The organism is Posidoniimonas corsicana (genome assembly GCF_007859765.1).
In the GTDB taxonomy this organism is placed as follows: domain Bacteria; phylum Planctomycetota; class Planctomycetia; order Pirellulales; family Lacipirellulaceae; genus Posidoniimonas; species Posidoniimonas corsicana.
In genome coordinates this window covers 288358-403700 of sequence record NZ_SIHJ01000002.1, presented here as the reverse complement: position 1 = coordinate 403700, position 115343 = coordinate 288358, and the positions used below count along the sequence as shown (strand labels likewise).

Annotated in this window: 93 protein-coding genes, 1 tRNA gene and 1 pseudogene (1 of these 95 running past the window's edge); 47 read left to right on the top strand and 48 right to left on the bottom strand. The window is 67.7% G+C overall.

Annotated features, from left to right (window positions below; genetic code table 11):
* A protein-coding gene (locus KOR34_RS17710) for a YfjI family protein (RefSeq protein ID WP_197531530.1) crosses the window boundary here: on the top strand, positions 1–1877 show its 3' portion. 229 nt of this gene lie to the left of the window's left edge; the window shows 1877 of its 2106 coding nt (coding positions 230–2106); its start codon lies off the left edge, out of view; the stop codon is at positions 1875–1877.
* Positions 1878–1936: 59 nt separating this feature from the next.
* Positions 1937–3328 (top strand): annotated as a pseudogene (locus tag KOR34_RS27515) (tyrosine-type recombinase/integrase); the annotation flags it as partial.
* A 261-nt stretch (positions 3329–3589) separates the two neighbouring features.
* On the opposite strand, the gene KOR34_RS17700 reads toward KOR34_RS27515, so the two are convergent.
* Both KOR34_RS17700 and KOR34_RS26795 read right to left on the bottom strand, forming a co-directional pair.
* Positions 3590–3661: transfer RNA gene (locus tag KOR34_RS17700), tRNA-Cys, on the bottom strand.
* Positions 3662–3917: 256 nt separating this feature from the next.
* A complete protein-coding gene (locus KOR34_RS26795) occupies positions 3918–4082 on the bottom strand; it encodes a hypothetical protein (RefSeq protein ID WP_197531529.1) in 165 nt (54 codons plus the stop codon).
* A 384-nt stretch (positions 4083–4466) separates the two neighbouring features.
* Here KOR34_RS26795 and KOR34_RS17695 point away from each other — a divergent pair, with 384 nt between their 5' ends.
* Complete coding sequence (locus KOR34_RS17695) at positions 4467–4823, top strand: hypothetical protein (protein WP_146566645.1); 357 nt, start codon at positions 4467–4469, stop codon at positions 4821–4823.
* Between the two features lie 24 nt (positions 4824–4847).
* On the opposite strand, the gene gdhA is transcribed toward KOR34_RS17695, so the two are convergent.
* The 4 genes from gdhA to xseA all read right to left on the bottom strand — a co-directional run bounded on the left by gdhA (position 4848) and on the right by xseA (position 10741).
* On the bottom strand, positions 4848–6203 hold the full coding sequence (gene gdhA, locus KOR34_RS17690; RefSeq protein ID WP_146566643.1) for an NADP-specific glutamate dehydrogenase: 1356 nt from the start codon (positions 6201–6203) through the stop codon (positions 4848–4850).
* A gap of 40 nt (positions 6204–6243) precedes the next feature.
* On the bottom strand, positions 6244–7677 hold the full coding sequence (locus tag KOR34_RS17685; protein WP_146566641.1) for an aldehyde dehydrogenase family protein: 1434 nt from the start codon (positions 7675–7677) through the stop codon (positions 6244–6246).
* A 49-nt stretch (positions 7678–7726) separates the two neighbouring features.
* A complete protein-coding gene (locus tag KOR34_RS17680; protein WP_146566639.1) occupies positions 7727–9379 on the bottom strand; it encodes an acetolactate synthase large subunit in 1653 nt (550 codons plus the stop codon).
* 162 nt (positions 9380–9541) lie between these two features.
* Positions 9542–10741 (bottom strand): exodeoxyribonuclease VII large subunit, encoded by a 1200-nt coding sequence (gene xseA / locus KOR34_RS17675; protein WP_228714684.1) that lies wholly within the window; start codon positions 10739–10741, stop codon positions 9542–9544.
* Between the two features lie 125 nt (positions 10742–10866).
* Between xseA and hydA the strand changes: the two genes are divergently transcribed.
* Complete coding sequence (gene hydA / locus KOR34_RS17670; protein WP_146566635.1) at positions 10867–12246, top strand: dihydropyrimidinase; 1380 nt, start codon at positions 10867–10869, stop codon at positions 12244–12246.
* Between the two features lie 9 nt (positions 12247–12255).
* Here the strand turns inward: hydA and KOR34_RS17665 are convergent, their stop codons facing one another.
* Positions 12256–14256 carry a chloride channel protein gene (locus KOR34_RS17665; RefSeq protein ID WP_146566633.1) on the bottom strand — a complete coding sequence of 667 codons (2001 nt, stop codon included), beginning with the start codon at positions 14254–14256 and terminating at the stop codon, positions 12256–12258.
* Positions 14257–14528: 272 nt separating this feature from the next.
* Here KOR34_RS17665 and serC point away from each other — a divergent pair, with 272 nt between their 5' ends.
* The 4 genes from serC (at position 14529) to KOR34_RS17645 (ending at position 20664) form a co-directional block, all read left to right on the top strand.
* Positions 14529–15617, top strand: coding sequence for a 3-phosphoserine/phosphohydroxythreonine transaminase (serC, locus tag KOR34_RS17660; RefSeq protein WP_146566631.1), 1089 nt, complete (start codon positions 14529–14531; stop codon positions 15615–15617).
* An 88-nt stretch (positions 15618–15705) separates the two neighbouring features.
* Positions 15706–17331, top strand: a complete 1626-nt coding sequence (gene serA, locus KOR34_RS17655; RefSeq protein WP_146566629.1) for a phosphoglycerate dehydrogenase — start codon at positions 15706–15708, stop codon at positions 17329–17331.
* 226 nt (positions 17332–17557) lie between these two features.
* Positions 17558–18907, top strand: a complete 1350-nt coding sequence (locus tag KOR34_RS17650; RefSeq protein ID WP_197531528.1) for a tetratricopeptide repeat protein — start codon at positions 17558–17560, stop codon at positions 18905–18907.
* A 293-nt stretch (positions 18908–19200) separates the two neighbouring features.
* Positions 19201–20664, top strand: coding sequence for a sulfatase-like hydrolase/transferase (locus KOR34_RS17645; protein ID WP_146566625.1), 1464 nt, complete (start codon positions 19201–19203; stop codon positions 20662–20664).
* 3 nt (positions 20665–20667) lie between these two features.
* On the opposite strand, the gene KOR34_RS17640 is transcribed toward KOR34_RS17645, so the two are convergent.
* The 3 genes from KOR34_RS17640 to KOR34_RS17630 form a co-directional block, all read right to left on the bottom strand.
* Complete coding sequence (locus KOR34_RS17640; protein WP_146566623.1) at positions 20668–20910, bottom strand: hypothetical protein; 243 nt, start codon at positions 20908–20910, stop codon at positions 20668–20670.
* Positions 20911–21108: 198 nt separating this feature from the next.
* Positions 21109–21474: a PilZ domain-containing protein gene (locus KOR34_RS17635; RefSeq protein WP_228714683.1), complete on the bottom strand. Its 366-nt coding sequence runs from the start codon at positions 21472–21474 to the stop codon at positions 21109–21111.
* 229 nt (positions 21475–21703) lie between these two features.
* Positions 21704–21988, bottom strand: coding sequence for a LuxR C-terminal-related transcriptional regulator (locus KOR34_RS17630; protein WP_146566619.1), 285 nt, complete (start codon positions 21986–21988; stop codon positions 21704–21706).
* Positions 21989–22219: 231 nt separating this feature from the next.
* Between KOR34_RS17630 and KOR34_RS17625 the strand changes: the two genes are divergently transcribed.
* Complete coding sequence (locus KOR34_RS17625) at positions 22220–22525, top strand: hypothetical protein (protein WP_146566617.1); 306 nt, start codon at positions 22220–22222, stop codon at positions 22523–22525.
* A 14-nt stretch (positions 22526–22539) separates the two neighbouring features.
* Here KOR34_RS17625 and KOR34_RS17620 read toward each other — a convergent pair whose 3' ends face one another.
* Positions 22540–22746: a hypothetical protein gene (locus KOR34_RS17620; protein WP_146566615.1), complete on the bottom strand. Its 207-nt coding sequence runs from the start codon at positions 22744–22746 to the stop codon at positions 22540–22542.
* A gap of 13 nt (positions 22747–22759) precedes the next feature.
* Complete coding sequence (locus tag KOR34_RS17615; RefSeq protein ID WP_146566614.1) at positions 22760–23380, bottom strand: hypothetical protein; 621 nt, start codon at positions 23378–23380, stop codon at positions 22760–22762.
* Positions 23381–23726: 346 nt separating this feature from the next.
* Between KOR34_RS17615 and KOR34_RS17610 the strand changes: the two genes are divergently transcribed.
* Complete coding sequence (locus tag KOR34_RS17610) at positions 23727–26609, top strand: hypothetical protein (RefSeq protein WP_146566612.1); 2883 nt, start codon at positions 23727–23729, stop codon at positions 26607–26609.
* A gap of 80 nt (positions 26610–26689) precedes the next feature.
* On the opposite strand, the gene KOR34_RS17605 is transcribed toward KOR34_RS17610, so the two are convergent.
* The 3 genes from KOR34_RS17605 to KOR34_RS17595 all read right to left on the bottom strand — a co-directional run bounded on the left by KOR34_RS17605 (position 26690) and on the right by KOR34_RS17595 (position 29634).
* Positions 26690–27112, bottom strand: coding sequence for a hypothetical protein (locus tag KOR34_RS17605; protein WP_146566610.1), 423 nt, complete (start codon positions 27110–27112; stop codon positions 26690–26692).
* A 244-nt stretch (positions 27113–27356) separates the two neighbouring features.
* Positions 27357–29027: a DEAD/DEAH box helicase gene (locus tag KOR34_RS17600; RefSeq protein WP_146566608.1), complete on the bottom strand. Its 1671-nt coding sequence runs from the start codon at positions 29025–29027 to the stop codon at positions 27357–27359.
* A gap of 49 nt (positions 29028–29076) precedes the next feature.
* A complete protein-coding gene (locus KOR34_RS17595) occupies positions 29077–29634 on the bottom strand; it encodes a hypothetical protein (protein ID WP_146566606.1) in 558 nt (185 codons plus the stop codon).
* A gap of 403 nt (positions 29635–30037) precedes the next feature.
* On the opposite strand from KOR34_RS17595, the gene KOR34_RS17590 reads away from it, so the two are divergent.
* The 10 genes from KOR34_RS17590 to KOR34_RS17545 all read left to right on the top strand — a co-directional run bounded on the left by KOR34_RS17590 (position 30038) and on the right by KOR34_RS17545 (position 38824).
* Positions 30038–30502, top strand: coding sequence for a hypothetical protein (locus tag KOR34_RS17590; protein WP_146566604.1), 465 nt, complete (start codon positions 30038–30040; stop codon positions 30500–30502).
* A 252-nt stretch (positions 30503–30754) separates the two neighbouring features.
* Positions 30755–31870: a hypothetical protein gene (locus KOR34_RS17585; RefSeq protein WP_197531527.1), complete on the top strand. Its 1116-nt coding sequence runs from the start codon at positions 30755–30757 to the stop codon at positions 31868–31870.
* A gap of 328 nt (positions 31871–32198) precedes the next feature.
* A complete protein-coding gene (locus tag KOR34_RS17580) occupies positions 32199–32444 on the top strand; it encodes a BON domain-containing protein (RefSeq protein ID WP_146566600.1) in 246 nt (81 codons plus the stop codon).
* A gap of 21 nt (positions 32445–32465) precedes the next feature.
* Positions 32466–33047: a hypothetical protein gene (locus KOR34_RS17575; RefSeq protein ID WP_146566598.1), complete on the top strand. Its 582-nt coding sequence runs from the start codon at positions 32466–32468 to the stop codon at positions 33045–33047.
* Positions 33040–33405 (top strand): four helix bundle protein, encoded by a 366-nt coding sequence (locus KOR34_RS17570; protein ID WP_146566596.1) that lies wholly within the window; start codon positions 33040–33042, stop codon positions 33403–33405. The genes KOR34_RS17575 and KOR34_RS17570 overlap by 8 nt, the downstream gene beginning before the upstream one ends.
* A 54-nt stretch (positions 33406–33459) precedes the next feature.
* Entirely contained in the window at positions 33460–33825 is a 366-nt protein-coding gene (locus KOR34_RS17565) for a four helix bundle protein (protein WP_146566594.1), read from the top strand.
* A 209-nt stretch (positions 33826–34034) separates the two neighbouring features.
* Positions 34035–34826 (top strand): OmpA/MotB family protein, encoded by a 792-nt coding sequence (locus KOR34_RS17560; protein ID WP_197531525.1) that lies wholly within the window; start codon positions 34035–34037, stop codon positions 34824–34826.
* A gap of 119 nt (positions 34827–34945) precedes the next feature.
* Complete coding sequence (hisH, locus tag KOR34_RS17555; RefSeq protein ID WP_146566590.1) at positions 34946–35551, top strand: imidazole glycerol phosphate synthase subunit HisH; 606 nt, start codon at positions 34946–34948, stop codon at positions 35549–35551.
* Between the two features lie 122 nt (positions 35552–35673).
* On the top strand, positions 35674–36390 hold the full coding sequence (gene hisA / locus KOR34_RS17550) for a 1-(5-phosphoribosyl)-5-[(5-phosphoribosylamino)methylideneamino]imidazole-4-carboxamide isomerase (RefSeq protein ID WP_146566589.1): 717 nt from the start codon (positions 35674–35676) through the stop codon (positions 36388–36390).
* 346 nt (positions 36391–36736) lie between these two features.
* The gene (locus KOR34_RS17545) at positions 36737–38824 is read left to right on the top strand and encodes an elongation factor G (RefSeq protein WP_146566587.1); all 2088 of its coding nucleotides are present in this window, start codon (positions 36737–36739) and stop codon (positions 38822–38824) included.
* Positions 38825–38881: 57 nt separating this feature from the next.
* Here the strand turns inward: KOR34_RS17545 and KOR34_RS27330 are convergent, their stop codons facing one another.
* On the bottom strand, positions 38882–40816 hold the full coding sequence (locus KOR34_RS27330) for a C2 family cysteine protease (protein WP_146566585.1): 1935 nt from the start codon (positions 40814–40816) through the stop codon (positions 38882–38884).
* Positions 40817–41352: 536 nt separating this feature from the next.
* Here KOR34_RS27330 and KOR34_RS17535 point away from each other — a divergent pair.
* Positions 41353–41979 (top strand): hypothetical protein, encoded by a 627-nt coding sequence (locus KOR34_RS17535; RefSeq protein ID WP_146566583.1) that lies wholly within the window; start codon positions 41353–41355, stop codon positions 41977–41979.
* Between the two features lie 4 nt (positions 41980–41983).
* On the opposite strand, the gene KOR34_RS17530 is transcribed toward KOR34_RS17535, so the two are convergent.
* On the bottom strand, positions 41984–43000 hold the full coding sequence (locus KOR34_RS17530; RefSeq protein ID WP_146566581.1) for a DUF1559 family PulG-like putative transporter: 1017 nt from the start codon (positions 42998–43000) through the stop codon (positions 41984–41986).
* A gap of 392 nt (positions 43001–43392) precedes the next feature.
* Here KOR34_RS17530 and KOR34_RS17525 point away from each other — a divergent pair, with 392 nt between their 5' ends.
* The 3 genes from KOR34_RS17525 (at position 43393) to KOR34_RS17515 (ending at position 46126) form a co-directional block, all read left to right on the top strand.
* The gene (locus KOR34_RS17525) at positions 43393–44466 is read left to right on the top strand and encodes a hypothetical protein (RefSeq protein ID WP_146566579.1); all 1074 of its coding nucleotides are present in this window, start codon (positions 43393–43395) and stop codon (positions 44464–44466) included.
* Positions 44467–44535: 69 nt separating this feature from the next.
* Positions 44536–45306, top strand: a complete 771-nt coding sequence (locus KOR34_RS17520; RefSeq protein ID WP_146566577.1) for a PEP-CTERM sorting domain-containing protein — start codon at positions 44536–44538, stop codon at positions 45304–45306.
* Between the two features lie 166 nt (positions 45307–45472).
* On the top strand, positions 45473–46126 hold the full coding sequence (locus KOR34_RS17515) for a superoxide dismutase family protein (RefSeq protein ID WP_228714682.1): 654 nt from the start codon (positions 45473–45475) through the stop codon (positions 46124–46126).
* An 80-nt stretch (positions 46127–46206) separates the two neighbouring features.
* Here KOR34_RS17515 and KOR34_RS17510 read toward each other — a convergent pair whose 3' ends face one another.
* The 6 genes from KOR34_RS17510 to mnmG form a co-directional block, all read right to left on the bottom strand.
* On the bottom strand, positions 46207–47148 hold the full coding sequence (locus tag KOR34_RS17510) for a sugar phosphate isomerase/epimerase family protein (protein ID WP_146566575.1): 942 nt from the start codon (positions 47146–47148) through the stop codon (positions 46207–46209).
* 94 nt (positions 47149–47242) lie between these two features.
* Positions 47243–49153 carry a metallophosphoesterase gene (locus KOR34_RS17505; protein ID WP_146566573.1) on the bottom strand — a complete coding sequence of 637 codons (1911 nt, stop codon included), beginning with the start codon at positions 49151–49153 and terminating at the stop codon, positions 47243–47245.
* Between the two features lie 147 nt (positions 49154–49300).
* Positions 49301–50005 carry a hypothetical protein gene (locus KOR34_RS26785; RefSeq protein WP_197531524.1) on the bottom strand — a complete coding sequence of 235 codons (705 nt, stop codon included), beginning with the start codon at positions 50003–50005 and terminating at the stop codon, positions 49301–49303.
* 33 nt (positions 50006–50038) lie between these two features.
* Positions 50039–50887: a sensor histidine kinase gene (locus tag KOR34_RS17495; RefSeq protein ID WP_197531523.1), complete on the bottom strand. Its 849-nt coding sequence runs from the start codon at positions 50885–50887 to the stop codon at positions 50039–50041.
* Positions 50888–50919: 32 nt separating this feature from the next.
* Positions 50920–51501 (bottom strand): response regulator, encoded by a 582-nt coding sequence (locus tag KOR34_RS17490; RefSeq protein WP_146566567.1) that lies wholly within the window; start codon positions 51499–51501, stop codon positions 50920–50922.
* Positions 51502–51990: 489 nt separating this feature from the next.
* On the bottom strand, positions 51991–53868 hold the full coding sequence (gene mnmG / locus KOR34_RS17485; protein ID WP_146566565.1) for a tRNA uridine-5-carboxymethylaminomethyl(34) synthesis enzyme MnmG: 1878 nt from the start codon (positions 53866–53868) through the stop codon (positions 51991–51993).
* Between the two features lie 128 nt (positions 53869–53996).
* Here mnmG and KOR34_RS17480 point away from each other — a divergent pair, with 128 nt between their 5' ends.
* A complete protein-coding gene (locus KOR34_RS17480; RefSeq protein WP_146566564.1) occupies positions 53997–54569 on the top strand; it encodes a DNA-3-methyladenine glycosylase I in 573 nt (190 codons plus the stop codon).
* Positions 54570–54578: 9 nt separating this feature from the next.
* On the opposite strand, the gene KOR34_RS17475 is transcribed toward KOR34_RS17480, so the two are convergent.
* From KOR34_RS17475 to hisD, 7 genes are all read right to left on the bottom strand, one after another.
* Positions 54579–55079, bottom strand: coding sequence for a hypothetical protein (locus KOR34_RS17475; protein ID WP_146566562.1), 501 nt, complete (start codon positions 55077–55079; stop codon positions 54579–54581).
* Positions 55080–55090: 11 nt separating this feature from the next.
* The gene (locus tag KOR34_RS26780; RefSeq protein WP_197531522.1) at positions 55091–55450 is read right to left on the bottom strand and encodes a hypothetical protein; all 360 of its coding nucleotides are present in this window, start codon (positions 55448–55450) and stop codon (positions 55091–55093) included.
* A gap of 88 nt (positions 55451–55538) precedes the next feature.
* Positions 55539–57005 (bottom strand): carboxypeptidase-like regulatory domain-containing protein, encoded by a 1467-nt coding sequence (locus KOR34_RS17465; RefSeq protein WP_146566557.1) that lies wholly within the window; start codon positions 57003–57005, stop codon positions 55539–55541.
* A 92-nt stretch (positions 57006–57097) separates the two neighbouring features.
* On the bottom strand, positions 57098–58342 hold the full coding sequence (locus KOR34_RS17460) for a hypothetical protein (RefSeq protein ID WP_146566556.1): 1245 nt from the start codon (positions 58340–58342) through the stop codon (positions 57098–57100).
* 139 nt (positions 58343–58481) lie between these two features.
* Positions 58482–59537 (bottom strand): histidinol-phosphate transaminase, encoded by a 1056-nt coding sequence (gene hisC / locus KOR34_RS17455; RefSeq protein WP_146566554.1) that lies wholly within the window; start codon positions 59535–59537, stop codon positions 58482–58484.
* A 357-nt stretch (positions 59538–59894) separates the two neighbouring features.
* Positions 59895–60635 (bottom strand): hypothetical protein, encoded by a 741-nt coding sequence (locus KOR34_RS17450; RefSeq protein ID WP_146566552.1) that lies wholly within the window; start codon positions 60633–60635, stop codon positions 59895–59897.
* Positions 60636–60661: 26 nt separating this feature from the next.
* Positions 60662–62029 (bottom strand): histidinol dehydrogenase, encoded by a 1368-nt coding sequence (hisD, locus tag KOR34_RS17445; RefSeq protein WP_146566549.1) that lies wholly within the window; start codon positions 62027–62029, stop codon positions 60662–60664.
* A gap of 140 nt (positions 62030–62169) precedes the next feature.
* Here hisD and KOR34_RS17440 point away from each other — a divergent pair, with 140 nt between their 5' ends.
* On the top strand, positions 62170–63198 hold the full coding sequence (locus KOR34_RS17440; RefSeq protein WP_146566547.1) for a threonine aldolase family protein: 1029 nt from the start codon (positions 62170–62172) through the stop codon (positions 63196–63198).
* On the opposite strand, the gene KOR34_RS17435 is transcribed toward KOR34_RS17440, so the two are convergent.
* The 3 genes from KOR34_RS17435 to KOR34_RS17425 form a co-directional block, all read right to left on the bottom strand.
* Entirely contained in the window at positions 63176–64486 is a 1311-nt protein-coding gene (locus KOR34_RS17435; protein WP_146566546.1) for an MFS transporter, read from the bottom strand. The genes KOR34_RS17440 and KOR34_RS17435 overlap by 23 nt on opposite strands.
* A 1458-nt stretch (positions 64487–65944) precedes the next feature.
* Complete coding sequence (locus tag KOR34_RS17430) at positions 65945–66490, bottom strand: gamma carbonic anhydrase family protein (RefSeq protein ID WP_146566544.1); 546 nt, start codon at positions 66488–66490, stop codon at positions 65945–65947.
* Between the two features lies 1 nt (position 66491).
* Positions 66492–67727, bottom strand: coding sequence for a Glu/Leu/Phe/Val family dehydrogenase (locus tag KOR34_RS17425; RefSeq protein WP_146566542.1), 1236 nt, complete (start codon positions 67725–67727; stop codon positions 66492–66494).
* Positions 67728–67860: 133 nt separating this feature from the next.
* Between KOR34_RS17425 and KOR34_RS17420 the strand changes: the two genes are divergently transcribed.
* Together KOR34_RS17420 and KOR34_RS17415 are read left to right on the top strand one after the other, a co-directional pair.
* Positions 67861–69558, top strand: a complete 1698-nt coding sequence (locus KOR34_RS17420) for a hypothetical protein (protein ID WP_146566540.1) — start codon at positions 67861–67863, stop codon at positions 69556–69558.
* Between the two features lie 88 nt (positions 69559–69646).
* On the top strand, positions 69647–71743 hold the full coding sequence (locus tag KOR34_RS17415) for a hypothetical protein (RefSeq protein WP_146566538.1): 2097 nt from the start codon (positions 69647–69649) through the stop codon (positions 71741–71743).
* 93 nt (positions 71744–71836) lie between these two features.
* Here the strand turns inward: KOR34_RS17415 and aroF are convergent, their stop codons facing one another.
* The 7 genes from aroF to KOR34_RS17380 form a co-directional block, all read right to left on the bottom strand.
* Entirely contained in the window at positions 71837–72850 is a 1014-nt protein-coding gene (gene aroF / locus KOR34_RS17410) for a 3-deoxy-7-phosphoheptulonate synthase (RefSeq protein ID WP_146566536.1), read from the bottom strand.
* Positions 72851–73200: 350 nt separating this feature from the next.
* Entirely contained in the window at positions 73201–74199 is a 999-nt protein-coding gene (locus KOR34_RS17405; RefSeq protein WP_197531521.1) for a glycosyltransferase family 2 protein, read from the bottom strand.
* Between the two features lie 118 nt (positions 74200–74317).
* Positions 74318–78280: a lamin tail domain-containing protein gene (locus KOR34_RS17400; RefSeq protein ID WP_197531520.1), complete on the bottom strand. Its 3963-nt coding sequence runs from the start codon at positions 78278–78280 to the stop codon at positions 74318–74320.
* Between the two features lie 577 nt (positions 78281–78857).
* On the bottom strand, positions 78858–79700 hold the full coding sequence (locus KOR34_RS17395) for an ATP-grasp domain-containing protein (RefSeq protein ID WP_146566530.1): 843 nt from the start codon (positions 79698–79700) through the stop codon (positions 78858–78860).
* Positions 79701–79825: 125 nt separating this feature from the next.
* The gene (locus tag KOR34_RS17390) at positions 79826–82117 is read right to left on the bottom strand and encodes a S9 family peptidase (protein WP_228714681.1); all 2292 of its coding nucleotides are present in this window, start codon (positions 82115–82117) and stop codon (positions 79826–79828) included.
* Positions 82118–82290: 173 nt separating this feature from the next.
* Positions 82291–82917, bottom strand: a complete 627-nt coding sequence (locus KOR34_RS17385) for a hypothetical protein (RefSeq protein ID WP_146566528.1) — start codon at positions 82915–82917, stop codon at positions 82291–82293.
* A gap of 205 nt (positions 82918–83122) precedes the next feature.
* A complete protein-coding gene (locus KOR34_RS17380) occupies positions 83123–84118 on the bottom strand; it encodes a hypothetical protein (protein WP_146566526.1) in 996 nt (331 codons plus the stop codon).
* Positions 84119–84257: 139 nt separating this feature from the next.
* On the opposite strand from KOR34_RS17380, the gene KOR34_RS17375 reads away from it, so the two are divergent.
* From KOR34_RS17375 to KOR34_RS17305, 15 genes are all read left to right on the top strand, one after another.
* A complete protein-coding gene (locus KOR34_RS17375) occupies positions 84258–86789 on the top strand; it encodes a ComEC/Rec2 family competence protein (RefSeq protein ID WP_146566524.1) in 2532 nt (843 codons plus the stop codon).
* Positions 86790–86958: 169 nt separating this feature from the next.
* A complete protein-coding gene (locus tag KOR34_RS17370; RefSeq protein ID WP_146566522.1) occupies positions 86959–87597 on the top strand; it encodes a hypothetical protein in 639 nt (212 codons plus the stop codon).
* 320 nt (positions 87598–87917) lie between these two features.
* Positions 87918–88901: an acyl-CoA desaturase gene (locus tag KOR34_RS17365; protein WP_146566520.1), complete on the top strand. Its 984-nt coding sequence runs from the start codon at positions 87918–87920 to the stop codon at positions 88899–88901.
* 479 nt (positions 88902–89380) lie between these two features.
* Positions 89381–89650: a 30S ribosomal protein S15 gene (rpsO, locus tag KOR34_RS17360; protein WP_146566518.1), complete on the top strand. Its 270-nt coding sequence runs from the start codon at positions 89381–89383 to the stop codon at positions 89648–89650.
* Between the two features lie 290 nt (positions 89651–89940).
* Complete coding sequence (gene pnp, locus KOR34_RS17355) at positions 89941–92055, top strand: polyribonucleotide nucleotidyltransferase (RefSeq protein ID WP_146566516.1); 2115 nt, start codon at positions 89941–89943, stop codon at positions 92053–92055.
* Positions 92056–92168: 113 nt separating this feature from the next.
* The gene (locus KOR34_RS17350) at positions 92169–92384 is read left to right on the top strand and encodes a hypothetical protein (protein WP_146566514.1); all 216 of its coding nucleotides are present in this window, start codon (positions 92169–92171) and stop codon (positions 92382–92384) included.
* 93 nt (positions 92385–92477) lie between these two features.
* Positions 92478–93281 carry a two-component system sensor histidine kinase NtrB gene (locus KOR34_RS17345; protein WP_146566512.1) on the top strand — a complete coding sequence of 268 codons (804 nt, stop codon included), beginning with the start codon at positions 92478–92480 and terminating at the stop codon, positions 93279–93281.
* 125 nt (positions 93282–93406) lie between these two features.
* Positions 93407–94822: a sigma-54-dependent transcriptional regulator gene (locus tag KOR34_RS17340; RefSeq protein WP_228714680.1), complete on the top strand. Its 1416-nt coding sequence runs from the start codon at positions 93407–93409 to the stop codon at positions 94820–94822.
* A 166-nt stretch (positions 94823–94988) separates the two neighbouring features.
* On the top strand, positions 94989–96878 hold the full coding sequence (gene mutL / locus KOR34_RS17335; protein WP_315852861.1) for a DNA mismatch repair endonuclease MutL: 1890 nt from the start codon (positions 94989–94991) through the stop codon (positions 96876–96878).
* 126 nt (positions 96879–97004) lie between these two features.
* Positions 97005–98492, top strand: a complete 1488-nt coding sequence (gene aroE, locus KOR34_RS17330; protein ID WP_146566507.1) for a shikimate dehydrogenase — start codon at positions 97005–97007, stop codon at positions 98490–98492.
* A gap of 87 nt (positions 98493–98579) precedes the next feature.
* A complete protein-coding gene (locus tag KOR34_RS17325) occupies positions 98580–99113 on the top strand; it encodes a shikimate kinase (RefSeq protein ID WP_146566505.1) in 534 nt (177 codons plus the stop codon).
* Between the two features lie 55 nt (positions 99114–99168).
* Positions 99169–100509: a prepilin peptidase gene (locus tag KOR34_RS17320; protein ID WP_197531519.1), complete on the top strand. Its 1341-nt coding sequence runs from the start codon at positions 99169–99171 to the stop codon at positions 100507–100509.
* Positions 100510–100837: 328 nt separating this feature from the next.
* Complete coding sequence (locus KOR34_RS17315; RefSeq protein ID WP_146566501.1) at positions 100838–101749, top strand: SMP-30/gluconolactonase/LRE family protein; 912 nt, start codon at positions 100838–100840, stop codon at positions 101747–101749.
* 32 nt (positions 101750–101781) lie between these two features.
* The gene (locus KOR34_RS17310) at positions 101782–102951 is read left to right on the top strand and encodes a glucuronyl esterase domain-containing protein (protein WP_146566499.1); all 1170 of its coding nucleotides are present in this window, start codon (positions 101782–101784) and stop codon (positions 102949–102951) included.
* Positions 102952–103134: 183 nt separating this feature from the next.
* Positions 103135–103539 carry a hypothetical protein gene (locus KOR34_RS17305; protein WP_146566497.1) on the top strand — a complete coding sequence of 135 codons (405 nt, stop codon included), beginning with the start codon at positions 103135–103137 and terminating at the stop codon, positions 103537–103539.
* 224 nt (positions 103540–103763) lie between these two features.
* Here KOR34_RS17305 and KOR34_RS17300 read toward each other — a convergent pair whose 3' ends face one another.
* The 4 genes from KOR34_RS17300 to xseB all read right to left on the bottom strand — a co-directional run bounded on the left by KOR34_RS17300 (position 103764) and on the right by xseB (position 107400).
* Complete coding sequence (locus tag KOR34_RS17300; RefSeq protein ID WP_146566495.1) at positions 103764–104066, bottom strand: hypothetical protein; 303 nt, start codon at positions 104064–104066, stop codon at positions 103764–103766.
* Between the two features lie 50 nt (positions 104067–104116).
* Positions 104117–106030, bottom strand: a complete 1914-nt coding sequence (dxs, locus tag KOR34_RS17295) for a 1-deoxy-D-xylulose-5-phosphate synthase (RefSeq protein ID WP_146566493.1) — start codon at positions 106028–106030, stop codon at positions 104117–104119.
* Positions 106027–106923, bottom strand: coding sequence for a polyprenyl synthetase family protein (locus tag KOR34_RS17290; protein ID WP_146566491.1), 897 nt, complete (start codon positions 106921–106923; stop codon positions 106027–106029). Before KOR34_RS17290 ends, dxs begins: the two co-directional genes overlap by 4 nt.
* 132 nt (positions 106924–107055) lie before the next feature.
* Positions 107056–107400: an exodeoxyribonuclease VII small subunit gene (gene xseB, locus KOR34_RS17285; protein ID WP_146566489.1), complete on the bottom strand. Its 345-nt coding sequence runs from the start codon at positions 107398–107400 to the stop codon at positions 107056–107058.
* 180 nt (positions 107401–107580) lie between these two features.
* On the opposite strand from xseB, the gene KOR34_RS17280 reads away from it, so the two are divergent.
* Entirely contained in the window at positions 107581–108237 is a 657-nt protein-coding gene (locus KOR34_RS17280; RefSeq protein WP_228714679.1) for a metallophosphoesterase family protein, read from the top strand.
* Positions 108238–108245: 8 nt separating this feature from the next.
* Here the strand turns inward: KOR34_RS17280 and msrA are convergent, their stop codons facing one another.
* Positions 108246–109382, bottom strand: a complete 1137-nt coding sequence (gene msrA, locus KOR34_RS27160; protein ID WP_228714678.1) for a peptide-methionine (S)-S-oxide reductase MsrA — start codon at positions 109380–109382, stop codon at positions 108246–108248.
* A 276-nt stretch (positions 109383–109658) separates the two neighbouring features.
* On the opposite strand from msrA, the gene KOR34_RS17270 reads away from it, so the two are divergent.
* Positions 109659–110237 (top strand): TetR/AcrR family transcriptional regulator, encoded by a 579-nt coding sequence (locus KOR34_RS17270; protein ID WP_146566485.1) that lies wholly within the window; start codon positions 109659–109661, stop codon positions 110235–110237.
* Between the two features lie 17 nt (positions 110238–110254).
* On the opposite strand, the gene KOR34_RS17265 is transcribed toward KOR34_RS17270, so the two are convergent.
* Together KOR34_RS17265 and KOR34_RS17260 are read right to left on the bottom strand one after the other, a co-directional pair.
* Positions 110255–111781 carry a hypothetical protein gene (locus KOR34_RS17265; RefSeq protein ID WP_146566483.1) on the bottom strand — a complete coding sequence of 509 codons (1527 nt, stop codon included), beginning with the start codon at positions 111779–111781 and terminating at the stop codon, positions 110255–110257.
* Positions 111775–112764, bottom strand: coding sequence for a DUF6384 family protein (locus KOR34_RS17260; protein ID WP_146566480.1), 990 nt, complete (start codon positions 112762–112764; stop codon positions 111775–111777). The genes KOR34_RS17265 and KOR34_RS17260 overlap by 7 nt, the downstream gene beginning before the upstream one ends.
* Positions 112765–112877: 113 nt before the next feature.
* On the opposite strand from KOR34_RS17260, the gene KOR34_RS17255 reads away from it, so the two are divergent.
* Positions 112878–114098 carry a cell surface protein gene (locus KOR34_RS17255; RefSeq protein WP_146566478.1) on the top strand — a complete coding sequence of 407 codons (1221 nt, stop codon included), beginning with the start codon at positions 112878–112880 and terminating at the stop codon, positions 114096–114098.
* A 96-nt stretch (positions 114099–114194) separates the two neighbouring features.
* On the opposite strand, the gene KOR34_RS17250 is transcribed toward KOR34_RS17255, so the two are convergent.
* Positions 114195–114428 (bottom strand): hypothetical protein, encoded by a 234-nt coding sequence (locus KOR34_RS17250; protein WP_146566476.1) that lies wholly within the window; start codon positions 114426–114428, stop codon positions 114195–114197.
* Positions 114429–114702: 274 nt separating this feature from the next.
* Between KOR34_RS17250 and KOR34_RS17245 the strand changes: the two genes are divergently transcribed.
* Positions 114703–115236 carry a CHRD domain-containing protein gene (locus KOR34_RS17245; protein ID WP_197531518.1) on the top strand — a complete coding sequence of 178 codons (534 nt, stop codon included), beginning with the start codon at positions 114703–114705 and terminating at the stop codon, positions 115234–115236.
* The last annotated feature ends 107 nt before the right edge of the window (positions 115237–115343 follow it).

The window sequence follows — 115343 nt, the reverse complement described above, 5'->3', positions numbered from 1 at the left end:
GCGCGGGCGGGGCTTCACACGACATCACTGGAGACTCGACGGCATCAAATGAGGAGACGGATGTTTGCGGCAATCCAGAACGCTCCGCGCTGTACGTAGTAGGGACGGAACAGGCGCGAGAGCAGCTCGCTTCACTCGGGCTTCACGTCGTGGTCGCGCCACCCGACGGACACAGTGAGGCCGATCCGTTCACCGGCTACTCGGGTCGCTCTGCGGTCGTTCTCCTTGAGCCAGCTGATGACCGCGGGTTTACTGATCTTGCAATCGAACGACTGTTGAGATGCGAGCCCCGACTGAGCGTACGGGTGGTTGAAGTGCGTGGCATCCTCGGAGCAGAGAGCCTAGCTGACTGGGTCGACGGCTTCGGAGACGCAGCCGAGCCCGAACAGATCGGAAGGAACTTAGCTGAGCAGATTGCACAGCTACCCGAACAAAGACGGTCGCGCCAGCCGACCCTCAGAGAACAGTTTAGGCCCTTTCCATCAGAGCTTCTTCCCTACCCATTAGATGACTTCGTTCAGGCACACGCGAAGGTCATGGGGTGCGACGCCTCCTATGTCGCAGTTCCGCTGGTGACCGCAGTTGGTGCGGTGATTGGGAACACGGCGAGACTCAGAGTGCGAAGCAACTGGAAGGTGCCCCCAATCCTCTGGGCGGCCGTGATAGGTGAAAGTGGGACTCAGAAGAGTCCTGCGATGAGGGTAGTCCGAAGTGCACTGGATGAACTCGAAGCTCAAGAACAGCTACGCACCGCTCCAGCCTGGGAAGATTACAATCGGTTGCTTGCGTTCTACGAGAAGGACCGCCGGAAATGGGATAAGGCCGCGTCCGACGGAGTCGCCCCACCTGAGCCGCCGACGAAGCCGGATGAACGCCGGATTGTTGTGGCTGACACAACGATCGAGGCCCTCGCGGTTCTACTTCAGGAGAACCCCAAAGGCCTTCTAATGGTCCAGGACGAGTTGGGCGCCTGGCTCAACTCGTTCGAGAAGTACAGCAAGGGATCGCAGATGCCGCAGTACTTGTCTTTCTATTCCGCCGAACGACTCGTGGTTGACCGAAAGACGGGAGTCCCGCCCACAATTACCGTTTGGGCGCCCTCGGTTTCAATCATAGGCGGTATTCAGCCGGGCATGTTTAGGCGCCTCATCGGACAAGACGCTGAAGACTCAGGACTTCTCGCCCGCTTTCTGCTGACCGCCCCGCCTCGCCTACCCAAGGTGTGGCGTGACGAGGAGGTCGATGCCTCTGTCGACTGGCGGGTGCAGCAAGTCCTCGACGGGCTGTGGGATATAGACCTCGAATCGGATTGCCTGGGACGTCCGCATCCAAGAGAGGTCGCCCTCGGCGAAGACGCCGCTCAAAGGTACAAGCAGTGGTATGATCGCCACAACGCATCGGGAAGCGCATTCGTGGGCAGCAGGGCCGCTGCTTGGGCGAAGCTTGAAGAGATTCCACTACGCCTCGCGCTGGTCTTGCATTGCGTCAAGGTGGCCGTTGGCGACGTGTCCGAAGACGGCAGCGAGGACGACTTCGTTTCGGACGGCACATTGGAGACCGCAATCGAGCTCACAGAGTGGTTCAAGGCAGAGACGATGCGGGTTTACTCAATGCTGTCGCAAACGCTAGCAGACCGGCAATCAGAAGACCTCGTGGGCTGGATTCTAGAGCAGGGGGGGAGTGTAACCGCAAGCGACGTCGTACGAGGTCGGCTTGCGAAGCGGAAAGGCAGCGCGATTAGATCGGCGAATGAAGCAGAAATGGCGCTGAACAACCTACGGAAGGAAGGATTGGGGGCCTGGTTCACCACAACCCCCGGCCCTGGCGGAGGTCGCCCGAAGACCTACTTCCAACTCTTCGACGCGGATCTCGAGTAGCCCATTCGCAAGATAACGCGCTACGACTACTACCGTTAAGCAGAGCAAGCGAGAACAAAATGGGATCAGTCTTCCGCAAGACAGTAACTCGAAACCTGCCGGCATCGGCGGAGTGCTACGTCAAGAACGGGGTGCGGCTAGCAACGTGGCGGGGCCGCAATGGGAGGCGCCAAACGGCGCCGGTCATACAGGGGGAAGACGGCAGACTGCGGATCCGTACCGAGGCCAGCACCTACACCGCCAAGTACCGCGACGGCTCTGGCGTTGTCAGAGAGGTCGCCACGGGATGCCGGTCAAAGGACGCTGCCCAGGCGGTGTTGAACGACCACCTAGCGCGTGCGGAACGGGTCCGGTCTGGGATCGTCACGCAGACCGAGGACGAGGTCCGCGATTGGCTCGCGACGCCAATCGCTGAGAGCTTGAATGACTACATGACACACCTGCGCAACAGAGGTCGCTGTGCGAGGCATATCGCCGACTGCGATCGGTTGGCGCGGCGGGTATTTCAAGAGTGTGCGATGTGTTCGATGCGGGACATCGTTGCCACGCCGATTGAGCAATGGCTCTCTGCACAAGTCGCTGAGGGGCTCTCCCCTCGGACCCGCAACAGTTACCTGCAAGCAGTGGGGGCATTCTGCCGTTGGGCAGTTGCGGCATCAAGGCTCTCGGCGGATCCCACAAAGCGGATCGGTAACCTCGACCAGAAGGTTGACATCCGACGCCAGCGAAGGGCAATGACCGCTGATGAGTTGCGGAGGCTACTCAACGCAGCCTGCTGGCGTCCACTGGCCGAGCGGGGCCGACTAACCGTGCCTAAGGATGAGTCCGAACGGCGTAGCAAGCGTGATACCTGGCAGTTCGAGCCGCTGAGGCTGGAGAATCTGCAGGCATGCATTGCGCGGGCGAAAGACCGCCTCACAGCCGAACCAGAGACGATCACCCGGCTCGAATCCTTGGGGCGTCAAAGGGCTCTCTTCTACAAGACGCTCGTATTGACTGGCCTGCGGCGCGGCGAACTAGCTTCGCTTACAGTCGGCTCGCTGGTGCTTGATACGGCTACTCCCTACGCGATTCTAGAAGCCAAGCATGCGAAGAACCGACAGCGCACCGAGGCTCCTCTCCGGAGCGATCTGGCAGACGATCTTCGGCAATGGATTGGTCAGCTAAGTGCGCAGGGCGAGAAACCCGGCGAGCCTTGCCAAACCATGGAAGATGGTGGGCTTCCATCAGCCGACAGGAAGCTGTTCACCATGCCGCCGGTCCCGATTGCAGTGTTTGACCGCGACCTAGAGGTGGCGGGCATCCCAAAAGCAGACGACCGCGGCAGGACGCTCGACATCCACGCTCTGCGGCACAGTTTCGGGTCTCTGCTCTCGGCCGGGGGAGTCACTCCGAGGACCGCCCAGGCGGCGATGCGGCATAGCTCGATCGACCTGACGATGAACGTCTACACCGACCCGCGGATGCTCGACGTTGCCGGCGCCCTCGAGAAGCTTCCAAGTCTGCCCTTGGAGGCATCATGCCCCCGAAGTCAACCCAGAGACAGCGACCGGGGGCAGCCCTCGTCTCCTTCGGTTGCACCAGTGGTTGCACCAAATCGTGGCAACGGGGGCGATTTAGTGATAACTGCTGACAACTCACCTAGGCCAACGGAGTCCGATCCGACACGAAAAAACCCCACGAAACAAGGTGTTTCATGGGGTTCTTCTGAGAGGCGCCGCCCGGATTCGAACCGGGGATGTCGGATTTGCAATCCGATGCCTTAGCCACTTGGCCACGGCGCCATGAAATGTTGGCCGGGTCGGTCGGCGACCCGACGCCTCGTGCTCGCTGCCGGGCGTACTTAACGGATCGACCCGAACAACCGTTAAACTTAACCAAAAACTACGCAATGTCGGCGGTCTGGTCAAGGCGGCTTTGTGCGGCTGCCGCCCGCCTGGAAGGACAACTATCGGACGGCGGAGGGTTCGGGCCACAAGAAAAGCGGCCGGCGTCGCGAGGGACGCCGGCCGCTTGTGTTTCAACGGTCGCGAGCTGAGTTTACTCGGCCGGGGCTTCTTCCTCGGTTTCGACCACTTCGGTCTCTTCGACTCCCACAGGCGGGGCTTCAACCTCGGGAGCGGCCTCGTCAGTGGCGGCGCCGCCGCAGCCAACAGTAAGGCCCAGGAGGGCCAGCAGCATGGTCGAAAGGGCAAATCGCTTCATAAGGGTCTCCTTGTCGTTTCAGAAGGATGCGGGTTGGGCGTCACGAGTTGGTCGCTGACCCAACACGCTGGTGGTTGGCGTTGTGTGCGCGGGGCGGGAGTAGGGGGGGCCCTCACCTATTTCGCGGCGGGCGTCCGGTTATTGCTCCGCCTGAGCCGAATCCCGCACGCCGTTTACCGCATGGTAGCACCGTGGAGTCGGCCTCGCCAACCGGGGCCGTTCACCGAATGTTCACATTTGTGCCGGCGCCGCTTGCCTAACCGGCAGAGAAGTCACCAGGGGCGCCACGGGAAAGGCTTGTCCGGGTCATGCCGCCATAGTTTGCCGCCGGCCCGGGCCGATCTGAGGGGTGTTGTCGGAACGCTATCCACCGGAGTCATGTCTATGCGCGCTATCTTTTGCAGCCTGGCCCTGTTGCTCGCTTGTGGGGCGCCGGTCGCCGCGCAGAGCCCCTCCGACGCGGACCGCGGGGCAGACGCCAAACGGGACGCCTGGTACTACGAGTCGGGCGAGATGAAGGTCGACCCGCTGCAGATCCACATGCAGAAGGCGGCTCAGCGGGGCGCGCAGCGTGCCGCCCGGATCGCGGCGATGAACTGGTACGGGATGAGCAACTCCCGCCCGACCGCCTCGCCGACCCCGTTCACCGGCATGTACAGCCCGGCCTGGCAGAACCCGGGCGGCCGCCCGTTCGCGTGGCGTCCGCAGACCTACTCGTCGACGATCTATCTAGTCCGGTAGGGCGTTCGCGCGGCGCGGGGCGGCCTAGACGGCGCCGTAGGCGAGCATCGCGTCGGCGACCTTGACGAAGCCGGCGATATTGGCGCCCCGGACGTAGTTGACGGTGCCGTCGCCGTTCTTGGCGTACTCGACGCACTTCTCGTGGATGTCGCACATGATGCCGCGCAGGCGGCGGTCGACCTCCTCGTGGTCCCAGGAGATGCGTAGCGCGTTCTGGCTTTGCTCCAGCCCAGAGACTGCAACCCCGCCCGCGTTGGCTGCCTTGCTCGGCGCGTAGAGAATGCCGGACTCGGTGAACGCGTGGGCGCCCTCGAGGACGGTTGGCATGTTGGCGCCCTCGGCCACGGCACGGACGCCGTTCTTGAGCAGCGACTGTGCGTCCTCCAGCTCGATCTCATTCTGGGTCGCGCAGGGGAAAGCAATGTCAGCCTCCACGCCCCAGGGCTTGGCGCCGGCGTGGTACTTGGCGGTCGAGAACTCCTCGGCGTACTCGCTGATGCGGCCGCGGCGGACCTCCTTCAGTTCCTTCACCCAGGCCAGCTTCTCGGCGTCGATCCCGTCGGGATCGTGCACAAACCCGTCGGAGTCGCTGAGCGTCACGGCCCTGGCGCCGAGGTGGTTGAGCTTTTCGACTGTGTAGATCGCCACGTTCCCCGACCCGGAGACGATACACGACTTGCCCTCGAGCGAGTCGTGCTGGTGCTTCAGCATGTTCTCGCAGAAGTACGCGCAGCCGTAACCGGTGGCCTCGGTGCGGACCTTGCTGCCGCCGAACGACAGCCCCTTGCCGGTCAGGATGCCGGCGTAGCGGTTGGCGAGCCGCTTGTACTGGCCAAACAGGTAGCTGATCTCCCGGCCACCAACGCCGATATCACCGGCGGGGACGTCGGTGTCCTCGCCGATGTGGCGGTGCAGCTCGGTCATCATTGAGTGGCAGAACCGCATCACCTCGTTGTCGGTCTTGCCCTTGGGATTGAAATTGGCTCCGCCCTTGGCGCCCCCCATCGGCAGGCCGGTCAGGCTGTTCTTGAAGGTCTGCTCGAACCCCAGGAACTTCAGCACGCTGAGCGTCACCTCCGGGTGGAACCGCAGTCCGCCCTTGTAAGGGCCGATCGAGTTGTTGAACTGGACCCGCCAGGCGCGGTTGGCGCGGATCTGCCCGGAGTCATCCTGCCAGGTGACGCGGAAGATGATGATCCGGTCCGGCTCGGTCATCCGTTCCAGGATCTGGGCCTGCTTGTACTTCTGGTGGTCGAGCACGAACGGCATCACGGACTCCACCACCTCGTGCACGGCCTGGTGGAACTCGGTCTCGCCCGGGTTCCGGCGCTCGAGGCCGTGCATGAACTGTTCGATCTCTTCTTCGGCCGCGTCCGCCATGGTTCGATCCTTAAGTGTTGGTGCCCGCTCTACGCCTGGACTAATCCTGCTTTGTGCGGATGACCAGCAGACGCTCCTCGGACATGTCGGCCATCGCGTAGCGGATGCCCTCGCGGCCCAGGCCGCTGTCCTTCACCCCACCGTAGGGCATGTTGTCGACCCGCCAAGAGGGCACGTCGCCGATGACCACGCCGCCGACCTCCAGCTCGTCCCAGGCCCGCTGGATCTTGTACCAGTCGCGGGTGAAGATTCCCGCCTGCAGGCCGAAGCGGCTGTCGTTGACTCGGCGTAGCGCTTCATCGAAGTCGTGGAAGCGGCTCAGGACCGCGACCGGGCCAAAGGCTTCCTCGGCGCAGATGTCGAGGTCTTCGGGCACGTCCTCTAGCAGGGTCGCCTCGAGCATGGCGCCGACGCGGCCGCCGCCGCACAGCAGCTTCCCGCCGGCGGAGGTCGCCTCGTCGATCCAGCCCTTGAGGCGTTCGGCTTCTCCTTCGGAGATCATCGGGCCGATGAAGGTGTCCTCGTTCTTGGGGTCGCCGGCGACAAGTTTCCTGGTTGCGGCGACGAGCTTCTCTTTCAGTTCCTCGTAGACCGCATCGTGGATCATGATCCGCTGCACTCCGATGCAGCTCTGTCCCGACTGGTAGAACGCGCCGACGATCAGCCGCGCGACCGCGTCGTCGATGTCGGCGTCGTGGTCGATCACGCAGGCGGCGTTGCCGCCGAGCTCAAGCACCACGGGCTTCTTGCCGGCGCGGCTCTTGAGGTCCCAGCCGACCGAGGGCGACCCGGTGAACGACAGGAACTTGAGCCGCTCGTCGGTGGTAAACAGGTCGGCGCCGTCACGGTGGCAGGGGAGGATGCTGAACGCGCCGGGGGGGAGGTCGGTCTCGGCCAGGACCTCGCCGATCAGGAGGGCGCCGATCGGTGTGCGGCTGGCGGGCTTCAGCACGAAGGGGCAGCCGACCGCCAACGCCGGAGCGACCTTGTGCGCGGCCAGGTTCAGCGGGAAGTTGAACGGTGAGATGAAGGAGCATGGGCCGATCGGAACCCGCTGCACGAAGCCCCGGTAGCCTTTGGCCCGGGCGCCGATCTCAAGGTTGGGAATGTGGCCGTCAATGCGGACGCACTCCTCGGCGGCGATGCGGAAGGTGTCGATCAGCCGCGTCACCTCGCCCCGGGCGTCCTTGATCGGCTTGCCGGCCTCGATGCAGAGCGATACGGCGAGTTCTTCGAACCGCTCGCGGAACCGCTCGACACAGTGCTGCAGCACCACCTGCCGCTCGTAGGGCGGCATCCGCCGCATCGGGCCGGAAGCCTGTTCGGCGGCGGCGATCGCGCGGTCGATATCTTCGGCCGACGCCATCGCTACCCGGGTCGCGACGCTACCGGTGTACTTGTCGGTAACCTCGAGGTCCGCGTTGGGGCTCTCGGGCTTGTTGGCTAAGTAGAATGGGTAGGCGTCGGCGAGCATGGCGGTACCGTGTCGATCAGGGTCGGCGGTTGCAATGGTGGTAATTCGATTAGCCAGCGGGAGTCAGCTCGGCTGACAGCTCTTTAATCTCGTTGTTCAGGACCTTGTCGCTTACGGAGTAGTCGACCGGCACGTCGATGAGGTCGACTCCCGGTTCTTCGCCAGCGGCCCGCAGCACGGGGCCCAGCTGATCAATCGAATCTACCCGCCGGCCGCGGGCGCCGTGGCACTCCGCGAACTTCACCCAGTCAGGATTGGTGAAGTCGAGCCCAAAATCTTCGAAGCCCATGTCGCCCTGCTTCCACTTGATCATGCCATAGGCGCTGTCGTTAAGGATGACAACGCTGAGGTTCATCTTCAGGCGGACGGCGGTTTCCAATTCCTGAGCGTTCATCATGAAGCCGCCGTCGCCGCAGATCGCCATCACCTTGCGGTTCGGGTGGACCAGGTGCGCCGCCATCGCCGACGGCAGACCCGCGCCCATGCTGGCAAGCGCGTTGTCCAGCAGCACGGTGTTAGGCTGGCGGGCCCTGTAGTTGCGCGCGAACCAAATCTTGTACATGCCGTTGTCCAGTGCCAGGATGCCGTCGTCGGGCATCACACGCTGAATCTCGTGCACCAGCCGGATCGGCGAGACCGGGAAGCCATCGTCGACCAGGTAGGGGGCTATGTGCTCTTGCTCCGCGTCTCGCGCGGCGAAGAACGGGCCAAAATCCCAGCTGTCGCGGGGGCGGACCTCGTTGCCCAGCCTCCAGACGCTGTGGGCGATGTCCCCCACGACCTCGACCTGGGGGAAGTAGACCGGGTCGACCTCGGCGGAAGTAAAGTTTATGTGCACTACCCTCACGCCGCCGGGCGTCATGAAGAATGGCGGCTTCTCGACCACGTTGTGACCGATGTTGACGATCAGATCCGCCGCGTCGATCGCGCGGTGCAGGAAGTCGCCGGACGAGAGCGCCGCGTTCCCCAGGCAGAGCGGGTCGGTCTCGTCGCCAACGCCCTTGCCCATCTGGGTGGCGAAGAAGGGGATCCCCGTCAGGTTGACGAGACGGCGGATCGCGCGGCAGGTCAGCTTGCGGTTGGCGGCCGCGCCGATCAGGATCAGCGGCCGCTCGGCCGACTCGATCAGCTCCACCGCCTGACGGATCGACTTGTCCTCGGCCACGGGCCGTCGCGACCGGCTGGCGGGCATGACCGGCTCGTCGGTGGACTCGCGGGCGATGTCCTCGGGCAGCTCCAGGTGGACCGCGCCGGGGCGTTCCTCCTCGGCCAGCCGGAACGCCTCGCGGATCCGCGAGGGGATGTTGTCGCCGCTGACGATCTGCTTGGTGTACTTAGTGATCGGCCGCATCATGTCGACCGTGTCGATGATCTGGAAGTGCCCCTGCTTGCTGCTCTTGATCGGCTTCTGCCCGGTGATCATCAGCATTGGCATGGCGCCGAGCTGGGCGTAGGCGGCGGCGGTGACGAAGTTCGTGGCGCCCGGACCCAGTGTTGACAGGCAGACACCCGCCTTGCCGGTCAGGCGTCCGTAGGTGGCCGCCATGAAGCCGGCGGCCTGCTCGTGGCGGGTGATGACCAACCGGATCGTGGACCGGGACAGCGAGTCGAGCAGGTCGAGGTTCTCTTCGCCAGGGATGCCGAAGATGTACTCGACGCCCTCGGCCTCTAGCGCTCGGACGAATAGGTCGGAAGCCTTCATACGCTCCTCAAGTATTGAGCCCGGGAATCGGCCTGAAACTGTAGGTCCCCTCTGCCCGTCGCCGACTTACGGGCGTCCGGCTAGGGCGGGATTCTGCAAACACGCCCTCCTTGCCGCTCTCTGCGATGGGTTGTTTCGGTTTTGCAAGTCGGCCGTCGAACGCTAATCGACTGTGGCGGAGGCTTCACCCTCCGCGAATCGCAGGCTAACCCGTTCGCCGGGGCGGAGCTGAGCCGCGTCACGCACAATCCGGCCCTTGGAGTCCTGGGTGATGCTGTATCCGCGGGACAGCACGGCAAGCGGGCTGAGCGAATGAAGCCTGCCTGCCGCCGCGTCGAGCAGACGCCGGTGTTGGTCCGTGAGTCGACGCACCGCACGCTCGGCGGTGAGCTGCAGCTCGTCGAGCCGCCCCGAGTGGTCCTGGATCAGCGAGTACGGCCTGGCTAGCGGGCGGCGGCTGGCGAGCGCTTCGAGCCGCTGCCGTCGCAGCTGCGTCGCGCGGCGGGCGGTGCCGTGCAGCCGGTTGTGCAGCGTCTGCACCCGGCCAGCGAACTCGTCGCCGGAGGGGATGACGCGCTCGGCGGCCTCGCTAGGGGTAAACGCTCGGACATCGGCGGCCAAGTCGCACAGCGTGACGTCGATCTCGTGCCCCACCGCCGAGACGGTTGGGATTTCCGAAGCTGCTACGGCGCGGACCACTGGCGCTTCGTTGAAGCACCACAGGTCCTCGATGCTGCCGCCGCCACGTCCGACTACCAGCACGTCTAGCGCCGGCCGGACCCGGTTGGCGAGCTGCACCGCGGCGGCGATCTCCTCGGCGGCGCCATCGCCCTGGACTCGCGTGGGGATGACCAGCACCTGGGTGCCGCTCCACCGGCGGCGGGCGACCTCCAGGAAGTCGCGGATAGCGGCGCCGGTCGGGCTGGTGACAAACCCGACCCGTCTAGGAAACGACGGCAGCGGCCGCTTGCGGTCCGCGTCGAACAGCCCCTCCGCCGTGAGCTTCTCTTTGAGCTGCCGCAGAGCGAGCTCCAGCGACCCGACCCCTTGGGGCTGGGCCTGGTCGATGACGAGCTGGTAGCTGCCCCGCGGGGCGTACAGGTCAAGCCGGCCGTGGCAGACAATCTCCAGGCCGTCGGTGAGGTCGAACTTGAGTCGCGCCGCGGACCCCTTCCAAACCACCGCTCGGATCTGCGCGTGCTGGTCCTTCAGTGTGAAGTAGCAGTGTCCCGACGCGGGGCGGGCAAAGTTAGAGACCTCGCCTGTCACCCAGACCGAGGGGAAGGACTCCTCGACGAGTCCCTTGATCTGGGCGGTTAGCTCCGCCACGCTCATCGCGGGATGGTCGGGTCCTGGGGGCATGCTGCTCATTGTCCAGTTCTCGTCGAAACGGGAAAGGGGAAGGGCCTGCCAATTGCAAATCCGCGGGGGTTGTGCCAGAGTCCATCACACAAGACGCAAGCACCCAATTCCGGAGGGCACCTCGCATGTCGCTGCTGATCACTGGCGGACGGATCGTCACGGACAAGGACGACTATGTCGCGGACATCCTGTGCGACGGCGAGACCATAGCTGCGATCGGGTCGCAACTCTCAGCTCCGCAGGACGCCACGGTGATCGACGCGGCCGGCAAGCTAGTGATGCCGGGGTTCATCGATCCGCACGTCCACGTCTACCTGCCGTTCATGGGCACGTACGCCAAGGACGATTGGGACTCCGTGAGCCGGGCGGCGATTGTGGGCGGGACGACGTCGCTCATTGAGATGATCTGCCCCGGCCGCGACGAAGACCCGTGGGACGCCTACCAGCTCTGGCGGGGCAAGGCCGAGGGCACTGCCGCCTGCGACTTCAGCTTCCATATGGGGGTCACGAACTGGACCCAGCAAACGCCCGACCTGCTCCGCCGGATCGTGGACGACGGGGTCGCGAGCTTCAAGGTGTTCCTCGCCTACAAGGGCGCGCTGGGCGTGGACGACCAGGAGCTCTTCAACACGCTAGAGCTTGCCGAGCAACTAGGCGTGATCGTCACGGCCCACTGCGAGAATGAGACCCTCGTCGCGGAGCTGCAGCAGCGGCTGCTGGCCGCCGGCAGGACGGGCCCCGAGTGGCACGAGCCATCGCGTCCGACGATCGTCGAGGCCTCCGGCGTTGAGCACATCACGACCTTCGCTCAACTGACCGGCGCGCATGTCTACGTCGTGCATACCAGCAACCAGGCCGCGGTTGAGGCCGCCGCCGCCGCGCGCAGCCGCGGGGTGAACGTGTGGGTCGAGACGGTCATCTCTTACCTCACACTCGACGAGACCTACGCGCAGAAGCCCGACTTCGAGGGCGCCAAGTACGTGATGTCGCCGCCGATACGCGGCAAGGCGGAGCAGGAGTACCTGTGGCGGGCGTTGGCCGCCGGCGAGGTCAGCACGGTCGCCACCGACCACGCGCCGTTCGACTTCCACGGCCAGAAGGAGATGGGCCGCGACAACTTTACTCTGATTCCCAACGGCATCCCCAGCGTGCAGGACCGCGTCAACCTGCTGTACACGCACGGCGTCGCGACGGGGAAGATCGACCTGCAGCGATTCGTCGACTCCGCCAGCACCCAGGCCGCCAAGCTGTTTGGCCTGTATCCCCAGAAGGGCGCCATCCAGGTTGGGGCCGACGCGGATCTGGTGGTCTACGACCCCGGCTACCGCGGCAAGATCTCAGCCGACACGCACCTGATGAACACCGACTACAGCGCGTTCGAGGGATGGGAGATTAAAGGTCGGCCGGAGGTGGTGACCGTCCGCGGAAAGGTGATGGCCGAGGGCGGGCAGTTTGTCGGTGAATTAGGCCACGGCAGGTTCCTCGCGCGTAAGCCAACCCACTAGCAGGCCCGGCTAGTGCCGCCGCAGCATTTCCTGCCGGTACCGCTTGATGACATCCGCCCGCAGAAGCAGCCCTACCAGGCGGCGGTTGTCGTCCTTGCCTACTTCGACGGGCAGGGTCTCGACGTCACGCGCGCCAAAGTCCCGCATCGCCTCGATCAGGTTCTGAGCGGGGTGCAGCGCTAGCGGCGTCTTCAACGCGATGTCTTCGGCGTTTACGAGCACCGGCGAGATATCGCTGTCGAGCACACGGTGCAGGTCCTCGGCGCGGATGATCCCGGTGAGTTTGCCGTCGTCGCTCATGACCGGCAGGCTTTCGATTTCCGGGTTCTGCCTCGCGATCCGGATGATCTCCAACGCGTTGTCCTCAGGGCTAAGGGTCGGGAAGTGCCGGATCATCACGTCCCGCACCATGATGTGGTCGAGGTTGTGCAGGTCGTGCCCGCGGGCGATTTTCTCGCCGCGACGGCTCAGCTTCTTGTAGTAGATGCTCTCAGGGTCGATCACGGTGGCGATCAGGCTCGACAGGCCGGCGGCCGCCATGATTGGCAGAATGACCTCGTAGCGGTTAGTCATCTCGTACACGATGAGGATGGCCGACAGCACGCCATGCGTAGTGCCCGCGACGACCGCGCCCATGCCAACGATAGCGTACATGCCGGGCGAGTGGCTCGACTCTGGGAACGCCGCATTCATCAGCAGTCCAAAGCACGCGCCGAGCGTCGCCCCCAAGTAGAGCGATGGCGCAAACACCCCGCCCGACCCTCCGCCGGCCAGGGTCATGCTTGTCAGCAGCGGCTTGAGCAGCACCAGCGGCAGCAGCCACCAGAGTTCGGCAAGCAGGTCATCGGGCGCGAGCCAGACGGATTTGTCGGCGCCCTCGCCACGCCTCATCCGCTGCAGGCGCTGCCCGACCTCCACGCCCAGGTCGATAAGGTCCTGCGGCTCGCCGACATCCTGCTTGGCAATTGGCTTGAGGTGCAGAGCGTGGTCAACCACGTTGTAGCCCACGCCCATCACCGCGGGCAGCGTGCGGCGACCCTCATCTTTGAGCTCGACAAACTCTTTGGACAGCACCGGCGGCCAAGCGGGGTAGAGCAGACCAACCACGCCGATGAGCAGGCCGATGACCACCGCCCGCCGTGGCCAGTCCGGCAGCCACGCGTGGACGACGTCCTCGGTCTTGTAGACCAGCTTGGTGAACCCCACCGCCGCGAGGCCCGCGACCAGACCCAGCACAAGGTAGGCCGGCAGCAGCGCCCACGCGCCGGCGAAGTCGTAGCCGTCGAGCTGGCCAAAGGCGGCCTCAAAGCGGTGCTCGCCGTGGTGCTGCTGCACGATGTCGGCCACGACGCTGGCCAGCACGATCGGCGTCAGCGACTCGACCGCAAAGCTACCGAGGATGATCTCGCTGGCGAAGATTACGCCGGCCAGTGGCGCGTTGAACGTCGCGCTGATGCCGGCCGCCGCGCCCGCCGCGACCAGCACCTTTACGTTCCTTGCCGAGAGCTGGAACAGCTGCCCAGCCGAGCTGCCCAGCGCGCTGCCAATCTGCACGATCGGCCCCTCGCGGCCTACCGACCCGCCGGTGCCGATGGTGACCCCGCTGGCCAGGATCTTCACCAGCGCCACCATCGGGCGGATCCGCCCGTCATTGCGGGCGACCGCGGTGATCACCTCCGGCACACCGTGCCCTTGGGCCTCCGGTGCGAAGCGGCGGGTGAACCACGACACAAACAGCAGACCTGCCGCCGGGCTGACGACGACCGCCAGGCTCCACCACCAGGCGTTGCCCAGGTGGTCGTTCGCCCCGCCGTAGGTCAGGTGGGTGATGGTCTCGATGATCCAGGTGAAGGCCACCGCGCCGAAGCCCGCCAGCAAACCAGTGATGCCCGCCAGGATGATAGTGAGGGTGCCCCCCGGGATGGCGCCCCGCTGCGCGACCGAGTCGACCGCCTCGCGTAGCGTCTGACGCAGGTCGGAGGGGTCGGCGGCGTCAGGGGAGGGGGGCATGCGGGCGGGGGCTGGGGGCCGGGCGGCCCGCAGAAAGGCGTGGCGGCAGTGGGCGGCGCGAAGCCTTTCAGAGTAGGGCCACCGGCGTGAAGGTTCTAGTGCCGGCTCGCCGTCTGGGGGGTGCGCGTCTGCAAGGAATTACCGCGTGTTTTGAGCCGGCGGCCCCTTAGCGAGCGGGGCCGCCCGGCGGTAGAATATCGTCCTTTTCAACCGCACCGCGGCCGCCCTCTGGGCGCCGCCAGCCACCTCCGACCAGCATCGCCCCGACCGCCATGGATGAGAGAGTCTACAACTTTTCGGCCGGCCCCGCCGTCCTGCCCGTTCCCGTCCTCGAGCAGATCCGCGACGAGATGCTCTGTCTGCCGGGCGCGGGGGCGTCGATCCTCGAGATCAGCCACCGCGGGGGACCGTTCACGGAGATCATCCAGTCCGCCGAGGCGAACCTCCGCAAGCTGCTCGATATCTCCGACGACTACGCGGTGCTGTTCCTGCAGGGCGGCAGCCGGCTGCAGTTCTCGATGATCCCCATCAACCTGCTGGGCGAGGGGCAGTCCGCCGATTACATCCTGACGGGGTCGTGGGGCAAGAAGGCCCTGCAGGAGGCCCAGAAGGAAGGCAAGACCCGCGTTGCGTTTACGGCGAAGGACTCTGGCTTTGACCACGTGCCCGCCGAAGGCGACCTCGACCTCGACCCGAACGCCGCGTACTGCCACTACACCTGCAACGAAACCATCGAGGGAGTGCAGTTTGCCGGCGAACCCGACACTGGCGATGTGCCGCTGATTTGCGACGCCTCGAGCGACTTCCTGCACCGCAAGCTGGACGTCAGCCGGTACGGGATGATCTACGCCTGCGCCCAGAAGAACGCCGGCCCGTCGGGCGTGACCGTGGTCATCATGCGGAAGGACCTGGCCGAACGCTCGGGCGACAACCTCCCGTCGTACCTCAGCTACAAGAACCACGTGCAGGAGGAGTCGCTTGGCAACACGCCCCCAACGTTCGGGATCTACGTCGTTGACCTGGTGGCCAAGTGGCTGCTCAACGAGATCGGCGGCCTGGACAAGATGTTCGATCGCAACAAGGCGAAGGCTCTGAAGCTGTACGATGTGATCGACGCCCACACCGACGTCTACAAAGGGCACGCCCAGCCGCACAGCCGCAGCGTGATGAACGTCACGTTCAACCTGCCGTCGGACGAGCTCACCAGCAGGTTCCTGAGCGAGGCCAAGAAGCACAAGCTCGACGCGCTCAAGGGCCACCGCTCGGTCGGCGGCATCCGCGCCTCGATCTACAACGCCATGCCGATCGAAGGCGTCGACGCCCTGGCCAGCTTCATGACCGACTTCGCGAAGAGCTGCTAGCCGGCCGCGATAAACTTACCGACGGGCGGCCAACCGACGGGTCACGGGCCGCCACCCACCACCAAACTACCCACCCCGCACCACTACCATGCCAAGCGTTATTGTCCTGGATGACTTGTCGCAAGAAGGCCTCGACCTGCTCGAGGCCGCCGAAGGGATCACCTACGAGGTCCGCACCGGACTCAAGGGGGACGACCTCCGCCAGGCGCTCTCCGAGTTTGACGGCGCGATCTGCCGCAGCGGCGTGAAGCTGACCCCCGACGTGCTCGACGGGCAGACCAGGCTGAAGGCGGTGGTGCGGGCGGGCGTCGGCACCGACAATATCGACAAGCCGGCCGCCACCCGCGCGGGCATCGTGGTGATGAACACGCCGGCGGGCAACACTGTCAGCACCGCCGAGCACGCGTTCGCGTTGATGCTGGCGATGAGCCGCAACGTGGCCCCGGCCTACCAGAGCCTGCTGGAGGGCCGCTGGGACCGCAAGAAGTTCATGGGGACCCAGCTGGCCGGCAAGACGCTCGGCGTGGTGGGGCTAGGCCGCATCGGCTTGGCCTTGGTCGAACGGGCCCAGGCGTTCGAGATGAACGTTATCGGCTACGACCCTTTCATGTCGGCCGAACGCGCCGCCGAGCTCGGCATCGAGCTGGTGGCCGAGGTCCGCGAGATGCTGCCGAAGATCGACTACCTGTCGGTCCACACGCCGCTGACCGAAGAGACCAAGAACCTGATCAGCACCGCCGAGATCGAGATCATCAAGCCCGGCGCGCGGCTGGTGAATGCCGCCCGCGGCGGTATCTACGACGAGGCCGCGCTGGTCGAGGGCTTGAAGAGCGGCAAGCTGGGTGGCGTCGCGCTGGACGTCTACCCGGAGGAGCCCTGCACCGAGAGCCCGCTGTTCGGCCTGCCCGGCGTGGTCTGCACGCCGCACCTGGGCGCCAGCACCGAGGAGGCCCAGACCAACGTCGCGGTTGAGGCGGTCGAGCTGCTCACCGCGTACCTCACCACCGGCGCCATCCGTTGCGCCGTGAACGTTCCGTCGGTCGACCCCAAGACGCTGGAGTCGGTCCGCGGCTACCTGGACGTAGCGCACCGCCTGGGCCGCATGGCCGCCGGGCTGGCGCCCAGCGGCGTCAAGAGCTGCAAGCTCCACTACCGCGGTGAGGTCTGCGACCGCGACACAAAGCTGCTGACCTCCGCCTTTGCGGCCGGTCTGCTCGAGGGCGCCCTCGACGAGACCGTCAACCTCATCAACGCCGAGACCCTGCTCCGCGACCGTGGCATCGAGGTGGTCGAGGAGTGCAACAGCGACATGGGCGCCTTCCGCTCGTCGATCTCAGTCGAGGTGGCCGCGGGCGGCGCGACCCGCCAGATCGCGGGCACGCTATTCGGCCAGTCGATGCCGCGCCTTGTCGGGATCGACGACTACCGCCTCGAGGCGTTCCTCGACGGCTGCCTGCTGGTGTTCAGCCACAAGGACGTGCCCGGCATCATCGGCGGAATCGGCGCCGCGCTCGGCGGGCACGGGGTCAACATCGCGCAGATGGCGGTGGGCCGCGCGGGCAATCAGCCGGGGGGCGACGCCATCGGCGTGCTCAACATCGACGGCGAGCCGCCACAGGAGGCCATCGACGCACTCCTCAAGATCGACGGCATCACCAGCGCCAAGGTCGTGCACCTGCCGGCGGCCGGAACGCTGCCGGCCTGGCTCGGCTAGGCCCGCCGACGTGGGCTGTTTATCGCGGCAACCGGCGTGACCGGCAGAACCCGACCGCCTGCCGTCGCGTACGATAGGTAGTTTGCGCGCCGGCGTGCCGCGCTTAGCCGAATCGTCTACAATCGAGATGACCGGCGCCCGCGGCGCCACGCCGCCCACACCGCGGCCGCCGCAGCCGCTCCTCCGAAACAACTTCTTCGTTCTCCATCGACCACAGGTGTTCCTGATGACCCCCGTACCCACTCTCCGCCATGGACTGGCGGCCCTCGGCGCGGCCGTGTTGCTGCTGACCGCCGGCCAGGCATCGGCGCAGATTACCAACCAGGCGCTGATCGGCGACGCCGTTTCGGACGCCGACGCCTCGCGCTACTCGGACGTGAAGAACGCCATCGAACGCTACGGCAACCGCGACATCGTCGCCGCCCGCACGTTCCTCGAGACCGCCAAACGCAAGAACCCGAAGCTGCCGCCGGTTGCCGTGATGCTGGCCAAGCTCCACGCTTTGGCCGGAAACGCCAACGCGGTGCGCCCTGCGCTGGAGGACTGCATCACCGAGGCGCCCGACGACCCCGAGCCGTACCTGATCCTGGCCGAGGATTCGATCCGCGGCAACCGCACCATCGAGGCCGACGCGCTGTTCGACAAGGCGGTCAAGCTGATGCAGGAGTACGACGCCAACGCTAAGCGGAAGCGTGACTTCATGATCCGCGCCTACAGCGGCCGAACCCGCATCGCCCAGGCCCGCAAGAAGTGGGACCAGGCCGAGTCCGACCTGCAGGAGCTGCTGAAGGTCGACCCCGAGAACGCCGCCGCGTTGTTCGCGACCGGCCAGATCCTGTTTGTGGTCGACCCGCCACGAGCAAAGGAGGGCCTGGCCGCTTTCGACAAGGCCCGCAAGATCAACGAGAACCTCGACCACCCATACGTCGCGGCCGGCAAGACCTTCGAGAGTCAGGGCAAGTCGAGCGAGGCGATGCAGTACTTCCAGGGCGCCTACAAGGCGGCCCCCAACGACGAGTCGGTGATCGTCGCCTACGGGCAGGCGCTGCTGAAGGACGAGAAGGTCGACGAGGCCAAGAAGGTGCTCACCGCGGGCGCTAAGCAGCACCCCGGCTCCGCGAACGTTTGGCTGCTGCTGGGCGTCGCCGACCGCATGGGCGGTGACCTCGACCAGGCGGAGAAAAACTTCCTGCGGACCGTCGCGTACGCCCCGGCCAACGCGGTCGCCTACGGTCAGCTGGCGCTGACGCTGATCGAGAGCTCCGACGATGAGGACAAGCGGCGGGCGCTCAACTTCGCCGCCACCAGTCAGAAGCTGAGTCCCGACAACCCGGACGCCAACATCACGCTGGCCTGGGCGCTCTACGAAAACGGCCAGAGCCGCCAAGGATCGGCCCTGCTGCAGAACCTCAAGCTGGGCAACATCGACCCGGACTCGACCCTGCTGCTGGCCAAGGTGCTGATGATGAACAATCAGAAGGAGGGCGCCAAGCGGCTGCTGACGCAGGCGCTGGAAGACAAACGCCACATCTTCGTCAAACGCGGTGAGGCCGAGAAGATGCTCGCCGGCCTGTAGCACGCCGGCCCGGCCCCGCGGGGCCCGCCCAATCGGGATTGCGAACTAAAAAAGGTCGTGGCAGGTCGATCCGTCGTCCTGCCACGACCTTTATCCTGAAGCAAGACACACGCGAGCGTGCCTCGCCCTCCCGTTTCCTAGTCCTTAGTATCGGCCGAACGGGTCGTTCAGGTGAGAGGAATCCTCCGCTTCGCACGGATGCGGCTTGTTCTGCATGCCCCGCTGGCAATCTATGCCGGCTGGGGGAACCGCCCGGCGTCGGCCTGCTGGCGCCCCAACTTGTCGGCCTGCCTATGCTCAGCTCCCCCGCGATCCGATGCAGTCTGTTGATACTGGCCGCGTCGACGCTGTGCCCGTCCGCACTGGCCGAGGCGGCGCCGGGGCGGCCCAACCTGCTTTTGGTCTTCATCGACGATATGGGCTGGGGCGACCTCTCGTGCTTCCGAGAGGACTCCGCGCCGGGCCCCACGACCGAGCACATCGACCGCTTGGCCGCCGAGGGGCTCCGCTTCACGCAGTTCTACGTGAACTCCCCAATATGTTCACCCAGCCGGTGCGCCATCACTACGGGGCAGTACCCGCAGCGGTGGCGAATCACGTCGTACCTCGACAACCGCCGGGCGAATAAACGCCGTGGCGTCGCGGACTGGCTCGACCCCGAGGCGCCCACCCTGGCCCGAGAGCTCCAACGCAGCGGCTACGCGACCGGACACTTCGGCAAGTGGCACCTGGGCGGGCAGCGCGACGTCGGAGACGCGCCGCTCATCACACGCTACGGCTACGACCAGTCACTAACCAACTTCGAGGGCCTGGGGCCCCGTGTGCTGCCGTTGTGTGACGCGCACGACGGCCGCGCCCCGCACCCACATGCGTTGGGCTCTGATAAGCTGGGCCGCGGTCCCATCGAGTGGCGCGACCGCGCGTACGTTACCCAGGCGTTCACGGAGTCGGCCATCCGGTTCATCCAGGCCGCCGCCCACCGGGGCCAGCCGTTCTACGTCAACCTCTGGCCGGACGACGTGCACTCGCCGTTCTTCCCGCCCGCCGACCTGAGGGGCGACGGCGGCAAACGCGCCCGCTACCACGGGGTGCTCGACGCGATGGACCAGCAGCTCGGCGAACTGTTCACCCTGATCCGCGACGACCCCCGCCTGCGCGACAACACGCTTATCCTGGTCTGCAGCGACAACGGTCCCGAGCCGGGCGCCGGCAGCGCCGGCCCGCTGCGGGGAGTCAAGGCGACGCTCTACGAGGGCGGCGTCCGCTCGCCGTTGATTGCGTGGGGCCCCGGCGTGCTGGCCGACGGTGTGCGAGACGCTGTCAACGATAACTCGGTCCTCGCCGCGTTCGATCTGCCGCCAACCCTGCTGGCGATCGCCGGCATTGAGTCGCCGCTGGTCGACCGCGCCGACGGGCAGCCCCTGCCGGACGTGATCCGCGGCGCCTCACGGGCGTCGCACCAGGGCCCGATCTTCTTCCGCCGCCCGCCCGACCGAAACCGTTTCGGCGGCGTCCCTGACGCCAACCTGCCGGACCTCGCTGTCCGCGATGGCCGATGGAAGCTGCTCTGCGAGTACGACGGCGCCGACGCCCAGCTGTACGACCTCGGCCAAGACCCGGGCGAGACGACCAACGTCGCGGGGGAGCACTCCGCGGTCACGCAGCGGCTCACCCGCGCGGCGGTTGACTGGCACGCCGCGATGCCGCCCGACCGCGGCCCCGAATTGCAGGCCCGCGCCGCGCAGCGGGCGCAGTAGCCGCTACCGGAAGTCGCTCGGGCGGAAGCCGTTGTAGGCGTCGTTGTACCAGTTGTCGAGCCGGCGGAACCGTTCGTACTCGCCCCGCGCAATCCCGGACGAGTACTTGAAGTTGCTCATGCTGTAGGTGGTCCGCGGCGCCGCCCTCCGGCGCCGCCATCGCCAGGCCGCGTCGGCCTGTTCGGCCACAAAGGACACGGTCAACGCGGCCGCCGCGGCCGACAGGAAGAGCTTGCGGGCATTCATCAGGTATTCCTCCGGGTGTAGGGCTAGGGGCCGCCGATCGGCAGAGCCCATGACTCTCCTACGCAGGCCCGGCAGGACTGTTACGGAGCGAACCTCGGAATTCCTCCCCCGACCGGGCAACCCGCAGAGATACTCTGGGGCGGAAGGATACCGTGACGCCTGGCCAGCTGTAGGCGTCGCCGACGACTGCAGCCGTGGCTACGAATCGGCGTGACCAACGTGGACGGCCCCGCAGCGGTACCGGTCCTTCGCGTGGCGGATGCACCGCTTGACCACGACCTCTAGTCGGCTGCCATTGGGCAGCCAGATCTCGACCGTAGCGGGCGGGATGAGGGCCACCGGGGAATAGAATCCCAGGCCCGACCGGGAGACGTCGCACAAGTAGGCGCCGAACAGCTGCTTGTTGTGGCGGAGGATGCCCCACGCCGGGAGCGAAGTGCGCGGATGCGCCCGCTTGCTGTCTGCCGCCTCCGCGACGGCGCCGGTGGCGGGCGGCGGCCCGTTCGGCTTGGCCGGAAGGTCGACGCACGCGACCACCTGGTCCCAGGTTGGATCGCTGGGCAATGCTTGGGAATCGATGGGGGCCACGGCGTCGTCCTCGCCACTTACTGGGCCGCACTAAGCCTGGCCGCGGCGCATCCCGCGGACGAAGCTTTTGGGCTGGGTTCACGGCTGGCGCCGCTACCCAACTCTACCGTGCGGAGAGCCCCGGCAGGGTAGGTCGGTGGTGCGGTGTGCCGCTGCCCGCGGGCAGGTTGGCCCGAGTGTAGCGGTTGGCCGGCGCGACTACGGGCTAGCCCCAGGCCGGGGTGGTCGCGTCGCTAGTGTGGGCCTCAGGGGCGGGGACGCGCGGCGTTTCGACGACGCTGTGGTCGGGCGTCGCACCTTGCCGCTTCCGCTGGGCGTAGAGGTAGCCGAGCTGTGCTGCCGACTTGGCTCCTAGCTTCTGCATCACCTTGTGCCGGTGGAGCTCCATCGTACGCAGGGCGATGCCGAGCTTGTTCGCCGCGCCCTTGTTCGACTCGCCCGAGACCAACAGGTCCAGCAGCTTAATCTCGCGTTCTTGTAGTTCAGGCATGGGTTCTCGTTCAATCAGGGGGAGGGCTCTGATCCAATTCTTGCTAGGTGGTCACACTGCAACCACCAAATCTGCGGGGGCCGGGTGCGAAATCCAGGGTGGCGAATCGGAACAACCGGCGCAACCCGTATGCAACGAACACCACGACCTGCGGACCGGCGGGAACGCGCGGGCCCAAGATAGCCGGGCGCCGGCCGCTGTGGCCCGCGAGCCATTAAGATGCCCGCCGCCATGCCCGTCCCCGCCCACTCAACGCCCGTCTGCAGGCAGCCGCCGGCGCCTTTGCCCCAGGGCGTCACGCGGTGCCGTCATGCCGGCCCGGCCACTACCCTCGAGGACTGCGCCGCGGTGCGACTGGAACTGCACAAGCCGGACGGCCGCGGCACGCTGGCCTGGATCCTGTGGCGGGAACCGACGCGCAAGGCCGTGAGGGTCCGCCCCCTGACCGCCGCCAGGATTACCCAGCTGCGTCCGGGCGATCGGGTGGAGGTGGCGGGACTGGAGTACACAGTTGCGGGGCTTGAGGTGTGGCGTTAGGAGCCACAAGCCCATCAGCCAAACACGCCCAACACCATCAAGAGGCCGCAGAGCGCCACAAGGAGCCCCGCGACGAAGTGGAACGCGTGGACCCGATCTCCCCACAGCAAGCGGGACCGCGCGACCAGCAAGCGGTAGACGACAAAGTCGCTCCGCGCGGCGGCCCACCAGGACATCAGCAGCCCGATTGCGATCATCAGGCCGCCCCAGAATGTGTGCATGCTTCCCTCGCGGCTACTGGCGGGGTCGTCCGAGCAGAACGACGCTTGCTAAGGCGGCGAGGGAAACGCCGGTAGGCGAAGGGACCACCACGGCGTCGAGGATGACCAGGTTGCCCTGTGGAATGAGGTGCGGAAAGTGGGCCGGCGGGAAATCGGGTTCCGGTTCCGACATGCCGACAAGGAAGGCAAGGCTGTTGTAGGTCATCACGTTGAGAGGGCTGGCGTCGTCCCCCACCGAAGAAATGATCAGGCGGCCATCGATCGAACCATCGCGGATTGACGAGAAGTCAACGACGGCCTGGGTCACCATCTCGTTGCTGTCGGGGCTGGTGAAGAGCGCAGGCAAGTCCTGACGCAGGCCGATGGCGTTGTCTGTCGTGAACGATCCTAGGAGCTGATCCCCGTCGAACAGGGCGAACTCGAAGAGGTATTCAATCCCAGAGTTCCCTCTTGCGTTCGAGTTTCCTATGGCGATGGTATCTGCGTCCGGCAGGCGGGGGCTGGGCGTTTCAAACGAGATAACGAGCTTCTGCCCGTAGCGCAGGTCGAGCGGAAAGAAGGCGTCATCCGCGTGGGCCACGCCGCCCGCGACAGCCGTTAACGCCAGCAGCAGGCTGGCTGGTTTCAACTTCATTAGACTCTCCTGCCGGTGTTCTCAAGGAGGTGCAGCCTGTCCACCGTAGCCGCGTGGCTACCCGCTTGCAAGCTAAACGTGCAGGCGTTGGCTCCGCCCGCCGAATTGCCGAGGCTGAGCACCAAAGCGAGAGTATCGGACGGGGCTCCCTGGCTGGCGAAGCACGAGGCAGGCGTGCGTTGAGAGCGACATGGGACGTGCCAACCGGCGGGCGATTCATGCTGCTGCGTCCTCCGATCGATAGGGGACTCTTGTCTTGGTTGCCGCGATGCGGCTGTGCGACTAAGGTTGGGCGAACGGGCGGCGGCGTTCCGCCGAGTCTCATTCTTCGCAACGCAGGTGTTGGATGCACATTAGCCGCGTGCCGGATTGGCGAGGGTCGCTTGTCTACCTGATTGGGACCTGGTGCTGCGTAGCCGCGTGTGGCATCGCCGACGGGCGTGAGGTAGCGATCGGGGCCCACGGCGCATCATTTGATGTGCGCGACAACTGGCGCCGACAGCAACTAGTGGCGAACCTGGGCAGAGACCAGTTCAAGCTCGCGGGTCGGGCCGGCTACTTTGCGACGGTGATCGAGTCGGAGCGATTGCTCGAGGGCGAAGAGCAGCTTATCCACGCGCTGCGGACGCACGTGCAAAACATGGTCGACCGCCCGCGACTCAAGGGCCGCCCCCGCTACACCAAAGACGCCTCCGGGGTAGAGCGGGCGACGCAGTCTCTCGAGGCGTCGGTCAGCGGTTTCCAGATCTTCTACAACGTCTGTTACCTGTCCCAGAACGGGCTCACCTACTGCTGCCTCGTTTGGTCAATCGCCGAGAATGCCGACACGGTCGACGATCTCGCGGCGCGGCTGCACGACGGGTTCGAGATGCCCAAGCCGGGATCGGGATGGCGACGCGGACTCCGGCCCATCGACCGCGGGCTGGTCGTTGGCGGGCACCGGTTGGCGTTCCGTTTCCGGCCATCTGTGTTTAGGCCGGCCGACGACGAGAGTGTGCTGCTGGGACTGCTGACGCCCGATCAGCAGAACGCGATTTACGTGTCGGAGAGCGACACCGACGACCCCAATCGCTTGCTCAACGAGTCTTTCGCAGCCATCAATCTGGGCGAGAGCGTCCCTTTCAAGGAACGAGGCCGCAAAGACATCACCGTGGGCGAAGCATCAGGAAGGATGCTTACTGGGTACGACGGGGCGTTGACCCTGCTGCTCATCGCCTTGCCGGTGGAGCGGGGCCGGACTCTCGACATCCGCTTCCTGCACGAGGGCAAGCCCGACGCCCCTCGCTTCGACCGCGATCTGTTTCTGGAGAGCCTCGACCTAACTCCCGTGAGCGTAGGGTTGGACCTGCCCGAACTCCCTCTGCAAGTGGCCGAGCAGTACCGCAATCAACACGAGCAGGAGCTGGACCGGATTTCCACCCTGGAAGTCCAGACCTCACTCTCCAGCGTTAGCGCGGCTCGGCGGTTGGCTGACGGGCGCCTGCTGCTGACGCACGGATACGGGCTGATCGAACTGAATGGGGACGAGGAGCGGGTTGTCTTGGAAGACGAGCGTTGGGGGCGGCGGTACTCGGCGGCGCCGTGGGGTGGGGGGCTGGCGGTGGCGGTCGCCGACAGCGAGGAGGCAAAGACGCTGGACCCCGATGGCGACCTCAACCTGATAGGCATTACGGCGGACGTGCTCACCAACTGGGGCGACAGCCTCCTCTACTCTCCGCCGCAGAGGTCAGAGCAGCTGGTCGGATTCGAGAATGAACCATCGGGTGTTGGTGCGCAACTGTCGAGTCTCAGGGCCGGCGTGGGCGGTCGTCTCATCACGACATTAAAGGGGCGCCGGCCGATCGCGATTGCCGCCGCCCCCGGCGCCTCTGTCGCCGCCGTGTCCGCCGAACCAGTGCAGCGGGCGAAACTGACCTGGGGGCAGATGTCCCCCTCGTTGTTGTGGGTCGACCTCGAGACCGGCGGGCATGGCGTGATCGCCGAGTGGCGGCGAATCTCGAACGTCGTCGCGGCCGGCGACCAGTGGCTGGTTTCGGGGACGCCGGCCGGCAAACCGTCGGGCGTCTACGTAGCGAACACCGATGGACTGGTGCGCTGCTTGCTGACGGGCGACAGGTTCCTGGGCGTGGCGCTGGAAGAGGAGCGGCTGTGGTACACCAGGCTGACGCCGACGGGTGAGGGCGAGCGGCTGGCGGTGTACTCGGCGCCGCTTGCCGACCTGACCAAAGTTGGCCCGTTGTGCCGGCCATTCTGCGTCGCCAGGATCAATGACGCCGCGGCCCGCTGGCAGCCGCCTGCGCGAATATCGACACAGGAGGGGATCCGCGCCGCATTCTCTTCCGCCTCGGAACAGTGCCAGGCGGTGATCGGGACGCCGCTCCCGACGGATGGGCGCGGGGTGGACCAGCTGCTCTACCCGCTGATCGCCGGGGACGGTCTCAGCCCGGCCGCCAAGCAAATGGTTGCAGTCGCGTTGACGAACTGCCTGTTGGAGCAGGGTGCCGAATGGGTTCACTCGGACCGTGGTGGGTTGGTCGACTGGTTGGCGGCGGACGCGGTCAACCCCGTGAATGCGTTCGCCGAGGGGCACACCCCGGCGGCGCTACTGACCGACACCCTCTACAACGCGGATGGCTATTGGTCCCCAGGCGAGTACATCGTCAAGAACTCTGGCGGTCGGCGGGTGCTATTGTCTCTCGACCCGCAAGTTGTCACGCAGGCCGTTGAGCAGGCACAGCCTCCCGGCGCCACCGAAACACTCGAGTCCGGCACGCCCGGCCGCCTCTTGGAGATGCTGCACTCGGCTCCGAACAACACATTCTTCCGCGCCGCCGTGTACCGCCAGTTTGGAGGCGCGGGCGACGCAGAGACTTTGCGCAGCCTCGCCGCCGAGTTCGTCGACGCCGACATGGCCGAGAGCATTGATCGCCATGCCTGGTTCTCAGCACGGTGGGAGTTGGCCCGCACCGGGGAGCCCGATCCGGAACTTGCCAGCGACCTGATCGACGCCATCAACGAGCATGCCGACGAGCCGGTCCTCTACGTGCTACTCGGGAAGGTCTGCGATAGTGACCCGCAACGCGGCGAAGGCCAGAGCCGCGTCTGCTACGCCCGAGCCCTGGAGCTCGACTCCTGGAGCGAACTCGCCGAGCACGCCCGCGCGCGGATCAGCGAAATAGACAACGCTGCTTCCGGCGTTTCGGGCCGTCCTCAGCCAATCCTGCCGTGAGCACGTGTGGCGAAGTCGCGCGCCCGGCGCCAAAGCTGGGCGAGATGGTGCTGAGCTGGGACCTGCGGTTGCGTTCGCGCCTACCTCCCGAACGGGCTCGCCGCCGCGGGCGATGCGGGGCCGGCGCCAAAGACGCCGCCGACCGAAGGCGCCGGCAGGTTGCCCAGGGTGATCACGCCACTGGGCTCCAGTTCCTCCGCCGCGCCCACGCGGTTGCGGCACGCGTCGGGCGGGGTTGCCTGGCAGCCACAACAGCGGTTAGGAAACAGGGCGCCCTTCAGGCACGGGCAGTGGTAGTGTCCGCCGCAGCAGCCCACGCGGTACGGGTCGCACCCGTAGTTGAAGTTGTGCGTCCGCATCGGGTCGGTCGACGCCAGCGGCAGGCCGTTGGTGTACGTGGTGACCGGGTCGAGCAGGCAGGGCGCCCACGCGCTCGACAGCGTGGCCAGCGGCCCGAAGACCAGCAGCAGGGTAGATGCAATCGACGGTAGGTGGGCGATCACGGCGGGCGCTCCTTGCTCAGCGGGGGAGGGCGCCGGCCCGGGGTCCTGGGGCCAGCGGGCGCGCGAAGCGCCGTGAAAGCATGCCCGCGCGTCAAGGCACGCGCCGCGAGAATACAGCGGGCGGAGCAGAATCTTGAGGCCTGGAATCGGTGCGGGCGTCACGCCCAGCGGCCACAACCCAGCCGGCAGAGTTTCCGCAGTCGTCAGCCATGCGTCAGACCGACCTCCTTGCCGGCCGCAGGAGCTACGCCGCCTTGCCGATCCGTCCTTGCGGCGACTGCAGGTGGAACAGCGAGAGCAACTCGTCGCGCGACAGCCCGTAGCTGCGGGGCGCGTTGGTGTCGCTGAACACGCTCTGGAAGAGCTCTCGCTTCTGCGCGAGGATGTCGTCGATGCGTTGCTCGATAGTCCCCATCGCGATGTAGCGGGTGACAGTCACCGCTCCCTTGGCGCCGATGCGGTGCGCACGATTAATCGCCTGGTCCTCGACCGCCGGGTTCCACCAGCGGTCGAACAGGAACACGTACTCGCTGAACTGCAGGTTCAGGCCCACGCTGCCGGCGCCGTAGCTCATCAGGATGACCGAGCAGTCGGGGTCGTTCTTGAAGCGGTCGATCACGCCGTCCCGCTTGGCGTGCGGCACGCGCCCGTGGTACTGCGCGGGCGAGAAGCGGCCGAGCCGCTCGGCGATGACATCGATGGCGTCGACCCACTGGCTGAACACAATCGCCTTGCGGCCGCTGGCGGCGACCTCTTCCAGTTCGGCCTCTAGGCGGTCGAGCTTGCTGCTGCTCTTGGTGAGCGGGTCAAAGTTGCAGATCTGCTTGAGCCGCAGCACCAGCTCGAACACGTGCTGCAGGGTGATCGCCTCGCCCAGGCCCTCCAGCTCCAGCACGCCGTTCTGCTCGGCGTTGTGGTAGGCGTCCCACTGCTCTGGGTTGAGGTCGATGTGCTCGTCGCGGACGATCTTGGGCGGCATGTCCGTCAGCACCATCTCCTTGGTGCGGCGGAGCACCGAGTCGCCCACCGCCGCGCCGATCTGTCGCGCGGTTTGACCGAGCCGTAGCTTGCCGGGCGAGACGAACTCGTAGATGCCAACCAGGTCGTCCAGGCTGTTCTCGATCGGGGTGCCGGTGAGGGCCCAGCTGCGCTGCCGCGGCACGCCGCGCACCGCGGCCGCCGTGGCGCCCGAGCGGTTCTTGACGCGTTGCGCCTCGTCGATGACGACCAAGTCGTAGGGCTGCGACTCGTGCAGCGTGTCGGCGTCCCGCACGGCGGTCTCGTAGTTGGTCATCGTCACGACGGCCGACGAGTTCTCCCACGCCCAGCGGCGCTTTTCCCCCGTGCCCTCGACCGTGACGACCGACAATTCGGGCGCCCACAGCGCGAATTCACGCCGCCAATTGGTGATCAGCGGCTTGGGGCAGACCAGCAGCACCCGCCGCACCTGGCCGCTGTGCGCGAGCAAGCGGATCGTGGTGATCGTCTGCATCGTCTTGCCGAGCCCCATCTCGTCGGCCAGCACCGCCGACTGCCGCGGGTACAAGAACGCCACGCCGTCTAGCTGGTACGGGAACGGGTGGAACGGGAACCGCAGGCTCTTGGCCGCCAGCAACGACTCCAGCGGTGGCTGCAGCAGGTACTGCAGCCGATCGGAGAGCTTGACGATGTCGCGCGGCGGGCGGATGCGGGTGTGCTTCGAGCTACGACGGCTCCTCCGCCTAGGGCCGACGGCATCGCCGCTCGGCGGTGGGGGAGGGGCGGCGTTGCTCCTGCCCGCCAGGAAGGCATCACCCTCGGGCAGCAGGCAGCCGTTGGTGCGGACCCGCGGCGCCGCGACCGACACCGAGGCCACCGGCGGCTGCGGGAACGCGATCGCGTCGGTGCCGCCGAAACGATCGGCGCCGACCGTCATTACCAACTCGTCCGAGCCGACAGACCAGGTTTTCGGGGCGGCGTGTTGGTCAGGCGGCGACACTGCTGGGCGCCTCCGGCGTGCTCAGTCGCTGTGCTTCGCGGACCGCCTCGTGAACGCGCTCGAACGGCTCGGCGAGCTCGATGTGCTGGTCGAGCGTGGCGAGCAGCTCTTCGACCTCCGCGGCGGCCTCCTCGTCAAAGCCTGTTAGCGGGACGGGTGACGCGGGCGACTCTTCGTCGGCAGCCGGGGATTCTGTGGTGTCGGTCGTGTCCGCGGTTTCTTCGGCCGGCGCCAGCAGCATGACCGGCAGGCCGGCGGCGGGCGCGGCGTCCGCGTGCTGAACCAGCAGCAGCGTCGGTTTGATCTTGGCGGCATTGACCAGGGCGCCGCCGATGAGCTCGCCGCAGACGTGCGCCGACAGCGTGGCGCCGAACAGGATCTCCTGCGCCCTGGTGACCGCCAGCGGCGTGGAGCAGTGGAACTCGAGAGGTCTGCCGCTTGCCGAAACGATCAGCAGCCCTCCTGTGTAGCCGAGTTGGGGGTCATGGAGGACCGCCAGGTACCCCACGGAGGGGGCCCGGCGTCCCCGATTCGGGACATTCATCAGCAGTCGTCGATCAGGAGGAGAGCAGTCAGCAGCTGGCGCCGGCATAGCAGGGCTAATTGGGCAGACGCACATTTCAAGCATCGGGACCCGGAGCGGACAGACTTTAGCAGCCGCTGCGACCCGCCTGACCGGAGACAAATCTTGGCGCCGCGGGGGTCGGATTTGCGCCGAAACGCTGGATTCCCTGTTTGACCTCCGTTAAAGTAAGGGCTTAGGCGAAAAGGCAGGCATCCCCACCCGCCGGGTGGTGTTTGCGACCCGCGGGTCGAAGCCGGCAGTGCTGTCACGCCCGGCCCTGGCCCTAGCGGACAGGACAGGCCGGCAACAGGACGACAAACCGGACCGGCGCCAGCCACATTCGCTCTTATCAACGCTGTTATCCAAGGAAGCCGACCCCGCTATGGCCGAGAACAAGCCGCCGCTCGCCCCGCTGTTTTCCCAGGTTGACGTGTCGACCGGCTCGCCCCCCAATACGATGCTGCCACCTGCGGAAGAGCACAACGAGCTGCTCCGCGAGGTGCTGTCCGCTCAGGACCGGACCAACGAGCTGCTGGAAGAACTGGTCGGCGCGATGGCCGCCCAGCACAAGCAGCGGGCCAACGAGCTCAACCAGTGGAAGTCCGCCAACCCGCAGCTCTCCAAGCGGTGCCGCAAGGCCGCCGAGACGCTCAGCCAGGTCCAGGTGGAGTACCTGGAGCGGATGACCGACGAGATCATGGAGAACCGCGAGGACCTGGTCTACGGCGAGTTCATGCTGAGCGAGTTCATCGACCGCTTCGGCCCCCGCTTGGCCCATCTCAACGGCGTGATCCAGGTGCTGGCCCAGCTCAGCGCCAACGGCGGCGAGGAAGAGGCGGAAGAGTAACGCCGCATACATAGCCAACGAACCACCCCACACCCCGCTCGGTTGAGTGGGGTGTTTTTGTGCGCCGGGCGTGCTGGATGCGAACGTGGCCGCGTCGGCCCGCCCCGTGAGCGGCGGGGCCCCTCGGTCACCCGTGCCCATGCGTTCGCTGCCCGTGCCTGAGTGGCCGGTCCCGTTGCCACCCGCTTGTCGGGCGACTATCGTTGCATGTCTCACCCCTCACGCAACTTCCTTACAGGCCTCACCCCTCCTATGAGCGAAGCGAACCTCCAAGCCGCGGTGGACCAAGCCCAGCAGGACCTCGACGCGCACACCGTGGAGACGGTCGCCTGGCACTTCAACGACAACACCGGCTGCCCGTTCTGGCTGGAGAAGAAGCGGGAGCTCAACTTCGACCCGCTCACCGAGATCAAGTGCTTTGAGGACCTGAACAAGTTTCCGGACTTTGAGGACGAATGGCTCCGCGGCGGGCCGGTTCGGCGGTGGGTGCCCCAGGGCCTGGCCGACAAGCCGGTCTACGTGTTCGAGACCGGCGGCACCACCGGCGTGCCCAAGAGCCGCATCGCGATCGACGACTTCCGCACTGACTACTCCAACTTCTCCGACACGCTGCCGGACCAGTATTTCCCGCCCGGCGCCAACTGGCTGATGCTCGGCCCCAGCGGACCGCGGCGGCTGCGGCTGGCGGTGGAGCACCTGGCTCAGCACCGCGGCGGCATCTGCTTCTGCATCGATCTCGACCCGCGGTGGGTGATCAAGCTCATCAAGAAGGGCAAGATGGATCAGGTCGAGGAGTACAAGAAGCACTGCATCGACCAGGCGATCACGATCCTCACCGCCGGGCACGAAGTGAAGTGCATGTTCGGCACGCCAAAGCTGATCGAGTCGCTCTGCCTGGAGCTTGAAGAACGCGGCACGAGCCTGGCCGAGGTCGGGATTACGGGCATCTTCTCCGGCGGCACCGAGTTTACGCCGCAGTGGACCAAGTTCTGCGTCGAGGAGCTGTTCGGCGGCCCGCCTGAGAAGTCCGGCGTGTACATGACGCCCACCTACGGCAACACCCTAATGGGCCTGGCGTGCAGCGAGCCGGTCACGGCCGAGAACAAGTACAAGATCACCTACCACGCCCCGCAGCCGCGGGCCGTGCTGCAGGTGGTGGACTTTGACGACACCGACCGAGTGGTCGGCTACGGCGAGACTGGCCGCTCGAAGCTCACCACGCTGACCAAGGAGTTCTTCGTCCCCGGCTTCCTCGAACGCGACGAGGGCGAACGCGAACGCCCTTACGAGGCGTACCCCTGGGACGGCATCAGCGGCGTGCGGCCGTTCAGCCGGTTGGCCGGTGGGACCACGGTCGGGGTCTACTAGCCCGGCGAAGCTTCAGAACTGCCGCAGGGCGGCGGTCTGTGGCCGCCGGCGGGCAAGCAGCTGCAGGTCAGGCTGGCGATCCCTGCACGCGGTGCGGGGGCGGGCCTTGGCGGCGCCGATCGGGTGGTGGTCGACCCAACCGGCCACGGGATCCACGCAACCGTCGCAACCCGAACGCTTTCGCGCAGTTACCCTGTGGGAAAAACCTGCCAGGCTTAACGTGGCGGCGCGCGGGGGACGATCTATTCTTCTACGGGCCCGGCTGATCCGGTTGGGCCCGCCCCTCCCCCTCGCCGCCCCGTTTCCCTCCCGACTCTTGCCTCACGCCATGATCGAATCCGCCGCCGCGACCACGACCCCCGCCAACGACCTGCTCAGCGACCGCGTCTCTAGCGCGCTGGCGGCCAGCCCGCACGTGCCGGGCGGCAAGCTGCGGGTGGAGGCCGCCGACGGCGAGGTCCGCCTGCACGGCAACGTCACGACCTTCTTCGAGAAGCAGATGGCGCAGGAGCTGGTGCGTCGGCTCGACGGCGTCGACCGCATCGAGAACCTGCTGCAGGTGAGCTGGTCCTAACGGCCGCCCCGCACCAGACCGATGCCGCTCTGGCAAGAAACGATCGTCGACCTCGACGCCGGGCGCGACCGGGTGCGTGTCCGCCGCTACGGGGTTATTGAGACCCGCGGCGGGCGGTTGGAGTCGGTGACGCTCCGACCGTGGCCGAAGCTGCTTTCCGCCCGCGAGCTGTGGCCGGTCGGCGACCGCTACCACGAGCGCGGGCCCGAGGACCGTTGCCGGCTGTACTACAACCAGCCGCTGCGGTGCCCAAACTTCTTGGCGCTGAAGTATGTCGCCACTACCCGCGGCGCCAGCTACCGGACCTTCTTGGCCGCGTTGCGGGCGCTGGACCTGGTGGCGGAGATCAAACGCACCGACGCCATCGTCTGCGACGCCGCCAACAGCCGCCTGTCCGACCGCTTTATGGCCCGCATGGGTTGGTCGCCCCACGCCCCGATGCCCTGGCGGCGGAACTTCATTCGCCGGTTCTACGGAGTGTACCCGAGCGTGATTCCTGAGCAGCCGCGCGCAGCGGACTTTCCGCAAGCTACGCTTGCCGGAACGACCGCCGTCGGCGACGGCGGCGCAGAGTCTGCCCCTCAGGAATTGATCCATGGCTAACTCGAGCAAGGGCTACCGCCGGTTGGACGCGTGGCAGAGTTCGATGAAGCTAGTAGGAGCGGTCAGGGAGATCTCCCGTACACTCCCCGACGACGACCGCAAGAAGCTGACCAAGCGGATGCAACGCATCTCGGCCACCGTCCCCCGGACGCTCGCCCGAGGGTTCGGCCGCGGCGGCAAGGAGTACCGCCAGTACGTGCTCGACGCGCGTGAGTCGCTCTCCGAACTCGAGTCCCAGATGCAGGCGGCCGTGCGGCTGGGCTATCTCCGCGCCGACCAGGCCAGCGCCGCTGGACGATCCGCCCGCGACACCGCTTCGCGGCTTAACTGCTTGGCGATGTCGCTGGAGCTTAGCTAGCGAAGGCGGGTTTCGGGTCGAGGGTTTCGGGTTTCGATACAGAGGGGAAAACTCATGGCCGCCGCCCGCAAAGGCTATCGCAGCTTGGATGTCTGGCAGCGGGCGATGGAACTGGTCGAGGCGGTGTACAAGGTCACACAACTGCTACCGGACTCGGAGCGGTTCGGGCTAATCTCCCAGATGCAGCGAGCGGCCGTTTCGGCGCCGAGTAACATCGCCGAGGGGTACGGCCGCGGTGGTAGGGACTACCGCCGATTCGTCGTGATGGCCCGCGGATCCGTGATGGAGCTTGAAACACAGTTTGAGATCACAGTTCGTCTGAAGCTCCTCTCCCGTGAAGAGATTCGTGAGGCGTGGGATCTGAGCCAGGGCACAGCGAAGATGCTGTCACGTCTGGCCGATTCGCTGAAAGGCCGCTAGCGGCCTCCAGGATTCCGAAACCCGAGACCCTATACCCGAAACCAGCCGCCCGCCAACTGCCCTTGGCCCCGCGCGGCCGGGGTGCTACGCTCCGCCACGTGATCACCCGCCGCTAGCACCGCGGCGGTGCGGACGTGCCCGCCCCTTCCTACCGGATTGCCTCACGGATGAGCGCCCGGCAAACAATCTGTTGTCTCGTGTGCCTGTCGATGCTGACTGGTTGCGGGCGGGTTGTGTTCCGTCCGGACCAGCAGACCGCGCAGGCGATCTCGCTCTCGCCTGAGCAGCAGCAGACGCTCGCCCAGCAACAGCAGCAGTTCCAGAACCGCGCGGCGGAACTGGACCGCGACAACCAGGAGCTCGAATCGCTGCTCGCGCAGTCGCGGCAGGAGAGCCAGCTGCTCCGCGAGCAGGTCTCCGCGACGCAGTCGCAGCTCCGCGCCACCACCGACCAACTCGCCGGGCTCCAGCAGGAACGCGCCCAGCTGCAGAGCAAGACGCAGGCCATGATGGCCAGCGTTAAGACGCCCGGGCCGGCCGGCATCCGCGCCAACAACACGCTGTTGCGTCCGCTCAGCGTCGGCAGCCTGCCGGGGGTCGACGTGCGCCAGGACGGCGACACCATCCGCATCTCGATCCCCGCGGACGAGGTCTTCCAGCCCGGCGCCGCGCAGCTCAAGCCGGGCGGCGACCAGCTGCTGATGCGGGTTGCTGCCGACGTGATCGCCGCCTACCCCGAGCAGGTGATCGGCATCGAGGGCCACACCGACAGCGCGCCGCCGGCGTCGCCGCAGTTTCCCACCAGCCACCACCTGTCGGTGGCGCAGGCGACTACCGCCTACGACCTGCTGACCCGCGGCGCCAACGTCCCGGCCCAGCAGGTGTTTGTGATCGGCCACGGCGGGAACCACCCGCGGATGTCCAACGCCACCGATGCGGGGCGTCAGGCGAACCGCCGGATCGAGGTGGTTGTCTATCCCGAGGTGGTGCGCCGCCGGTAGACAGTTGCGGCCAGCCCTCGGCGTTGCTCCTCGCGCCTCGCGGGCCCCCATGCCGCCCCGGGCCCGTCGGGATTAAACTAGGGGACTCCCCTGAGCCCCGAGACCCGAGCCTCGCACCTATGCTGGCGATCATCAACTACGAGATGGGCAACCTCCGCTCCGTGCAGAAGGCGCTGGAGAAGGTCGGCCACGACGCGGTCATCACCGATGACCCCGCGCAGATCGCCGCCGCGGACAAGCTGGTGCTGCCCGGCGTGGGCGCGTATGCCGACGCGATCGCCGCGCTCCGCAAGAAGCGGCTCGTGGAGCCGATCCAGCAGGCGATCGCCGACGGCAGGCCGTTCCTCGGCGTCTGCCTGGGGATGCAGCTGCTGTTTGACGTCAGCTACGAGGACGGCGAGCACCAGGGCCTGGGCGTGGTGCCGGGTAGGGTCGTCAAGTTCGACGTGCCGCGGGAGCTGAAGGTGCCGCACATGGGCTGGAACCAGGCCGCCTTCGCGAAACCGACCCGACTGTTCAGCGGGGTGCAAGACAACGCCTACTTCTACTTTGTGCACTCTTACTACGTTGTCCCCGAGGACGAGGGCGTTGTTGCGGCGCGGTGCGACTACGGATCGCCGTTCTGCGCGGCGATCGAGCGTGACAACCTGTTCGCCACCCAATTCCACCCGGAGAAGAGCCAGGCCGACGGTCTGCGGGTGCTAAAGAACTTCGCCGAGTTGTAGGCGTCCCGCGGCGTTCTTGACCGCCGGGGGCGGAATACGGCCGCGGGCCGCGGGTTGAATGCGGTACCCCCATTTGCGATAGTAGAGGCTCGGGCAGAGCTAAGAAACCTCTAGGATTCGCGATGGAAGTTTGGCCGGCAATCGACCTGCGGGGCGGCAAGTGCGTCCGCCTGCGTCAGGGCGATTACGAACAGGAAACGGTCTTCGACGACGACCCCGTCGGGGTGGCGCGGCAGTTCGCCGCGGCCGGCGCCAAGCGGCTGCACGTCGTGGACCTGGACGGCGCCCGCGAGGGGACGTCGGTCAACCTGCCGGCCGTGCAGGACATTGTCGCGAACGTGGACATGCAGGTGGAGCTCGGCGGCGGCGTCCGCGACGAGCAGTCGATCCTCGAGCTGCTCGGCTTCGGCCTGCACCGGCTGGTGATCGGCACCTCGGCCATCAAGCGGCCGGACTGGTTCCAGGAGATTGTCCGCAAGTTCCCCGACCGCCTGGTGCTCGGCATCGACGCGCGTGACGGCCGCGTCGCGACCGACGGTTGGCTCGAAACCTCCGACACCCCCGCGGTGGAGCTGGCCCAGCGATTCAACGACGAGCCCGTCGCGGCGATCGTCTACACCGACATCGCCACCGACGGCATGATGTCGGGTCCCAACATCACCGCGATGGCCGAGATGCAGAACGCCGTGAAGCTGCCGGTGGTGGCCTCCGGCGGTGTGACCTCCATCGACGACGTCCGCGCCCTCCACCAGGCGGGGCTGGCCGGGTGCATCATCGGCCGCGCCCTGTACGAGGGCGCCATCGACCTGTCCGAAGCGGTGCAGGTCGCCGGCGACTAGACCGCCGGCGCACGACGCCCGCCAGACTTGTGCTGGCCGGGGCGCACACGCTGTACACACGCGGCGTGGAACACGCTTGCCGCGCTGCCTCGTTTTTTCTTCGCGACCTCTGACGGATTCCTGCGGAGCGCCTTTGCGCCGCCGCGCCGGCGGGCGACAATGGAGTTGGCAGCCCGGTCCCCGCCGCCTAGCGACGCGGGCCGTCCGGCGGGGATCCCTTCTCTTCTCCCATCAAAGGAGCCGCCCGACCAGCAGCACGCGACGCGAGATCCTGTTTCGACGGACGCCCTGCGCGACGCTTCGTCCTTCCTCCGCTCCTTTTCCTTTTCTGCTCTCGGAGGCGACTATGGCTATCAATGTCGAAAATGTCCGCAACATCGCGGTGTGCGGACACGGTTCATCGGGCAAGACCTCTCTGGTCGATGCCCTCCTCGTCAAGTCCGGCGCCGTGAGCGGTCGACCCAGCGTCGACGACGGCACGAGCATCTGCGACTTCGACGAGGAGGAGAAGCACCACAAGCACTCGGTCGAGGCGACCCTCACCCACTTCGAGCACGCGGGCAAGTGGTTCAACGTGCTCGACACGCCGGGATACCCGGACCTCATCGGACAAACCATCAGCGCGCTGCGCGGCGTGGACACCGCGCTGATCACCATCGACGCGCACGCGGGCATCAAGGTTAACACCCGCCGCGTCTGGGAAGAAGCCGGCAAGGCCGGGCTGGCGCGGATCCTCTGCATCACCAAGCTCGACGACCACAACGTCGACTTCCAGGGCCTGCTGGACTCCATCCACGAAACCTTCGGGCAGGGCTGCGTGCTGTTCGACGCGCCCGACGGCACCGGCGACGGCTTCCACGAGGTGATCGGCTCGCTCGACCCGGTGCACGGCGAATCGACCGTGGTCGACCTCGCCGCCGTTCACGAGACCGCCGTCGAGACCATCATCGAGGTCGACGAGGAGGTGATGGAGAAGTACTTCGAGGGCGAGGAGCCGGACCACGAGAAGCTGGCGCGGCTGGCCGTTGAGGCCGAGAAGCAGGGCACGGTCACGCCGATCGTGTGCGTCAGCGTGAAGAACGACATCGGCGTCAAGGAGCTGATGGACATGCTGGCCGAGGAGGCCTTCTCCCCCTGCGAGATGCCCCACAAGGCCCGCAAGGAGGGCGACGAGGTGACCCTCAAGGCGGACCCGTCGGCGCCGCTCGCCGCGCAGGTGTTCCGCACCCGCGTCGACCCGTTCGTGCAGAAGCTGTCGTTCATCCGCGTGTACTCCGGCACGCTCAAACGCGACTCGGTGGTCCCGAGCGCCGAAGCGCCCAAGGGCGTGAAGCTCGGCGCGCTGCTGCGCGTGCAGGCGGACAAGACCGAGCCGGTCGACGAGGCCGGCCCGGGCGACATCGTGGCGGTCGCCAAGTGCGACGACCTGCACACCGGCATGTCGCTGGGCGAGGTGGAGCTGCCGCCGATCAACTTCCCGACCGCGATGATCGGCCTGGCGGTGTCGCCCAAGAACCACGGCGACGAGGCCAAGCTGTCGACCGCGCTGCACAAGCTGGTGGAAGAAGACCCCACCATCCACGTGGAGCACGACCCGGAGACCAAAGAGACCGTGCTGACCGGCATGAGCGAGCTGCACCTGAACCTGGTGCGCGAGCGCGTCGCCCGGCGGGACCACGTCGAGATCGAGACCCACGAGCCGAAGATCCCCTACCGCGAGACCATCACCTCCAACGGCGAGGGGAGCTACCGCCACAAGAAGCAGAGCGGCGGCGCGGGGCAGTTCGCCGAGGTGCACATCCGCATGTACCCGCTGCCCGAGGGCGCCGACCCGGATGAGTACGCCACCAAGGACCGCTTCCCGCAGCTCAAGCACACGCACTACCACGCCAAGCACCACTTCCTGTGGGTGGACACCGTGGTCGGCGGCGCGATCCCCGGGAACTTTATGCCGGCCATCGAGAAGGGCTTCCTGGAGCGGATCGGCCAGGGCGTGATCGCCGGCTGCCCGGTGCAGAACGTCTGCGTCGAGGTGCACTTCGGCAAGGACCACCCGGTCGACTCCAACGAGACCGCCTTCAAGATGGCGGCCAGCAAGGCGTTCGCCGAGGTGTTCAAGCAGTCTCGGCCCGCGCTGATGGAGCCGTTCGTCAAGCTGGAGATCACCGTGCCCGCCGACAACGTGGGCGACGTCAGCAGCGACCTCTCCGGCCGCCGCGGCCAGATGCTGGGCATGGACCAGGCGCCCGGCGGCCTGACCGTGATCACCGCCAAGGCGCCGCTGGCGGAGGTCATGACCTACGCCCGCACGCTCGGCAGCATGACCGGCGGCCAGGGCAGCTACACGATGGAGTTCGCTGCCTACGAACCCGTGCCCGGCCACGTTCAGCAGGAGGTGATCGCCAAGGCGAAGGTGCGGGACGACGATGACTGACGCCTGACGCACGAGGGCGTTCCGCTCGCGCAGGAGCTCCCTCTGCGTCCGCTCCGATCACCGCGAACCACGCAGGCCGAAGGCCGACCAGTCGGTCGCCAGCGCGTCGTCGATGGCGGTGATGGTTGTGTCGCGGTCGTTGGTCTCGCGCGTGAGCGGCGGGTCTTCGATGGGCGTCCGCGTGTCGGCCAGGGTGGCGAAGGCGGCCCGCACCGGCGGGGCGAGCGGCGAGCGCTGCAGCCTGGCGCCGGGCGTGTACGGGTTGTCGGGCAGCGGGGTGTCCTCGTACTCGAACAGGCCGCCCTGGAACAGGTTCTCGTTGAGGTTGAGCGGCGGCGACCACCGCACCGCGCGGCCGATGCAGAAGTAGAGCCGCGTCGGGTCGGTGATGTTCTTGTAGCTGCCGTAAGGGTTGCGGAGCCGCAGGCCGGTGAGGTTGTCGTCGTTGTCGCGCAGCACGCTGTCGATCATGAAGATGTGCTGGCCGCGGCGGTAGGTGCTCTGGTTGCCCTCTAGCTCGGGGTCGTCCAGCTGGATCGCGAGGTAGTTGCTGACGTTTGAGCGGGCGCCGGTGTACATGGCGTAGCCGGCCTGCAGCTGGCTGTCGGTCCACGCGAGCAGTTCCTGCACGCCGGCGTTGATCGCGTCCTGCAGGGGGCCGGCGGGCTGGCCGGCGGCGTGCCAGTCGACCACGTCCTGCGGGTCGACCCCGTCGTCGATGGTCCAGTAAGACTTCACCAGGTTAAGCTGCCCGGGCAGCGTCTGGTCGCCGCTGGCGATCGACGCGTAGGTCCCCTGCATGCGGCGGAAGAACGCGAACGCCTTCTCGACGATCGCCACCCACAGCGAGCCCTCCTGCCCGAGCTTCGCGTAGCGGAGCGCGCCGTCGCCGGTGACCCACAGGTCGGCGTCCACGCGGACGTAGACTTCCTGTCCGGCGTCCCAGAAACGCACGGCGTAGGTGCCGTCGCCCAGATCGGTGACCATCTGCCGGATGTAGTCGGGGTACGCGTCGGCCACGGCCGAGAGCGTCGCGACAAAGTAGCAGTCGCCTACGCTCCCCTGGAAGATGTCTTCCTTGCTGGGGCCGCCGCTGGCGAACAGCGGCTGGTCCGCAAAGTTCTGCAGGGACAGCGGCACGGGGTTGTCCTCGTTGATGATCGGCAGCGGGTCGGCCAGCGAGCCGCCGGTGAGCTGCTTGCCGACCGGAGTGCTGGTCGCGCCCTTGTCGAAGCTGTAGCCCATGAACGCGTCGACCTGGTGCACGGCGTTGCTGTTGAGCTCGGCCGGCGACGCGTCGGCCGCCAGGTCGGTGGGGGCCAGCCAGAAGCCGTCCAGGCCAGCGCCGCCGGTCAGCACCGCGTAGCCCCCGGCCAGGCTCACCAGGTGGTCGTCGCCGTCGTCGCCGAAGAGCTGGTCGAACCCCGCCGCGGCGTACAGGCCGTCGTTGCCGGCGCCGCCGCGGAGGATGTCGTCACCCGCCTTGGCGTACAGCTGGTCATCGCCGGCGCCGCCGTGGAGCGCGTCGGGGCCGCTTCCGCCGCGGAGCGTGTCGTCGCCGTCGCCGCCGTAGGCGAGCACCGGGATGGCGGTGTGGTTGTCGAACTGGTCGTCCCCGTCGTAGCCGTGGAACACCACCTTCGCGGGCGAGCCGGCGATAACCTGCGCGTGGGTCTCGACGAAGGTCGGCTGGCCGTCGACCAGCTCGTAGTGGCCCAGGCTGACGATGGTCAGCACGATGGGCGGCGTGTTGATGTCAAACTGCTGCACCACGCGCGACACCTCCGCCTTGTCGGCGAGGTTGGTCCCGTGGATCGTCACCACGTCGCCGTTCTGGTAGATCCCGGCGGCGGGCTGAGAGTAGATGGTCTCATGGTGGTCGGACGGCGGCGTTGTTCCGCCCAGGTCGATCGGCGTGGCGGCGAAGACGATCCGGTCTTCGAGCGGCTCGAAGCGGTGCGTTGAACGGGAGCTTGGACGGGGGCTACGCATGGCGGGACCTCGGGCGAGGCGCGGGGGAGGGGACTCGCTCTGCAAATCACCGTCCGGCGGCGCCGACCGCCACGCAAACCGATACTATGTGAACTTTCGAGTAGAAAACGGCCACCTGCCGTGGTCCAATTAAGGCGTCGCTGCGCGGCGGCTGTGCGGCGGTCGCCTGGGATCCGCCCGTCCGATCTGGGGTGATGGCGGTGGAAGACGCACGGCTGGTTGGTAGGCGGAAGAGATAACTTTTGTCCCTATCGGCGAGTATGGGTGGACAAAAGTCGGCCGACTCAAGAATTGAGGTTTCGTTAGACACTGCTATACAAGCACGAAACGATTCTCGCGCTCCAAGAGCCCCCCGACTTTTGTCCCTAAGGATCGATGTCGTAGAAGGGGACAGAACTACGACCGATGATCCGGGAGCGGGACCGGTGCGAAGGGTACGGCGGGCGTGCTGGGGCGTGCGAGCTCGTCAAGCCGCGGCTCACACCGGGCTTCGTGACCTCAAACGCATGTTAATAACATTTGATGGAGGTGCTGAAGTGCTTGCACGTGTTGGGCTGGTGGTCGTTGCGGGAACGCTGGTTGGTTGCTCGGGCCGGCCGGCGTCGGTTGAGCCGCAGTTTGACCCTGTCGGCATGGCCCAAAAGGCGCTGGCCGCGTACGACGCCGACAGCGACGGCCGCCTGTCCGGCGGAGAGCTCGACGCGGCGCCGTCGATCAAGCAGCACCTGGCGTTGTACGACAAGGACTCCGACGGCGCGATCACGGTAGGGGAGCTGCGGTCGCGGTTCTCCGATTGGGAGTCCGGCGGGGTTGGCTTCCGGCGGCTCGATCTGAAGGTGCTGATGGACGGCCGGCCGCTGGCCGGCGCCGAGGTGACCTTTGAGCCGGAGGTGTTCATGACGAGCTGGGCGAAGCCCGCCACCGCCACGACCGACAGCTCGGGCATGGCGAAGATCAGCGTCTCGGCGGACGACCTGCCGGCGGCGCTCAAGGGCAGGGGCGATGGCATCCGCGGCGTCTGCGTGGGGGCGTACCGGGTGAAGGTTACCCACCCGAGCAAGAAGATCCCCGCCGCCTACCAGGCCGGCGACGCGCTAGGCATCGAGACATCGCGCGAGGGCGCCGGGCCGATCGCCGAGATCGTGGTCAGCTCGCAAGGCTAGCCGGCTATTGGGGGCCGGGGTCCTCGTTGGTGGCCCGATCGTCGCCGCCGTCGGAACGGTGCCCGTTGCGGCGGTGCACCTCCGGGTCGATGTCGTAGGCGATCATGGTCACCGACCCGTCGAGGAACGACATGTGGCACCCGCCGGGGTGCGCGCTGCCGAAGCGGTCCTCAAAGTCCAGGCCGGGCGTGTCCTGGATGGGCGTGCGACTCTCGTCATCGGGGGCGTAGTGGTAAGTGGAACGCGCGAGGTCGTCCTGCAGGCCGCAGTACATGGACCAGTCGTTGCCGTGCTCGTGCCCGTCCTCGTAGTTGTTGGTGTTGATGTTCCGCTCGCCCAGGGCGTAGGTCTTGCTGACGCCGTCGGTCACCGCACGCAGCGGGATGGTGGTGCCTGAGGCGATGATGCCCGAGGTCCAGTTCAGCTTCTGGGGCCAGTTGTCGGCGGCTAGAACCTGTTCTGGCGTGCGCTTAGTCCCGAGGATGCTGACGACATAGTTCTCCAGGTAACGGACGTCGCCGGCGTTGGCGGCGTAGTCGGCCCGCGCGTGGTACGGTGAGCGGCGCGAGTTGAATGCGGCGTGGCCCTGGTCGTTGGGGTAGGGGTTGGGCCCGCGGCGGGTGGGGCAGTTCATCATACCGATGGGCATCTGGTCGCGCTGCTGGAAGACCGGCCACTTGCCTCGGTCGGTGAGCCCAGCGCCCATGTCGCGGATCTGCTGCTCCTCGACGTACGGAAGGATGTTGTAGATCCAACCGCCCGGCTGGTTCTTGCCGAACCCGCGGTCCGGATCGCCGAGCCACTGGCCGAACCAGCCGCCGCTGGGGAGCGAGCTGTGGGTGTCCTGGTGCATCAGCATCGCGAGCGTGAGCTGCTTGAGGTTGTTCTTGCACTGGGACCGCCGCGCCGCCTCTCGCGCCGCTTGCACGGCGGGCAGCAGCAGCGCCACCAGCACGCCGATGATGGCGATCACCACCAACAACTCGACCAGCGTAAAACCAGACCGTGATGTGATTCGCATAGCTGCTTGCGTGTGATGAGTGAGGAGAAGGCGGCCGCGCCGTTCAGGACCGAGGGGCGCTGCGCCTCTTCGATGCTAACAGATCAAACACGGCGTGTCGAAGAACGGCCCGCCGGGAGTTGCGCAGGCGATCAACGCACTTTGCGCATCCGCCAAGTCGTGGGCATGTGTAGTGAAGCAGTTGCTGGCGCTGACGATCTGATAGTATCGAAGTGCGCCGATTTTACTAGTTTGTAGGAGACGCGGCGGTTTACGATCTGAGTATTGGTCTTGCTGCGTTGGCGTCCGCCTGCTGCCCTCATCCTCGACCACGGCGGCGAGCGTCGGCGCGGCTTCCCCGCGAAGTCGAGCAAGCAGAGTCTCCTCACCGCTGGATCGAAAGGCGCCCTGTTGTGCAGCATCATTGGCAGAGGTTCTTGGGGTGTGTGGTTGTGGCCGCGGCGGCTGCGTGGACTAGCGCAGAGGCGGCGGTCACCGTTTCATCGCTGCACGACGCCTCGTTCGACGGGCTTGACGCGTTGATTTCCGACTCGGACCTCATCCAGGGTTTGGTCGACGAGCCCGTCAGCTTCAACGACCCCGGCGTGTACACCAACGTGGGCGACCTCGGTTGGCACCCGGCGAACACCAACCCCGCTGACCACCTGCCGATCTTCACTGACGGGCTGGGCGGGGTCCGCAACCTGGCGGGCCTGCTCAACGAGAACTTCTTGGACGGCGGCAACATGCCGGTGTCCGGCGCGCCGGTGAAGGTGGTGGAGTACGTGCTGGAGTCGCCGTCGGACATCGGCAAGATCAACATCCTGTCGGGCAACCGGCTGAACGCCGACGGCCGCATCTTCATGTCGGTGTCAATCCTGTACTCGACCGATGGGGCGACCTTCCAGGAGCTGGGCTACTTCCAGTCCGACCCATCGGGGGCGGTCAACAACGAGAACTCGCCGGTGGCTCCCTTCGACCCCGCGCAATCGGCGACCCTCACCAGCATCTTTGACGACGCCAACGCGACGATGCTGTCGGGCGTGACGAACATCGAGTTCTCGTTCTACGCCGTCGACAACGACGACGTCGGCCGCCTGGCGGACCCCTTTGACGGCGTGAACCCGTTCACCGGCGAGGACGATGAGCTCTCGCCCGCGTTCAAGTCGCCGCTCATCTGGGAGATCGATGTGCTGCCGCCGACCGAAGGCCTGATTGGCGACTACAACAACGACGGGTTCGTGAACGCGGCCGACTACACCACGTGGCGCGACTCGCTCGACGATTCGGTCGCTCCAGGCGAGGGGGCCGACGGCAACAACAACGGGGTCATCGACCAGGGCGACTACGAACTCTGGCGACAGAACTACGGGCTGTCCGCCACGGCGGTGGGCGCCTCCGCGGCGCCCGAACCGGCGGCCGTGGGTCTGGTCTTGGCGGCGCTGGCCGCCGTGGGCGGCCTTAGGGCCGCGCGGCAACGGCAGTGACTGTCGCGGCTTCTCTCAATTCTCGACTACCTGATCTTCCGCGTCTCTTCACCTTTGAGGGCTTGTCTAATGAAGCGGTTTTGGATTGCTAGTTGTCTGCTAACCGCGGCCGCCACCGCCAATGCGGCCGTCACTTCTTCCACTCAACACGGTCCAGAGTCCGACAGCCTCGACGCCCAGATCGAGAGCGGCGACCTGATCGCCAGCCTGATCGGGACGGAGCTGACCGGCGACCTCGGCTGGCACCCGGCGAACACCGCGCCGGCCGATCAGCTCGCGGCGCTGACCGACGGGGCCGGCATCCTCGGCTCCGGCCTGACCGGCCTGCTGAACGACTTCCCGCCCGCCGGCGAGCCGACCAAGCGGGTGCAGTACGACCTGGCCGCCGCCGCTGACGTTGGCGCCATCAAGGTGCTGACCGGCAACAACGGCAAGGACGGCCGAGTCTTCTCCACGTTCACGGTCTACACGTCGACGGACAACGGCGGCTCGTTTGACTTGCTGGGGTACTTCGAGTCCGACTTGCCCGGGACGGTCAACGCCGGCGACTTCGGTTCGACGCTGGTAACCGTCAACGACGACGCCTCGCCTGTACTGGCGGCCGGCGTGACCAACCTGCAGTTCAACTTCTACGGGGTCGACAACACCGGCGGTCAGTACCGCGACCCGTTCGACGGCGTCAACCCGTTCAACGGCATCGACGACGGCCTGTCCGCGCCGAACACCTCGCCGCTGTTGTTCGAGATTGACGTTGTCCAGGCGGTGCCCGAGCCGGCGTCGGTGCTGCTGCTGGCAGGGCTCGCGGCCGGTGCTTGCGGTCTTGTTCGCCGGCGAGCCTAGGGGCTGGTTGCCGCCGGTCCTCCTTGGTCGCTAATCGCCCAGCACGCCCGCGGTCCTGCCCATCGCAGGGCCGCGGCGAGCGGTTGGCGCGGGGTGTGCGAGTGGAATCATCGTGGGCGATGCCCGCGTCTGTTTGAACATTCCCTCGACCCTGAGGAGGACCACGATGAGATCAATCGAGAACGTGAAAGTGTGGGCGGCGCCGGCGGTGTTGGCTGCGGTGATCCCGCTTGCCGGGTGCGAGATGCCCGCCGAGCACGAGATGCAGAAGCCGGCCCTCGATGAGGGCGGCGAGAAGCTTGGCCCTTCCGGGCACGCCATCGGCGAGCACGCGACGCCCGACCATCAGGCGATGGCGGACGACGTGCAAATGCCTAACTACGGGGTGGTGCAGCTGGCCGCCATGGGCGACAGCGGCGTGACCGGCACGCTCGAGCTGCGTGGCGAGGGGAAGGGTTTCCGCGTGAGCGGCAAGGTCACCGGCCTGACCCCCGGCAAGCACGGCTTCCACATCCACGAGTTCGGCGACCTGCGGTCCGACGACGGCAAGTCCGCCGGCGGCCACTTCAATCCCGAAGGTCATGAGCACGGCGGGCCGGACTCCGAGAAGCGTCACGTGGGCGACCTCGGCAACATCGAGGCCGACGAGAACGGCGAGGCTAACGTCGACGTGAGGGTCGACGAGGCGCCGCTGCACTTTGTGCTGGGCCGCGCGATGGTTGTGCACGCCGGCGAGGACGACCTGAAGAGCCAGCCGTCCGGGGACGCCGGCGCCCGCGTAGCGGTAGGCGTGATCGGCGTCGGCAACGGGTCGATGTAGAACGCCGCTGCAACAACAGCACGAGCAACCGACGCCGGGTCGCTGGGGTCCCAGCGGCCCGGCCGGTTGGCTACTAAGGCTTACGCGCTGAACGCCTTGCGTAGCAGCGCCAAGCTTTTCGGGATAGCGGTGCGGTAGTCTTGTTCGCCTTCGTACTCGAGCGAGACGTAGCCGTGGTAGTCGTGCTCGCGTAGCATGGCGGCGATGCGGGGGTAGTCGAGCTCGAGCGAGTACCACAGTCCGCCGCCGTAGTAGGTCTTGGCCTGCACGAACACGGTCTTGGGCGCCATGAGCTCAAGCTTGTCGTAGGGGTCCTCTAGGAAGTTGCCCGTATCGAGCGTGCACTGCAGCCAGGGGGAGTCGATCGCGTCGACAATCCGTAATACGCCTTCGGGGGTGCGGCCCAGGCCCCAGTGGTTTTCGAGCCCGAGGGTGACGCCGCACTTCTCGGCGGCCGGCAGGCACTTCTCGAGCGACTCGATCACCCAGCCGAAGCCGTCGTCATCGGAATAGCCGGGCAGGCGGGGCTCGATGCCGCGGTTGGCCATCAGGTCGTCGAAGCTCTTACTGGTTCCCCACCGTCCGGTGTTGACCCGCATCGTGGGGATGCCGAGCTGGTAGGCGAGCTCGATCGTGTGGATAGTGTGGTCGATGTTCTTCTGCCGCACCTCCGCGTCGGGCGAGACGAACCCCTGGTGTGTGCTCAGCCCGCACAGGCTGACTCCGTTGACAAATGCCCGCTGCTTGAGCCGCTGCAGGTAGCCGGGGTCTTCGCTTTCCATCTGGATGTGCAGGACCTCGACCGCGTCGAACCCCATGCGGGCGGACTCGTCGATGCACTGTTCGATGGAGAGCTTCGAGTCGTCCTTGAATCGCCAGAACGAGTACGTCGAGACCGCGATCGGGTTGCCGCGCCAACCGCTCGATGATTGCTTGGCGTCCGGCTCAGCGGCGGTCAGGGCGGCGGGCGCCAGTGCGGCGCAGCCGGCGGCGCTGGCGAAGTGTCGGCGGGTGAGGTTCATCGTGCGTCCTGGGGAAGAGGCATAGGTGGGCCGGCGTCTGCACAGCAGCCTAAGCCCTATACCACTAGAACGCAAAGCGTTTCACCGCGGCCGGCTATTCCCGCACGAATTGACCAAAGCCCGTGTTGACGTTCCGCAGCCGGTCGGACCCCCGCCACAGCACCTGGGCCGGGTCCTGGTCGGCGTCGTCGGCGTCGTGCAGGACCAGCGTGCCTGCCACGCTGCCCCACTCCTTGCCCTGGATCTCCTTGAACAGCTTAACCGGGACCGAGAACTCGATGTCGTAGCCCTCATCGGTCAGCTTCGCTTCGGCGTTGACGTTCTTGTAGACCCGGTTGTTGCGCAGGCGGCGGGCGTCGACCTTGGTCTGACCATCTGCGTCGGGAGCGTAGGCGGTGATCGACAGGCCGGTCCGCTTGTAGTCCGCGTTCCGCACCCGGGCGCCCATGCCGCGGGGGTCGATCAGCAGCTCAACCCGGTCGTCGCCGGGGACGACCCGGTCGTCAGTCACGCGGACCCCTACGTAGACCCGGTTGCCCGAGTGGCGGGCGAAGAACCTGGCCGATCCGTCGGTCGGGCCCTGCCAGCTGAGCGGCTCGCCCAGCACCAGCGGCTTCTCGGGCGTCTGTTCGAACGTGCTGGGCCACTCCTCGATCTGGCCGTCGATGGGCGGCAGGTTCGCCAAACCGGGCAGCTCGAACCGGCGGTCGATCACCACCGGCGAGGTCCGCTCGCTCTTCAGCGGCTCGTCGCCCTCGGTGCGGATCGAGGCGGTCAGCGACGTGCGGGCGAGCGAGGTGAACTCCATCGGCTCGGCGAACCGGATGCGGACGCGCTGCTCGACGGCGTCGTTCGGCTGGACGGTCAGCTTGATCCTCAGCGGGTCGACCGTGAGGCCGCGCAGCGGCAGCCCGTCGATCTCGCCCTCTACGACGACGGGCTCCTCGAAGTCGTTGGCTGCCTTCAGGACGACCTCGCCCTCGGAGAAGCCGTCCTCACGCGTGCCGATCAGGATCGGCTCGATCGACAGCGAAGTGTTGGCGAGGAAGCTGTTGAAGCGGTTGATGCCCTCCTCGGTCACCACGCCGGGCTCCAGGATCCCGTCCAGCCGCAGGTTGACCAGGTGCGGCCCGTCCTGTTCCATGGTGAGCCACATCACGTGGTCGAATTCGCCGTACTCGTTGCCCCGCAGCTGCGAGCCGCCGCCGGTGGTGGCGAGCGAGTAGTACTGCTGGCTATTCCGCTGGTACTCAACGTAGTGGTGCACGTGCCCGGCGAAGATGGTGTGCGGGCGGTCAACGAGCAGTTTCTCCGCCCGTTTCCAGTTGGTGCTGTCGGGGTTGCCGGCGGCGATGTCCCGTTCGGCGTACACCCACAGCGGCTTGTGAAGGAACACCAGCGTCCACCTCGCGTCCGCGTGGTCCTCGAGGTCCTGCTCGAGCCAGGCGAGCTGCTCCTCGCTGAGGTGCTGGCTGGGGTCCTCGCTCGACAGGCAGACGAAGTGCACCCGCTGGTAGTCGAACGAGTACCACTCGGCGCCGAAGTGCTCACGCCAGACCTCATGCATCATCGGGTTGGTGAGGTCGTGGTTGCCGGCGACGAAGAAGAACTTCATCTGCATCTGGTCGATGAACCCGAGGAACTCGTCCCACTGCTTCTCGACACGGCTGCGGTCCTGCGAGTAGCCTTCGATTAGGTCTCCCACGGACATGACGAACTGCGGACGCAGCCGGTTAAGCTTGTTGACGGCGTCCATCCAGATCCCAGGCCGATGCCCGCCCGTGCGGTCGGTCATGATGGCGATCTGGAACCGCTCCGGGTCGTCCAGAACCGGTTTGTCGGACCATGGAGTGGGTCCTTCCACACGCGGCAGCACCATCGCCTTGGGCAAGGCGGCGCCGGTCGGTGGAGCAGGGGCCGCGTGGTCGTGATCCTCTCCATCGTGGGACCAGCAGGCGGTGGGGGCAAGGAAGACGACAAACGCGAAATAATGCAGGCGGGACACGGTAGCCTCCTAGGCCGTGGCGTGTGGGTCGGTGAGACCGGCCAACATAGCGAAGCCCGCCGAGCGAAGCGCGAAGAAACGATGAATTGACGCCGGTTCTGCGCGAATGGAGGGACGCGCGTGCGCGGACGGCGGCTCAGCACGGCGTTAGGAGCGCCTAGGCGGAGCAATCGTCGAGCAGTCAGACGCGGCAGACCGCTCGACCAGATCGACCAACTCGTCGAGGCCTTTCCAGCGGCCGGCCAGCCGGCTCACCGCTTCCTTCGCCATCGATGGGCGGCGCCAGAGCCCGCCGAACGCCGCGCCGAGTTTGCCGGCCGTCGATTGTTGCTGCGCGAGGTTTCGCCACTCTGGGTCGGCGTCGTCGGGGGCCGCCTCGACCAATGCCAGGATTGCCAAGGCCAACCCGAGGTCGCAGCACGCCGAAGCGATATCAGCGGGCCAGTCGGCGACTGCGTCTGCTCCGGCGGCGTGGGCGACCATGATCGAAGGTCGGTCAAGCGGAAGCGAGATCTGAGTCGGGGCGCCTAGGGCGTCGCGGACATAGCCGACCGGCGCGGGTCCTAGAGTTGGGGTGGGCTGTCTAGCTGCGGTTGCTATCCCGGCGGCGAGGAGCCAATCAGGGCGGTGGGTGGAACGGACCGTTCGCACGACGCCGGCCCAATCTGGAGCATGTGACCGCGGGCGTACTACCGCGGTGTGCGTGCAGTTCAACTCACCCGTTACTGATACCAGCCCCTCGCCCTCGATGTGGCGGCGGGCGGTCATTCGATCGGCCACGCGGTCGGCCACCCCGGGTTCGGGGGTCAGCACGACTAGTTGCACGTGGGTGTTGGGGACTCGGTCCGCCATCGTGACCTGATGGGGAGGGGCTGGCCGCCGGCGCTAGTCCATCGGGTGGGCGCCGGGCAGCCGCAGGGTGATCACTGCGCCGCGACCCGGCGCGCTCTGGACGTTAATCCGGCCTCCATGCTCGGTAACGATCCGCCAGCACTTGGACAGCCCAAAGCCTAGCCCGCGTCCCGCTTCGCGGCCGCTAAAGAACGGGTCGAACAGGTGCTCCCGGACCTCTGCCGGGATGCCGGGGCCATTGTCGGCGACCTCAAGCTCCGCCCACCCCTCGCCGGTAAAGCGAACCGCCGTGGCGATCTCGCCGCCAGAGTCGAGGGCCTCGACGGCGTTGATCAGGATCGCCGTCACGGCGACCTCGATCTGAACCGGGTCGACCTCGGCGGCGATCTCCCTCTCCGCCGGCGCAAGGTCCAGCAGGATCCCGCGTTCCTCGGCCAGCGGTCGGACCTCGCCGACCACCCGCGCCGCAAGCGCGGTCAGGTCGGTCGTCTCCTTCTGCATCCGCGGCGGGCGTGCGAAGAGCATCAGGTCGGAGATCATCTCGTGCGCCCGCATCGCCTGCCGATGGATAGCGGTGAGCATCCGCCGGTTGGCCTCGTCGCGCTCGGTCCGCAGCAGGGTCTGCGCGCGGGCGGCGATGTTGGCTAGCGGGTTGTTGATCTCGTGGCTGGCGCCGTAGGCGAGCTCCTTCATGGCGTCGAGCTTGGCGTGCTCAACGGCGCGCAGGAACTCGCTGTCGTCGAACGACGTGTGCGGCGCCTTGGCGGGGTGAGGAGCGTCGACGCGCAGCGGCTTAACCGCCGCGACCCGCCGGCCACGGACCGCGGAAGGTTCGCCGAGCGAGGCCCGGCGGGGCAGGGGGGCGGCGGTTCGTCGGGACACTACGCGGGCTCGGGGCATGGGGCGCGGGCGCCTCAGCTTGAGGCCGCGGTCTCGACGTCCAGCAGCTGGCAGACCCGCGTGGTGAGCGCGTCGACGTCGAACGGCTTCTTCATAAAGTCGTTGGCGCCGGCGTCACGCAGCTTCTGGATCTTGTCTTCCTCCACCATGCCCGAGATGCAGATGATCCGCACGTCGTCCATAGTCTTGTCGCCGCGGACGAGCTGGCAGACTTCCAGGCCATTGATGTCCGGCAGCATGATGTCCAGCACCACCAGGTCGGGGCGGAACTCCTTGATCATCATGCCGGCGCCGAAGCCGTTGTTCACGCTGCGGACGTCGAAGCGGCCGTCGCGCTGGAAGTGGTCCACCAGCAGGTCGACCAGGTCCTCGTCGTCGTCGACAATCAGCAGCTTGCGCTTGCCGCTGTCGAGCGCGTCGGTCGGGATGCCGTTGTCACGCATGAACGCGTACAGCTGGTCCCGCGGGATACGGCGGAAGCGGCTGCCCGGCACGCGGAAACCCTTGAGCTGGCCCGAGTCGAAGCAGCGGATGATGGTCTGCTGGCTTACCTTGCAGATCTTGGCGGCTTCGCCCGTTGTAAAGACGGTTTTCATTCGCTTAACCACTCCTCTCCCTAGTGAATGGTGTGACAGTCCGTGCCGCGCCGGCGCCGGTGGGAAAGACGACCGTGGCGTGGTTCAGCAGGCTGACAATCAGGTTCCGGCGGTCAGTCGCCGCGCTGTTTGCGGTCCGCAAGGGCCGCGGACGGAGGGCGTCCGACGGGCGTCTCGCATCCCAATCCCCTAAAGGGACCAAACCCCGGAAGGGAATCTCTCGGGCTTATTGCCCTTGACCTACGGAATTCTACGAGGTTCTGCAAACGGCACGTTCGACCATGCCTGCCCCGGTTGCCTGAATTGCCAGAGGTGAGCGAATTATAACGGGCCAGGGGGCTCAGTCAATATCGATGTTGTTGACGTAAGTTGTTCCGTCATATTGCTTTGTGGCCGACGCGGTGACCCTCGGCGAAAAACCCCACGGCGTGTAACCGCGACGCCCGAGCCGCTGGACACCCGTCTCCGTCGCTGCCAAGAGCGGCTAGCCTACCGCCCCTGCGAGGGTTTCCCACTCGGTTGCAGATTCGCCATCAGCAGCGTGATGTCCGCCGGCGTGATGCCCCGGATGCGGCTCGCCTGGTCGAGGTTGGTGGGGCGGATCACCGTCAGCTTCTCGCGGGCCTCGGCCCGCATGTGGGTTAGCCGCGCGTAGTCGAAGGCGTCCGGGATCCGCTTGTTGGCTAGTCGACGCTGCCGTTCGACCTCGGTCTGCTGGCGGCTGATGTAGCCGGCGTACTTGGTGTCAAAGAGCGCCTGCTGGGCGGCCTGCGGGTCAGCGGCCGCGAGCTCTGGGGCGTGGGGCACGATCGCCTGCCAGTCGACTTCCGGGCGCCGCAACAGCTGTTCTAGCGCGACCCCTTCGTGCCGTGTGCCAGCGAGCAGCTTCGCGATCCGGTCCACCTCATCCAGCTTCTTGCGGAGCCGCTCGATGCGATCCTCGCCTACCAGTCCGACCTGATGGCCCAGCGGAGTCAGCCGCCGGTCGGCGTTGTCCTGCCGCAGCAGCAGGCGGTACTCCGCCCGGCTGGTAAACATGCGGTACGGCTCGTCGACGCCGCGGGTCACGAGATCGTCGATCAGCACGCCGATGTACGCCTGGTCGCGCGACAGCACCAGCGGCTCGCGGTCGGCCACGGCGAGGGCCGCGTTAGCGCCGGCGATCAGGCCCTGTGCGCCGGCCTCCTCGTAGCCGGTGGTGCCGTTGATCTGCCCGGCCAGGTAGAGCCCCGCCACACGTTTGGTCTCGAGGGTCGGTTTGAGCTGCTCGGGCGGGGCGTAGTCGTACTCGACCGCGTAGCCGTACCGCATGATCTGGGCGTCCTCGCAGCCCGGGATCAGCCGGAACATCGAGTCCTGCACGTCGCGCGGCAGGCTGGTGCTGACGCCGTTGACGTACACCTCTTGGGTGTTGCGGCCCTCGGGCTCCAGGAACAGCTGGTGCTGCTGTTTGTCCGCGAACCGCACAATCTTGTCTTCGATTGAGGGGCAGTACCGCGGCCCCGTGCTGTCGATCTGGCCGCTGTACATCGGCGCACGGTGCAGGTTGGCGCGGATCAGATCGTGCACCGCGCTGTTGGTGTAAGTGATGTGGCAGGCAAGCTGCGGCTCGGGGAGCTTGTCGGTGAGGAACGAGAACGGCTGCGGCGCCTCGTCGCCCGGCTGCAGCTCGCACTTGGAGTAGTCGATCGTGCGCCCGTTGAGGCGCGGCGGCGTGCCGGTCTTGAACCGTTCGAGCTGGAAGCCCAGCGCGTGGAGCGCGCCGCTGATGCCGGCGGTGGTTCCTTCGCCGGCGCGGCCGCCGGCGGTCTGGGCCTCGCCGGTGTGCATGATCGCCTGCAGGAAGGTGCCGGTGGTGAGGATCACGGTCGGCGCCAGGTAGTCGGCGCCCCCCTTCACTCGGACCCCCGCCACACGGTGGTCGGAGCCGGATGTTGCCTTGCACTCGCTGGCCGGGAGGGGAGACCCGCCGGAGCAGAGCAGCAGATCGTCGACCGCCTCCTGCCGCAGACTTAAGTTCGGCTGCTCCTCGACAATCCGCTTTACCTCCGCCTGGTAGGCCTTCTTGTCGGCCTGGGCGCGGGGGCTGTGCATCGCCGGGCCCTTCCGAAGATTGAGCATCCGGAACTGGATGCCCGCGGCGTCGATCGCCCGGCCCATCGCCCCGCCGAGGGCGTCAATTTCCCGCACGATCTGGCCCTTCCCAACCCCGCCGATCGCCGGGTTGCAGCTCATCTGCCCGACCGTGTCGAGGTTGGTGGTCAGCAGGGCCGTGCGGGCGCCGATCCGGGCCGCGGCCAGCGCGGCTTCGGTCCCGGCGTGGCCGGCGCCGATGACCAGGACGTCGTATTGGTAGATGGAGGGCATGACCCTTGAAAGTATAATCGCGGCGCCCGGCTGGCTAGGCGCCGCGGGGCGATGCGCTGGGCGAGCGGAGGGGCGGTTTGTCGCCCCGAGCACTCGCGTTTGATTGCCTTGAATTGAGTGAGCACTGCATGCCTCGCTGCCCCTGGGCGGAAGTATCGGACCTCGACCGCGCCTACCACGACGAGGAGTGGGGCGTGCCGATCCGCGGCGACGACCCGCTGCTGTTCGAGATGCTCACGCTCGAGGGCGCCCAGGCCGGGCTGAGCTGGACGACTGTGCTCGCGAAGCGAGAGGGCTACCGCCGCTGCTTCGCCGGATTCGACCCGGTGAAGGTCGCCCGCTTTACGGAGAAGCGGGTGGACAAACTCGTGGCCGACCCGGCGATCATCCGCCACCGCGGCAAGATCGAGTCAACCGTCAGCAACGCCACGGCCGTACTCAATCTGCAGTCCGCCGGCGAGACGCTATCGGACTTCCTGTGGGGGTTCGTCGACGGGGCGCCACGCAAGAACAACCACTGCGAGCTGAGCGAGGTCCCCTCGCAGACGCCCGAGTCAGTCGCGATGAGCAAGGAGCTCAAACGCCGCGGGTTCCGCTTCGTCGGCCCCACCACGTGCTACGCCCTGATGCAGGCGGCCGGGATGGTGAACGACCACCTGGTCAGCTGCCCGCGGCACAAGGCGGTCCGGAAGCTGGGTTAGCATCTCTGGCTACTCGGCGGCGACACGGGTCATCTCGTAGAACGGCTGGGGGTGCTCGTCAAACACCATGTCCCGAAGCTTTATTCCTTTGAAGACGTCTGGCAGCGGCAGCAGCGAATTGAGGTAGTTGAGCGACTTGTCGCCTTTGATCACACGGAGCTTGCCGCCGCGGGCCCAGGTGTGGCACAGGCCGCATAGGGTCGCGGTGTTTGTGACTTTGCCGTCGACGATCTCCTGCACCGCGTAGGCGGGGTGATGACCACAGAACGGAACGTCAGTGCTCGTTGTGAGCTCTTCCTTGAGAAGATTCAGCAGCAGCTTCGCTTCGCTGTCGAGGAGCTTGCGTGTGGCAATCACGTCAGTCTTCTTGTTGCCCCACTCGATGGGCAGTGTGTCTTCGGTCACCGCCACGACCCGGGGATCGAGCATCTGCACGACGTAGCGTGGCTCGGCGCCACTGGCGAGGGACGACGCCAGTTGGATGAAGAGCACCGCGAAGACCGCTCGCATTATCTTGGCCCTCAATCTGGTTGACGCTTGCGGCGGCGCTTGGTCGGCCGCAGCGCCGCTAGCTTCTGACGCACCTGCTCAAGCTCCTGCCGGAAGCCGTCGTTCCCTGGATCCAGCGCGGCGGCCTTGCTGAGCCAGCGTTCCGCTGCCTGCCAGTTCTCGGCGCCCAGGGCCACCTGCGCCCGCCGCCAGTACATCGCGGCCTTGGCCGTCGTTGGCGAGTCTGCCTGCTTGTCCGCGAACCACAGCAGCGCCCCGCAGTGGGGGCAGGTGGCGTCGCCCGGCGGGCGGGTCGGCTCGATGCGCACCTCGTGCCCGCACACCCCGCAGGTGTTGTCGTCGCCTTCGGGAGTGCGGGAAGAGGGCGTCATAGGGTCTTATTCGTAGTTGGCGGTCCGATCTTCGTGGCCGAAGGGCCATTTTTTCCCGGCGACCCTCTCCGGTCGCAGGAATGCCAAACTATGGGCGGTGAAACTTGACGTTGATTGGCCCGTCCCGATGGTCCACCTCAACGGTGATCTCTTTTTCGGAGCTCCATTCGTCGATCACCACCCGCAGCTCATTGCTGCCATGCCCGAGCGGGATCTGGGCTTGGCCGTCTTGATCGGTTTGATACCAGGCGCTCGCCATGGCGAACGGCTCCGTCAGCTCCCCTTCCTGCAGGTAAGGGAACCGAACCTCCCGGCTGAAGTCGACCCAGGCGTTCGCCTGTGGCACGCGTCCCTTGCCGGCGGTGACTGTTACGATCGCGGGGATTGTGGGGTACGCGTGCAGGTCTACGGGTTCTGGGTCCGCGTCGTGCCAGGGGACCACCACGCCCGTCCAGAACTCGCTACCCCACTCGCGGTCGACGGTGGTCATGCCGGTCGCCATCGCAACCGGGGCGTGGTAGGCGAAGCTGCCGTCGGCCTCGACGCGGGAGTAGAAGATGTCGAACCGGCGTCCCGGTCCGCCGCTTGTGCCAGCGACCATCAGGCCCTCAGGGCTGGCGTCACCCGGCAGGTGGACCCGGCCCACAGCGGGGCGACCCAGGTTGCGCCGCCGAACGTGGACAACGGTTTGCCCGTCGGACACCGTGTGGTGGTCGACGTCGTAGCACATCCAATCGGCGCCAACGAGATCGCAGTCGACGTACTCGAGCCCATCGCGGGGCGCCCATGGAAACCGCACCAGGCCCTGCGCATCGGAGGTCAGGTTGGCTTGGGGGACGCTACCGGTGACGATCCAGCCGTGCTTCTTCGTCTTGAATGAGGCGGCGACTTCAACCCCCGCCACCGGCGCCCCCTGTTCGTCCACCATCCGCACAACGTGCTCGGCGACCGGGTGCAGCGTGACGAGGGCGTCCTGCCGGACCGCAGCGCCGTCGGGGGAGCGGCTCCCCCCGACCCCGGCGTCCGGGCTCCAGGCGACGATCGAGTTGACAGCGTGTTCGGCGGGCACGTTGAGCGTCACGGCGCCGGACGCGTCGGTGCGGCCATGCGTTTCGAAGCCCATGCCGGAAGCCATCACCAGCACACCGGCCGTCGAGCCGTGCTGGGCCGTCAGCTGCACCCGCTGCTCTGTTGCTGGCGAGAGCCGCAGGTCGACCGAGTCCTCCGCCGCCAGACGAATTTCCGGTGACGCGATCATCCGCACGGTTTGCTCGCTTCGGTCCGCACTCGCCGCGTGCAAACGCAGGCCATTGCCGAACACGCCGCGGAGCTCGTAGCGGCCTTGGTCGTCGGCGTTGGTGACGCGTCGGGGCTCGTGGAACGAGGCCGTTGCGGCGACGGTCGCTCTTGGCGCGGGCGATCCGTCGGACAGGGTCACCACGCCGTGCACGACGAGCAAACCGTCCACCACCTCCGCGATGCACATCGGCGGCCACAGCACGACCGCCGCCGTCAGGGGCAGCCACAGCGTTGCGGGCGGGCAGCGTCGGTCCATCTCAGGCGCCTCGGTAGGAGGGGGATTGAGCCCCAATCTACCGGTCCGACTGGCCGTTTGCTGCGCAAATCCGCTCCAAGAGCGCCGGCTGCCTACCGCTTGTACTCCACGCCGCCGAACCAGCCGTGCGTCAGCAGGTCGCCGTTGGTGGGGCCGGCGCCGACGAACGCCTCATTGCCCAGCTCCACGCCCGTCAGGTACAGCGCCTGGTAGCCCAGCCGGGCGGTGGCGCACCGGTTGATCTGGTACACGCCGCCCAGCATCGCCTCGCCGATAAACGCCACCCGCATGCGGTCTTCTTCGTAGCCGGTGCGCGACGAGTTGGACGAGAACTGACCCTCGTTAACCGCGGTGGACGGGTCGTCCAACGCCAGGCGGGTGCGGGTTTCGGTGTACATGCTCTCGCGTTTGATGTAGTTGAAGTAGGCGCCGCCGCTGAGGAACCCCTCGACGTGGAAGCGGTTGCCGAGCGTGAAGAAGTCGGCCCGCATGCCCGACTGGATGCCAAGCAGGTGGTTGTCGACCGACACGCCGCGGAGGATGTCCGTCACGTCCAGCGCCGGGTCGCCAACGATGCCGCCGTCGAAGTTTGGCGGGATCTGCGGCGGCTGGGCCGTGTTGTCCAGCAGGTCGCTGACCCGCTCGGTCAAGAGCACGAACCGCCCGCCGCCGAACAGCTTGATCGGGCCGTCGTTGATGGTTTGTCCGTTGACCTCAACCGAGTGCAGCTCCGACCGGTACTTGAGCGACTTCTGGCTCTCGAACCCGGGCGGCGCGGGCAGCGGGCCGGCGAACGGCACGTCGGGGTTGAACGCGTTGGCCTGCCAGTTGAAGATGCCGAGGTAACCGACCTGCATCTCGTAGCCTTTGCACTGCGGCCAGTAGCTCGAAAGCATGACCCGCGCGCCGATCCCCTCACGCATGTTCTCGGTAATCGTGCCCGCGTCGGCGGGGTCGATCACTACCCCGCCAGCGGTGGCGCCCGCGGCCAGCGTGTCGAGGTCGATGTTCTCACGGAACATGAACACGGCGTCTAGCCGGCTCGTCCAGCGCGGGCCGACGAGGAAGTCGTCGCAGCGGCCGGGGCCGGTGCGGAACGGCGAGCCGCCGGCGCCCCATCCCCAGTCGCACGCGCCAGAGCAGGCCTCGCCGCGCGCCGCGGAGAGCTGGGCGGCGAAGTCGTTGCCGGGGTAGGCGGTGCTGGCGGTCGAGGCCAGTGGCGCGCCGTACTGGTACTCCACCGCGCCGGGCTGCTCGGCCCCTGCGCGTGAGAGGCAGGCCGAGCCGGCGAACAGGACGGCGATCGCAGCGACAAACCGCGCGAGTGATATAGGCATTTCCCGGTCCTTGGGCTTCGCTTGCGGGCCGATCCCTGGCCGCGCAGTGGGGTCGTATATGCGGGTTTCATCGGTTGCAAGCTGGAACCCCGGGCAGGGAATCCGGTGCCTGCCGAACAGAGCCCGGGACCCGCACAGCTTAACGCCGCGAAACCATCGGCGCTAGCAACGCCAGCAGCGCGTCGATCTGCGCGTCCGTGCCGACGCTCACGCGCAGCCCGTCGCCCCAGTGGTCGTACCGCATGTAGCGGACCAGCACGCCCTGCTCTTTGAGCGCCAGGTACAGCTCCTCGTGCGCGATGGTCGGGTGCACCGCCCACACGAAGTTGGCCTGCGAGTCGGTCACCGCGAAGCCCAGCTCGCCAAGCGCGGCGGCCAGCCGGGCGCGGGTGGCGCGGACCTTCGCGACGTTCTCCGCCAGCCACTGTTGGTCGTCGATGGCGGCCGTGGCGCCGGCGATCGAGAGCGCGTCGCAGTTGTAGCTGTCCTTCACCTTGGCCATCTGCTCGATCAGCACCGGCTGCGCCACCACGTAGCCAAACCGCAGGCCGGCCAGCGCGTAGCTCTTGGACAGCGTGCGGCTGACCATCACCCGCTCGTTGGAGCGCACCAGGTCCAGGCAGTTGGCGTCGGCGAAGTCGACGTACGCTTCGTCGACCAGCAGCGGGCAGGGGAGGGCGTCGGCGATCGCGGCCACCTCGCCGGGGGCGAGCACGGTGCCGGACGGGCTGTTCGGGTTGGCCAAGTAGGCCAGCCGCAGCCGCTCGGCCGGCGCGGCGAACTCGAAGCCGAGCGTCCAGTCGGCCTCGTACCGCACCACGTCCTGCACGGCGCCCTGGATCTCGGCCAGCGTCTTGTACAGCACGTAGCTCGGCGTGGCGTAGCGGACGGCGTCGTTCTCCCCGACGAAGGTCCGCGTGGCGATGGTCAGGATGTCGTCGCTGCCGTTGCCGCACAGGATCCAGTTGGGGTCGACCCCCAGCACCTCGCCCGCCCGCAGTCGGAACGCCGACGCGCTGGCGTCCGGGTACCGCTGCAGCCCGGCCTGCGCCGCGCGGCCGATCGCCTCGGCCACCTTGGCCGACGCCGGGTACGGGTTCTCGTTCGTGTTGAGCTTGATGACCTTGGTCCCCTTCGGCTGCTCGCCGGGGGTGTAGCCGGTCATCGCTTGGATGTCGGGTCGGGCGTAGTTCATGAGTTCTTGCCGCGGGCGGCGCGGGGCAGGGGGCCATCGTATCGGGCGACTTTTGTCCCTTCTGGCACTATCGATTCTTAGGGACAAAAGTCGGGTCTCATCTCGAGCCCGCGTTCTGCTTAGCCCCTCTATTTGTAGTGTCTGATGGGTTTCGTGCCGATCGGGCGTAGCGACTTTTGTCCCCGCCGATGCGCCAATAGGGACAAAAGTCGTCCCCGCGGTCACTTCCTCCGGCGTACGGACCGTCGGCCCAACCATCCATTTGACCGCGTTGGGTGGCCGGTTTCTACAACCAAAACGGGTCCGACCGGAAGTTTCCTCGTCGGCTGTTGAGGCGGCGCCGGCCGCGTTCTCGGGTTACGTGTCGTCTTCCAGATGAGGCTTGTCGTAGCCGCGGCGTCTGACACTCGATGTCTTCAGAAAGTCGCTTACGTCGGCCTCACTCACCGGTCCCACCATACCCTCGCCGCCCGTCGCAAACATGGTCGAGTTGATAACCCGCCGGGCGTCGTCAGAGGGTGATGGCACCGTTGCGCCGTGCAGCACCCCCAGCATCGCGCCGGCCTCACTGGTCGAGTCGGTTACGCTGTTGTTAATCATCACAATGACCGGGCGATGGGGCGAGAAGCACTCCAGGGTGGTCGTGTAGTCCTGCAGCAAGCGGGTGTTGTTCCCATACATCGGGTTGTGCTTCGACAAGAAGTCGGCGGGCGTGACGCCTCGATCTGACGCACAGGCCGAAAAGTCGGCGACGAACATCGCGGAGGCGATCGGCGTAGGTTCGTAGCCAAGCAGCAGGACGCTCTGCTCGGGGCCGTTATCCCGGTGAAGCTTGGTCGTTTCTTGTTGGTCAAACCTTAAGAGTGACTGCCAGCAGAATCCGCCTTTTGAGTTCGAAGCGTGCCTGCTCGCGAACGCCTCCTTGAGTCCGACTATTTCGGCGCGGAGCCTGACGGAGTCAACAGAATCCGTGAGCTCGATAACGCAGAACCCAGGGCTGTCAGCGGTGGTCCGGCAGACCAAGTCGTAAGCTGCGTCTGCGGTGGCGTCGCCGCCTACATTTCCGGATAGCGTGTAGTCGCTGGCTTTCCAAATCATCGGTGCACCAAGCTCGATCGCTCACGCTAAGACAGCCGCCGGGCAACCGTGGCCGCGTGGGCGGTAAGCCCCTCCTTTTCGGCGATCCGGACGATGTCCTCGGCGTTCTGCTGCAGGTCCTCGGCGGTCCACGAGATCACGCTGTTGGATCGCAAGAAGTCGTTGCTCGACAGGCCGCTGGCGAACCGCGCCGTGGAGCCGGTCGGCAGCACGTGCGACGGGCCGGCCGCGTAGTCGCCCACCGGCACCGGGCTGTGGGGGCCCAGGAACACCGCCCCGGCGCAGCGGATCTTCGTGAGCAGTTCGTCCGGCTCGGCGCAGGCGATGTGCAGATGCTCGGTCGCGAGCGTGTCGGCGACGCGGGCGGCGTGGTCGCGGTCGTGGACCAGGATCATCGCGCCGAACTCCTGCAGCGAGTGGCGGGCCAGGTCGCCCCGCTCCAGCTCGTTGAGCTGCCGCTCGAGCGCCACGTTCACCTCGGCCAGCAGCGGCTCGTGCCAGGTGACCAGCACGGCCGACCCGGGCGCGTGCTCGGCCTGCGCGATCAGGTCCGCCGCGGCGTGCTCGGCCGGCGTGTTCTCGTCGGCGATGACGATCACCTCGCTGGGGCCGGCGATCGAGTCGATGTCGACCTCGCCGTAGACGTGCTTCTTGGCGAGCGCCACGAACAGGTTGCCCGGGCCGACGATCATGTCGACCTTCCGTAGCGCGTCGCCCAACCCGTAGGCCAGCGAGGCCACGCCCTGCGCGCCGCCCATGCGGTACACCTCGTCGACGCCGATCTCACAGCACGTGGCCAGCAGGTCCTGGTTGTAGCTGCCGAACCTGGTGGGCGGGGCCACGACGGCCAGCTGCTTGACCCCCGCGGCCTGGGCGGGAACGGCGGTCATCAAGACGGTGGACGGGTACGCGGCGGCGCCGCCGGGCACGCAGATGCCGACCCGCTCCAGCGGCAGGTAGCGCTGCCGCAGGAAGCCGCCGCCCGGCGTGGCGATCTGCACGTCCGAGTGGAGGATGGCGGTCTGAAACCGCAGTATGTTCTCGCGGATGCGGCGGACGGTCGCCAGGAATTCTGGGGCGGCCGCGGCGTGGGCCGCCTCGAGTTCCTCGGCCGGCACCCGTAGCTGGTCGGCGGTCAGGTCGGCGCCGTCTAGCTTGGCCGAGTAGCCGAGCACCGCGTCCAGGCCCCGTGACTTCACCTCGGCGCAGATCCGCTTGACCACCTCGACGGGGGTCAGCGGCTCGCCGAACACCTCGATTGTCTTGCGGCGGCCGGCCTCGCTCACCACGTTGCCCTCCGGCGCGAGCCGCTGGCGGAGTTCCTCGATGGCGGCCTCGGCGCCCGGTTGGCGGGCGTCGATTCTGAGCATTCCCGGCAGGTTGGTGGGGAGCATGGTGGTTGGCAGCGGTCGGGGGACGCGGGGCAGAGATTCGGTGGCTAGCGGAGCGGCGCCGGCCACTGGATGATAGACAATAGAGCCTACCTGCAACCCGCAGGTTCAGCCAGCCGCCGCCCCTCCCCGCGCCCCGCCCGATGATCGACCTCCGCAGCGACACCCTCACCCAGCCCACGCCCGACATGCGGCGGGCGATGGCCGACGCGCCCGTGGGCGACGACGTCTTTGCCGAGGACCCGTCGGTCAACGCGCTGGAGGAGCGGACCGCCGGGCTGCTCGGCATGGAGGCCGCGCTGTTCGTCCCCTCGGGCACGATGGGCAACCAGATCGGGATCCGGCTGCACTGCGCGGGCGGCGACGAGTTCCTGTGCGACCAGAACGCCCACGTGTTCCAGTACGAGCAGGCAGCGTTCGCGCAGCTGTTCGGCATCTGCGCCCAGATCGTGCCCACCGCCGACGGGCTGCTCACGCCTGAGCTGCTAGAGGAACGCGTCCGCCCGGACAACGACCACACGCCCCGCACGCGGCTGGTCTGCCTGGAGAACACCCACAACCGCAAGGGCGGACGCGTGCTCTGCCGCGAGGGAGTCAGCCGGCTGTGCGGGTGGGCCCGCGAGCGGGGGCTCGCGCGGCACCTGGACGGCGCGCGGCTGTGGAACGCGTGCGTCGCCTCCGGGACCACGCCCGCCGACTGGGCGGAGCACTTCGACACGGTGAGCGTCTGCTTCAGCAAGGGGCTCGGCGCGCCGGTCGGCAGCGCCATCTGCGGCCCGCGCGACCTGATCAAGCAGGCGCGGCGGCTGCGCAAGGCGCTCGGGGGAGGAATGCGACAGGCCGGCGTGCTGGCCGCCGCGGCGCTGTACGCGCTCGACCACCACTACGACCGCCTGGCGGAGGACCACGCCCACGCGCAGACGCTGGCCGACGCGGTGCGGTCGGCGTCGGCGCTCACGCTGGTCGACGATCGGTGCGACACCAACCTGGTGATCCTGGAGGTCGACCCAGCGCTGTGCAGCGGCGAGGAGTTCCGCCAGCGGATCGAGGCCCGCGGCGTGCACTGCTTCTGCATCGCCAAGCAGCGGCTGCGGCTGGCGACCCACCTGAACGTCACGCCGGAGCAGGTAGAGCAGGCCGTGGCGATCGTTAAAGAGCTTGCTGCCGCTTGATCAACTGGCGCAGCGCCAGCGTGCTGAGAATCCCTGCCAGGCACGCGCCGCCCAGGAACCAGTACAGGTAGTGGAACCCGGTCGGCTGCCCCGGCCACTGGTCCAGCAGCCAGCCGCCCAGCTTGGGCATGAAAATCTCTGGCGTGAAGCCGAGGAACGACACCACGCCCACCGCGGCGCCGGTCATCCGGTCGGGGATGTGCGACTCCTCGAGCAGCGCGAAGTACACGCCTCGCAGCGCGAAGAAGCCCAGGCAACCGGTCAGCACGGCCGTGAACAGCATCCACGCGCCAGTGGCAGACGGCGGCGCGAACACCAACGCCACGTACGATACGCCCGCCAGCGCGAAGCAGGCGATCAGCACCCGCGAGGAGCTGAAGCGGTCGGCCAGCAGCCCGGCGCCGACCGCCGCGAACGCGCGGCTGAAGGCGGCGTACTTCACCAGGTTGGCGGCGTCCACGTCCGACCAGCCCCACACGTCCACGGCGAACTGCGAGTAGTAATCAATCCCCTTGAACGCGCTATAGGCCGCGACGATGATCAGCGCCTGCAGCCACACCGCCGGCATCCGCACCACGCTGCGCACGTTCGCCAGCACGGAGCCCCGGTCATCGCCGCGGGCGTCCCGCGTCGGCTCGGGCACGAACAGCCACACGCACGCCGCCGCGGCGACGCACGCGGCGATGTAGACGTGCACCGTGCTGCGGATCGCGGCGGTCTTCTCGGCCAGGGTGGCGGTCTCTGGCACGGCCGGCATTGCCGCGGTGTACAACGCCACCGCGATCACCGACAGCAGGAACGCAAACAGCCCGCGGCCGCCGTCCAGGATGCCGAACGCCATGCCCTGCTCATCGTCGCCGCCCCACTGGCGGGTCGCCTTGATCAGCGCGGCCCAGAACGGCAGGATCGTGGAGAACCCCCAGAACGCGTACAGCCACTTGAGCGTGGTGAGCGAGGGCCCGGTCAGCAGCACCAGCCCACCGGCGCCGGTGATCAGCAGCGAGGCCGCCAGCAGCAATCTCACCGGGAACCGGTCCGCCAGCACGCCGCCGAACAAGTACGAGACCGCCGCCACGATGCCGTAGAGCGAACCCAGGTCGCCCAGCTCCGACTGGCTGAGCGCGAACACCTCGACAAACGACGGTCGGAAGTAGCGGATGATGTGAAACGGCAGCCCAAAGATCGCCTCGCCCGCGATGATTAGGCTCAGCATCGTCATCACCCGACCGGGGCTCCACGGGTCGTGGGCGGGCGCGGCCGGCGGCTCTTGGGGTGATGGTTCAGGCACGATGGGTCATTGTAACAGGATGCCGATTGCGACGAGACCCGACTGTGGTGTGTCAATCAGTTTTGAACCAATCTCTCGCTCGCGCGCCGCACTTGACGAATAGAATGCCACGATGACGTCAGATACCACGCATACTAAAGCCGACCGGAAGCCCTTCCGATTGTCAGTCGCTAGCCTGATGTACTTGTTCGGTTGCCTTTCGGTTTCGCTGTCGATCTCAGTGCCGCCCATGCCGGCCATGCAGGGTATGTCGAGCTATGAACCGCGCATCGATTGGCACTACGCCCTACTGAGCCTGGCCTCCCTCGGCGCGATCGGCGTGCTGCTTCATCAGGCCCGGCAGTTGCGAGACGTGGTCGGGTATCGGGGCGTGCAACTTGCGCGGTTGGGGGTGGGAGGTCTACTGTCTCTCTGCCTCACGATGCGACTCTTAACGCAGCGAGGACTGCTAGACCTCAACGGAGGTAGTGAGATAATGTTCCCCGGTTCGGGCCAGATACTGGACAGCCTGTGGTACCTGCTCGTAATCGCAAGTATCTCGATCGCGACGGGCCATCGCTGCGAAGGGGGCTGCCAACCATCACGATGGGCAATTGCGGGCCTGTATGCCCTGTTCTGTATCATCGCGTTACTAGCGGCGGCTCTGAGCGGCTATAACACCTACTTAGTGCATAGCGCAATCCGCGGAATCGAGACCGCAATCGATCCACGGTTCCAGGTTGCGCCCGCTGGCGCTAGCCTAGCTGAGCAGCATGCCATCGCTACGCGGAGCCTGATAGCATGCCTAGCGTGGCTTGGTGGGGTTGGGAGTTCGGTCTGGGGGTTGCACTACCCACCTCGCTCAAGCCGGGCACGGGCCGCTATGGCCGGGGTAGTAGGTTGCTGCATGGCTGGGGCTGCTGGCTTTGCCGTGTGGTACTTCCAGATAGGACGGATCGAACTATCCGTGTGTTGGGCCGAGGCCCGATTTGTTTCTAACTGGTTCGACAGGCTCGTTGCCACGTTGGTCGCTGCGGCCGCGTTGTCGTGGATTGCCGGTAGCTTGAGCCAGACAACATCGCGGAGAAGTCCTGCACAGCCCCTCTCACTCGTCGACCTGTCCGGAAAACTACTTCTAGTAGGTGCGATCGCAACCGCCGCCGTGGACTTGGGCCAATTGGCCACGGCCATGCTAGATTTGGTCAACCTCCTTGACAGCATAGGAGGGGGGCAATGGTGGGACAGAGTAGGTTGGTTGGTTTCCTTTTTGTGCGACGCTCAGGTGTTGCTGATACTGGCGATGTTGCTAACCACAGCCCGACTTGTAAGGGCCCGCTTGCGTCGTGAGCCTCGATACGCTGCCGAGTGCAATAGCCGTCTAGCCCTGTTGCTCACGCTGCTGTTCCTCGTGTTCGCGGCGATCGGGGCTCCCACACTGGCCGCGTTTAGCCTTTGCGCCTGGCTGGGTCCGTGGTACTCCTAGCGGCCTCCTTGCTGGAGGTACCCATCCTTCAGCCGCACGTAGTTCTGCGGCGAGTACGCCAGATGCTCGCGCTCGGCGTCGGTCAGCGGCCGCAGCACGCGGGCCGGGTTGCCCACGTACACGTTGCCGCTCTCCAGCCGCTTGCCAGGCGGGACCAGGCAGCCGGCGCCGATCATCACCTCCGGCTCGACGACCGCGCCATCGTTCACGATCGCGCCGATGCCGACCAGCACGCGGTCGCCCACCGTGCACCCGTGCAGCACCGCGCGGTGCCCGACCACCACGTCCTCGCCGATTGTCAGTGGGAACCCGCCCGGGTTGAATCGGCTGTCGTGCGTGGTGTGCAGCACGCAGCCGTCCTGCACGTTGCTGCGGGCGCCGATGACGATCGGCATCAGGTCGCCCCGGATCACGGCGCCGGGCCAGACCGAAACATCGTTGCCGAGCGTGGCGTCGCCGATGACGGTGGCCTGCGCGTCGACGTAGACCCGCTCGCCGAGCTTGGGGGCGACGCCGTTGTGCGTGCGGAGTGGGTTGGGCATGCTACGCCAACCCCGCCAGCTTGGCCGCGCGCGCAACCCGCTCGATGCCGATCATGAACGCGGCGGTGCGGAGGCTGACGTTTAGGTCGGTGTGCTTCTCCCAGACCTCCTCGAAGGCGGCCAGCAGCAGGCGGTCCAGCTCGCCGCGGACGCGGTCGAGGCTCCACTTGTAGTACTGGCGGTTCTGCACCCACTCGAAGTAGCTCACCGTGACGCCGCCGGCATTGGCCAGGATGTCCGGCAGCACGGCCACGCCCGCCTCGCGCAGCACCTCGTCGGCGTCGGGGGTGACCGGGCCGTTGGCGGCCTCGATGATCAGCGGCGCGTGGATGTTGCCGGCGTTGGCCGAGGTGATCACGCCGCCGATGGCTGCCGGGATCAGCACGTCCACCTTGAGCTCGAGGATCGCCTCGCCGCCGATCTCGTCGGCCTCGCTGAAGCCGCGGAGCGTGCCGTTGTTCTTGCGTGCGTAGCGGACGGCGTCCATCACGTTGATGCCGTCCTTGTTGTACAGCGCGATTGTGTGGTCGCTGATCGCCACGACCTTGGCGTCGGCCTCGGCCAGGAACTTGGCCGCGTGCGAGCCGACGTTGCCGAAGCCCTGGATCGCCACGGTCGACTGGCCCACCTTGCGGCCCAGCCGGCCGAGCGTCTTGACGGTCAGCATGCCGACGCCGCGGCCGGTCGCCTCCTCGCGGCCGGGGATGCCGTAGTGCTCCACCGGTTTGCCGGTCACCACGCCCGGGTTGAACCCGTGGTACTTGGCGTACTGGTTCATGATCCAGGCCATCTCCTCGTGCCCGGTGCCCATGTCCGGCGCGGGGATGTCGACGTCCGGCCCGATGACCATGTGGATCTCGTCGACAAACTTGCGGGTGATGCGCTCTTTCTCGCGGGGGCTGATCTCGCGCGAGTTGACCGTGACCCCGCCCTTGGCGCCGCCGTAGGGGATGTTGGCGATGGCGGTCTTCCAGGTCATCAGCGACGCCAGGCCACGGACCTCGTCCAGGTTGACCTCGTGGTGGTAGCGGAGGCCGCCCTTCATAGGTCCGCGGGCGCGGTTGTGCTGCACGCGGTAGCCGATGAAGGTTTCGAGGCGGCCGTCGTCCATCTCGATCGGGATCTGCACCGTGACCTCGCGTTCCGGCGTGATGAGCAGCTTGCGGAGCGGGGCGTCCATCTCGAGCTGGTCGGCAGCGAGGTGGAAGTAGTGCTGGACGGCTTCAAAGGCTTTCATGGCGGCGTTGGTCGTGCTGGGGCGTGCGGTTCAGGGCGGCGCCGGGCCTGGCTGCCCACACTGTAGGACAGCCGGCAGGCGCCCGCAATCGCGGTCCGTGGCCAGGGCCGGATGGGCGCCGTAGACTTAAACCATGCCCGCCCCGCCGCCGCAGAAGCTGACCGTCCGCGAGAAGCCGCGCCGCAAGAACCGGCAACGCAACCAGCTGCTGATCACCGGCGGCGTGCTGGCGGTCCTCTCGGTCATCGTAGCGGCCGTGCTGCTGACCAGCGGGCCGCCGAAGCCAACCGCCACAGGCCCCGCCGCGACGCCTGCTGCCCCGCCCGTAGACACAGCCGCCGACGGGCCCGGCGACGCTGTCCAGGAAGAGAGCGCCCCGCCCGAACCAGCCGGGCCCCAGCTGGTTGACGACGACGGCCGCACGCTGTGGGCGTCGCCGACCGATGGCGGGCCGATCTCGCTGGCGTACCTGCCGCCGGGGTGCGACCTGATCCTCCACTGCCGGCCGGCCGAGCTGCTCGCCAGCCCCGCCGGCGAGGGCTCGCTCCGCGCGCTGGGCCCGCAGGGCATTGCGCTGCTGCGGGGGCTGGCCGCCGCGACCGGGCTCAAGCTCCGCGAGATCGACCGCCTGCTGATCGGCGTGCGCGGCGCCGGCGGCGCGCAGCTTGAGGCCGCGCTGGTTGTGACGCCTTTGGAGCCGCTCGCCCGCCAGGCGGAAGCCCTCCGCCTGCCGCCGCCGTACGCCAACCTGCGGGCGGCGACCCACGAGGGCGCCAGCTACCACGTCGGCGCGCCGTGGTGCGGCTTCGCCCCCGAGCAGGAAGATGGCCGGCTGTTTGTTGTCGCTCCCCGGGCCGCGCTGCACGAGGTGATTGAAGCCGCCGGCGCCGCGCCGCCGCTGCGGCGCGAGGTCGAGCTGCTGGCCGCCCAGATCGACGGCGACCGCCACGCCACGCTGCTCGCAGCGCCCAGCTTCTTCTTCACCGATGGTCGCGCGCTGTTCACCGGCGTGACCGAGTCGCTCGAGTCGCCCGTGTTCGAGTTCCTGCCCGATGCGCTGCGGGCCGGCTCGCTCAGCCTGCACTGGGGTGACGACTTCTACGCCGAGGCGCGTGGCGTCTCGGCCGCGGAGGTGACCCCCACGCGGCTCGCGTCGCAGCTCAAGAGCCGCATCGCCGGCTGGCCGAGCGACCTGCAGCTCGCGGTGCTCGACCTCAACCCCGCCCCGCACGGCCGGCGGGTGGTTGCCCAGCTGCCCGCCATGCTGCGGCTGCTCGCGGAGTACACCCGCACCGGCGTCGAGGACGACGCGGCGGTGCTCAACGCCTACTTGCCACTTCCCGCAGGCGAGAACCTGCTGGCGGCATCCGAGCTGATGCTTGCGCAACTCTCGTCGGGGGCGGTCGGCGCGCCCGGCACGACCGCTACAGCCCCTCCGGCGCCGCGGACAATCGAGCAGAAACTGGGCCAGGAGGTGAGCGTCTCGTTTGCGCGCGATACGCTTGAGATGGCGGTGAAATACCTGGCCGACGAGATGCAGGCGCCCATCGTGATTGTGGGGAGTGATCTACAATTAGAGGGCATCACGAAGAACCAGTCGTTCGGGATGCAGGCCGCCCGGCAGCCGGCCCAGCAGGTGCTGCTGGAGATCCTGCAACGGGCCAACCCGGACCGCACGGCGACCGGACCCGCCGACGAAAAACAGAAGCTCGTCTACACCGTGCGGCCCGACGACACCGGCCGGCCCACGATTTACATCACCACCCGCAGCGCCGCCCAGAAGCGGGGCGACAAGCTGCCCAGCGTTTTCCTGCCCGCGGGCGGGAGCTGACGCAATAGCTGACGACCCCGACGACGAAACCGTTGACCTGTCGGACCAACCGGTAACTCTCAGCGAGGCCCACGACCCCTTGTCCCACATGCTTCCTTTCCGCGTCCAGTGCGAGACCTGCCAGTCCTGGCTGAAGGTGGCCCGTGAGTCGCTGGTGGGGCAGATCCACAGCTGCCCCAAGTGCGGCTCGATGGTGCACCTGGTGCCGAAGGAAGAGGGTGCGCCGGACGGGGGCGCGGAACGCAGCCCCGCCGCCGCGGTCGCGCCGGCAGCGGCCGCCCCGGTCGCTGCGAGCGACTTCGACTCGGTCGACCAGCTCGGACTCGACGACGCGGCGCCCAAACCTCAACCGGCAGCCACACAAGCTCCCACCACGCAGTCGCCCGCCCCGCAGCCAGCCGAAGCCGCCGCGGCGGCTCCGCTACCGGCCGACGCCGCGGCCCGGGTCTCGCCGATCGAGGCGGCCGGGCAGAAGACCGCGCTGATTACCGGCGCCGGCGGAGCGATCCTGATTGTATTCGGGGCCGTCGCGTACTGGCTGACATCCGGCGAACCGGACCCCAGTGAGCTGGCGCAGGCGGAGCAAGCGGCTTCGCCCGCTGCCAGCCAAATTGACTCGACAAGCAGCGGTGATCAGCCCTTGGTTCCCGCGCCGAGCACGCCGCCAGAGAACTCTGCCGACGTTGGGGCCGAGCCGCCCGTTGAAGATCCCGCGCCCATCGTCCCAGAGCTGCCGCCGCTGGAAGATGAAGCCGTCACCGCGCAGCAGCCGGCCGAGCCACCTGGCCAACCAGTGAGACAGCAACCTGATCCCACGCCCCGGGTAGCCGAGAAGCGGATCGCGACGAACGACCCGCCCACGCCGCTGTCCGACGCGCCGCCCGAGATCGACCCGCTCGAATTCGACCCCAGCAAGCTGGACCTGGTGATGCTGCGCGGCGACCGCAAGCCGCCCGAGCCAGAGCCCGAACCGGCCGAGGCGCCCCGGTTGGCGATCGGCTGGAACGCGCGGTCCGGTCAAACGCCCCCGACCGAGCCGCCGCCAACCGAAGAGCTCAATCGGATCGACGGGCAGCTCGCCGAGCGGGGCAGGGTGGAACGCGTGTGGGTGGAGCGCGGCACGACCGCCTTTGAGAACCACCGCCCGGTCGACCTTGCGCGTCGGCTCGGCGACACGCTCCCCGAGTTGCAGCTCCCCGAGGCGCCGCTGACCCACGGGGTCCGCGTCTGGAGCGAGCTGGCCGGCGCGCCGGTCACCATCGACCCGCAGGCCCTGGCCCGCGCCGGCGTGAGCGCCCGGTCCCGCATCCGCATCAGCGGCGCGAACGCCACGCTGGGAGACCTCTTGAGCGAAACCCTGAAGCCGCTCCGGTTGATGTACGCCGAGCGGGACGGCCAGCTCACGCTCACCCGGCTGGGAGGCCAGACTGAGCGCACCGGCGCGTACTCCGCGGCCGACCTGGCCGGCAGCCCTGCCGAGCTGGACGAGCTCTGCGCCCTGGCAGCGGCGATGGTCCCCAGCACGTCGGAGGGGACCCTGTCGGTCGACGGCCAGAAGCTCAAGTTCGCCGGCCCGGCCAACACGCACTTCGACCTGGTGATCTTCTGCGAACGCCTGCGCCGCGCAAGGGGCCTGCCGCAGAAGACCAAGTACCCCGCGGCGCTGCTCGCCACCCGCCCGCCGCTCGCGCGGCTCGAGTCGCCGCTGAGCCGCAGCGCGACCTTCAGCTTCGTCGCGCCGACCCCGTTTGCCGACGTGCTGGACCATTGGCGCGGCGCGTCAGGCTTGGAGATCCTGGTCGACTGGTCGTCGGTCGCGCGTGCGGAGCTCGGGCCGCAGTCGCAGGTGCGGTGCTCGTCACGGGACCAGCCGTGGCGCGACTCGCTGGACGGCGTGCTCCACCCGCTGGGCCTCGGCTGGCGGGTGGTCGACGAGCGCACGCTGCAGATCGCCGGCCGCGCCGACGCCGCCGCCGAGTACCCGACGACCGAGTTCTACCCGCTCGCGAAGAACGCCGACGGCGCCGAGTCGGCCGACGAGCTAACTGGCGAGCTGTCGCAGCTCAAAACGCCCGTCGCGATCCGCTTCGACGCCCCCGCCCGCGCGCTGGTGATCCACGCCGCCGACGACGGCCACCGCGCGGCGTACGACTGGCTGGTGCGGAATGGGTTAATCGAAAGCTAGTCGGAGAATTTCGCGCCAAAGCAGCCCCAACTCCCCTCCCCCTGTCGGGGAGGGAGGCTTCTGGGGGGCGTGCCTTTCACACCAAGCACGCGGCTACAGCGTCCGGTCGACCGCCTCGGCCACGCGGCGGCACTGCTGCATCATCTCTTCGAACTGCTCGCAGCGGAGCGACTGGTAGCCGTCACTCATGGCGTGCTCCGGGTCGGGGTGGACCTCGACGATGACGCCGTCGGCGCCCGCGGCGATCGCGGCCTTGGCCATCGCCGGCACCAGCGCGGTGTGGCCCGTGCCGTGGCTGGGGTCGATGATCACGGGCAGGTGCGTCTTCTGCTGCAGGTACGGCACGGTGGCCAGCGGAAGCGTGAAGCGGGTGTGGGACTCGAACGTGCGGATGCCGCGCTCGCACAGCATCACGTTGGGGTTGCCGCCATCGAGGATGTACTCGGCGGCCAGCAGCATCTCGTCGATGGTGGCGCTCGGCCCGCGCTTCAGCAGCACCGCTCGGTGGCTCTTGCCACACGCTTCCAGCAGGCGGTAGTTCTGCATGTTGCGGGCGCCGATCTGCAGCACGTCGGCGTACTCGCCGACGAGGTCCACATCGTCCGGGGCGACCACCTCGGTGACGACCGCCAGGCCGGTCTCGTCCCGGGCGGCGGCCAGCAGCTTGAGGCCGTCCTCTTTCATGCCCTGGAAGCTGTAAGGGCTGGTGCGGGGCTTGAACGCGCCGCCGCGGAGCGCCGTGGCGCCGGCCGCCTTGACGGCGCGGGCGGTGGTCATGAGCTGCTCTTCAGATTCCACGGAACAAGGCCCGGCCATCACGCCGACCTGCTTGCCGCCGACCGACAGCGAGCCGGCCGTCACGACGCTGGTGGCGTCGTGCGCCTCGCGGCTGGCCAGCTTGTAGGGGGCGAGCACCGGCATCACCGATTCGACGCCGGGCGAGCTCTCGAGCGTCTGCACGCCGTCGACCCGTTCGTCGCCGATGGCGGCGATCACCGTCCGCTCGGTGCCCCGCAGCACGTTTGCCTTGAGTCCCAACTCTTCCACCTGCTCGATCATGTGATTGATTTCCTGTTCGGTCGCGCCGCTACGCATCACGACAATCATGGTCTTGGGTCCGTGGTCAGTTGTCCGTTGCCTGTGGTGGTCCGGTTGCCCGCCACAGGCGCGTCCGCAACTGACAACGGACCGCCGGCGAAAGGCAAGAAACGAGCTACAAAACGAAAAAAGCCCCGAGGACCACTGGGGTTCTCGGGGCTTTGTTATCCGCGATCAAACTGGAGCAGTCTGACTAGGCACAACCTCCGGCCCCGAGGTTCCCATAAAAGAACCCGGTAAAGCTAAACCAGAAGAATTGCCAGTACTTGCCGCTCATGTGGGTCAGTATCGGCTGCGGCCGCGAGGAAAGCAAGGGAAAAAGTTGGGGCAGAACCTAGGCAAGAGATCGAACGGGGCGGCTAGGCCACGAACCACGCGTCGTGCCCCAGCACGTAGCCCCGCGCTAGCAGGTCGGGCGTGATCACGCCCCGGGCGCCTTCCGATCCGACGGCGATCAGCAGTGGCGTGCCGTCGGCGGGCGGCATCTGCTGCGGGTCGTCGACCCGCACGCCGTGGATCACCGCGCCGTGCTTGCGGGGGTTGATGTCGTACGCGCGGCGGACCGTGAGGCCCTCGGACTGGAGCCAGCGGAGCCACGGCTTGCCGGTCTGACCCACCCCGGCCAGGTCGACCGACGAAACGCCAGCAAGCGGCCCGGCCAGCAGGTGCGTCCGCCGGCAGCGGTCGAACGCCTCGGGCGTGTAGCGCTCGTGCGAGCGGGTGAGCCGGCGGTCGTGGTCGATCCAGTCCAACAGCGGCTCGGCCGCTTTGCCGAACCGCATGCCGGCGGCAGCGCCGCGGAGCATGAGGTCGTAGTCCTCGGGGAATGCCCCTTCGCGGTAACCGAGTTCGAAGAACTCCCGCCGCGCCAGCAGCGTTGGGTTCGCCAGCGGGTACTCCACGAACCGCAGCGCGAGGATCTGCTCCGGCGTGGCCGTTTCCTCGTTGATCCACCGCTGGTAGCGCCGCAGGTTGTCGATCGGGCGGCCCGCTTCGTCGACGATGTTCACCTGGCAGCCGACCACGTCGAGTTGTCGCCGTTCGAGCAGCTCGAGCTGCCGGGCGAGTCGCGTCGGGTGCGAGTAGTCGTCCGCGTCCATCCTCGCAACCAGCGGCGCCGACGTGGCGGCCAACGCCGCGTTGGCGGCCGCGGCGACTCCCCGGTGCGGTTGACGGATGACGCGGAGACGCGTGCCGTCAATAGCCTGAGCGGCGGCCGCGGTTTGATCGGTCGATCCGTCGTCGACGACCACCACTTCGACGTCGTGGACCGTTTGATCGAGCATCGACCGCACCGCACGCCCGACGGTCGCCGCGGCGTTGCGAGCGGGGATGACGATCGCGATGCGGGACCTCATGGTGGCGGCCCTTTCGCCAGCCGGCAGCGGTTCCGCTCGCGCGTTCGAAAGGGATGCATGCCGCGCGGAGGGACTTACAGGCGGTTTGCCTGTCCTGGGTTGTGTTGCTTGCCAGACGCTACGATCGAAGACGCTCGCCGGTGGACCGGACGCGCCGCCGCAGTCCCTGGACCAGATCTTCCATCCCGTGCCGGGCGGGGGCCCGAGCGACGTCAGGGTCGTCACCGAGGCGGCCGTCGAGTTCGCTGTGGAACGCGTCGATTTGTTCGAAGGCAATCTGGTACGCCTTGTCGCGGTCGGCATTGTACTCGACGGATTGGGCAGGTGCTCGGAATCTCCACCGAGCGAATTCGTGTGCCCTCTCGATCCGACGGGTCGACTCTGCTTCTACCTCTCCGGGGCGGCCGTGGTGAAGCTCACGTCGCTGCGTCGCGAGCCGGTCAGCAGGATTCTGGTGCGGGCGAGAGCCTTCCGTGAGGTCGCTCTCGGCGCCTAGCAGCAGGCCGACGGCGTGGTGGCCGGCTGACGGGGTTGCGTCTGCCGCCAACGCGGAGTCGATAGCCGTCGCTGCTTGCGCCATTGGTGAGGAGGCGTGGTTGGGGCGCTCGGTGGGCTCGGTGATCGCGGCGCCCGCCGGTTCTGCATTGGCCTGGGAATGCGCGGAAAGGACTGTGGCGGCGGGGCTAGCGGTCGCCACGTTTGCGGGCGCCGTGGCGCCCAGGTTGTCACGCCAGACCGAGTAGTCTGCCGCGTCGACGACGCCGTCACCGTTGCCGTCGGCCTGCAACGCCGCGCCCGCGGTTGCGCCGTAGCTCGACCGCCAGAAGTCGTAGTCGCCGGAGTCGACCACCCCGTTGCGGTCGTAGTCGCCCGCGAGCTGAACGGTAAACGTGGCCTCGTTGATTGGCGACCAGAGCTGCCCGTGTAGGCTGCGGACCCGGACGGTGGTGTCCACCGACAGGATGGGCGGCGCGGACTCGTCGTACAGCAGGGCGGTGGCGAGGTTGACGCCGCCGCCCGGCAGGCGTGGGTCGCTGCCGTCAACCGTGTAGTAGACGCCGTCGGTTCCCGGATCGGTGGGTGGCTCCCCGTAGACCTGGAGCTCGCCGACGGAGAGCACGGACTCTGCGTCGCTGGTGATGGCCGCCTTGCTCACCCGCACGTACCGCCCCGCGATGCCGCCGGTGCGTCCGATCAGGTTGTACTGCGCAAACTCACCAGGGTCGGTCGGGGTCCCGCCGGGCTCCACCGGGTTGAACACCGGCGAGCGGAAGACGACTTGGCGGTTGGCGTCGAGCACCTCGACCGTGATGTTGTAGAAGCGGTCTCGGCAGCAGCTGCTGTCTCGGTTGTGGACGATGATCGTTTCGATCATCGACTCACTCTCGAGGTCGACTTCCAGGAAGGGGGTGGCGTCGCCGGGGGCGGTGTGCGAGAAGTCGGTGGTCGCCCCGTTGACGGCCTCCGAGCCGTTGAAGTCGAAGCCGTCGGTGGACTGCACCACGGGCTTGAACAGCGCCAGGTTGTTGACGAGCTGAGGAGCTCCCGCGGTGATCTCCAACGGGTAGTTGGCGGGGACCGCTCCGCCAAACTGACTGAACTGGGGCGCGTCGAGGGGGAACGTGCCGGCGGCGCGGAGGTTGTCGATCATCCTCCCCGGGATCTCGGTCAGGATGTTCTCAATCGCGTTGTTGGCGGCGTTCTCCCACGACGAGGGCGAGCGGTAACCCCAGCGTGCCGACTCGGCCAGGAAGCTGAGCTGGATCTCGTCCAGCCGCTCCTGCAGGCGGGCGGTGCTCTGGTCGGGCGCCAGGGCGCCGTCGTTGAAGAACATACTCTGGATGCGGTCGGCGTACAGCGTCAGGAAGTCTGGGTCTCCTTCGGCAACCAGGCTGCCCAGGATGTTCGCGGGGCCGGGGTTGCCGGACCGGTCGCCGGCGTTCCGCAGCCAGCCGTCGGCGTCGTTGTGGTAGAAGGTGTAGGGGACCGCGCCGTCGGCCGAGCCGCCGGCGCGGTACTCGTTCTCCGCGGCGCCGGCCATGTAGAGCAGCATGTAATCGATGTAGTTCTCCATGTCGACGTACTGCTTCAACGCCTGGTAGTTGCCCGCCAGCGCATTGATATTGTCCCAGGCGACGCCGTCGCCGTCGTAGACCTCGCCCGGCGACCAACCGCCCGGCGTGTTGTTCCCGTTGTTCACGTTGCCGTTGATGGCCTCGTAGTCGTCGTCGTCGCCGCCGTAGTACTGGGCCAGGAAGTCGGCGTTCCACCGCTCCCGCATGTGGTACTGGCCCCAGTAGACGCCGTTGATGTACAGGTGCACGAACCGGCCGTGCGGCGCGACGTGCCCCAGGTCGAGGAGCGTGTCGTCCACAAAGCGGTTGGACATGTAGAAGCCACGCTGGGACATGTCGTGCGACCCGGACCGGAAGTCCAGCTGGTCGAACGAGTCGGTGGCGGGGATCCCGTTGTCGAAGCCTTCGAAGAGCGGGAAGTCGAGCCGGGACGAGCCGTACCCGCTGCGGAACTGCAGGCGGAAGTTCTTCTTGGCGAAGTTGGTGAAGTAGCCGCCGAAGGCGTGGATGCCGGCGTCGATCTGAAAGCCCTCGCTGCCGTCGGGGGCGAGCCACTCGACCGAGGTCCGCTGCTCGGGCACGCTGCTGTCGACAATCTCGTTCTCGAAATTAAACGACAGCGTGGGGATGTCGAGCAGCGCCTGCCTCATCAGGGGCATGTAGTCGGGGTCCTCGGTGATTCCCGTGTCCATCACCGAGGAGGCGATGACGTCATCGACAAACACGTAGGTGTGGGTTGTCGGGTTCGGGGACACGTGGCCCGCGCGAAACGCCGCGGTGCGGAGCACGGTGGTGGAAGCGATCGTGAGGTTGGCCTGGGCCGTCGAGTTCGCGTCGGGCGGCGGCGTCTGCGTTCCGTTGCTCAGCGAGGGCTCGCTGCCGTCGGTGGTGTAGACGAGGGTCGCCCCGGGGTCCGATGACACGATATCGACGCTGAAGGGCGCGTCGTAGAACCCGCGGTCGACGCTCACCGTGGGGGCGCCAAGGATGCCCTCGAACGCTTCGCCGTTGGCCGCCCGCGGGGTCGGGGTCAGGAAGACCCCCGCGTGCAGTGGTTCGACAAGGCTGTTGACCCTCGACTCCAGCCTGGCCTCGATCAGCATGTCGCTGCTGTTGCCGCCGTTTAGGGCGTGAATCGCCAGGACGTTGTCGCCCTCAACGAGCAGGCCCACGTGATTGCTGAGGTCGAAGGGCTCGAAGAGGATAGCGTCGGAGTCGGAATGCCCGCCCTGCGCGTTGGAGTTCCAGTTCGGGTTGCCCGGCACGTTGTCGGAGGCGACCAGCTCGCCGTTGAGGTAGGCCAGGAACCCGTCGTCGTAGCGCAGGCCAAGGGTGAGCCCGGTGACTGTGGCGGGGTTCGAGACCTGGAAGGTCTGACGCAGGTAGGCCGTGCCGGTGTTGCTGGGGACGGTGGTCTCGAGGTACGGGGCGTACTCGGCCGGGCTGGTCTCGTAGCCGATGCCGGTGGCGCCGGTGGCCCAACCGGCGTCGTCGAAGCCCGGTGCGTTCCAGCCGCTGATCGGACCTGTGGGCACGATGTACCGGGCGTCTGCGCCTTCTTCAATCAGCACCGTGTTGTCGCTTGCAAACGAAAGGCCGTACGACACGTCGGTAGTTTGGGCGGGGAACTCGGGCGCGTACTCGTGTTCGACCGTTCCGTCAGGCCGCACCAGGCCGAGGTACTCACCGCCTGCGCTCAGGGCAAAGTCGGTGTGAAGGTTCCCGTCAGGGTCGACGTAGTCTTCGGTGTCTTGGCTCGACGCAAAGACCACCAGGAACTCGCCCGGTTCAAGGTTCAGCACCTCTTGGGGGACGGTGGCGGAGGTCGGGAAGGTCCACTTGTCGAGGTTGCCCGCGTCGTCAGTGAGGCGCCAGCCGGAGAGGTCGACGGTCGCGGCGGTGGGGTTGTACAGCTCGATCCAATCCGAGGAGTTCCCGTCGCCGTCGTCGAGCGTTGAGCTGTTGCTGGCTAAGAACTCTGTGATGAGCAGGCCGGTGGTAAGCATCTGGCGTGGCTCGAGCGTCTCGACTCGCAGGGGTTTCCTGCGTGTCGGCGGGCCGGCCTTGGGCGCGGCAGCCTCGACGAGTCTCGCCAGCAATGAACCCTTGCGACTTCCCATTCCTGTTTCTTCCGCGGATCTTGCGAAGGGGCGGGCGCCTGTCCTGCTTCGCGGCGCGCCGTCGTGGACGCCGGGAGGGACCTGACCTGCCTGCCGTTGTCGGACCAGTAGGTGTCATGGAGAGCGGCAGCTTGGTGAATCCCGCTGCGGCCGCTACGCCTTGCGACTGCTAATTCGCACGCTGGGGGTGTGAAAACACAACTCGCAACGCAGCACTTCTCCAAGAACTCGAGGGACGAGCGCCTTAGAAAAGTGATATTTTCCGAAGAGAAATTGCGGGTAGGTGCAGTCTCTTGATAGTAGCCGCCCGGCCGCGCCAAACGCAAACGATTTGGATAAGAAAACCAACGGGTAGACGCGGCCTTCGAGCGTCTTCCGTCGACGACGACACACCGGTTTCTACGGCAGGGCGGGAGGCGCTGAGGAAGCGAAGCCGCGAGGCATGTCGGCAAGAACTAGCGGTTCACAACCCGCAGCTCCACCGTCGCGACGCCACCGCAGACACCGCTTCAACGACCGCCCGCTTGTCGCAGGCGTAGAGGTCGGAGCACGAGAAGCTGCCGATTTCCAAGAGCCGATGCTCACCGCTCGCGGTTCGACAGATGTCGATTGTCCACACGGGGTCAGGCTGGAAGTACTGAGCGGCCAACTGCTCGGCTAGAAGGCGAGACTCCGGCGTCGTGTCGGGTGATGCGACGAGTTTGCCGTCCACCTTGTACTGCGTGCCTGCGACGATCTGCTTGTCGGCGGCCACGAATCGCCACTCGTGGGTAATCTCCTTCGCCGCGCTGACAAGCACCAGTGCCTCGGGCGGGACGTCGTAGAACCCCATGATCTCGATGTCCTGATCAAACGTGGCGCTCGTCGCCGGCTGGCCAGTAAAGGACTTGCGAACGGAGTTCGGCCGCACAAACAACCGGGCGCCATCACCGACCGCGTCGAAGAGGAACTGCTGTCGGCGTTTCAGTTCACCGAAAGGCAGGATCACGTAGTCCGAGTTGAGCAGGTAGTCCGCCAGCCTGCAGTAGTAAACGTGGCAGTCGTAGTTCTCCCACGTGCAGAATGTGGTGGGGCGCCACGGCGCACCCCGGCTCAGCTCACTTGCGAGTCCGATCGACCCGTGGAACACCACGCAGGCGTTTTCAGGGAAGAGCCGCCGGTACAGGTCGGGAAAGTCCTGCCAGCGGTACTGCAACCCAAGGTCGGGCGTGCGTTTAGCAATCCGGCCGGTTTGCGCGATCGCGTCGGTGAGTTCATCCTCGTATTCGAGGAAGACTTCCGACTCGACTAGCCAATTGACGTTCATGTCTTGCGAGCACACAGGCGCCGGGGGCGCTCCGCGGCAGCGGAAGCCCTGGATAGCCGGCGGGCGGTTGCAGGTGCGCTTCGGGGGCTTCCCTGTCGGCAGCGCCCCCGGCGCCCGCTACTCAGTTACTCCGCCTCCGGCATCTTCAGCTGCTCTTCGCTCAGCTCGGCCTTCAGGCCGGGCACCTCGTCGGCGCCGACCGGCACGGTGATCGACGCGCCGGCGAAGGCGTCGCCGATCGGCTCGAAGCGGCCGTCCAGGTTCTCGGCCAGGAACGCCTCGGTGACGGCGTTGAAGCTCTTGTTGTTGGGCGGGCGGTGGAAGCCGTGGCCCTCGTCCGGGTACAGCACGTAGGTCACGGGGATGTGCTTCTTCTGCATCGCGTCGACGATCTGGTCGGCCTCGACCTGCGTGACGCGGGGGTCGTTGGCGCCCTGGCCGATCAGCAGAGGCCGCTCGATCTTATCGACCAGCGTGAGCGGCGACTTCTTGAGCAGCTCGGCGCGGCCCTCCTCGGTGGTCCAGTCGCCCACGCGGACCTTCATCACCGGCATGAAGGGCGCCCAGTAGGGCGGGGCGTTCTCCAGCAGCGTGACCAGGCTCGACGGGCCGACGATGTCCACGCCGCACGCGAACACGGTGGGCGTGTAGGTCATGCCGACCAGCGTGGCGTAGCCGCCGTAGCTGCCGCCCATGATGGCGATCTTGTCCTCCTGCGCGATGCCCTGGTCGACGGCCCACTTCACGGCGTCCAGCAGGTCGTCGTGCATCTTGCCGGACCACTCTCCGTTGGCGGCGTTGGTGAAGTTCTTGCCGAACCCGGTGGAGCCGCGGTAGTTGACGTTCAGCACCGCGTAGCCACGGTTGGCCAGCCACTGGTGCGACGCGTTCAGACCCCAGCCGTCCCGCGCCCAGGGGCCGCCGTGCACGTCCAGCACCATGGGCACCGGCTCGTTGGGCACGCCGTCGCCGTCGGGGTCCGTGCCGGGCGGGAGCGACAGGTAGCTCACCAGGTTCAGCCCGTCGCGGCTCTTGATTACCGGCGTGTGCATCTTGACCAGCGGGTAGTCGTCCAGGTCGTCGCGGTTGTTGAACAGGAAGTGCATCTTCCGCTCGCCTTCGCCCCCGTTGGCTGGGCGCGTGTAGCGATAAAACTTGACCGGGCCGTTGTCCAGGATGTAGGCGACGGTCCACTGCGAGTCGTCCAGCGTGCGGCTGGTGACCAGGAACTCGCCGTCCTGGAAGTCGGTCAGGAAGTCGATGTCCGCCTGGATGCTCGGGTCGAGCACCTTCCACTCGCGGCGGCTGTACGTGAACGAAACCGCCTGCAGCGTCTTCTTGGTGGGGTGGGCCATCACGCCGCCAACGTCCGCCCGCGGGTCCTCGGCGATCAGCTCGGTCGCGCCGGTGTCGAGGTTCAGCGAGAACAGCGCGGACGTGTCGCGGTCGCGGCTGTCCTGGTAGTAGAGGACGCGGTTGGTCTTGTCGAAGCCGGCGGGGCCGCTGTTCATCGCGTCCACTGCCGAGAACTCCTCGGTGGTCTTCCAGTCGGCGTAGCCCTTGTCGGTCTTCTCGCCCTGGGGCTCCATCCAGACCTGGCCGCCGGTCTGCGTAAAGTTGACCGCTAGGCGGACATTGAAGTCGTCGTCGGTCAGGAAGCCGGCCACGCCCGGGTTCTCCTGCACCAGCTCACGCTCGGCGGTGGCGATGTTCACGCGGTAGATGTCGTGCAGCTGCGGGTTGCGGTCGTTGAAGCCGACCAGCAGCTCGCCGGGGAACTTCTCGCTGGCCTCCTGCAGCTCGCCGCGGACGCCGTCGACGGGCGTGAGGTCGGTGGTTTCCTTGGTCTCGACGTTGGTGGCGTACAGGTGGAAGTTTTCGTCGCCTTCCTTGTCTTGGTTGTAGAGGATGTGCTTGCCGTCGTACGCCCAGCTGTGCGAGCCGATGGGCCGCTTGGTGTCCTTGGTGACCGGCTCGGCGGCGTCGAGGTTGTCGACCGGCGCGACCCACACGTTGAGGATGCCGTAGCCCTCGGGGTTCTTCACCGGCGCCATGAAGCTGATCCACTTGCCGTCGGGGCTGAGCCGCGCCTGGGCGCGCTGGGGGTTGCCGAATAGCGTCTCACGAGGGATCAGCGGCACGTCGCTCATGCGTTGGGCCATGTCGGCTTCCTGCAGCTTGGTTTCGTTGGTGGGGGGAGTCTCGGTGGCGTTGGGCAGCGGCTCGACCTGCGGTGTGAGCTGCTCGGGCGAGCCCTCGCCCTCGGCCGGCGCGTCGGAGTCGAACGCGGGCGCCTCGTCGGCGTTCTTGGGGTAAGAGCCGGTGTCGCTGGGGCCGCTGCAGCCGCTCACCACGACCGACAGCAGCGCGAAGAACAGGCCGAGCTCGGCGGCCATGAAGCAGAACTTGCGAAGCATGAGATGCCCTCCCTGAGTCGCGTGGCGGCGCTTCTGAGCGGCCGCGACGCGGGTGATCGTGCTAGCAGAGCCAGCGGACTTTCGGCCGTCCTTCCCTGGGCGGCGGTCAATATCGGTAAGCAGCGGAGTATACGCTGTTACGCGGCGAGACGCTACGCGGTTCGGTGGGGCGGCTACTCGGAGGGGGATAACGTGTTGCGGCAGTCATTGAACGTGGCGGTGCTAAAGGGGACCACAATGGAATAGGGCATGCCGAAACTGTCCCAGTACTCAAACTTCGAGAGGATCGGCTCCAACAGCTCATCCGGGGCGGTAGCCCGCGCCGCGCTTACGTCGAATCGCGGAGCGAAAGCCGTGGGGTAAGGGTACTCAGCTCCCTCCGATGTAACCATGCTCGCCGCGACGATGAGCCGGGCGTAGTAGTCTTCGAAGTGGCGAGCGGTTTCCTCATTGACCCGACCGCCGTGCAAGCGTTGGTCGACCCGCGCCTGCCGCTCCATCGTTGCCTCTTGGTGGTAGGCGTTGGCCAGGGCTTGAGCGACCGCCACCAGAGCATCGGGAGGAGCGTGGGGATCGACTAGTGCGACTTCCAAGAGTGAGCCGTTTGGATTGTCTACGAAAAGTCGTTCCCGCACCCAGACCTTAGCGTCTTGCCCTTCAGGTATCAGCTCCCACCGCGACACTTTCGCCGTGTTCAAGGACGTCTCGATCACCTCATCCGAAAGGAGCAGCTCCAACTCCGATCGGACCAGCGTGGATGCCTCCAATCCAGTGAAGGTGTAGGTTGGGGGCCCAGCCATAAGTTGTGCGGGGATGTTTAGGTGGAAGTAGCAAACTGCGCGTCGCGTTCCCCTGAGCTTCTCCGGTGAAGTTGGGAAACCAGGTTCACGCCCACATCCGAGCACCAACGCCGCCGTTACAACGAGTAGCAGCGTTCTGTTGGGCCTCATGGCTTGCTCCAAATCCATACCGTGGCGTCGTTTTCGTGCCAACTGAAATAGGCCGCTACGACGTCCGCAGCATCGCCCGCTTCGCGTCGTCCTTTTCGCTCGGGTCGTGGAACTCCACGCCGTGGAACGGCCGTACGGTGTCGGGCGTCTTGAGCTCAACGTTCCACTGCTCGATCTTCTCGGCGATCTGGTTACGGACCTTCTTGAGGGTCTCGATCTGCTCCGCCCGTTCGGCGGCGCCCGAGTTGTCTTCGCTGAGCTCCAGCACCTCCTTGGTAAGCGCTGCCACCTGCTTGTCGAGCTGGGACGTGTAGGCGCCGTAGTCGGCGATCAGCGTGGTGAGCCGCTCGGCCTTCTGCTTGGCCGACAGGTCACGCTGCTTGATCTCGATCCGGCGTCCCAGCAGCTCACGCTCCGCCGAGAGCTTCTCGGCCTGCAGGCGGCCGATTTGATCCTTGAGCAGCCCGACCTTGGCCGCCATCTCTGGCAGCCGGACCGACGGCATGTCGCGGAGCAGCGCGTCGTAGGTGTCGGTCTTGCGCTTGATCTCCTCGTCCAGGTCGCGGTAGGAGGCCGCCAGAATGTCGCGGGGCTTCTGCCGCTGGATCTTGGCTTCGAAAACCACCTCGTCGAGGTACGCCTTGCCGATCGCGCCGACGAGTTCGACCATCGCGTCGCGCGGAGCGGTAGGGTGCACGAAGGCGATCGTCATCACGTTGCTGCCGTCTGGGAAGTCCACGACCAGCCGCTCGCGGACCCACTCCACCTCGTCGGTGTCCTTGTTGGGAAACAGACCGGAGTCGTTGAAGTCGGTCGTGCGGAGCGCCGACCCGAGCACCCGCTCCGACTTGATCATCACCGGCTGCGTCGCGCGGTAGATCTTGGCGTCGCTGAGGGAGAGCGTCGGCTGGCCGGTCAGGATTGCCGGCGAGCGCGGGTCCACCTGGAACAGCTGCTTGGCGTGCCGCTTGCCTTCCAGCGGGTCGGTCTCGGCCGCGAGGACCGGGGCGGCGGCGAGAATCAGGCCAAGGGTGAGCATTGGGCGCAGCATGGCGGGGCTCCTGGCGAGGCAGAGGAAGAGGGGGTGTTTGCCCATTACGCAGGATAATCGCTTGCGGTTCGCCGAGGCCGCTGCGTAAGCTTGGAATACACGTTTTCTTCACCCGGCGGTCGACCCACGCGGGGAGCGGATGCCGACCTACATCCCCCAGCCCTGGTCGCCCGAGCGGCTGCTCGAGCGCCGCCGCCGGGCCCGGCTGACGCCATACGAGCCGCTGGTGGCGGTGGCGGCCGCCGTCTTAGCCGGGGTGGCCGCCGACCGGCTGCTCGGGGGCGGCGGGTTGTGGCTGGCGGCTGCCGTTGGTCTGTGGGCGGTATGGTGCTGGCTGTGGAGGGCAGGGCGGGACGCGTCGGCCGCCGCGGTTCTGCTGCTGTCGGTGGCCGCGTCGGCCGGCGCGTGGCACGACGCGTCGTGGCGGTGGTTTGCAGCCGACGACCTCGGCCGCTGCGCCCAACCGGTGGCGGCGCCGGTCTGTATCGAAGCAATCGCCCTCGAGTCGCCCGCCCGCCGTGCGGCGCCCGAGCCCTCGCCGTTCCGCGCGATCCCGGGCGGGGAGACCAGCCGGCTGGAGCTGCGTGTGGTCGCGCTCCGCGACGGCGAGTTTTGGCGTCCGGCCGCGGGCCGCTGCCTGCTGACCTCCAACGGCCACCTGCTGGGCGTGCGGGCCGGCGACCGCGTGCGCGTGTTCGGGCAGCTCTCGGCGCCGCCGCGGGCGCTCAACCCGGGGGAGTTCGACTACGCGCTCGACCAGCGCGCCCAGCGGCGGCTGAGCCTGCTGCGGTGCGAGTCGCCCGACTGCGTGACCGTGACGCACCCGGGCGGGTGGTCGCTGCGGCGGGTGCTGGACGGCGTCCGAGGCTGGGGCGAGCAGGCCCTGCAGCGGCGGCTCGGCCCGCACGCGGGCGCACTGGCCGCGGCGATGATTGTCGGCGCGCAGGACGGCCTGCCCGACGCGACCATCGAGCGGTACCGACAGGCGGGTACGCTGCACGTGCTGGTGGTGTCGGGCCTGCACGTGGGGCTGGTCGTGTCGGCGTTCTACTTCATTGGTCGGATGGGCTGGGTCCCGCGGCGGTGGTCGCTGGTGGTGCTGATGGTCGCGATCGCGGCGTACGCGTTGGTGACCGGCGCGCGGCCGCCCGTCGTGCGGGCGGCGGTGCTGGCCGAGCTGATGTGCCTGGCGTTGTGGACCGGCCGCACGGTGCTGGCGATGAACTCGCTGGCCGCGGCGGCCGTGGTGGTGATCGCGCTGAACCCGTGCGAGGCGTTCCGCACCGGCGCGCAGCTCAGCTTCTTGGCCGCCGCGACGCTGATCTGGTTCGGCCGGCGGCAGCTCGATCGGCAGGAGACGCTCGACCCGCTCACCCGCCTGCTGCGGTCGGTCGAGTCGCCGCCGAAGAAGCTGCTGAGGGCGACTGTCGCGTCGAGCTGGCTGATCTTCCTCGCGACCGTGGCGGTCTGGGTGACCGCGGCGCCGCTGATGATGCGGCAGTACCACCTGCTGTCGCCGGTCGCGATGCCGCTGGCGGTGGTGGTGTTCCCGCTGGTGGCCGTGTCGGTGGTGTCGGGGTTGTTGGTGCTGCTGGCGGAGTTCGCCGCGCCAGTGCTAGCGCCGCTGTTCGCGGGCGTCAGCTACGCGGCCTGCGCAGGGCTGGACCGCTCGGTCGACCTGGCCGCCGCGGCGCCGCTCGGCCACGCATACGTCGCGGGCCCGGCGTTGTGGTGGACGCTGGCCGCGTACGCGCTCATGGCGGCCGCCGTGCGGTGGGGTGGTCGGCCGCGCGTGCGGAGGCCGCTGATGTACGCCGCGCTGGTGCTAGTGGTGGCGGGTTTCGCCCCGGCGATGGCGGCCGTGCTGCAGTCCGACCGGCGCGACGGCGACCTGCGGTGCACGTTCATCGCGGTGGGGCACGGCGTGAGCGTGCTGATCGAGCCGCCGGAGGGGGGCGTCTTCCTGTACGACGCGGGCTCGCTCGGCTCGCCCTGGCTGGCGACCGAGAAGGTCTCGTCGGTGCTGTGGTCGAAGGGGATCAGCCGGATCGACGGCGTGCTGCTCTCGCACGCCGACGTCGACCACTTCAACGCGTTACCGGGGCTGCTGGAGCGCTTCACGGTGGGCGGCGTCTACACCACCAACCAGCTGCTCCCCCGCAGACTGCTGCCGGGCGAGGCCACCGCGCCGGCCGAGCTGTCACGTCTGTTATCGCGGCATGGCGTACCTGTCGAGAAGCTGGCGTTGGGGGACCAGCTCCAGCTGGGCGGCGCGCGGGTCGAGGTGCTGCACCCGACGGCCCTCGGCGTGGTCGACACCGACAACGCCAACAGCCTGGTGATAGGCATGACGCACGCCGGCCGCCGCCTGCTGCTGCCGGGCGACCTGGAAGGCCGCGGCATGGAGGCGCTGCTAGCCCAGGAACCGTACGACTGCGACGTGCTGCTCGCGCCCCACCACGGCAGCCCCCGCAGCGACCCGCCCGGCTTGGCCGCGTGGTGCCGGCCGGAGCACGTGGTGATCAGCAGCGCCGCCGGCGTGTACCCCGATCTGGCGAGCGAGAGCTACCAGGAGCAGGGGGCGACGGTGCTGTCGACGTCCGCCGACGGCGCGGTGACGGTGGTCATCGATGCCAGCGGCGTGCAGGTGACCCGCTACCGCGATCCGTAGTGGCACGGCTCACCATTGGCAGGCGAATCTCCGCTGCCGCGCGCAGATTGCAGTAGATATCAGCCCATCCGGCGCCGTCTAATCGGGGCGGCTGGCCAAACCGCGTCGACGCGTTTGCACGACACGCGGCCGCTGCGATCCCCACCTCTACTTACCGGAGCCCCAAGACATGCAATTCAACCTGCGTCTGCTGCTGACGGCGGTGACACTGGTGGCGGTCGCCTGCGCGGCCCTGGCGACTCCCGGCGTGTGGTGGGCGGCCCTGTTTTCCACGGCCGTGTTGTTCTGGCTGATCGCGGCGGTAGCGTTGGCGGTGGGCAGCGACCGGAGGGCCCGCGCTTGGTGGGCCGGCGTGCTGATCGGGGGCGTCGGCTACTGTCTGTTCCTGCCGACCGGCTGGGGGACCGCGCTGAATTCGACCGTGGGGTACTCCGCCGAGCGGAACGGGCTGATCACCAGCAAGCTGTTGGGGGTCGCGTTCGCCTCGCTGCACCCGGTCAACAACAACACGCCGATCCCAACTCCTGTGGGGACGCCGACCATCCCGCAGACGGCCGCCTACTACCAGCCGGCCCAGGCCTACCCGTCGAATCAGAACATCACCGTGGTGGCGACCCCCGTTGCCACCCCGCCCGTGCTGTACGCCCCGCTTGCCCGCGAGAGTTTCCTGACGGTGGGCCACGCGTGCTTTGCAATGCTTGCCTCGCTGGTCGGCGGGCTGCTGGCGGCCCGGGCCTTCGACCGGCGCGAAACTGCCTCCGCGGGTCCGAAATCGGGTGCGCCCGGTGGGTCGCCTCAGATTGCCTAGAACTCCAGGTTTTTGCGGCGGGCCCCGGGAATCCGTCGGCAGCAGAGGGGGTCTTGGGGTATCGGCCCCGGGCAAATCGCTTTAAGCTTGGGCGTGGCCCTCGATTGGGATGTTGAGAATTCTTCTCAAGAGTTGGGGCTATTTCGCGGTTTTATTCGGCCAACGAGGACCCGTTGCCGTAGGAAGCGAAACGGGAAAACCCGCCCCAAGCAAGGAACCTTCTGCTCGGCCGCTTCGGCGGTCACTCTGCTCGATCTCCCCCGGCACCGTCTGAAGCCGGACCTCCCCATACTGCCTGCTGGCACGAGAGACCCCCCGTCATGAGCGTTATCCCTACCGATCCTGTGTCGACGCCCGCCAAAACGAAGCGAACCAAGCCGGTCCCCAAGGCGAAGGTCGACCCGATGGCCGACCCGACCCAGAAGGCCAACTCCTGGGCGCTGTGGCGGAAGGGCCTGGACTGGCCGGTGGTGATCTGGATCGTCGCGGTGCACGCGCTGGCCGTGGCGGCGCCGTTCTACTTCAGCTGGCAGGCGCTGGTGACCTGCCTGGTGCTGATCGGCATGACCGGATCGCTGGGCGTCTGCATGGGCTACCACCGGCTGCTGACCCACGGCAGCTTCAAGACCTACCGGCCGGTGCGCTGGCTGCTGGCGTTCCTGGGAGGGCTGTCGGGCGAGGGCTCGGCGCTGACCTGGGTGGCCAACCACCGCAAGCACCACGCCTTCAGCGACCACGACGGCGACCCCCACTCGCCCCGCCACGGCAAGTGGTGGAGCCACATCACGTGGTTCATGCCCAACCGCGGCATGAAGTGGCACAAGGAGCTGCTGCAGCGGTACGCGCCGGACATGATGAAGGACCGGGTGATGATCGTTCTGCACAAGCTGTTCCTGCCCAGCCACCTGGCGGTCGGCCTGGGGCTGTTCCTGGTGGGCTACTTCGGCACGGCCCTCGGCATGGGCGGCTGGAAGTACGGCCTGTCGATGCTGGCCTGGGGCACCGGGATGCGGATGCTGTACGTGTTCCACGTCACGTGGTTTGTGAACTCGATCTCGCACATGTGGGGCTACCGCAACTACGAGACCACCGACGACAGCCGCAACAACTGGCTGGTCGGACTGCTGGCCTTCGGCGAGGGCTGGCACAACAACCACCACGCCTACCAGCGGGTCGCCTCGCAGGGCCACAAGTGGTGGGAGATCGACCCCACCTACTGGATGATCCTGCTCATGGAGAAGACCGGCCTGGCGTGGGACGTCGTCCGCCTGAAGGACGTGCTGCGGACCACCAAGACGGCCTAGCGTCGCGGATTCGCAGGTTCGATAGCGGTTCGGCCCGCCCCGCCAGGGGGGGCCTACCCTGATGGCAATCCTATCTCCTGGCGGGGTGGGCGGTCGGGGGTCCGCGTCGCCGCCGTTAGCCGGCCTCGGCCCGCTCAGCATCCGGCGTTTTTCACGTCGCAGACCCGCTTGCAGCGTTCCGGAAGTCCGCTATACTGCTGAGCTTGTAGCGTCTGTACGCAGTTACCAGTGTGAAAGTCATTTGTTGGAGCGGGGGCGTTGGGCCCCCGCCGGAAGGAGTTGGCGCTAAACCCCACAGCAACCAGCACCACGCCAAGATCGCGTCTCGCCGGGCTTGCCCCGGCAAGGGCCGGGCGGCCGAGTCGGACGGGCTCGGCGGTTGGCCCACCCGGGACGGCGGCGGCGAGTGGAGCACCTGGGGAGCACGGAGGGCGCCGGGCGATTCAGCAGTTTTTTAGAGGTCTAGCAGGTTTACTCGTATGCCGTTGACGACTGAGCAGAAGCACGATCTGGCCAAGGAATTCGGACGCACCGAGGGCGACACCGGTTCGCCCGAGGTCCAGATCGCGGTTCTCACGAACCAGATCCGCCAGATGACGGAGCACATGAAGGTGCACCCGAAGGACTATTCCAGCCGGCGCGGCCTGCTGCGGATGGTCAGTCGCCGTCGTCGGCACCTGGATTACGTGAAGCGGCACAACCCGCAGCTGTACCTCGACCTGCTCGCACGCCTGGACATCCGCAAGTAGGCAGTCAAGGAAAGAAAAACGCGTTCGCCGGTCGGCCGATCCTGGTCGACCGACTCGGGGTGCGGCCGGCTGTGGTCGGCGGGCCCCGCTGAGTCTTCTTTCAGGCTTGTTCCTCGATCGTTCTCTGCCGCCCGCCCCTCAAACCGGGGCGATGCCGCTGGGCCGCACGGCCCACGTGGCTTCTTGGCTCGTTAAGCCGGCGTGTCCGCCGGCTGGCTCCCGTGTGTGCGAACCCGGTTGCTGCGGCCGTGCCGCGCCCGCTCGACGGTTAGTATTCAGAAAGCAGAACCTTGAAAAAAATCCGCGTTGAACGCCAGATCGGTCGCCACAACTTCAGCATCGAGACCGGCATCCTGGCCAAGCAGGCCGCCGGCGCCGTGCTGACCCAGTACGGCGAGACCATCTCCTTTACCGCCTGCGCCACCGGCCCCGCCCGGCCCGGCATCGACTTCTTCCCGCTCACCTGCGACTACCGCGAGCGGCACGCCGCGGCGGGCAAGTTCCCCGGCGGCTTCCTCAAGCGTGAGGGGCGCCCCACGACCAAAGAGACCCTCACCGCCCGGCTGATGGACCGCCCCATCCGCCCGATGTTCGCCGAGGGCTTCAAGGAAGAGGTGCAGATCCAGAGCTTCGTGCTGGCCAGCGACCGCCAGCAGGACGGCGACATCCTCAGCATGAACGGCGCGTCGGCCGCGCTGTCGATCAGCCCGCTGCCGTTCATGGGCCCGCTCGGCTCGGTGCGTCTGGGCAAGGTCAACGGCGAGCTGGTCGCGTTCCCGACCGCCGAGGAGCTGGAGTTCAGCACGCTCGACCTGATCGTCAGCGGCACCAAGGACGCCATCCTCATGATCGAGGGCTTCGCCCGCGAGATGCCCGAGGACGAGATGATCGAGGCGCTCATGACCGCCCACAAGTACGTGGGCGAGCTGTGCGACCTGCAGGAGGAGCTGGTCGCCCAGGTGCAGCCCCAGAAGATCGACTGGCAGACGCCTGAGCCGGACGGGCTGGCCGACAAGCTGGCCGCCTGGCACGGCAAGCTCAAGGCCGCCAAGCAGACCGAGGGCAAGCAGGACCGCGCCGACGCCGTCAAGGCGGTCAAGGAGGAGGCTCTCGCCGAGCTGATCCCGGACCCGGACGCCGAGGGCGCGTTCTCGCTGGCCTCGTTCGGCCACGAGTTCCACGAGCTGGAGAGCAAGGTCGTCCGCGAGACGATCCTCGAGGGCAAGCGTCCGGACGGCCGCGCCGGCGGCGACCTCCGCGGCCTGTACTGCGAGGTGGACCTGCTGCCCCGCGTGCACGGCTCCGCCATGTTCCAGCGCGGCGAGACCCAGGCCTTCGTCACCGTGACGCTGGGCACCGGCCGCGACGAGCAGCGCGTCGACGGGCTGTTCGAGGAGTACAGCAAGCGGTTCATGCTGGACTACAACTTCCCGAGCTTCTCGGTCGGCGAGGTCCGTCCGATCCGCGGCCCCGGCCGGCGTGAGATCGGCCACGGCATGCTCGCCGAGCGGAGCGTCAACCCGGTCCTCCCCGACCACGACGAGTTCCCGTACACGATCCGGGTGATCAGCGACATCATGGAGTCCAACGGCTCCAGCTCGATGGCGTCGGTGTGCGGCGCCACGCTCGGCCTGATGGCTGCCGGCGTGCCGATCACCAACCCGGTGGCGGGCATCTCGGTCGGCCTGGTGAAGGAGGGCGACCAGTTCACCCTGCTGACCGACATCCTCGGCGACGAGGACCACTTCGGCGACATGGACTTCAAGATCGCCGGCACCCAGAACGGCATCACCGGCATCCAGCTGGACCTGAAGATCATGGGCATCAGCGAGGAGATCATCCGCGCCACCCTGGCCCAGAGCCGGGAGGCCCGGATCGAGATCCTCAAGGCGATGCTGACCGCCATCCCGCGGCCGCGGGCCGGCACCGCGGCCAGCGCCCCGCGCCTGGTGCGGACCAGCATCAACCCGGAGAAGATCGGCCTGCTGATCGGACCGGGCGGCAAGAACATCCGCGGCATCCAGGAGGAGCACGGCGTGACGATCGACGTCGAGGAGGACGGCACCGTCACGATCGCCGGCCCCGATGAGGAGTCGGTCCGCGGCGCGCTCAACCGCGTCGACGCGACCACCGCCAGCGTGCAGGTGGGCCGCATCTACGACGGCAAGGTCACCAGCATCAAGGACTTCGGCGCGTTCGTCGAGATCCTGCCCGGCAAGGACGGCCTGTGCCACATCAGCGAGCTGTCCAACGAGTACGTCGGCAGCGTGGCCGATATCTGCAAGGTGGGCGACCGCATGCAGGTGAAGGTGATCGCCGTCGACGAGCAGGACCGCGTCAAGCTGAGCCGCAAGGCCGCCATGGCTGAGGCCGAAGGCCCCGCCGAGGAGCCGGCCGAGGCCTAGGCCGCCTGTCGCTTCGAACGATGAAACCCACGGCCGGGCCCTGCAAGCAGGGCCCGGCTTTTTTTATCTAACCGCCAAGAACGCCAATTAGGCGGCAAGCAGGGACGCACAGAATGAGTGGCCTCAACCCCTACCGCTCGCCATCGACAGGGCCCAACCGTCCTGAGGGATCAGGGCGCCGGCCGAGTATGGGGGCGCTTGCGGCGATCCTGATCGCCTCGTTCGTCGTCGCGATGCTCGTCACCCCGGCCGACCCGTTCTCGATGTACCTGGCTTTGGCGTTGATTGCCCCCCTGTCCCTTGGCGCCTACTTCGCTGGCCTGAGATAGCTGCTTGGCGCTTTTGGCGTGCTTGGCGGATCCCTCGCGTAGTTGCGGCCCGCAGCTTGGCGTCGCGGCTCCTTGGCGTTTTAATCAACCGTTATGAAGCAGCCCACCAGCGAAGAGACCGTCCAGCGGCTGATGGCGCAGTACGCCGAGATCGCGCGGCTGGCGGGCGGGCTGGCGCACGAGATCAAGAACCCGCTGTCGACCATCCGGCTGAACATGCAGCTGCTGGCCGAGGACCTGCTGGAGGGTCCCGAGGAGCAGATGTCGCCCGCCGAGCGGCGGGCCGCCAAGCGGATCGACGCGGTGCAGCGGGAGTGCAACCGGCTGCAGGACCTGCTGGACGACTTCCTCAACTACGCCAAGGTCCGCCGCGTGGCGCTGGAGCCGCGGAACCTGAACAAGGAGCTGGCCGACGCGCTGGACTTCTTCGAGCCCGAGTGCGCGGCCGCGGGCGTGGAGATCGTGCCGTACCTCGACCCGGAGCTCCCCAGCGTGCTGCTGGACCGCGAGGCGTTCCGCGGCGCGCTGATGAACCTGCTGCTCAACGCCAAGCAGGCGATGCCCGACGGCGGGCAGCTGGTGGTCCAGACCCGCGGCCACGGGGCGACCGCCTCGATCTACCTGACCGACACCGGTGAGGGGATGGACGACGCCACGATCAGCAAAATGTTCGAGGCGTTCTTCAGCACCAAGCCGGGCGGCAGCGGCCTGGGCCTGCCCACCACCGCCAAGATCATCGAGGCCCACGGCGGCACGATCGGCGTGGAGAGCGAGCTGGGCCGCGGCACGCGGATCTCGATCGACCTGCCGGCCGTGGCGCGGCTGGGGGCCGCCAACAAACCGGCCGCTGAACCGCGACCCTCCGGGAGCGGACAACCCACCCCCGACGCCCCCTGACGGTCGCGGCTCCGGCTTCCGCTCGCTGGCGAACTCTTCAATAATCAGGGTTCGGTCCCACCCCTGGCGGGGTGGGCTGTCCTGGCCTGCGGTCGACCCACCACTCCCAACCGACAGCTTCCAACTTGCCACCAGCCACCCCCGCGAAACGAACCGCCCAGGCCGGGCCGCCGGTCAAGGTGCTGATCGTCGACAACGACGACGCCCACGCCGACGCCATGGCCGCCAGCCTCGAGAAGCTGGGCTACGAGTGCGTGGTCGCCACGACCGGCGCCGACGGCGCCCGGCTGCTGGAGCGCGACGCGTTTGAGATCGTCGTGACCGACCTGGTGATGCCGGGCGTGGGCGGGCTGGAGATCCTCGCCAAGAGCAAGGAGCTGCTGCCCGACGCCGAGGTGATCCTCGTGACCGGGCACGGCACGGTCGAGTCGGCGGTCGAGGCGATGCGGGCCGGGGCGTTCAACTACCTGCTCAAGCCGCTCGACCTGCAGCAGCTCCGCGCGGTGGTCGACAACGCCGCCCGCAGCCAGCACCTACGCCGCGCCAACGCCGAGCTCAACCGGCGGCTGGACGAGAAGTTCGGCTTCGAGGGGGTGGTCGGCAACAGCGAGGTGATGCGGGGCGTGGTGGAGCGGCTCAGCCGCATCGCGCCGACCGACGCCACGGTGCTGATCCAGGGGCCGACCGGAGCGGGCAAGGAGCTCATCGCGCAGGCGATCCACCAGAACAGCCCCCGCAAGCCGCGGCCGTTCGTGGCGCTCAACTGCGGCGCGCTATCGGAGAACATCCTGGAGAGCGAGCTGTTCGGCCACGTGAAGGGCGCCTTTACCGACGCCGCGCGGGACCGGGTCGGCAAGTTCGAGTACGCCGACGGCGGCACCCTGTTCCTCGACGAGGTCGGCGACATGCCGCTGGCCACGCAGATCAAGCTGCTGCGGGTGCTGGAGTCGGGCGAGATCACCCGCGTCGGCAGCAACGAGGTGGTGAAGGTCAACGTGCGGATCCTGTCGGCCACCAACCGGGACCTGGAGGCCGCGATCGCCGACGGCAGCTTCCGCGAGGACCTGTACCACCGGCTGAAGGTGCTCACCGTGCGGCTGCCGCGGCTGGTGGAGCGGCGGGAGGACATCCCGCTGTTGATCGAGCACTTCGTCAAGCTGCACGCCGCGCGGCACAACAAGGAGATCACCGGCGTGTCGACCGCCGCCCGCCGGCGGCTGCTGGCGTACGACTGGCCGGGCAACGTGCGCGAGCTGAAGAACGCCGTGGAGACGATGGTCGTCATCGACTACGACGGCGTCCTCGACCTGGACGACCTGCCGCCCGAGCTGAGCGCCGGCGAGGCCGACGGCCCCGCGGGCGAGCCGTCCGGCGGCGCCGGGCTCGCCGATCTGGTCGGCAAGACCATCAGCGAGCTGGAGGCCCTGTTCATCGCCGAGACCCTGAAGGTCACCGGCGGCAACCGCGAGGAGGCCGCCGGCATGCTCGGCATCGGCGAGCGGACGCTGTACCGCAAGATCAAAGAGTATGGACTAAATTAGTCGTTGGTGGTTGGTGGCTCGTGGTTGGTAGTTGCTATTCTGCGGCAAGCCAGTGCAGCCCACCGCGCGAGGGGTGGGACCGAGAACACCCGCACCGCTCCTTCCCACGAGGTGAAACGGACGAGCGGACAACCTGCGGCCGACAGTTTTTTGAATGGACTCAACAGTGATCAAGCTCCTCCCTAGTTCCGTTATCAACAAGATCGCCGCCGGCGAGGTGATCGAGCGGCCGGCGAGCGTCGTGAAGGAGCTGGTTGAGAACGCGGTGGACGCCGGCGGCCAGCGGGTCGACGTGTCGATCGAGCAGGGCGGGGCGGAGCTGATCCGCGTCGCGGACGACGGCTGCGGCATCGCCCCCGACGACCTGCCGCTGGCGGTCACCAACCACGCCACCAGCAAGATCCAGACCGCCGACGACCTGTTCCGCGTCGGCACGATGGGCTTCCGTGGCGAGGCGCTCGCCTCGATCGCCGAGGTGAGCCGCTTCACGCTCCGCAGCCGCACCGCCGACGCCACCGCCGGCGCGGAACTCGTGGTGAGCGGCGGCCAGGCCGAGCCGGTCGCGCCGGCCGGCTGCCCGGTGGGCACCACCGTGGAGGTCCGCAACCTGTTCTTCAACACGCCGGTGCGTCAGAAGTTCCTCCGCACGCCGCAGACCGAGATCGGCCACGCCACCGAGGCGTTCCTCCGCGTGGCGCTGGCCCACCCGGGACGCCGGTTCTCGCTGAGCCACAACGGCCGGGTCATCCACGACCTGCCGCCCACCGACGACTGGCGGAGCCGCATCGCGGTGCTGTTCGGCCAGGAGATCGCCGACACGCTGATCGAGGTCGCCAGCGAGCAGGACGGCGTCAGACTGAGCGGCTATGTGGCCAACCCCACCGTGAGCCGCGCCAACAACCGCCTGCAGTACCTGCTGCTCAACGGCCGCGCGATCCGCGACCGCTCGCTGCAGCACGCCCTGGGCGAGGCCTACCGCGGGCTGCTGCTGACCGGCCGCTACCCGGTCTGCTTCCTCCGCCTGGACCTGCCGCCCGACCAGGTCGACGTCAACGTGCACCCCACGAAGCTGGAGGTCCGCTTCCAGGACGGCGGGCGGCTGTACAGCCAGCTGCTCAGCACGCTGCGGACCAAGTTCCTCAGCACGGACCTCAAGCCGGTCGAGCGGTCGAGCGAACCCACCGAGGACGAGGCCGCCGCCACCTGCGCGAGCGAGCTGGTCGACTGGGCCCGCAGCCAGCTGCCCGGCCAGGGACTAACCCAGCTGCCCGGCCAGGGACTAACCCAGCGGCGGCTGGACGACCCGCACAGCGGACCGCCGCCCGTCGCGCCCGCCCCGTCGCCCGGCGAGCCGCTGACGCTCCGCCGGTTCACCCCCGCCGCCGAGGCCGAGGCCCGCGGCCAGGCGTGGCGGCCGGCGCCGGCGGGCGCCGCCGCGGACCACGACGACGCGGCGTCGACCACCGCGGAGGCCGCCCCGCAGCACGCCGCGACCGCCATCCAGCTGCACAACCGGTACCTGATCGTCGCGACCGACGAGGGCATGGAGGTCATCGACCAGCACGCGCTGCACGAGCGGATCCTGTACGAGCAGATCCGCACCAAGGTGCTGGCCGGCGCGGTCGAGCGGCAGAAGCTGCTGGTGCCCGAGCCGGTCGACCTGTCGCCGGCCGAGGCGGCGGCCGCTCTGGAGAACCAGTCGCTGCTGGCCGAGCTGGGCGTGGACATCGAGCCGTTCGGCGGCGACACCGTGCTGGTCAGCGCGTACCCGGCCATGCTGGCCAAGCTGCCGCCCGCCGAGGTGCTGCGGGACCTGGTTGAGCAGCTGGTGGGCGGCGGCAAGGCGCCCGACCGCCGGGACACGCTCGACGAGCTGCTGCACATGATGAGCTGCAAGGCGGCGGTCAAGTACGGCGACCCCCTCACCCCGCACGAGATCTCGGCCCTCCTGGCCCAGCGGGGCCTGACCGAGAACCACCACCACTGCCCCCACGGCCGCCCCACCGCCCTGGTGTTCACCTGCGAAGAACTCGACAAGCGGTTCAAAAGGATCTGACGAAAGGGGGGAATTGGCGCCCCGATCCCCCTTCCGCCGTCCCCCTTTGATTTTGTGCCCGCGGGCAGCGAAAATAGGGCGTTCGTCCGGTCCAACGCTACTGCCCCCTCACCCCGACCCTCATCTATGATCTGCGTCTCGATCGGCCGGAGCCGACACAAGCACATGCTGGCCGAGCACAAGCACCTGGTGGAGCAGGGCGCCGGCCTCGTGGAGCTGCGGCTGGACTACATCTCGACCCGGGTGAACCTCAACCGGCTGGTGGCCGACCGCCCCTGCCCGGTGATCGTCACGTGCCGGCGGGAGGAGGACGGCGGCAAGTTCACCGGCGAGGAGTCGCAGCGGCTGACCATGCTCCGCGAGGCGATCGCGCTGGGCGTGGACTACGTCGACCTGGAGGACGACATCGCGGCCTCGATCCCCCGCTACGGCAAGACCAAGCGGATCATCAGCCACCACAACTTCCGCCACACGCCGGCGGACCTCGACGCGCTGCACGCCAAGCTGGCCGGGCTCGACGCGGACATCGTCAAGATCGCCACCATGGCCCACCGGCCGGACGACAACATCCGCATGCTGGAGCTGGTCCGCGACAGCGAGATCCCCACGGTCGGCATGTGCATGGGCGACATCGGCGCGCCCTCGCGGATCCTGGGCGCCAAGTACGGCGCGCCGTTCACCTACGCCACCTTCCACCACGAGCGGGCGCTGGCGCCGGGGCAGCTCAGCTACGACCAGATGGTCAAGATCTACCGGCACAACGACATCAACGCCGACACCCAGGTGTTCGGCGTGATCGCCGACCCCATCGCGCACAGCCTCAGCCCGCACATCCACAACGCGGCCTTCGCCGAGGCGGGGCTCAACGCCGTGTACGTGCCGTTCCGCGTGCCGGCGGACGACCTGCAGAAGTTCGTGCAGGACGTCCCCAAGCTGGGCATCAAGGGCCTGTCGGTCACGATCCCCCACAAAGAGGCGATCGCCGGCAGCCTGACCAAGTTCTCGCCGGCCGCCAAGGGCATCGCCGCGGTCAACACCGTGCTGTTCCGCGACGGCGAGGTGATCGGCGGCAACACCGACTGCCAGGCCGCGATGGACGCCATGGAGCACGCGCTGGGCGAGGTGGGCGCCGACCCCAGCCCGCTGGCGGGCAAGCGGGCCCTGGTGCTGGGCGCCGGCGGCGTCTCGCGGGCCATCCTGTACGGGCTCAACAAGCGCGGCGTGAAGGCCATCATCGCCAGCCGCACCCGCAGCCGCGCCGACCGGCTGGCCGAGGAGTTCGACGCCAAGGCGGTCGAGTGGGAGTCGCGCGGGCTGGCGGACGTCGACATCCTGATCAACGGCACCCCGATCGGCATGCACCCCAATGTCGACGAGTCGCCGGTCAAGAAGTCCTGCCTGAAGCCGTCGATGCTGGTGTTCGACACGGTCTACAACCCGGAGTCGACCCTGCTGATCAAGGACGCCCGCGACCACGGCGCGCGGGTCGTGACCGGCGTCGAGATGTTCGTCCGCCAGGCGGAGCTGCAGTACCAGCTTTTCACCGGGCAGCGCGCCCCTGAGGGCGTCATGCGCGAAACGCTCAAGCGGGTTATTGGGCCCGTAAAGTACTGATAGAGCTGTTAGTATTTGGCTGCTGGCTGCGGCTCGACTAGCGTTCCCCCTTAGCCCACCCCGCCAGGGGCGGGACCGACCCGCCGAATGACCCTCCCCCAGCGACTCTTCCTGATCGGCTACCGCGGCGCCGGCAAGTCGACCGTCGCGCGGCTGGTGGCCGAGCGGCTCGGCTGGTCGTGGGTCGACGCGGACGACGAGCTGGAACGCGAGGCCGGCCGGTCGATCGCCCAGATCTTCGCCGAGTCGGGCGAGCCGGCCTTCCGCGACCTGGAGGAGCAGGTGGTCGCGCGGCTCTGCGACGCCGAGCGGACGGTCGTGGCGCTGGGCGGCGGGGCCGTGCTCCGCGAGGCGACCCGCCAGCGGCTGGCCGCGGCTGGGCCGGTCGCGTGGCTCACCGCGCCGGCCGACGTGCTGGCCGCCCGCCTGGCCGGCGACGCCTCGACCGGCGACCGCCGCCCCAGCCTGACCGGCGCCGGAGTGACGCAGGAAATCGAGCAAGTGCTCGCCGCCCGCACGCCGATCTACCAGGCGTGTGCTACCTTTACCGTTGACGTGGCCGCCGCCGCCCCGGAGGAGGTCGCCCGGCAGCTGGCCGAACGGCTCGCCGCCGGCCCCTAGCGCCGGCGCCAATCGCACCAACCCCAGCGGGCAAACCGACCGCATGCAGCAGCTCATGGACGTCCCGCTCTGGCTCCGTTTGGCCGCGGTCGCCTGCGCGGGCGCCGTTCTCGGGTCGCTGCTCAACGCCGCGGTGTACGAGTTCGCCTACGACCGCCGCCGGATCTCCCCCTGGCAGCCGACGCCCGAGGGCGTCGCCCGGCGGGGCTGGCTGGACCGCGTGCCGGTGCTCGGCTGGCTGCGGCTGCGGCGCGACGCGGCGGTCTTGGGACGCGGCTTCTGGCTGCGGCCCTTGGCGCTGGAGCTGCTGTTCGCCGCCGCCATGGCGGCCCTCTACTGGTGGGAGGTCGACCAGCACCGGCTGATCGAGCCGCTGGTGCCGGTCGCCACGCCGGTGGACTGGCGGGCGCTCTCCGGCGTGCTGCACCTGCAGTTCTTCGCGCACGCCATGCTGGCGGCGTTCATGTGGGTTGCGACCTTCATCGACTTCGACGAGAAGACCATTCCCGACGCGGTCACCTGGCCCGGCACGTTCCTCAGCCTGACGCTGATTACCCTGGCGCCGCTGGCGGCGCTGCCGCACGTCGAGCCCGTGGCCGCGCCGCCGCTGATCGGCGCGCCGCTCACCACGCCGGGCGGGCAGCCGGTGGTGGACATCAACGGCCAGGCGTACTTCGTAACGCCGGTCCAGCCGTTCAGCCCCAACGGCTGGCCCGCGTGGCTGGCCGCCCGCCGCAGCGCGTGGGGTATCGGGGTCGGTTTGGCGTGCTGGTGGATCTGGGGCCTTGCGGTCGCCGACCGCACCTGGCCGCCGCGGCGGCTGGGCCGCAGCAACCGCCTGCCGGCCAAGCTGGCGGTCTGGTGGGGGCGGCTGCGGCGCGACCTGCTCTCCTTCCCGCTGCGCAACGTGCTGCTGATGGGCACGCTGCTGATCGCGATGGTCTGGTTCGCCGGCGGCCCCGCCTGGCTGGGGCTGCTGTCCGGGCTGATCGGGCTGGTGCTGGGCTGCGCTCTGGTGTGGGCGGTGCGGGTGGTCGGGTCGGCCGCGATGGGCCGCGAGGCGATGGGCTTCGGCGACGTCACGCTGATGATGATGGTCGGCGTGCTGCTCGGCTGGCAGGCCTGCCTGGTGACCTTCTTCCTGGCGCCGTTCGCGGGCCTGGTGCTGGGGCTGCTGAGCCTGGTGCTCCGCCGCGGCGACGCCATCCCGTACGGGCCGTTCCTCTGCCTGGCCGCGGCGTTCACGGCGGTGCAGTGGGGCGGCATCTGGCCCCGCGCCGAGCTGCTGTTCGGCGCCGGCTGGCTGGTCCCGGCGGTGCTGGTGGCCTGCGTGCTGCTGCTGGGCGTGCTGCTGATGCTGATCCAGCTCGTGAAGCGGCCGTTCCTGCGGGATTAGCTTTGCCAGTTTGCTTGTTGGATTGCTGAGCGGGTAGACTGTCGCCATCGCCGTGATAGTCAGCCGCAATCGTCGTCGACGCAGGCGGGCTCGCAGCCCCGGCATTCATGCCGGGGAGGCGAGGGCTTGTGTTGTGTCTGAGGCCCGTTCACGGGGCTTCTCTGCAATCCCGTTTGGGCTCAAGCCCTGGAGCGAGAAGGCCCGTTAACGGGCCTCGTTGGACTAAACCGGCCTGCGACCCGGCGTAAACGCCGGGCTTAGGGAGCCCTCGTCCAATCCGTGCCGACCTACTCTCGATACATCAGCCACTCATAAAGGCGGCCCCTCGATGAACCGTTGCTCAACCTGCTTGCTCGCGTTCCTCTCCATCGGCGCCGCAGCGCTGGCCGAACCAATCCCGGGCGTCGGGCCGGCGGGCGAGATCGCCAAGCTCTCTTCCGGGCACGGGTTCTTGGAGGGGCCCGCCTGGGACGGCGCCGGGCGGTTGTACTTCACCGACATCCCCAAGAACACCATCCACGTGCTGGAGGACGGCAAGCTGTCGCCGTTCACGACCGAGTCCCGCAGTACCAACGGGCTGATGCTGGCGGCCGATGGCCGGCTGCTGGCGTGCGAGATGTCGGGCGCGCTGGTCGCCTACGACCCGAAGGAGAAGACCCGGACCGTGCTGGCCGACGACTACGACGGCAAACGGTTCAACGCGCCAAACGACCTGGTGATCGATCGCTCGGGCGGCGTGTATTTTACCGACCCGATGTTCGGCGCGCCGCGGCCGCTGCCGCAGGGGCAGCAGGGCGTCTACTACCTGCCGGCCGGCGGCGGCGAGGTCCGGTCGGTGGCCAAGGACATCAAGGCGCCCAACGGCGTGCTGCTCTCGCCCGACGAGAAGACGCTGTACGTGCTGCCGAGCGGCTCGCCGGTCATGCTCGCCTACGCAGTCGAGGCGCCCGGCAAGATTGGCCCGCCGCGGGACTTCTGCCGCACCAAGGGCGGCCCGAACGAGGGCTCGGACGGCGGCGCGGTCGACACCCGCGGCAACGTCTACCTGACCACCTCGCGCGGCGTGCAGGTGTTTAGCCCGGCAGGCGAGCACCTCGGCACGATCGAGCTGCCGGAGCACCCGGCCAACTGCACGTTCGGCGGCCCCGACCTGAAGACCCTGTACGTCACCGCCCGGACCGGGCTGTACGCCGTGCCGATGGAGGTCGCCGGCCACCGCTTCGCCGCCCACCAGGAGTGAACCAGCAGCCCCATGCTCCGAGGCCGGCGTCTATGAAGCCCCGAATCCGATCGCTGATGCTGCTGATGGCCGCCGCCAACGCCACCGGGGCCGAACCGCTCGACCTGCCCCACCCGCTGCAGACCACCGACGGCCGCCCGGTCACGTCCGCCGTGCAGTGGCGGGATGAACGCCGGCCGGAGCTGCTCGAGCTGTTCCGCACGCACGTGTACGGCCGCGCGCCAATCGAACGGCCCGAGGGCATGCGGTGGGAGGTCACCGAGCGGGATCCGCACGCGATGGCCGACGGGGCGACGCTCAGCCGGGTCGCGATCCGCCTGCCGGGCACGGGGGGCGAGGCGGTCATCCGGCTGACGCTGTTCGTCCCCAACCGCCGTGACGCGCCGGCGCCAGGGTTCCTGCTGATCTGCAATCGCGACCCCGAGAACATCGACCCGACCCGGCAGGAGAAGAGCCCGTTCTGGCCGGCCGAGCACTTGGTTGAACGCGGCTACTTCGCCGCTGCGTTCCACTACGCCGACGTCGACCCCGACCATCACGACGGTTTCCAGAACGGCGTGCACGGCCTGTTCGACGAACCCGACCGGCCGCGGCCCGCCGACGCGTGGGGCTCGATCGCCGCCTGGGCGTGGGGCGCCAGCCGGGTGATGGACTACCTCCAGACCCGCGACGACGTCGACCACGACCGCATCGGCGTGGTGGGGCACTCGCGGGGCGGCAAGACGGCCCTGTGGTGCGGCGCCGAGGACCAGCGGTTCGCGATGGTGGTCAGCAACAACTCCGGCTGCACGGGGGCGGCGCTCGCGCGGCGGAAGCACGGCGAGCGGGTTGCGCGGATCAACAAGTCGTTCCCGCACTGGTTCTGCGAGAACTACAACCGGTACAACGACAACGAGGACGCGCTGCCGGTCGACCAGCACGAGCTGATCGCGCTGGTCGCGCCGCGGCTGGCGTACGTCGCCAGCGCCTCGGAGGACGACTGGGCCGACCCGGAGGGCGAGTTCCTGGCGGCCGTGCACGCGGGGCCGGTCTACCGGCTGCTGGGCGCCGAGGGGGTCGGCGCCGGGCCGATGCCCCCGCCGGAACGCCCTCGGCACGCCGGCCGCGTTGGCTACCACCTCCGCTCCGGCGGGCACGACCTGACCGAGTACGACTGGGGCCGGTTTATGGACTTTGCGGACCGGCACTGGCGGGATCGCTAACCGCGGCGGAGCGTCGTTTCCCGTAGGGTTTCGCCAGCCCGTCTGTCCGCGGCCGCGCACGGGCAATTCCTCGCCGGCGGCCTCGGCCGGCTAACGCCGCAGTGGGCCTCGCGACGATCCTCCCGCTGTGCGACGGCCGCGGCGCCGTCCGTCTTGGCATGACGCGGAAGCGGGGCGACCCTGATGACGCTGCGGATCACAACGGCCGTGCTGGTTGCGTTGGCGGCTGCGACCGGCCAGGCGGCGTCGGGCTTCTTCAACATGCCGTCCAGCCTGCCGCAACAGATCGGCTGCGGCTGGGGCCCGGGCTACCATGCCGAGCTGGCGCTGAAGCCGTACCACCACGCTTGGAATGCGAGCAAGGGGATCGTGCGGGTGCGGCCGCGGCGGTCACCGGCGCTGCACCCCCAGCAGGCGCCTTCCCACTACCACGCGCACCCGGCGCCCGCGGCGGGCGTGGTTTATCAGGGCGGGCCCACGGCGGCTCAGCCGCCGGCGCCCGCCACGGCTGGGCCGCAGCTATTCTCGGCGCCGCCAGCGGCCGAGGCGATCCCAGCGGGTCAGCCGGACCCGCTGCCGTTGCCGTAGGGCGACCCGCCAGCGGGGGGGGGGCGCTTCGCTGCAGTCAAGCAACAGACTCACGCAGAGGCGCGGAGTCGCAGAGTTGGTTGAAGCCAGCGCGGCATCTCTGCGTCGTTACGACTCTGCGTGAGTCGAACCGCCGCGCAGGGTGGGTCCGCTTGGCCAACCGCCGGTGTACGCCCAACCCCCCCAGCGGTGGGCATTCGTTTCGCTGCCGGTCGCTCTGCAAACTATCGTGGAGGATTCTCACAAACGCGATAGATCTCAACAATCTCAGTGAGCGTCAAATCCAGCCACCGCCTTATTCGCCGGTTGGTTCGCGCTTCCCGTTCCGGATAGAAAGTACTCGGCTGGTTCGGGCTGTTTTTGGTGTACTCGCACTTGAACACGCTCATCTTGGCCTCGCGGACCAGATGGGCAAGAACGAGAAGCTCGAACTCGTCTAGTCCCTGATCGATTGCGCGTTTGAGAGCGGCCTCTCGCTTGCTGAGGATGCGCAACTTCTTCTGATGATTCGCGATGTAGGCGGTCATGGCTACGCCATGACGCGGCCGGGGCGCACCAGGTTCGCCCTGCCCCAACCCTACACGCTTTGGCCGGGGGCGCAGGCCTGGGCCTGCTCGCGGCACGCCTGGGCGATGCCGGCGGCGTCGAGGCCGAGGTCGGCGAGCAGCTCCTCGCGTTCGCCGTGCTCGATGAAGCGGTCGGGGATGCCGAGCCGGCGGACCGGCGTGCTGTGGCCGGCGTCCGCCAGCGCCTCGAGCACCGCGCTGCCGAACCCGCCGGCGAGCGCCGCCTCTTCCACAGTGATCACGAACGGTCCGTCGGCCGCCAGCGGCAGGATGGTCTCGGTGTCGAGCGGCTTGATGAACCGCGCGTTCACGACCGTCAGCTCCAGACCCTCCTGGGCGAGCTCCGCGGCCGCGGCCAGGCAGTCGGACAGCAGGGCGCCGCCGCACAGGATCAGCCCGTCTGGGCCGCGGCGGAGCACCTCCGCCTTGCCGTGCTCGACCGGCGCCCGCTTGCCGGGCACGGTGGTCTCAGGCGCCTTGGGGTAGCGGATCGCGCAGGGGCCGTCGTGCGCGAGGGCCAGGTCGAGCATGGCGGGCAGGTCGTGCGCGTCGCCCGGCGCCATGACGGTCATGTTGGGGAACAGACGCAGGTAGCCCAGGTCGAACACGCCGTGGTGCGTGGCGCCGTCGGGGCCGGCCAGGCCGCCGCGGTCCAGCATGAACGTGACCGGCAGGTCCTGCAGCGCGACCTCCTGGAAGATGTGGTCGAACGACCGCTGCAGGAACGTGCTGTAGATGTCGACGATCGGCCGCATGCCGACCTTCGCCTGCCCGGCCGCGAACGCCACGGCGTGGGCCTCGCAGATGCCGGTGTCGAAGAACCGGTCCGGGAAGTCGTCGCGGACCCGCTCCAGCTTGTTGCCCTGGCACATCGCGGCGGTGAGCGTCGTGACGCGGGGGTCGCGCTGCATCACCGCGTGGATCGCCTCGGAAGCGGCGTGGGTGTAGGCCCGGCCGCCGGACTTCTTCATCTGCAGCTCGCCGTTCTCGCGCCGTTGGAACTGCGGCGGCGCGTGGAACAGCACGGGGTCTTCGGTCGCCGGGTGGAAGCCGTGGCCCTTCTCGGTCACCACGTGCAGCAGCACCGGGCCCTCGGACTTCTTGGCCATCCGCAGGTACTTGCGGACCAGCGCTACGTTGTGGCCGTCGATCGGGCCGACGTACCGCATGCCAAGGTCCTCGAACAGCATGCCGCCGTGCAGGCCGGCCTTGGCGGCCTCCTTCAGCTGGGTCAGCATCCGCTCGACCGGGTCGCCCAGCATCGGGATGTTCTGCAGCGCCTTGACCACCTCGTTCTTCATGCCGGAGTACGCGCCGGACATCCGCAGCCGATCCAGGTAGTCGGCCATGCCGCCCACGCGGGGGCAGATGGACATCTTGTTGTCGTTCAGCACAACCAGCAGCCGCTTGCCGCTCTCGCGGATGTTGCACAGCGCCTCGTACACCACGCCGGAGGGGAAGGCGCCGTCGCCGATGACGGCCACGGTCCAGCGGTCCTCGCCGTCGCGCATCAGGCGGTCGCCGCTCGCCAGGCCGACCGCCGTCGACACGCTCGCGCCCGCGTGACCGGTGACGAACAGGTCGTAGTCGCTCTCCTCCGGGTTGGGGTAGCCCATCAGGCCGCCCTTGGTGCGGATGGTGTGAAACTGCGGGTACCGGCCGGTGATGAGCTTGTGCGGGTAGATCTGGTGGCCGGTGTCCCAGATCAGGCGGTCGTGCAGGAAGTCGAACGTCTGGTGCAGCGCCAGGCAGAGCTCCACCACGCCCAGGTTCGAGGCGAAGTGCGCGCTGCGGGCGCTGACCAGGTTGCACAGCACGTCGCGGATCTCGCCGGCCAGCCGTTCCAGGTCCGGCAGCGACAGGCCGTCCAGGTCGCGGGGCGACGTGATCTTCGGGAGGAGCGGCTCTTTGGTCGTCTGCGTCATCGATCCCGGTTCTGTAGTTTGCGGGCCAGTTCGACGAGCGGCGCGGCGGCGTCGCCCAGCGGCTGCACGGCCGCGGCGGCGGCGTCGATCAGCTCGACCACCAGCTGGCGGCTCTGGTCGACGCCCATCAACTCGGGGTAGGTCAGCTTGCCGCGGTCGGCGTCCTTGCCCAGCCGCTTGCCGACCGACTGTTGGTCGCCGCTGACGTCCAGCAGGTCGTCGGTAACCTGGAACGCCAGGCCGAGCGAGCGGGCGTAGTCGGTGAGCCGGGTCAGCTGCTCCTCCGAGGCGCCGGCTAAGATCCCGCCTAACCGGAGCGACACGATAAACATCGCGCCGGTCTTGCGGGCGTGGATGGCGCGGAGGTCGTCGACCGTGGCGCCGTCGAACGCACCGCAGAGGTCGGCCGCTTGGCCGCCCACCAGCTTCTCGGCGCCGGCGGCCTGGGCCAGCTCGCCGCAGCAGCGGGCGGCGTGTTCTGGGGCGACCCGCGTGGCGAGCAGTTCGAACGCGCGGGCCTGTAGAGCGTCGCCAACGAGGATGGCGGTGGCCTCGTCGAACTCGATGTGGCAGGTCGGCCGCCCACGACGCAGGTCGTCGTCGTCCATGGCGGGAAGGTCGTCGTGCGCCAGCGAATAGGCGTGGATCATCTCGACCGCGCAGGCGGCGGGCAGCGCGGCGGCGGGGTCGCCCCCGCAGGCGCGGCAGGCCATCAGCACCAGCCGCGGACGCAGCCGCTTGCCGGGCCCCAGCACCACGTAGCGCATCGCCTGGCCGAGCCGGTCCGGGCAGCCGGGACCGAGTCGGAGCGACTCGTCGAGCGCTTGGTTGATCGCGGCGAGGTCGTGCTGGGCTTCGGCCTGGTGCGGGGCAGAGGACTCGAGGGTCGCCATTCGGGGTGGGGCTCGGTTAGACGCGGTGAGGGCTACCGGTTTGCTACGCAGCGGCTGCCGCCAGGGTGCGGTCGGACGCGGCGTGAACTCGCTTAACCCTTTGGAGGCTTTGCGATTGCGGCTGCACCCATTCTAGAAGAGGCGGCTCCCATCGTCCACGCCGCCACCCCGCTTGGCGGCCGGCCCGGACGAGCGTTTGGCCGACCGGCTGGCCGGGGCGCCGGCGTCGTCCAGCGGGCGAGTGATCGGCTCGCCGTTGGCGTCCAGCCCACTGAGCAGCTCGATCTTCTGCTCGGCGGCCGCCAGCTGCTCCTGGCACTGCTTCAGCCGGGCGACGCCTTGCTCGTACCGCTGGAGCGACTCCTCCAGCCCGAGCTCGCCCCCCTCCAGGTCGGCCACGGCCTGCTCCAGCTCGGCCAGGGCGGCCTCGAATGTCGGCTGGGCGGGCTTCTTCTTTGCGATCTTTTTCTTTGCCATAGCGACGCCAATTGTGCCCGGCTGCGCCCTGCGCCGGCAAGCCCCGCGGCGGCAGGCGGTGCGTCAGGGAGGGACCGCTGCGCAACGGCGAGTATTCCGCATCGGCATTCGCGGGCTATGCTTAACTATGGTCTAGCAAGCAGAGGCCCCAGCCGACGCGAGACGCACCCCAGGGACACCGTGGCTGAGAGACTCATTGCCGTAGGAGATGTGCATGGTTGCCGGGCCGCCCTGGAGGGGCTGCTCGAGGTTGTTTCCCTGCGCGGCGGGGACCGGCTGATCCTGCTGGGCGACTACGTCGACCGCGGCCCCGACAGCCGCGGCGTGATCGACCTGGTCCTCGACCTGCGGCGGTCGCACGACGTGGTGACCCTGCTGGGCAACCACGAGGAGATGATGCTGGGCGCCCTCGAGCGGCCGGCGTCGGTCGGCTGGTGGCTGCGGTACGGCGGACGCGAGACGCTCGCCTCCTACGGGCCTCAGACCACGCCGAAGGACATCCCCGCCGAGCACCGCGAGTTCCTGGCCGGTCTGCAGGACTACCACGAAGAGGACGAGTTCTTCTTCACGCACGGCGGCTACGTCGAGGGCGAGAGCCTCGACCGCCAGCCGCCCGAGGCGCTGCGGTGGACCAACCTGGCCCAGCGGATGCCCGGCCCACACACGTCCGGCAAGACGGCTGTCGTCGGGCACAGCTCGCAGAAGAACGGCCAGGTGCTCGACGCCGGGCACCTGATCTGCATCGACACGTTCTGCCACGGCGGTGGGCGGCTCACCGCGATCGACGCGCTCACACGCAAGACCTGGCAGGTCGACCGCGATGGCGCGCCGGTGTAGCGATCCGCCTATTCTTCGGGCGGCGCTTCCTTGCGGGCCTTGTTCTCTTCGAACTCCAGCGACGCGGAGTTGATGCAGTACCGCAGACCGCCCGCCGCGGCGGGGCCGTCGTTGAACACGTGCCCCAGGTGGGCGTCGCACTTCTCACAGCGGATCTCAATCCGCCGCATCCCGTGGGAGTTATCCGCGTGCTGGGTCACCGCGCCGCCCTCGGCGGGCTTGGTGAAGCTGGGCCAGCCGCAGCCGCTGTCGAACTTGTTGTCGGAGGTGAACAGCAGCTCGCCGCAGACGATGCACTCGTAGTCGCCGGCGGTGGTCTTGTTCCAGTACAGGTTCTGAAATGCCCGCTCGGTGCCCGCCTCCTGGGTGACGTGCCACTGCAGCGCGGAGAGCCGCTTCTTCAGCTCCGCCTTCGACTCGGCGCCCTGCTTGTCGTCGGCCTTGTCCTTCTTGGGGGCGTTCTTGAGCTTGTCGCCGAAAACCTTGCGGAACTTCTCGACCTTCGGCCCGACCACCGCCCGGCAGTAGGGCTGCTGCGGGTTGAGTGCGAAGAAGTTCTGGTGGTAGTCCTCGGCTGGGAAGAAGGTGTCGTACTGGTTGATCTCGGTCACGATCGGCTTGTCGAACACGCCCGACTCATCGAGCTTCGCCTTGTACTGCTCAGCGAGGGCCTTCTGCTTCTCGTCGTGGTAGAAGATGGCCGAGCGATACTGCGGGCCAACGTCGGCGCCCTGGCGGTTGGGCGTGGTGGGGTCGTGGGTCTTCCAGAACACCTCGAGCAGGGTCTCGTAGTCGACCAGGCTGGGGTCGTAGTGCAGCTGGATCGCCTCGGCGTGCTTGGTCCGGCCGGTGCTGACGATCTTGTAGTCCGCGGTCGCGGCGTCGCCGCCGGCGTAGCCCGAGACCACGCTCTTCACGCCGCGCAGCTCGTCGAACACCGCCTCGGTGCACCAGAAGCAACCGGAGGCGAAGGTCGCGACCGCGTCGGACGCCGTTGCGGCTTCACCGGGTGCGTCGGCCGGCTTTGCGGTTGGCTGCTCGTTTGGTTCGTTGGGCGTGTCTGCAAACGACATCAGGGCGTAGGCTCCAAGGGCGAGAGCGCCGACCGCAATCAGCGGCAGGTGGCGGGTAGGGGAGGGACGCATAGCGGGGCTCGCGAACGGTGAGTGGTCCTGCGGCTATTCTAGATAGTTTTACGGGGGCGGGCAGCCGGCGGTTCAGCGCACGAAACCGAGGCGTCCTGGCTGCCCGCCGCGCAGCCTGATTGAGCTGCGCGCGACGCGAGCGGTTATTCCGGCGCCGCGCGATAATAATCTAGTTTACTACTGGTCAATAAAACTCCACTTCCAATCTTCAGTCGTTTACGCTGCATACTTGACTTAGAGGGATGCTATTCTCGAAAGACGCCGCGGCGGGGAGTTATGGCAACAGCAACACGCGACAGGATCGTCGCGGCGGGACGCGAACTATTCGCAAGGCACGGTTTCGGCCAGGTCGGCCTCGACAAGATCGTGCAGCAGGCGCGGCTGACCAAGACCACGTTCTACAACCACTTCGAGAGCAAAGAGCAGCTGATCCGCGAGGTGCTCGACCTCCACGAGCTGTCGCTGCGTGAGAACCTGGCCGTTGCGGTGGAACGGTCCGATGCCGACCCCCGCGGCAAGCTGCTGGTCCTGTTCGACGTGCTCCCGCAACTGGTGTGCGGCGAGCTGCCCGGCTGCAACCTGCTGGTGAGCGCCGCCGCCGACTTCCCTAACGAGCTCGACCCGATCCGTCAGGCCGTTATCCGCAACAAGCAGGCGATGCAGCAGATGGTGCTGGGGCTTTGCCAGCGGGCCGGCGCCCCCGACTCAGACTCGCTGGCCTGCCAGCTGGTGCAGCTGCTGCACGGGGCCGTGCTAGAGCAGATGCTGTCGGCCGAGCCGCACCGCGGGTTCGCTGACGCGCGGCGGCTGGCGGGGCTGGCGGTGGATGCGGCGTTCGTCCCCCCGTCTTACTGAGCGGGCGGAAGCACGCTCTAGAACCCACGGCCGCTGGTGAAACCGCCCCGCGCCTTCCGCCGCACCGACGGCGGCCGCTGCGCGCCGCTGCGTCGGCGTGGCGCCGGCGGCAGGGTGAGGCCGCCCCCGCCGCGGCGGGACGCGTGGTCCACCATCGCGCCGGCCGCCTCGGCCAGGATCCGCATCAGCACGTAGGAGAAGTCGTTGTCCAGGCCGACCGGGGTGCGCTCCCACCGCTGCTCCACCATCTGCGGCAGGAACTGCTGAGCCTGCCGCAGCGTGTGCCACAGCTGCTGCTTGCTGGTCCGCCCCGCGAGGAACGACTCGAGGTGCGGGCGAGGGTCGAAGCCGCCGCTGAACACCGAGCGGTACGAGTCGAACTCGCTCTCGCGGAACTTCCGCGACAGGTCCGCCAGGTCGGCCATCTGCCGCTGCCGTACGCCGAGCGAACCCCGCAGGTCCGACGCCTGCTGCTGTGTCTGGTCGAGGTCGCCACTGAGCGCCGCCAGCTCCGCGGCCAGCCGGTCGTCTTCGGGGCTGGGGGTGGCCGCGGCGTGCGCCTCGAGCGCCGACTGCTGCACGGTCTCGAGGAACTGCTTCATCTTCGCCACCGCGCGGGCGTAGAACTCGCTGCGGTCGCTGTTCAGCTCTTCCAGCAGCCGCTCGGCCTCGTCGCGGGCGTGCTGCTCCTGCTGGATGTTGGCCACCAGGGCGTCGCGTCGGGCGCCGGCGGCCACGCCCGCTTCCAACGCGGCGGTCAGCCCGATCTCGTCGGAGTGCCGCCGCTCGATGGCGTCGACCCGCTCCATCAGCGCGTCGAACTCGGAGCGCCGGCGCTCCACCTCGGCCGCCATCAGCTCGGGCGTGACGCACAGGAAGTTGTAGCTCCGCTTGCTGCGTTCGAAGTCAACCAGTCGCGCCACCCACCGGTCTAGCCGGCGGACCAGCCCGCGTTTCTTGTACGCCTGCGTGCCGTAGCCGTTCTCTAGCAGGTACTGGAACATCCGGCTGCGGCGGTAGGCGGGCAGCTTGTCGGACGCCTCCTGGCGGCTCTCGGCGACGCGTTGTTCGTTGCGGGCCAGCTCGGCCTCGGCGGCGATGGCCTCGTCCGACGCGTCGGCAAACTGCTGGTCGTCGGCCAGGATGTCCGCCAGCCGCTGCTCCAGCTCGCCACGCCGCTGCACACAGTCGTTCAGCTCGACGGTCGCCTCGTCCAGGCTGCCCTCGAGCGTCGCCCGCCGGTCGAGCGCCTGCTCCCACATCGCGTGGAGCTGCTGCTCGCGTTGCTTCTTCTCTTCCAGCACCCGCGCCAGCTCGTCCCGCACGCCGGAGAACGACTGCCCGACCGACTCGTCGGACATGTCGGGCAGGTAGTGCTTGGCGAGCTGGACGATGGTCTCGCCACGGCGGCGGACGTTCTCGCGGGTCGCGCCCTCCAGCTCATCAAGCTGCGCGTGCACCGACTGCACCTCGGCCGCGGCCGCCGCGTGCGTCTGGCGGATCAGGTTCAGCACGTCCGACCCGCGGACGCCTTCGACTACCATTGCGTGATCTGCCTCCCACGCGTCAGCGGCGCGCCGTCGGGTCCCGTGAGCCGGATCGTGGGCTCCAGGCGGCCGACTTCCTTCTCGGCGAAATCCCGGGTGTCGAGCACGCCGTCGGCCTGCTTGTCGGCCGCGACCGCGTCGTAGACCTCCTGCGGGACCTGCTCCGCCCACCGGCTGGTCAGCACCGTCCGCTTGAGCTCCGCGTCGTAAACCGGCAGACGCACCGGCCCGCCCGAGGGCGACTGCGCTTCGACAATCAGGTAGTAGCCTGAGATCCGCTTGCCGGCGTCGTCCTCGAAGTAGCGGTCGACGCCCGATTGCTCCCCCTCGCCCCCCGCGACCCGCAACGTGTACTGCTGCTTGAGCGTCGCGACCTGCTCCATCAGTTCGGCATTCAGGGTCCGCAGGGCGCCGGCGTCGCCCGCGGCGCGGGCCGCCTCGGCCCGCGCGAGGAACTGCTCGGCCTGCTCGTGGAGGTCGGGCGTTTGAGCGAGCTGGTCGACCACGGCCGCGGTTGTCTGGGCCTGCCCATACAGCTTGTCCAGGGCCCGCTTGGCGCGTTTTGGCCCGACCAGCCCGAACGCGAACGACGACCACACGATCGCCGCCGCGGTGGCGAGCAGCAACGCGATCTTGGTGAGCGTCCCCCGCCGCACGTAGACCGACGCGAGCAGCGTTTCGAGCCCCGGCTCGGGCGGGGCGAACTCGTGCCGCCGCTCGTAGTACGCGTCGATCGCGGCGTCGATCTCCTGCGCGGTGACCGGGTCGCCGGTGATCCGCGCGGTCTCGAGCAGCCGCTCGCGGAGCAGCTGCTTGGTCTCGGCGATGTTGAGCTGCTGCTCGGCGGTGAGCCTCTCCTTGCGGATGGCGGCCGCGACGTCCATCAGCCGGGTCATCTCGGCGATGGTCATCTTCTCTTCGGCCGCAGCTCCCGACGCGGCGTCCTGGCGGGCCTCGGCTTGCTGCGCGGGGGGGGGCATGGGAGCGGTGGGGGAAGAGCAGGGGAGGGGCCCAGTTTCTTGTCGGCAGTTGGGAATTATTGTCTACTTCACGCCTGCAGCCAATCGCCCCACCCCCTCCCCAGGCGTGAATCATGTCGACGCAAGCCGAGCAGCAAGCCCCCGCCAACCTCCCCGCGGCGGCCAGCCAGTCGATGCAAAAGTACCTGGAGAAGGCCAAGGACGTGCTGGAGAAGTTCGGCGTGTCGACCGACTCCGAGACGCAGACCGAGCTGATCCGCCTGCTGGAAGAGGTCCGCCACGTGGACGAGGCCAAGGTGCTGGCGATCGCCGGCGTGGTGAAGCACATGAGCACCTTCAACAAGCTGGTGCGCGACAACGTGGAGGACATCAACGTCGGGAATCGGTACCTGGAGATCAGCCAGATGTTCGATTCCATCCGCGAGGACTCCAAGCGGCTCATCGGCCAGCTCGACGACGGCAAGATCGGCATGACCGAGAAGATGAGCAATGTCTGGATGAAGATCCGCCGGGGCACGCCCCACGCCCGCTTCGAGAAGATCGTCGACGTGTACCAGGACGTGTGCAAGGACACCAAGGACCAGCTCGACCGCGAAGAAGAGATCATGGACGGCTACATCGACTTCCGCTTCGCGCTGAAGGAGGCCGAGGTGCTCGCCCGCGAGGTGCTCGAGGAGCAGCTGCCGCACCTGGACAAGGCGAAGGCCGACCTGGCCGCCGCCCAGCAGGCGGTCACCGACTACTCCGGCGACGACCAGACCCAGCAGTCACGCCTGGAGCTCCGCCGCGACGAGGCCAACGAGGCCTACAACCGCGAGGACCGCGTGTACCAGCTGCTGAAGGACGTCTCGGAGAACCTGGCCATCGGCTACGACGTCGGCGAGACGCTGGTCACCAAGCTCCGCCAGACGCACGACGTCAAGGAGCAGGTGTACCGCCGCGCGGTCACCTTCTTCACCACCAACGAGCACGTGTTCACGATCCTCGGCACGGTCTACACCTCGCAGCAGGGCCTGCACGAGGCTGCCGCCAGCACCGAGGCGCTCAAGGAGGGCGTCAACAAGAGCCTAGAGGACGTTGCGGACCTGGGCCGCGAGCTCGAACGCGCCGCGCTGAAGGCCGGCTACGGCTCGACGATCTCGCCGGAGTCGCTCGAGAAGCTCGTCAAGGCGATCAGCGACTACCAGATCGAGTCGCTGCAGACCGTGGCCGAGCTCCGCAAGGAGAGCGAAGACAACGCCCGCGAGATCCGCCGCGTGGTCGAAGAGGGCAAGCAGCGCTACCAGCAGACCCTCAGCCGATTCGCGCTGGGTGAGCTGGACGAAGCGAGCTGATCGCGCAGCACGGCGGAGCTGCGGCGATTCGTTACCGTTCTTTATTGGCGAGTTGCTACGAAGCGGCGCGGCTCCGCCGCGCGCTCCGTGGAAAAACTACCGCCCCCACCACGCCGTGGCCCGCGGCCCGGCCATCCACACGATCGCGCTGCGGCGGACCGGCAGCCCGGCCCGCGCACGGCGGGTGGCCTGTTTCATCACGTGCCTGCGGTGCAGGTTGGCGCCCAGGCCCGAGGGGCCGTAGTTGGCGGCCGACGCCTGGGTGGACGCCAGCACGCCGAGCGTAAACGCGGCGGCACAGGCCAGGGCGACGATTGTCTTGTGTCTCATCAGTGGCTCCCGAGGACTCTCGAGGAAAAGGCAGGTCCCGCCGGTCCGCCCGGCGGCGATTGACTGCTCCTTCTACGCGGGCCCATTGAGGGTGTTACTGACCCCGCCTGCTTTTTAGGGGATTCACCGCGAATCGGGTAGAATCCGCCGGCGCACGCAATCCAAGTTGGTCCACGAGCCGTAACCCCGAAGCCGGCCCGCGCGCATGGCCGGCGCCGGCCTGGTTCACACACCTTTTCACTGGCTTTTTCTGGCCTTGTTGGGAGCAAGCACGATGACGACCACCCCTCTGCGAATCGCCGCGGTTGCCGCGGTCCTCTGTCTGCCGCTGGGCGCCTCGGCCGATCACCTCACCGAGTGGACGTTCCCGCTCACCACCGCGCAAACCAACCCGCCGGCCAGCTTCCCGGGCGGCGCGACGCTGCCGTCGGGGCTGGCGTCGGTCGTCATCGACAGCGACGCCATGACCATCTCGTGGGACGTCGACTACCAGGACCTGACCGGGCCGATTGTCGCCCCCGGCGCCCACTTCCACGGCCCGGCCATGCTGGGCGCCAACGCCGGCGTGCAGATTTTCCTCTCCGATGGCGACCCGCCCGAGCCGGCCAGCGGCAACCTGTCGGGCATGGCGGCGCTGTCCAATGAGCAGCTGTCGGACGTGCTCGGCGGTCTGTGGTACCTCAACATCCACACCGGCGACAACATGTCCGGCGAACTCCGCGGCCAGGTCGTGCCGGAGCCTGCCACGCTGCTCCTGCTGGCGTCCGCCGCCGGCTTGGCCACCACCGCCCGGTGCCGTCGCGGGTAGAACGCGCCGACACGAGTCGATCGACCACCCACGACCCCGGCGAAGCTTCGCTCGGGTCGTTTTCTACGCGATTAGGCTGAGTGTAGGCGAGAGCTCGCCGCAGTCCG

Coding starts and splice junctions, on each gene's coding strand:
- serC (WP_146566631.1), top strand. CDS start 14,529: ATGGATGAGAGAGTCTACAACTTTTCGGCCGGCCCCGCCGTCCTGCCC.
- xseB (WP_146566489.1), bottom strand. CDS start 107,400: ATGGCAAAGAAAAAGATCGCAAAGAAGAAGCCCGCCCAGCCGACATTC.
- KOR34_RS17510 (WP_146566575.1), bottom strand. CDS start 47,148: ATGAACCTCACCCGCCGACACTTCGCCAGCGCCGCCGGCTGCGCCGCA.
- KOR34_RS17255 (WP_146566478.1), top strand. CDS start 112,878: ATGTCGACGCAAGCCGAGCAGCAAGCCCCCGCCAACCTCCCCGCGGCG.
- KOR34_RS17610 (WP_146566612.1), top strand. CDS start 23,727: ATGCACATTAGCCGCGTGCCGGATTGGCGAGGGTCGCTTGTCTACCTG.
- KOR34_RS17615 (WP_146566614.1), bottom strand. CDS start 23,380: ATGAAGTTGAAACCAGCCAGCCTGCTGCTGGCGTTAACGGCTGTCGCG.
- KOR34_RS17575 (WP_146566598.1), top strand. CDS start 32,466: ATGCCGCTCTGGCAAGAAACGATCGTCGACCTCGACGCCGGGCGCGAC.
- KOR34_RS17570 (WP_146566596.1), top strand. CDS start 33,040: ATGGCTAACTCGAGCAAGGGCTACCGCCGGTTGGACGCGTGGCAGAGT.
- hisD (WP_146566549.1), bottom strand. CDS start 62,029: ATGCTCCCCACCAACCTGCCGGGAATGCTCAGAATCGACGCCCGCCAA.
- KOR34_RS17530 (WP_146566581.1), bottom strand. CDS start 43,000: ATGCGAATCACATCACGGTCTGGTTTTACGCTGGTCGAGTTGTTGGTG.
- KOR34_RS17420 (WP_146566540.1), top strand. CDS start 67,861: ATGCCCGCCCCGCCGCCGCAGAAGCTGACCGTCCGCGAGAAGCCGCGC.
- KOR34_RS17380 (WP_146566526.1), bottom strand. CDS start 84,118: ATGCTGCGCCCAATGCTCACCCTTGGCCTGATTCTCGCCGCCGCCCCG.
- KOR34_RS17385 (WP_146566528.1), bottom strand. CDS start 82,917: ATGGCTGGGCCCCCAACCTACACCTTCACTGGATTGGAGGCATCCACG.
- KOR34_RS26785 (WP_197531524.1), bottom strand. CDS start 50,005: ATGGCGGACCGAGTCCCCAACACCCACGTGCAACTAGTCGTGCTGACC.
- KOR34_RS17465 (WP_146566557.1), bottom strand. CDS start 57,005: ATGGACCGACGCTGCCCGCCCGCAACGCTGTGGCTGCCCCTGACGGCG.
- KOR34_RS17390 (WP_228714681.1), bottom strand. CDS start 82,117: ATGCTTCGCAAGTTCTGCTTCATGGCCGCCGAGCTCGGCCTGTTCTTC.
- KOR34_RS17450 (WP_146566552.1), bottom strand. CDS start 60,635: ATGATTTGGAAAGCCAGCGACTACACGCTATCCGGAAATGTAGGCGGC.
- aroE (WP_146566507.1), top strand. CDS start 97,005: ATGATCTGCGTCTCGATCGGCCGGAGCCGACACAAGCACATGCTGGCC.
- dxs (WP_146566493.1), bottom strand. CDS start 106,030: ATGACGCAGACGACCAAAGAGCCGCTCCTCCCGAAGATCACGTCGCCC.
- KOR34_RS17590 (WP_146566604.1), top strand. CDS start 30,038: ATGGCCGAGAACAAGCCGCCGCTCGCCCCGCTGTTTTCCCAGGTTGAC.
- KOR34_RS26780 (WP_197531522.1), bottom strand. CDS start 55,450: ATGACGCCCTCTTCCCGCACTCCCGAAGGCGACGACAACACCTGCGGG.
- KOR34_RS17490 (WP_146566567.1), bottom strand. CDS start 51,501: ATGAAAACCGTCTTTACAACGGGCGAAGCCGCCAAGATCTGCAAGGTA.
- hisC (WP_146566554.1), bottom strand. CDS start 59,537: ATGAACTACGCCCGACCCGACATCCAAGCGATGACCGGCTACACCCCC.
- KOR34_RS17315 (WP_146566501.1), top strand. CDS start 100,838: ATGAACCGTTGCTCAACCTGCTTGCTCGCGTTCCTCTCCATCGGCGCC.
- KOR34_RS17310 (WP_146566499.1), top strand. CDS start 101,782: ATGAAGCCCCGAATCCGATCGCTGATGCTGCTGATGGCCGCCGCCAAC.
- KOR34_RS17405 (WP_197531521.1), bottom strand. CDS start 74,199: ATGAGGTCCCGCATCGCGATCGTCATCCCCGCTCGCAACGCCGCGGCG.
- KOR34_RS17395 (WP_146566530.1), bottom strand. CDS start 79,700: ATGAACGTCAATTGGCTAGTCGAGTCGGAAGTCTTCCTCGAATACGAG.
- KOR34_RS17250 (WP_146566476.1), bottom strand. CDS start 114,428: ATGAGACACAAGACAATCGTCGCCCTGGCCTGTGCCGCCGCGTTTACG.
- KOR34_RS17480 (WP_146566564.1), top strand. CDS start 53,997: ATGCCTCGCTGCCCCTGGGCGGAAGTATCGGACCTCGACCGCGCCTAC.
- KOR34_RS17665 (WP_146566633.1), bottom strand. CDS start 14,256: ATGCCCCCCTCCCCTGACGCCGCCGACCCCTCCGACCTGCGTCAGACG.
- KOR34_RS17685 (WP_146566641.1), bottom strand. CDS start 7,677: ATGCTCGCCGACGCCTACCCATTCTACTTAGCCAACAAGCCCGAGAGC.
- KOR34_RS17350 (WP_146566514.1), top strand. CDS start 92,169: ATGAGTGGCCTCAACCCCTACCGCTCGCCATCGACAGGGCCCAACCGT.
- KOR34_RS17265 (WP_146566483.1), bottom strand. CDS start 111,781: ATGGTAGTCGAAGGCGTCCGCGGGTCGGACGTGCTGAACCTGATCCGC.
- KOR34_RS27330 (WP_146566585.1), bottom strand. CDS start 40,816: ATGCGTAGCCCCCGTCCAAGCTCCCGTTCAACGCACCGCTTCGAGCCG.
- KOR34_RS17365 (WP_146566520.1), top strand. CDS start 87,918: ATGAGCGTTATCCCTACCGATCCTGTGTCGACGCCCGCCAAAACGAAG.
- hydA (WP_146566635.1), top strand. CDS start 10,867: ATGTCGCTGCTGATCACTGGCGGACGGATCGTCACGGACAAGGACGAC.
- xseA (WP_228714684.1), bottom strand. CDS start 10,741: ATGCCCCCAGGACCCGACCATCCCGCGATGAGCGTGGCGGAGCTAACC.
- rpsO (WP_146566518.1), top strand. CDS start 89,381: ATGCCGTTGACGACTGAGCAGAAGCACGATCTGGCCAAGGAATTCGGA.
- KOR34_RS17695 (WP_146566645.1), top strand. CDS start 4,467: ATGCGCGCTATCTTTTGCAGCCTGGCCCTGTTGCTCGCTTGTGGGGCG.
- KOR34_RS17440 (WP_146566547.1), top strand. CDS start 62,170: ATGATCGACCTCCGCAGCGACACCCTCACCCAGCCCACGCCCGACATG.
- KOR34_RS17475 (WP_146566562.1), bottom strand. CDS start 55,079: ATGCGAGCGGTCTTCGCGGTGCTCTTCATCCAACTGGCGTCGTCCCTC.
- KOR34_RS17270 (WP_146566485.1), top strand. CDS start 109,659: ATGGCAACAGCAACACGCGACAGGATCGTCGCGGCGGGACGCGAACTA.
- KOR34_RS26795 (WP_197531529.1), bottom strand. CDS start 4,082: ATGAAGCGATTTGCCCTTTCGACCATGCTGCTGGCCCTCCTGGGCCTT.
- KOR34_RS17290 (WP_146566491.1), bottom strand. CDS start 106,923: ATGGCGACCCTCGAGTCCTCTGCCCCGCACCAGGCCGAAGCCCAGCAC.
- KOR34_RS17595 (WP_146566606.1), bottom strand. CDS start 29,634: ATGAATGTCCCGAATCGGGGACGCCGGGCCCCCTCCGTGGGGTACCTG.
- KOR34_RS17370 (WP_146566522.1), top strand. CDS start 86,959: ATGCAATTCAACCTGCGTCTGCTGCTGACGGCGGTGACACTGGTGGCG.
- KOR34_RS17515 (WP_228714682.1), top strand. CDS start 45,473: ATGAGATCAATCGAGAACGTGAAAGTGTGGGCGGCGCCGGCGGTGTTG.
- KOR34_RS17630 (WP_146566619.1), bottom strand. CDS start 21,988: ATGCCTGAACTACAAGAACGCGAGATTAAGCTGCTGGACCTGTTGGTC.
- KOR34_RS17650 (WP_197531528.1), top strand. CDS start 17,558: ATGACCCCCGTACCCACTCTCCGCCATGGACTGGCGGCCCTCGGCGCG.
- KOR34_RS17300 (WP_146566495.1), bottom strand. CDS start 104,066: ATGACCGCCTACATCGCGAATCATCAGAAGAAGTTGCGCATCCTCAGC.
- aroF (WP_146566536.1), bottom strand. CDS start 72,850: ATGATTGTCGTGATGCGTAGCGGCGCGACCGAACAGGAAATCAATCAC.
- gdhA (WP_146566643.1), bottom strand. CDS start 6,203: ATGGCGGACGCGGCCGAAGAAGAGATCGAACAGTTCATGCACGGCCTC.
- serA (WP_146566629.1), top strand. CDS start 15,706: ATGCCAAGCGTTATTGTCCTGGATGACTTGTCGCAAGAAGGCCTCGAC.
- KOR34_RS17560 (WP_197531525.1), top strand. CDS start 34,035: ATGCTGACTGGTTGCGGGCGGGTTGTGTTCCGTCCGGACCAGCAGACC.
- KOR34_RS17625 (WP_146566617.1), top strand. CDS start 22,220: ATGCCCGTCCCCGCCCACTCAACGCCCGTCTGCAGGCAGCCGCCGGCG.
- KOR34_RS17400 (WP_197531520.1), bottom strand. CDS start 78,280: ATGCTTACCACCGGCCTGCTCATCACAGAGTTCTTAGCCAGCAACAGC.
- KOR34_RS17645 (WP_146566625.1), top strand. CDS start 19,201: ATGCTCAGCTCCCCCGCGATCCGATGCAGTCTGTTGATACTGGCCGCG.
- KOR34_RS17305 (WP_146566497.1), top strand. CDS start 103,135: ATGACGCTGCGGATCACAACGGCCGTGCTGGTTGCGTTGGCGGCTGCG.
- KOR34_RS17245 (WP_197531518.1), top strand. CDS start 114,703: ATGACGACCACCCCTCTGCGAATCGCCGCGGTTGCCGCGGTCCTCTGT.
- hisH (WP_146566590.1), top strand. CDS start 34,946: ATGCTGGCGATCATCAACTACGAGATGGGCAACCTCCGCTCCGTGCAG.
- KOR34_RS17520 (WP_146566577.1), top strand. CDS start 44,536: ATGAAGCGGTTTTGGATTGCTAGTTGTCTGCTAACCGCGGCCGCCACC.
- KOR34_RS17415 (WP_146566538.1), top strand. CDS start 69,647: ATGCTTCCTTTCCGCGTCCAGTGCGAGACCTGCCAGTCCTGGCTGAAG.
- KOR34_RS17640 (WP_146566623.1), bottom strand. CDS start 20,910: ATGAATGCCCGCAAGCTCTTCCTGTCGGCCGCGGCGGCCGCGTTGACC.
- KOR34_RS17565 (WP_146566594.1), top strand. CDS start 33,460: ATGGCCGCCGCCCGCAAAGGCTATCGCAGCTTGGATGTCTGGCAGCGG.
- KOR34_RS17460 (WP_146566556.1), bottom strand. CDS start 58,342: ATGCCTATATCACTCGCGCGGTTTGTCGCTGCGATCGCCGTCCTGTTC.
- KOR34_RS17680 (WP_146566639.1), bottom strand. CDS start 9,379: ATGAAGGCTTCCGACCTATTCGTCCGAGCGCTAGAGGCCGAGGGCGTC.
- KOR34_RS17430 (WP_146566544.1), bottom strand. CDS start 66,490: ATGCCCAACCCACTCCGCACGCACAACGGCGTCGCCCCCAAGCTCGGC.
- KOR34_RS17425 (WP_146566542.1), bottom strand. CDS start 67,727: ATGAAAGCCTTTGAAGCCGTCCAGCACTACTTCCACCTCGCTGCCGAC.
- KOR34_RS17545 (WP_146566587.1), top strand. CDS start 36,737: ATGGCTATCAATGTCGAAAATGTCCGCAACATCGCGGTGTGCGGACAC.
- KOR34_RS17585 (WP_197531527.1), top strand. CDS start 30,755: ATGAGCGAAGCGAACCTCCAAGCCGCGGTGGACCAAGCCCAGCAGGAC.
- msrA (WP_228714678.1), bottom strand. CDS start 109,382: ATGCGTCCCTCCCCTACCCGCCACCTGCCGCTGATTGCGGTCGGCGCT.
- KOR34_RS17600 (WP_146566608.1), bottom strand. CDS start 29,027: ATGACGGTCGGCGCCGATCGTTTCGGCGGCACCGACGCGATCGCGTTC.
- KOR34_RS17260 (WP_146566480.1), bottom strand. CDS start 112,764: ATGCCCCCCCCCGCGCAGCAAGCCGAGGCCCGCCAGGACGCCGCGTCG.
- KOR34_RS17620 (WP_146566615.1), bottom strand. CDS start 22,746: ATGCACACATTCTGGGGCGGCCTGATGATCGCAATCGGGCTGCTGATG.
- KOR34_RS17325 (WP_146566505.1), top strand. CDS start 98,580: ATGACCCTCCCCCAGCGACTCTTCCTGATCGGCTACCGCGGCGCCGGC.
- KOR34_RS17580 (WP_146566600.1), top strand. CDS start 32,199: ATGATCGAATCCGCCGCCGCGACCACGACCCCCGCCAACGACCTGCTC.
- KOR34_RS17320 (WP_197531519.1), top strand. CDS start 99,169: ATGGACGTCCCGCTCTGGCTCCGTTTGGCCGCGGTCGCCTGCGCGGGC.
- KOR34_RS17375 (WP_146566524.1), top strand. CDS start 84,258: ATGCCGACCTACATCCCCCAGCCCTGGTCGCCCGAGCGGCTGCTCGAG.
- mnmG (WP_146566565.1), bottom strand. CDS start 53,868: ATGCCCTCCATCTACCAATACGACGTCCTGGTCATCGGCGCCGGCCAC.
- hisA (WP_146566589.1), top strand. CDS start 35,674: ATGGAAGTTTGGCCGGCAATCGACCTGCGGGGCGGCAAGTGCGTCCGC.
- KOR34_RS17345 (WP_146566512.1), top strand. CDS start 92,478: ATGAAGCAGCCCACCAGCGAAGAGACCGTCCAGCGGCTGATGGCGCAG.